This is a genomic window from Corallibacter vietnamensis (assembly GCF_039537875.1).
GTDB classification, from domain to species: domain Bacteria; phylum Bacteroidota; class Bacteroidia; order Flavobacteriales; family Flavobacteriaceae; genus Corallibacter; species Corallibacter vietnamensis.
Genome location: NZ_BAABBI010000001.1, coordinates 1178599 through 1293941, shown reverse-complemented (window position 1 = coordinate 1293941; position 115343 = coordinate 1178599). Strand labels below are relative to the sequence as shown.

The 115343-nt window shown below is 32.6% G+C and carries 103 protein-coding genes, 2 tRNA genes and 2 pseudogenes (2 of these 107 only partly in view); 30 read left to right on the top strand and 77 right to left on the bottom strand.

Going from position 1 to position 115343, the window contains the following annotated elements:
* The 6 genes from ABD690_RS05915 to ABD690_RS05890 all read right to left on the bottom strand — a co-directional run.
* Positions 1 to 393, bottom strand: the 5' portion of a protein-coding gene (locus ABD690_RS05915) for a hypothetical protein (protein WP_344728281.1). 294 nt of this gene lie to the left of the window's left edge; 393 of the gene's 687 nt are visible here — the first part of the coding sequence; it begins with the start codon at positions 391 to 393; the stop codon falls past the left edge of the window.
* A gap of 71 nt (positions 394 to 464) precedes the next feature.
* The gene (locus tag ABD690_RS05910; RefSeq protein WP_344728279.1) at positions 465 to 1340 is read right to left on the bottom strand and encodes a PGN_0703 family putative restriction endonuclease; all 876 of its coding nucleotides are present in this window, start codon (positions 1338 to 1340) and stop codon (positions 465 to 467) included.
* 116 nt (positions 1341 to 1456) lie between these two features.
* Positions 1457 to 2791 carry a RelA/SpoT domain-containing protein gene (locus ABD690_RS05905; protein ID WP_344728277.1) on the bottom strand — a complete coding sequence of 445 codons (1335 nt, stop codon included), beginning with the start codon at positions 2789 to 2791 and terminating at the stop codon, positions 1457 to 1459.
* A 4-nt stretch (positions 2792 to 2795) separates the two neighbouring features.
* On the bottom strand, positions 2796 to 4124 hold the full coding sequence (locus ABD690_RS05900) for a restriction endonuclease subunit S (protein ID WP_344728275.1): 1329 nt from the start codon (positions 4122 to 4124) through the stop codon (positions 2796 to 2798).
* A gap of 1 nt (position 4125) precedes the next feature.
* Positions 4126 to 6507: a type I restriction-modification system subunit M gene (locus ABD690_RS05895; RefSeq protein WP_344728273.1), complete on the bottom strand. Its 2382-nt coding sequence runs from the start codon at positions 6505 to 6507 to the stop codon at positions 4126 to 4128.
* A 53-nt stretch (positions 6508 to 6560) separates the two neighbouring features.
* Positions 6561 to 7445 (bottom strand): hypothetical protein, encoded by an 885-nt coding sequence (locus ABD690_RS05890; protein ID WP_344728271.1) that lies wholly within the window; start codon positions 7443 to 7445, stop codon positions 6561 to 6563.
* 221 nt (positions 7446 to 7666) lie between these two features.
* On the opposite strand from ABD690_RS05890, the gene ABD690_RS05885 reads away from it, so the two are divergent.
* Positions 7667 to 8254, top strand: a complete 588-nt coding sequence (locus tag ABD690_RS05885) for a hypothetical protein (RefSeq protein WP_344728269.1) — start codon at positions 7667 to 7669, stop codon at positions 8252 to 8254.
* 47 nt (positions 8255 to 8301) lie between these two features.
* Here the strand turns inward: ABD690_RS05885 and ABD690_RS05880 are convergent, their stop codons facing one another.
* From ABD690_RS05880 to ABD690_RS05800, 17 genes are all read right to left on the bottom strand, one after another.
* Positions 8302 to 8760 carry a hypothetical protein gene (locus ABD690_RS05880; RefSeq protein WP_344728267.1) on the bottom strand — a complete coding sequence of 153 codons (459 nt, stop codon included), beginning with the start codon at positions 8758 to 8760 and terminating at the stop codon, positions 8302 to 8304.
* 42 nt (positions 8761 to 8802) lie between these two features.
* On the bottom strand, positions 8803 to 9480 hold the full coding sequence (locus ABD690_RS05875) for a hypothetical protein (RefSeq protein WP_344728265.1): 678 nt from the start codon (positions 9478 to 9480) through the stop codon (positions 8803 to 8805).
* A gap of 2 nt (positions 9481 to 9482) precedes the next feature.
* Positions 9483 to 10832, bottom strand: a complete 1350-nt coding sequence (locus tag ABD690_RS05870) for a tyrosine-type recombinase/integrase (RefSeq protein WP_344728263.1) — start codon at positions 10830 to 10832, stop codon at positions 9483 to 9485.
* A gap of 205 nt (positions 10833 to 11037) precedes the next feature.
* Positions 11038 to 12156, bottom strand: coding sequence for a hypothetical protein (locus tag ABD690_RS05865; protein WP_344728261.1), 1119 nt, complete (start codon positions 12154 to 12156; stop codon positions 11038 to 11040).
* Positions 12157 to 12222: 66 nt separating this feature from the next.
* Positions 12223 to 13851: a type I restriction-modification system subunit M gene (locus tag ABD690_RS05860; protein ID WP_344728259.1), complete on the bottom strand. Its 1629-nt coding sequence runs from the start codon at positions 13849 to 13851 to the stop codon at positions 12223 to 12225.
* A complete protein-coding gene (locus ABD690_RS05855; RefSeq protein ID WP_344728257.1) occupies positions 13848 to 14996 on the bottom strand; it encodes an AAA family ATPase in 1149 nt (382 codons plus the stop codon). Before ABD690_RS05855 ends, ABD690_RS05860 begins: the two co-directional genes overlap by 4 nt.
* Positions 14993 to 16252 carry a restriction endonuclease subunit S gene (locus ABD690_RS05850; protein WP_344728255.1) on the bottom strand — a complete coding sequence of 420 codons (1260 nt, stop codon included), beginning with the start codon at positions 16250 to 16252 and terminating at the stop codon, positions 14993 to 14995. Before ABD690_RS05850 ends, ABD690_RS05855 begins: the two co-directional genes overlap by 4 nt.
* Complete coding sequence (locus ABD690_RS05845) at positions 16245 to 19235, bottom strand: type I restriction endonuclease subunit R (RefSeq protein ID WP_344728253.1); 2991 nt, start codon at positions 19233 to 19235, stop codon at positions 16245 to 16247. The genes ABD690_RS05850 and ABD690_RS05845 overlap by 8 nt, the downstream gene beginning before the upstream one ends.
* An 86-nt stretch (positions 19236 to 19321) precedes the next feature.
* A complete protein-coding gene (locus tag ABD690_RS05840) occupies positions 19322 to 20188 on the bottom strand; it encodes a DUF6371 domain-containing protein (protein ID WP_344728251.1) in 867 nt (288 codons plus the stop codon).
* A 113-nt stretch (positions 20189 to 20301) separates the two neighbouring features.
* Positions 20302 to 20484, bottom strand: coding sequence for a hypothetical protein (locus ABD690_RS05835; RefSeq protein WP_344728249.1), 183 nt, complete (start codon positions 20482 to 20484; stop codon positions 20302 to 20304).
* A 7-nt stretch (positions 20485 to 20491) separates the two neighbouring features.
* Complete coding sequence (locus ABD690_RS05830; protein ID WP_344728247.1) at positions 20492 to 21541, bottom strand: AAA family ATPase; 1050 nt, start codon at positions 21539 to 21541, stop codon at positions 20492 to 20494.
* A gap of 135 nt (positions 21542 to 21676) precedes the next feature.
* On the bottom strand, positions 21677 to 21880 hold the full coding sequence (locus tag ABD690_RS05825) for a hypothetical protein (RefSeq protein ID WP_344728245.1): 204 nt from the start codon (positions 21878 to 21880) through the stop codon (positions 21677 to 21679).
* A 135-nt stretch (positions 21881 to 22015) separates the two neighbouring features.
* Complete coding sequence (locus tag ABD690_RS05820) at positions 22016 to 22966, bottom strand: hypothetical protein (protein ID WP_344728243.1); 951 nt, start codon at positions 22964 to 22966, stop codon at positions 22016 to 22018.
* 136 nt (positions 22967 to 23102) lie between these two features.
* Complete coding sequence (locus tag ABD690_RS05815; RefSeq protein WP_344728241.1) at positions 23103 to 24413, bottom strand: tyrosine-type recombinase/integrase; 1311 nt, start codon at positions 24411 to 24413, stop codon at positions 23103 to 23105.
* 111 nt (positions 24414 to 24524) lie between these two features.
* Positions 24525 to 24597 (bottom strand) — tRNA-Met (locus ABD690_RS05810).
* A gap of 174 nt (positions 24598 to 24771) precedes the next feature.
* Positions 24772 to 25596, bottom strand: coding sequence for a Two component regulator three Y domain protein (locus tag ABD690_RS05805; protein WP_344728239.1), 825 nt, complete (start codon positions 25594 to 25596; stop codon positions 24772 to 24774).
* Positions 25597 to 25692: 96 nt separating this feature from the next.
* A complete protein-coding gene (locus tag ABD690_RS05800) occupies positions 25693 to 27600 on the bottom strand; it encodes an ABC-F family ATP-binding cassette domain-containing protein (protein WP_344728237.1) in 1908 nt (635 codons plus the stop codon).
* An 84-nt stretch (positions 27601 to 27684) separates the two neighbouring features.
* On the opposite strand from ABD690_RS05800, the gene ABD690_RS05795 reads away from it, so the two are divergent.
* Entirely contained in the window at positions 27685 to 28080 is a 396-nt protein-coding gene (locus ABD690_RS05795) for a DUF983 domain-containing protein (protein ID WP_344728235.1), read from the top strand.
* Here the strand turns inward: ABD690_RS05795 and ABD690_RS05790 are convergent.
* From ABD690_RS05790 to ABD690_RS05755, 8 genes are all read right to left on the bottom strand, one after another.
* Complete coding sequence (locus tag ABD690_RS05790; RefSeq protein ID WP_344729299.1) at positions 28051 to 29100, bottom strand: NAD(P)/FAD-dependent oxidoreductase; 1050 nt, start codon at positions 29098 to 29100, stop codon at positions 28051 to 28053. The genes ABD690_RS05795 and ABD690_RS05790 overlap by 30 nt on opposite strands.
* An 81-nt stretch (positions 29101 to 29181) precedes the next feature.
* A complete protein-coding gene (porN, locus tag ABD690_RS05785) occupies positions 29182 to 30081 on the bottom strand; it encodes a type IX secretion system ring subunit PorN/GldN (RefSeq protein ID WP_344728233.1) in 900 nt (299 codons plus the stop codon).
* Positions 30082 to 30129: 48 nt separating this feature from the next.
* A complete protein-coding gene (gene porM, locus ABD690_RS05780) occupies positions 30130 to 31680 on the bottom strand; it encodes a type IX secretion system motor protein PorM/GldM (protein WP_344728231.1) in 1551 nt (516 codons plus the stop codon).
* 50 nt (positions 31681 to 31730) lie between these two features.
* On the bottom strand, positions 31731 to 32384 hold the full coding sequence (gene porL / locus ABD690_RS05775) for a type IX secretion system motor protein PorL/GldL (protein ID WP_344728229.1): 654 nt from the start codon (positions 32382 to 32384) through the stop codon (positions 31731 to 31733).
* A gap of 78 nt (positions 32385 to 32462) precedes the next feature.
* Positions 32463 to 33830, bottom strand: a complete 1368-nt coding sequence (gene porK, locus ABD690_RS05770) for a T9SS ring complex lipoprotein PorK/GldK (RefSeq protein WP_344728227.1) — start codon at positions 33828 to 33830, stop codon at positions 32463 to 32465.
* A gap of 164 nt (positions 33831 to 33994) precedes the next feature.
* Positions 33995 to 35161 (bottom strand): formimidoylglutamase, encoded by a 1167-nt coding sequence (locus tag ABD690_RS05765; RefSeq protein ID WP_344728225.1) that lies wholly within the window; start codon positions 35159 to 35161, stop codon positions 33995 to 33997.
* A 3-nt stretch (positions 35162 to 35164) separates the two neighbouring features.
* On the bottom strand, positions 35165 to 37654 hold the full coding sequence (gene topA / locus ABD690_RS05760) for a type I DNA topoisomerase (protein WP_344728223.1): 2490 nt from the start codon (positions 37652 to 37654) through the stop codon (positions 35165 to 35167).
* A 165-nt stretch (positions 37655 to 37819) separates the two neighbouring features.
* A complete protein-coding gene (locus ABD690_RS05755) occupies positions 37820 to 38587 on the bottom strand; it encodes a hypothetical protein (protein WP_344728221.1) in 768 nt (255 codons plus the stop codon).
* 147 nt (positions 38588 to 38734) lie between these two features.
* On the opposite strand from ABD690_RS05755, the gene miaB reads away from it, so the two are divergent.
* The 9 genes from miaB to dnaG all read left to right on the top strand — a co-directional run bounded on the left by miaB (position 38735) and on the right by dnaG (position 50150).
* Positions 38735 to 40183, top strand: coding sequence for a tRNA (N6-isopentenyl adenosine(37)-C2)-methylthiotransferase MiaB (gene miaB, locus ABD690_RS05750; protein ID WP_344728219.1), 1449 nt, complete (start codon positions 38735 to 38737; stop codon positions 40181 to 40183).
* Positions 40184 to 40191: 8 nt separating this feature from the next.
* Positions 40192 to 41451: a sigma-54 interaction domain-containing protein gene (locus tag ABD690_RS05745; protein WP_344728217.1), complete on the top strand. Its 1260-nt coding sequence runs from the start codon at positions 40192 to 40194 to the stop codon at positions 41449 to 41451.
* A 7-nt stretch (positions 41452 to 41458) separates the two neighbouring features.
* Positions 41459 to 41965: an LptE family protein gene (locus ABD690_RS05740; RefSeq protein WP_344728215.1), complete on the top strand. Its 507-nt coding sequence runs from the start codon at positions 41459 to 41461 to the stop codon at positions 41963 to 41965.
* A 4-nt stretch (positions 41966 to 41969) separates the two neighbouring features.
* Positions 41970 to 42893 carry a hypothetical protein gene (locus ABD690_RS05735; protein WP_344728213.1) on the top strand — a complete coding sequence of 308 codons (924 nt, stop codon included), beginning with the start codon at positions 41970 to 41972 and terminating at the stop codon, positions 42891 to 42893.
* Entirely contained in the window at positions 42893 to 43252 is a 360-nt protein-coding gene (secG, locus tag ABD690_RS05730; protein ID WP_344728211.1) for a preprotein translocase subunit SecG, read from the top strand. The genes ABD690_RS05735 and secG overlap by 1 nt, the downstream gene beginning before the upstream one ends.
* Before the next feature lie 151 nt (positions 43253 to 43403).
* Positions 43404 to 43679 carry a co-chaperone GroES gene (gene groES / locus ABD690_RS05725; protein WP_344728209.1) on the top strand — a complete coding sequence of 92 codons (276 nt, stop codon included), beginning with the start codon at positions 43404 to 43406 and terminating at the stop codon, positions 43677 to 43679.
* A gap of 58 nt (positions 43680 to 43737) precedes the next feature.
* Positions 43738 to 45369 carry a chaperonin GroEL gene (gene groL / locus ABD690_RS05720; RefSeq protein WP_344728207.1) on the top strand — a complete coding sequence of 544 codons (1632 nt, stop codon included), beginning with the start codon at positions 43738 to 43740 and terminating at the stop codon, positions 45367 to 45369.
* 401 nt (positions 45370 to 45770) lie between these two features.
* Positions 45771 to 48128, top strand: coding sequence for a hypothetical protein (locus ABD690_RS05715; RefSeq protein WP_344728205.1), 2358 nt, complete (start codon positions 45771 to 45773; stop codon positions 48126 to 48128).
* 63 nt (positions 48129 to 48191) lie between these two features.
* On the top strand, positions 48192 to 50150 hold the full coding sequence (gene dnaG / locus ABD690_RS05710; protein ID WP_344728203.1) for a DNA primase: 1959 nt from the start codon (positions 48192 to 48194) through the stop codon (positions 50148 to 50150).
* Here dnaG and ABD690_RS05705 read toward each other — a convergent pair.
* Together ABD690_RS05705 and nadE are read right to left on the bottom strand one after the other, a co-directional pair.
* Positions 50145 to 50771, bottom strand: coding sequence for a response regulator (locus tag ABD690_RS05705; RefSeq protein WP_344728201.1), 627 nt, complete (start codon positions 50769 to 50771; stop codon positions 50145 to 50147). The genes dnaG and ABD690_RS05705 overlap by 6 nt on opposite strands.
* A gap of 97 nt (positions 50772 to 50868) precedes the next feature.
* Positions 50869 to 51657: an NAD(+) synthase gene (nadE, locus tag ABD690_RS05700; protein WP_344728199.1), complete on the bottom strand. Its 789-nt coding sequence runs from the start codon at positions 51655 to 51657 to the stop codon at positions 50869 to 50871.
* A gap of 93 nt (positions 51658 to 51750) precedes the next feature.
* On the opposite strand from nadE, the gene gldB reads away from it, so the two are divergent.
* Both gldB and gldC read left to right on the top strand, forming a co-directional pair.
* Entirely contained in the window at positions 51751 to 52716 is a 966-nt protein-coding gene (gene gldB, locus ABD690_RS05695; protein ID WP_344728197.1) for a gliding motility lipoprotein GldB, read from the top strand.
* 5 nt (positions 52717 to 52721) lie between these two features.
* Positions 52722 to 53057 carry a gliding motility protein GldC gene (gene gldC / locus ABD690_RS05690; protein ID WP_344728195.1) on the top strand — a complete coding sequence of 112 codons (336 nt, stop codon included), beginning with the start codon at positions 52722 to 52724 and terminating at the stop codon, positions 53055 to 53057.
* A gap of 57 nt (positions 53058 to 53114) precedes the next feature.
* Here gldC and aqpZ read toward each other — a convergent pair whose 3' ends face one another.
* From aqpZ to ABD690_RS05650, 8 genes are all read right to left on the bottom strand, one after another.
* Positions 53115 to 53807 (bottom strand): aquaporin Z, encoded by a 693-nt coding sequence (gene aqpZ, locus ABD690_RS05685; RefSeq protein WP_344728193.1) that lies wholly within the window; start codon positions 53805 to 53807, stop codon positions 53115 to 53117.
* A 573-nt stretch (positions 53808 to 54380) separates the two neighbouring features.
* Positions 54381 to 55655 (bottom strand): rod shape-determining protein RodA, encoded by a 1275-nt coding sequence (gene rodA / locus ABD690_RS05680; RefSeq protein ID WP_344728191.1) that lies wholly within the window; start codon positions 55653 to 55655, stop codon positions 54381 to 54383.
* Positions 55655 to 57583 (bottom strand): penicillin-binding protein 2, encoded by a 1929-nt coding sequence (gene mrdA / locus ABD690_RS05675; protein WP_344728189.1) that lies wholly within the window; start codon positions 57581 to 57583, stop codon positions 55655 to 55657. Before mrdA ends, rodA begins: the two co-directional genes overlap by 1 nt.
* On the bottom strand, positions 57584 to 58087 hold the full coding sequence (locus ABD690_RS05670) for a rod shape-determining protein MreD (protein WP_344728187.1): 504 nt from the start codon (positions 58085 to 58087) through the stop codon (positions 57584 to 57586).
* On the bottom strand, positions 58080 to 58901 hold the full coding sequence (gene mreC / locus ABD690_RS05665) for a rod shape-determining protein MreC (protein ID WP_344728185.1): 822 nt from the start codon (positions 58899 to 58901) through the stop codon (positions 58080 to 58082). Before mreC ends, ABD690_RS05670 begins: the two co-directional genes overlap by 8 nt.
* Before the next feature lie 9 nt (positions 58902 to 58910).
* Positions 58911 to 59939, bottom strand: a complete 1029-nt coding sequence (locus tag ABD690_RS05660; RefSeq protein ID WP_344728183.1) for a rod shape-determining protein — start codon at positions 59937 to 59939, stop codon at positions 58911 to 58913.
* A gap of 139 nt (positions 59940 to 60078) precedes the next feature.
* A complete protein-coding gene (purH, locus tag ABD690_RS05655) occupies positions 60079 to 61611 on the bottom strand; it encodes a bifunctional phosphoribosylaminoimidazolecarboxamide formyltransferase/IMP cyclohydrolase (RefSeq protein WP_344728181.1) in 1533 nt (510 codons plus the stop codon).
* A gap of 180 nt (positions 61612 to 61791) precedes the next feature.
* On the bottom strand, positions 61792 to 62247 hold the full coding sequence (locus ABD690_RS05650; protein WP_344728179.1) for a GAF domain-containing protein: 456 nt from the start codon (positions 62245 to 62247) through the stop codon (positions 61792 to 61794).
* 94 nt (positions 62248 to 62341) lie between these two features.
* On the opposite strand from ABD690_RS05650, the gene xrtF reads away from it, so the two are divergent.
* The 4 genes from xrtF (at position 62342) to ABD690_RS05630 (ending at position 66306) form a co-directional block, all read left to right on the top strand.
* The gene (gene xrtF, locus ABD690_RS05645) at positions 62342 to 62896 is read left to right on the top strand and encodes an exosortase family protein XrtF (RefSeq protein ID WP_344728177.1); all 555 of its coding nucleotides are present in this window, start codon (positions 62342 to 62344) and stop codon (positions 62894 to 62896) included.
* Positions 62889 to 63317, top strand: a complete 429-nt coding sequence (locus ABD690_RS05640) for an exosortase F system-associated membrane protein (RefSeq protein ID WP_425554960.1) — start codon at positions 62889 to 62891, stop codon at positions 63315 to 63317. The genes xrtF and ABD690_RS05640 overlap by 8 nt, the downstream gene beginning before the upstream one ends.
* A gap of 154 nt (positions 63318 to 63471) precedes the next feature.
* A complete protein-coding gene (locus ABD690_RS05635) occupies positions 63472 to 64473 on the top strand; it encodes a DUF748 domain-containing protein (RefSeq protein WP_344728173.1) in 1002 nt (333 codons plus the stop codon).
* An 18-nt stretch (positions 64474 to 64491) separates the two neighbouring features.
* A complete protein-coding gene (locus ABD690_RS05630) occupies positions 64492 to 66306 on the top strand; it encodes a Xaa-Pro dipeptidyl-peptidase (protein ID WP_344728171.1) in 1815 nt (604 codons plus the stop codon).
* Positions 66307 to 66381: 75 nt separating this feature from the next.
* Here the strand turns inward: ABD690_RS05630 and ABD690_RS05625 are convergent, their stop codons facing one another.
* From ABD690_RS05625 to ABD690_RS05610, 4 genes are all read right to left on the bottom strand, one after another.
* Positions 66382 to 67461, bottom strand: a complete 1080-nt coding sequence (locus ABD690_RS05625; RefSeq protein ID WP_344728169.1) for a coiled-coil domain-containing protein — start codon at positions 67459 to 67461, stop codon at positions 66382 to 66384.
* A 29-nt stretch (positions 67462 to 67490) separates the two neighbouring features.
* Entirely contained in the window at positions 67491 to 68294 is an 804-nt protein-coding gene (locus ABD690_RS05620) for a hypothetical protein (protein WP_344728167.1), read from the bottom strand.
* Positions 68281 to 68856, bottom strand: a complete 576-nt coding sequence (locus ABD690_RS05615) for an RNA polymerase sigma factor (protein WP_344728163.1) — start codon at positions 68854 to 68856, stop codon at positions 68281 to 68283. The genes ABD690_RS05620 and ABD690_RS05615 overlap by 14 nt, the downstream gene beginning before the upstream one ends.
* Before the next feature lie 118 nt (positions 68857 to 68974).
* The gene (locus ABD690_RS05610) at positions 68975 to 69952 is read right to left on the bottom strand and encodes a polyprenyl synthetase family protein (protein ID WP_344728160.1); all 978 of its coding nucleotides are present in this window, start codon (positions 69950 to 69952) and stop codon (positions 68975 to 68977) included.
* 134 nt (positions 69953 to 70086) lie between these two features.
* Here ABD690_RS05610 and ABD690_RS05605 point away from each other — a divergent pair, with 134 nt between their 5' ends.
* Positions 70087 to 70908: a T9SS-dependent choice-of-anchor J family protein gene (locus ABD690_RS05605; protein WP_344728157.1), complete on the top strand. Its 822-nt coding sequence runs from the start codon at positions 70087 to 70089 to the stop codon at positions 70906 to 70908.
* 35 nt (positions 70909 to 70943) lie between these two features.
* Here ABD690_RS05605 and ABD690_RS05600 read toward each other — a convergent pair whose 3' ends face one another.
* The 14 genes from ABD690_RS05600 to ABD690_RS05535 form a co-directional block, all read right to left on the bottom strand.
* Positions 70944 to 71297 carry a heavy-metal-associated domain-containing protein gene (locus ABD690_RS05600; protein WP_344728155.1) on the bottom strand — a complete coding sequence of 118 codons (354 nt, stop codon included), beginning with the start codon at positions 71295 to 71297 and terminating at the stop codon, positions 70944 to 70946.
* Positions 71298 to 71318: 21 nt separating this feature from the next.
* The gene (locus ABD690_RS05595; RefSeq protein ID WP_344728152.1) at positions 71319 to 73559 is read right to left on the bottom strand and encodes a TonB-dependent receptor; all 2241 of its coding nucleotides are present in this window, start codon (positions 73557 to 73559) and stop codon (positions 71319 to 71321) included.
* The gene (locus ABD690_RS05590) at positions 73559 to 74287 is read right to left on the bottom strand and encodes a heavy-metal-associated domain-containing protein (protein ID WP_344728149.1); all 729 of its coding nucleotides are present in this window, start codon (positions 74285 to 74287) and stop codon (positions 73559 to 73561) included. The genes ABD690_RS05595 and ABD690_RS05590 overlap by 1 nt, the downstream gene beginning before the upstream one ends.
* A 79-nt stretch (positions 74288 to 74366) precedes the next feature.
* Positions 74367 to 74783: an HYC_CC_PP family protein gene (locus ABD690_RS05585; RefSeq protein ID WP_425554926.1), complete on the bottom strand. Its 417-nt coding sequence runs from the start codon at positions 74781 to 74783 to the stop codon at positions 74367 to 74369.
* Between the two features lie 73 nt (positions 74784 to 74856).
* Entirely contained in the window at positions 74857 to 75897 is a 1041-nt protein-coding gene (rlmN, locus tag ABD690_RS05580) for a dual-specificity RNA methyltransferase RlmN (protein ID WP_344728144.1), read from the bottom strand.
* A gap of 88 nt (positions 75898 to 75985) precedes the next feature.
* Entirely contained in the window at positions 75986 to 77035 is a 1050-nt protein-coding gene (gene queA / locus ABD690_RS05575; RefSeq protein WP_344728142.1) for a tRNA preQ1(34) S-adenosylmethionine ribosyltransferase-isomerase QueA, read from the bottom strand.
* Positions 77036 to 77133: 98 nt separating this feature from the next.
* On the bottom strand, positions 77134 to 78360 hold the full coding sequence (locus ABD690_RS05570; protein WP_344728139.1) for a 3-phosphoshikimate 1-carboxyvinyltransferase: 1227 nt from the start codon (positions 78358 to 78360) through the stop codon (positions 77134 to 77136).
* Between the two features lie 4 nt (positions 78361 to 78364).
* Positions 78365 to 78691 carry a nucleotide pyrophosphohydrolase gene (locus ABD690_RS05565; RefSeq protein WP_344728137.1) on the bottom strand — a complete coding sequence of 109 codons (327 nt, stop codon included), beginning with the start codon at positions 78689 to 78691 and terminating at the stop codon, positions 78365 to 78367.
* Positions 78692 to 78780: 89 nt separating this feature from the next.
* Positions 78781 to 79233 (bottom strand): D-aminoacyl-tRNA deacylase, encoded by a 453-nt coding sequence (gene dtd / locus ABD690_RS05560; protein WP_344728135.1) that lies wholly within the window; start codon positions 79231 to 79233, stop codon positions 78781 to 78783.
* A 3-nt stretch (positions 79234 to 79236) separates the two neighbouring features.
* Positions 79237 to 80187, bottom strand: a complete 951-nt coding sequence (gene rsgA, locus ABD690_RS05555) for a ribosome small subunit-dependent GTPase A (RefSeq protein ID WP_344728133.1) — start codon at positions 80185 to 80187, stop codon at positions 79237 to 79239.
* A 74-nt stretch (positions 80188 to 80261) separates the two neighbouring features.
* On the bottom strand, positions 80262 to 81344 hold the full coding sequence (locus tag ABD690_RS05550) for a chorismate mutase (RefSeq protein WP_344728131.1): 1083 nt from the start codon (positions 81342 to 81344) through the stop codon (positions 80262 to 80264).
* 77 nt (positions 81345 to 81421) lie between these two features.
* Positions 81422 to 82273 carry a prephenate dehydrogenase gene (locus tag ABD690_RS05545; protein WP_344728127.1) on the bottom strand — a complete coding sequence of 284 codons (852 nt, stop codon included), beginning with the start codon at positions 82271 to 82273 and terminating at the stop codon, positions 81422 to 81424.
* Between the two features lie 4 nt (positions 82274 to 82277).
* Positions 82278 to 83423, bottom strand: coding sequence for a pyridoxal phosphate-dependent aminotransferase (locus tag ABD690_RS05540; protein ID WP_344728123.1), 1146 nt, complete (start codon positions 83421 to 83423; stop codon positions 82278 to 82280).
* Positions 83420 to 84247 (bottom strand): prephenate dehydratase, encoded by an 828-nt coding sequence (locus tag ABD690_RS05535; RefSeq protein WP_344728121.1) that lies wholly within the window; start codon positions 84245 to 84247, stop codon positions 83420 to 83422. The genes ABD690_RS05540 and ABD690_RS05535 overlap by 4 nt, the downstream gene beginning before the upstream one ends.
* A gap of 348 nt (positions 84248 to 84595) precedes the next feature.
* Between ABD690_RS05535 and gldA the strand changes: the two genes are divergently transcribed.
* A complete protein-coding gene (gldA, locus tag ABD690_RS05530) occupies positions 84596 to 85492 on the top strand; it encodes a gliding motility-associated ABC transporter ATP-binding subunit GldA (protein WP_344728119.1) in 897 nt (298 codons plus the stop codon).
* A gap of 8 nt (positions 85493 to 85500) precedes the next feature.
* Here the strand turns inward: gldA and ABD690_RS05525 are convergent, their stop codons facing one another.
* Positions 85501 to 86463: a TlpA family protein disulfide reductase gene (locus tag ABD690_RS05525; RefSeq protein WP_344728117.1), complete on the bottom strand. Its 963-nt coding sequence runs from the start codon at positions 86461 to 86463 to the stop codon at positions 85501 to 85503.
* 81 nt (positions 86464 to 86544) lie between these two features.
* On the opposite strand from ABD690_RS05525, the gene ABD690_RS05520 reads away from it, so the two are divergent.
* Entirely contained in the window at positions 86545 to 86763 is a 219-nt protein-coding gene (locus ABD690_RS05520; RefSeq protein WP_344728115.1) for a helix-turn-helix transcriptional regulator, read from the top strand.
* A gap of 96 nt (positions 86764 to 86859) precedes the next feature.
* Here the strand turns inward: ABD690_RS05520 and ABD690_RS05515 are convergent, their stop codons facing one another.
* From ABD690_RS05515 to ABD690_RS05480, 8 genes and pseudogenes are all read right to left on the bottom strand, one after another.
* Positions 86860 to 87606 carry a head GIN domain-containing protein gene (locus ABD690_RS05515; RefSeq protein WP_344728112.1) on the bottom strand — a complete coding sequence of 249 codons (747 nt, stop codon included), beginning with the start codon at positions 87604 to 87606 and terminating at the stop codon, positions 86860 to 86862.
* Between the two features lies 1 nt (position 87607).
* Complete coding sequence (locus tag ABD690_RS05510) at positions 87608 to 88702, bottom strand: acyloxyacyl hydrolase (RefSeq protein ID WP_344728110.1); 1095 nt, start codon at positions 88700 to 88702, stop codon at positions 87608 to 87610.
* 33 nt (positions 88703 to 88735) lie between these two features.
* A pseudogene (locus ABD690_RS05505) lies at positions 88736 to 88897 on the bottom strand (methylenetetrahydrofolate reductase [NAD(P)H]); the annotation flags it as partial.
* A 17-nt stretch (positions 88898 to 88914) separates the two neighbouring features.
* Positions 88915 to 89805, bottom strand: coding sequence for a cysteine synthase CysM (gene cysM, locus ABD690_RS05500; protein WP_344728106.1), 891 nt, complete (start codon positions 89803 to 89805; stop codon positions 88915 to 88917).
* Positions 89802 to 90533, bottom strand: coding sequence for a serine O-acetyltransferase EpsC (gene epsC / locus ABD690_RS05495; RefSeq protein WP_343799415.1), 732 nt, complete (start codon positions 90531 to 90533; stop codon positions 89802 to 89804). The genes cysM and epsC overlap by 4 nt, the downstream gene beginning before the upstream one ends.
* Positions 90534 to 90658: 125 nt before the next feature.
* Entirely contained in the window at positions 90659 to 91285 is a 627-nt protein-coding gene (locus ABD690_RS05490) for a phosphoadenosine phosphosulfate reductase domain-containing protein (RefSeq protein ID WP_344728103.1), read from the bottom strand.
* Between the two features lie 151 nt (positions 91286 to 91436).
* Positions 91437 to 91844 carry an RrF2 family transcriptional regulator gene (locus ABD690_RS05485; protein WP_344728099.1) on the bottom strand — a complete coding sequence of 136 codons (408 nt, stop codon included), beginning with the start codon at positions 91842 to 91844 and terminating at the stop codon, positions 91437 to 91439.
* A gap of 156 nt (positions 91845 to 92000) precedes the next feature.
* Entirely contained in the window at positions 92001 to 93545 is a 1545-nt protein-coding gene (locus ABD690_RS05480; protein WP_344728095.1) for a hypothetical protein, read from the bottom strand.
* 145 nt (positions 93546 to 93690) lie between these two features.
* On the opposite strand from ABD690_RS05480, the pseudogene ABD690_RS05475 reads away from it, so the two are divergent.
* Positions 93691 to 93870 (top strand): annotated as a pseudogene (locus tag ABD690_RS05475) (2-isopropylmalate synthase); the annotation flags it as partial.
* A gap of 159 nt (positions 93871 to 94029) precedes the next feature.
* The gene (gene leuB / locus ABD690_RS05470; protein WP_344728092.1) at positions 94030 to 95148 is read left to right on the top strand and encodes a 3-isopropylmalate dehydrogenase; all 1119 of its coding nucleotides are present in this window, start codon (positions 94030 to 94032) and stop codon (positions 95146 to 95148) included.
* Positions 95149 to 95460: 312 nt separating this feature from the next.
* Here leuB and ABD690_RS05465 read toward each other — a convergent pair whose 3' ends face one another.
* The gene (locus ABD690_RS05465; protein ID WP_344728088.1) at positions 95461 to 95868 is read right to left on the bottom strand and encodes a hypothetical protein; all 408 of its coding nucleotides are present in this window, start codon (positions 95866 to 95868) and stop codon (positions 95461 to 95463) included.
* Positions 95869 to 96175: 307 nt separating this feature from the next.
* On the opposite strand from ABD690_RS05465, the gene metK reads away from it, so the two are divergent.
* On the top strand, positions 96176 to 97429 hold the full coding sequence (gene metK / locus ABD690_RS05460) for a methionine adenosyltransferase (protein WP_344728086.1): 1254 nt from the start codon (positions 96176 to 96178) through the stop codon (positions 97427 to 97429).
* Between the two features lie 46 nt (positions 97430 to 97475).
* On the opposite strand, the gene ABD690_RS05455 is transcribed toward metK, so the two are convergent.
* From ABD690_RS05455 to ABD690_RS05440, 4 genes are all read right to left on the bottom strand, one after another.
* Positions 97476 to 97557 (bottom strand) — tRNA-Tyr (locus ABD690_RS05455).
* A 120-nt stretch (positions 97558 to 97677) separates the two neighbouring features.
* Positions 97678 to 100398, bottom strand: coding sequence for a carboxypeptidase-like regulatory domain-containing protein (locus ABD690_RS05450; protein WP_344728083.1), 2721 nt, complete (start codon positions 100396 to 100398; stop codon positions 97678 to 97680).
* Between the two features lie 43 nt (positions 100399 to 100441).
* Complete coding sequence (locus ABD690_RS05445; RefSeq protein ID WP_344728081.1) at positions 100442 to 101299, bottom strand: GLPGLI family protein; 858 nt, start codon at positions 101297 to 101299, stop codon at positions 100442 to 100444.
* A gap of 105 nt (positions 101300 to 101404) precedes the next feature.
* Positions 101405 to 102250, bottom strand: a complete 846-nt coding sequence (locus ABD690_RS05440) for a GLPGLI family protein (protein WP_344728078.1) — start codon at positions 102248 to 102250, stop codon at positions 101405 to 101407.
* Positions 102251 to 102371: 121 nt separating this feature from the next.
* Between ABD690_RS05440 and ABD690_RS05435 the strand changes: the two genes are divergently transcribed.
* From ABD690_RS05435 to ABD690_RS05420, 4 genes are read left to right on the top strand one after another with little or no spacing between them, the layout of a single operon-like run.
* Positions 102372 to 103844 (top strand): sensor histidine kinase, encoded by a 1473-nt coding sequence (locus ABD690_RS05435; RefSeq protein WP_344728075.1) that lies wholly within the window; start codon positions 102372 to 102374, stop codon positions 103842 to 103844.
* The gene (locus ABD690_RS05430) at positions 103837 to 104517 is read left to right on the top strand and encodes a response regulator transcription factor (RefSeq protein WP_344728072.1); all 681 of its coding nucleotides are present in this window, start codon (positions 103837 to 103839) and stop codon (positions 104515 to 104517) included. Before ABD690_RS05435 ends, ABD690_RS05430 begins: the two co-directional genes overlap by 8 nt.
* A gap of 30 nt (positions 104518 to 104547) precedes the next feature.
* Positions 104548 to 105330 (top strand): hypothetical protein, encoded by a 783-nt coding sequence (locus tag ABD690_RS05425; RefSeq protein WP_344728069.1) that lies wholly within the window; start codon positions 104548 to 104550, stop codon positions 105328 to 105330.
* 3 nt (positions 105331 to 105333) lie between these two features.
* Positions 105334 to 105948, top strand: a complete 615-nt coding sequence (locus tag ABD690_RS05420; RefSeq protein WP_344728066.1) for a deoxynucleoside kinase — start codon at positions 105334 to 105336, stop codon at positions 105946 to 105948.
* Between the two features lie 66 nt (positions 105949 to 106014).
* On the opposite strand, the gene ABD690_RS05415 is transcribed toward ABD690_RS05420, so the two are convergent.
* From ABD690_RS05415 to ABD690_RS05400, 4 genes are all read right to left on the bottom strand, one after another.
* Positions 106015 to 108429, bottom strand: coding sequence for a sodium-translocating pyrophosphatase (locus ABD690_RS05415; protein WP_344728063.1), 2415 nt, complete (start codon positions 108427 to 108429; stop codon positions 106015 to 106017).
* A 116-nt stretch (positions 108430 to 108545) separates the two neighbouring features.
* Positions 108546 to 109073, bottom strand: a complete 528-nt coding sequence (locus ABD690_RS05410; protein WP_344728061.1) for an inorganic diphosphatase — start codon at positions 109071 to 109073, stop codon at positions 108546 to 108548.
* Between the two features lie 151 nt (positions 109074 to 109224).
* A complete protein-coding gene (locus ABD690_RS05405) occupies positions 109225 to 111726 on the bottom strand; it encodes a DUF5686 and carboxypeptidase-like regulatory domain-containing protein (protein WP_344728059.1) in 2502 nt (833 codons plus the stop codon).
* Positions 111727 to 111793: 67 nt separating this feature from the next.
* On the bottom strand, positions 111794 to 112771 hold the full coding sequence (locus ABD690_RS05400; protein WP_344728057.1) for a pyruvate dehydrogenase complex E1 component subunit beta: 978 nt from the start codon (positions 112769 to 112771) through the stop codon (positions 111794 to 111796).
* Positions 112772 to 113073: 302 nt separating this feature from the next.
* On the opposite strand from ABD690_RS05400, the gene ABD690_RS05395 reads away from it, so the two are divergent.
* From ABD690_RS05395 to ABD690_RS05385, 3 genes are all read left to right on the top strand, one after another.
* On the top strand, positions 113074 to 113820 hold the full coding sequence (locus tag ABD690_RS05395) for an electron transfer flavoprotein subunit beta/FixA family protein (RefSeq protein WP_344728054.1): 747 nt from the start codon (positions 113074 to 113076) through the stop codon (positions 113818 to 113820).
* A 21-nt stretch (positions 113821 to 113841) separates the two neighbouring features.
* Positions 113842 to 114801, top strand: coding sequence for an electron transfer flavoprotein subunit alpha/FixB family protein (locus ABD690_RS05390; RefSeq protein WP_344728050.1), 960 nt, complete (start codon positions 113842 to 113844; stop codon positions 114799 to 114801).
* A gap of 116 nt (positions 114802 to 114917) precedes the next feature.
* Positions 114918 to 115343, top strand: partial view of a bifunctional nuclease family protein gene (locus ABD690_RS05385; RefSeq protein WP_344728045.1) — the 5' portion only. Its footprint extends 189 nt past the window's final position; only the first 426 of its 615 coding nucleotides appear in the window; it begins with the start codon at positions 114918 to 114920; its stop codon lies off the right edge, out of view.

Here is a 115343-nt window from a genome sequence, read left to right as displayed (position 1 = left end):
AACTCCTGTATCACCTTTTAAAAAATCAAAGCGATGTTGCCTTGATGCTTTTAATTTTAAAACCTCATCACACAAGTCAATAATATAAGCTTCATCACTTTGTTTTTTAGGTTTTGAAGTATTAGAATCTTTTACTGGTTTTTTAATTACTTTAGTATTGTTGATAGGCTTAGATATACTAGCTGAAGTTCTTTCACTACTTATAGTAATAGTATTTCTAAAATCCTGTACAGTATAACCACCACGCAAACCAAAATCTGAGGCATAAAAACCAAGTTTTCTTATTTTGTTTCTAATACCTTTTTGTTTAACCGAATCCGCTTTTAGTTTTAATTCAATTAACTTTTCAATTTCTTTAGCTTCTTCTAATGTGAATTGTGACCTACCTTTCATACCAACAAACCTTTAACTTACTTGTTTACCACGCTATAGATTAAACTACTTTTATTTTCTTTCATATTGTTCTACAAATACCTATCTGTTAAATAATCAACATAGTCCTCATTCCCTTTATAAAAGTTCTTGGACAAATTAATAATAACCTCTTGGTAGGTAATATGCCTAAAGTGTATCCTGTCTGCTTTGGCAATGTCTGCAAATGCTTCTATTTCCTTTCTATGTTCTGCTCCATCCATTCCAACAACATCATACCATAGGTAAAGTAATTTGAAGCCTGTTTTCCCTTTTTGTTTTTTCAATCCCAGAATATGCTTAATGAGTTGAGAAGCATCTAGATATTTAAACTTACTATTGTTTTGGGAAATTTCACTTGCTAGCTTTTTCAAATTAGTTAATCCATTCCAGAATGAGTTTTCGGTTTTATATCTTTCACTGAGTCCTTTTATGTTTTTACTGTAGGGTTCTGTAAATTTAGACTCTATGGCATAAACTATATTGTTATGTTCTATGACAACATCTAAATTAGGCTTACGTGGGAAGGTTTTCTTGTCTTCGCTTATTTCAAATTTTTGCTCAAACGTTACGGCATTGGGCTGAATATTTGAATTAAATGGCCTTTTATTAATCAATTTACATGCAGAAAGTATAGGACTTACATCTTTTTCTTGCCAATATTGAAACACGTTAACAGGCAGTGCCGAAGAGGAGTGCAACGCTTTCATTTTAGCCAATCTAGTTGCAGTGTCTTTTGTTTCACCACCATCACCCTCATCAAAACATTTTTGCGTTTCTGCTGATAACTTGTTATTAAAAATATTTAAAGATAAATCCTGAACATAATTCTTTTCTCCTCTATTTGGTTTAGTACCACCAACTAATTGGAAACCTTGCCTTTTTGCCCAATTTTGCTGTTTTGACTGTATGTACTTTATCCCATTCATAAATCTATCTTTAACACACCCTAACCTTACCCGTTACCACACTATTTATTAAACTACTTTTATACTGTTGCATTTTTTTTCTTTTGTTTTATTACTTATTCAACACCTTCAACTTTTTAATTCTCATCAAATTTCAAATCTATTGACTTTAATCGCTTACTGACTCTTTTTTCGTGCCTGTTAAGAAAGAATTTAGTTTGCCATGTCCACCTTGGCAATGTTTTGGCAACACTATTTATCTCATCTATAAATGATAAATGTTTTTTAACTAAATCTTGAATACCAACGTTAATCTGTCTCCTAATTTCTTTTCGCTTCTTTGTACTAATTTTAGATTTACTCTCCAAACGAAGCGACTCATCTTCAAAATTTACAATAACATCATCACGTTCCATAAGAATATTAATAATGTTATTGGCTTGAATATCTTCATAGAGTCTGAAAATTTTTCTAAACTCTCCAAAGCTCTTATCCTCTAGTTTCTCTTTTGCAAGCTCTTTTAAAATTTCTTGGACATCTTTAATAAATCTATGGTAAGACAATATATAGTTGGCATAAGCAATACTTATCTGATCAAATGAAGGTTTATGAATAGATGTTAGCACAATTAAAGCACCTTCGTCTTTTTTATAAGTTTTAAAATAATCAGCTTCAGCTTTTTCATAATCACTGTAACTTGATAGCTTTGGCACACTATCTGAAGACAATTCAATCAAGAAGTACTTATCCCTGTGTCCAACATTTTGCCATTGTTTTTTTACAGTGTTAGAATTCTTTCTAAAGGTTTCTGCCAGCTTAGATATAAAATCATACTTATCTAATGTCCTGTAAAGAAAACTGGCCTCTTCAGGATTTAATTCTTTTTCACTTGAAACTAAATGATGAAACCTACCCAATGTAACATTGTTTTCATAGCCCTCTTCCTTCAGCCTTGTATTATATAGTACATCGGTAATTTCAACTAAAGTTGCCCAATTGTGCGTGTTTTTTGTTCTGATCTGAACTTCTACAACTTTACCAGATACTGGTTCTGTAATATAAACATGAAATGCTTGATAACCAATCTTTTTAGGGTTTTCAAAGTAATTCCTTACCTGACCACGTACCTGATACTTCTCTAGTATAAGATTAACCATTTTTCTTGCTGATACCTCATCATCAAAAATGATGCGTATACCAGCAATATCCCACATTCTATTCAATTGCATTTTGGGTTTACGAATGACCTTATTTATAATCGTAGAAATCCTTTTTAATCTAAAAGCAATTATGGCCGATCTTTGAACCGTAGATTTATATTGGGTAAGCTCTTTAAAAGTTTTAAACAAGGGGTTTGTAAAAGAAAGTCTATGCGCCTGCAGTAAATCTAAATCATCATCAGAGATATGTTTTCCCTTTAAATTTCTTAAACGTTCACCTAACCTATTTATGTCTCCTCCTGTATACTTCATACCCCTAACAAACCCTAACCTTACCCGTTACCACACTATTAATTAAACTACTTTTATACTCTTGTAGCTTGCTTATTTCTTGCTCTTTTAGGCTAATGGCGGTTTCTATTTTAGACGATGCGGTTTCTATGTAGTTGGCGATTTCCTTTTGCTCGGAAAGTGGTGGGATGGGAATTAATTGATTTCCGATAAAATCAGAATTAGCTCTTGGCATTTTAGAACCATAAGTTGACGAATCAATAAGATTTATAAACTCAAAAGATAGCATTAATAAGTGAGTATATAAATTACTCATTGACTCGCTTGTTCGATAAACCAAAAATTCAGTAGTACAAATTCCTTTATTTTTAGCTAAATATACTTTAGCCAAATAAGGTCTTAATTTTCCAAAAAGTATATCGCTTTTTTCAAAATAGTTAGCAAGTCCTTCTGTTTCTGAATCACTTTCAATGAATTTTCCACTCCAAGATTCGATATTCTCCATACCAATATAATTGAGTGAGCTGTCCTTACTTAATATTTTTTCAGAAATTAACTTTGTTACAAACTTCAACCTCTTCACCTCCCAATGCTCCGGAATCTCGCCAATCCATTCTACACCAGAGTCTTTCATCTCGACTGCGCTCGATGTGACACCTTTTGTTACTGCTTTGTGTATGAGGATTTGTTTGCGTTCTTTTAATAGTGCTATTTGTTGCTGTTTTATGGCAATAGCTTGGTCTATTTTGGTGGTTTTGTCGTCTAAAAATTGGGCAATGGCGGTTTGTTCTGGAAGTGGTGGAAGCAATGCAAAACCATTCAATATCTTATTTTCAGAAATAGTATAAATTGTACTTCCAATTTTTTCCTTCATTAATTGAGTTTGAAATACTATGGAAAGAAATTGATAAAATAAAAACCTATTATCTGCCTTAACATTTTTCACAACTAAAATCTGCGGGTTTACCGTTGCCTTTTCAGGTAACTCTCTAACGTGTGCAATTTTACCAATAGATGCTGTTTTTACTATCAACAAATCACCAACTTCTACCATTATTTCCGGTGATTCATAATATTTATCCCAAGACAAATAAGAATTTTTGGTCCATTCTAAATTGGATTCTCCAAAATTAGAAGGGCTTATGGTAATTGCTCCACTACCTTCATCTACTAAATCATTTGTTGTATATCCTCTGAAACCTATTCTTCCAAAAACTTCCAAAAAAGACTTTAATTTTCTTATTTCCCAATGCTCAGGAATGTCTCTTAACCATTCTACACCAGAGTCTTTATAGCTGTCGTATCTTCGGCTACGCTCAGATACCGTATTTTTTTTATTTGCTGTTACTTTCATATTAAGCAAGGTTTAAAATATCTGCAATTAAACCATCGCTTTGTTGTTCTAGCTCCAAAATATCGGCAGTTACGTCTTCTATACTACGTAAAGGTGTATGCTTGTAAAAGTATTTGTTAAAGCTAATTTCGTAGCCAATTTTGGTGGTGTCTAGGTTTATCCAGGCTTCGGTTACGTGTGGCTGTACTTCGCGTTTAAAGTAGCTGTGTATGTTGTCTTTTAGCGGTACGTTTTCGGTGTCGCGTAGGTCGCTTTCGGTTTCGTAGGTGATGTAAGTTCCTTTCTTATTTTTTTGAGATTCTTCGCTTTGCTCTGAATGACAAATAGGATAATAGCCAAAGTCTGGTAAGTCGGTTTCTTCGCAATCTAAATGTTGTAAAAGTTGGGTGAGTTTATCGCCTGTAAGTTTTACGGTTTTTTTAATCACTTTTTCGGCTTCGGCATCGTACCAACTTACCGCATTTAAAATGGCTTTTTTCTCGCTGGTACCTAGTTTTAGCTTTTGGGCTTTGAGTTCGGCATCAATGTCTTCTACAAATACATTAAAGTCGTTGTATTCTTTATCGCCAAATACATTTTGTAAGGCTTTGGCAGCGGTTACCAATGCCAAATGTTTTTGCCAAGTGTCCTTTTTAGTGAGTTTGGTTTTATTGGCAGAAGACAGATTTAAGTCCTGTGCCTCGCACCATTCTAAAATTTGCTCCTTGAACTGTGCCGTATTGCTGTAAATAGCCTCGCCAAATTCTTGGTATGCCCATTGCATAGGTTCTAGCAAACGGCTATCAAAACGTAAAGTTTCTACACGCTCGTTGGTAAACTGTGCTTTTAAACGTTTTGGGCGTTCTATGGTGGCTTTGTAATAGCCAAAATCGGTATTATCAAAAACTTGTGCAGCTAAACTCTCTTCGCCTTCGGCTTCTTTATTTTCTAAATGGGTATAGCAGTTCACAATTTCGGTAATGTGCTCTGGTGTGAGTTCGCAGTTTTTATTCCCAAGGTTTTTACGAAGCTTTTTGTATAAAGCATTGGCGTCAATGAGTTGTACTTTACCTTTACGGTGTTCAGCTTTGTTATTGCTTAAAATCCAGACATAAGTGGTAATGCCAGTGTTGTAAAATAGGTTGTTGGGTAGTTGCACAATAGCTTCTAGCCAGTCGTTTTCTATAATGTAACGGCGTATGTTGCTTTCTCCACCACCAGCATCGCCCGTAAACAAGCTACTGCCATTATGTACAGAAGCAATACGTGTACCTGTTGCGCTTTGGTGTAGAGGTTTCATTTTAGAGACCATTTCCATAAGAAACAGTAATTGCCCATCGCTAGAACGTGGTACGGCATCTACATCTTCTAAAACGCTCCAATAATTTTTGAGTTGAATTTTAAAACGTTCGTCAATAACATCTTTACCATCCTTAATGTATTTCTGCTCACTCGCCCACGATTTTCCGTATGGCGGATTAGAAAGCATAAAATCGAATGTTTTTCCTGCAAATTCGTCGGTAGATAAGGTAGAACCCACACGTATGTTGGCTGGGTCGTTGCCTTTAATCATCATATCACTTTTACAAATGGCGTAGGTTTCGTCGTTTATTTCTTTTCCGAAGAGATACACATCACCCATAGCACGTATGCTGCCTTCTTCGTCTTTGATAAAGTTTTGGCTTTCGGTCAACATTCCTCCAGAACCACAAGCTGGGTCGTAAATGGTCATTACTGGCGGTAGGTTGTCTTTAATCGGGTCGAAAATGATGTGCGTCATTAGGTCGATTACCTCACGTGGTGTAAAGTGCTCTCCGGCTTCTTCGTTGTTTTCTTCGTTGAATTTTCTAATGAGTTCTTCAAAAACATATCCCATTCCTAAATTGGATAGTGCCGGTAATTTTCTACCTTCTGGGTCTTCTTTTTCAAAAGGTGTGAGGTTGATGTATGGTGAGGTAAATTTTTCCAATACATCTAACAATACATCTTTGCTCGCCATATGGCGCACTTGACTACGCAGTTTGAATTTTTCGATGATTTCTTTCACATTAGGACTGAAACCATTCAGGTAATCTTCAAAATTGGCTTGTAATATTTGTGCGCTATTGGTAGCGGTATCTTTTAATTGTTGTAGTGTCCATTTACTGGTGTTGTAAAACACATAGCCAGAAGCATCTCGTAGTCCGTTTTCATCCCATTCGGTAAAGCCAGCTTCATCACGCTGAAAAGCGAGTTCTTCTAAAACAGCTTCTTTGGTAGGTTCTAAAAGTGCATCTAAACGGCGTAAAACAATCATTGGTAAAATTACGTCGCGGTATTTACCACGTACGTAAACGTCTCGCAGGCAATCGTCTGCAATAGACCAGATAAAGGATACTAATTTATTGTGGGTTTGTTTGTTCATTAAAGTCTTTCAATTTTTTGGCTAATAAAATTAACATTAATTATAATTTTAGGCTAATAACAATCACATTTATAATCAAAAATATATTTGTGGAAACGTTTACCATAAGAATTAGAATCTCCATAACCTCCATTTTTAAAATTAGACCAATTTGTTGAAGGAATCCCACAAAATATATACGTATTAGTTTGATAGCTATATTCGCTTTTTTTAATTTTTGCTATCACATAAATGTCATAATCATAGGTGTAAGCTGTCACTTCATAAAGCCAGCTAGAATCTAATGTGTAACTCGAAAGCTTACTTTTACGGTATCCATTGTCTTGGATATAACTTAATAAATCTTCACAAGACGCTGTTTGCGATGTACCACTATATGAATTACTCGTAGGTACTCCACAACTACGTATATACTTCAAAGTATTATTTAATTCATCAACAGCATACCCCATATTATTTAATGCCTGATTAATATAATTATTAGCTTCGTTAAGATAATCACTTAAATAGTCGGCATCGGATGTATAACTCGCACTAGACAAACTACTTTCTGCATTAGATAGATTTCTTTTTGCATCATAAAAATAATCTTCAGCGTCTTCAGCTGCATTTTCAGCATCATAACAATTAAGATACCCTGCTTCAGTTTCTGCATCATCAGCTTCATCTTCAGCATAACCTAAATAACGTTTAGCGGAAGAAACTTCACTTTCTGCGTAATTAGCATATGATTGAACACCTGAAATAGATTCAGCATTAAAGGCATCAGAGATATATGATCTTGCATTCTTTAGTTTCTTAAAAGCATCTTGATAGTTCTCATAAGATTCTTCAATTGCTTCTGTTACATCAGAGACTTGAGAATACATACCTGAAAAAGAGATTAATAGACATAATACCAAAATTACTTTTGGATATTCTCGCATTACAATTTTCATTTCTAGATATAAAACAAAAGATTAATAAAAAAATAAAGCTAAATTTTATATTAGCCAATTAATGCTATTGGTACTTTTAAGGGAGAAGCATAAATATAGAATATATTTAGAAAATCTCTATATAGTATGCTTAAAAAATTATTTAATAGTTTTACGCCATATCATCTTTAAAAGATATATACTTGTTAAGTATACCTTTAAACAAACAAAAATTTAAAAACATGAAAGCCTATTTTTTTATTACAGTATTAAGTTTAGCATTATCATTTTCAGCAAATGCTCAAACAGAAAAATCTAATGAGCAAGAAAACATAGGTAACTTCACATATTACGAACCTATATTTGTTCATAAAAGCCCTAATAAACCAAACAAGCTATATGAGCGATTTGAAGAAATTTCTGTGATTGCTATAGATTCAGTGATAAATAGAAAAAAACCGCTTTATAACGTAAAAGAAAAATACAAAGCTAATCTAACAGCTACTGATAAAAACGAGCTAGTTACGCTATTTAAATCTAAAAACAAGAACTACACAGACTCTGACTTACCACATAGTTTAAAGGAAATTAGTACAGCTACAGATAACCGTTACGGAATGTTTTTTTTAGTTGAAACTAGAAGTAGCACTTCTCATGAAACAACACCTATTAGTAAAGTACAACTTGAAACTATAATTTTTGATTTTAAACAAAATGCGGTTGTGTTTTATAAAAAATCTAAAAACTTATCTCCTAAAGGTAATGGCGGCTATGCACATACTTTAATTAAAAATTTAAAGTATATAAATAGAGCTATTAGAAAACTTTAGAATGAATGCTTAATAAATGCTTTCTAAAATAAAAGCGAGCACCTTTTTTATTTAGTCCACCTGTAAACCACCTCTTTTCTTTCTATATCATAAAAAGGTTTTTGCCCCATATTATTTGGAGCCATATTTTTAATTTCGTGAAAACGGCCGTTTATTTCAGAAACTAGCTTTTTAATATCTCCTTTGGTCAAGGGTTTATTTTCATTTTTTGTAAGTAGAGATTTTAGACCATCAGCTGCTAATGTTCCTAAAGCTGCATTTCCTACACCTTGAAAACTCATTTGTTCTACTTTACTTTTTGTGTTCTCTAATGAGTTTTTATTTTTTTTATTTTGAAGAAAGTTTTTTGGTAATGCAGGAGTTGGTTTGACTACAACATCAGCTTCCTTTCTTTCTCTATATGCTTTTGAACGGCAACTATTGCAACAAAACTTTTGCACACGACGTCTTGAAGGTAAAAATTCTTCATAACAATAGTCACAGGTGTAATATTTTGAATCTTTCATTATGCGTAAATTAAACGTTCGATTTACGTTAAATTTTAATTTTTAATCAATATTAACTTTAAAAACAGTTTTTAATAGAAAACTTTCAGCATTTGTTCTCGTATCGTTTTTAAGTTTTTCTAATTGATTTTTCTTTTCAAGTTTTTTATCAGGTTTTCTACTTTCTACTTCTTGTGTATCTAAATTTACTGCAAGCGGTTTTATCTTTTTTAAAACAGTCTGTGTTGTTTGTTTATTAAAATTGTAAACTCTTGGAGGTATTTTAAATTTAGCTTCGAATATTTCTTTGTGTTGTATATAAAAATTATGTTGCAGTGTAAAAGCAGTTTTTTGATCATCTGTTAAATCTGCTATATCCTTTTCAATTTCATTACAAAACAACTCACTCATGTAAAGTAGAGATAAAACAAGCTCGTTATATTTTTCTATCACATATTCAAAACCTCCTTTACTACTTTGCTCCTTAAACTCAAATAACAGAAATATATTCTCTTCTAAATAAGATTTTTTTGGTAATACAAACTGCCCAAAAGATCCTTTGTAATTTCTTATCAGCTTTCCATTTTTATCAAATAAAAAAATGGTATTAATATCTTTAAGTACTGGTTCGGTTTTTGTAATCTTTAATAAATCAAAAACCGATTCTGGTAAATAAAACACACTAGCCTTTATTAAATTGGCAAAAGTTAATTTGGATACTTCTTTTAAACTATCTGTCATTCCTATTTAATAAATTTTGAATAGTCTTCTGGTAACTCGGCATCAATGTCTCTTAAATATTGCTCTAAAGCTGTCATAGAAGAATGCCCTGTAATTTGCATAAGCTTACTCTTTGCTGCATGCGGCGATGAGTCTTCAACCAAAGCTCGATACAATTTAGTTATAAAAGTATGCCTAAAACTATACATACCATAATCAACACCTAATCCAAATTTATCTTTAACAACTTTTTTAAAGCGACTAGAAAAATAATTTCTTTTGTAATCTGCTGTACCTTCCCAAGCTCCGCCAATACCTTTGTAGGTAAAAAGGAAATCATCATGTTTAAACTTTGATAAATCTGGTAACTCTTTCCATAACACCTCTGGAATAATCTTCGTTTTTAAAGGACTGTTTTTTGCTTTAAAACTTAAGGTGCGATTTTCTGTATTAATATCTCCTACTTTAAGTCTACAAACTTCTATAGGCCTTAAGAAATTGAAAGACACAAACTGAATAAAGAGTAATAAAGTAGGATCTTCTTTCTCTAGATAATCGAAGATTTCTTTTTGCTGTACTTTCGTATAGGTCTTATTCCTTGTCGTTGTCGTTTTATGATTTTTAATTTTCTTTACAAAATTTTCTGCTACAAGTTCGTGGTCTTCTAAAGTAGAAAAGAAGCTACTTAAACTTGCTCTATAATTGTTTCTGTTTCTAGCAGAAGTTTTTGTCATAATTTGAAGCAAAAACTCGGACACTATAGATTTATCAACGTCTTTTATGTATTTGATTTGTTTCTTGTTCTCTTGAAGCCATTTTTTGAAAATTCTAATATGGCTACTGTAAGAGCGTAAGCTACTTGCTTGAAGTGTTTTTTCCTTAAGCACCATATCAAAATCAAAAGCCTCTTTTAATGTTGCTCCTAATTCTTTCTTGGTTGACTTTCTAGGTTTTCTCTTAACAGTTACAGCAACCTCTTTCTCAAGCTTAACTTTTTGTGTTTTTTGAGTTTCAACTATAGCTTCTTCCTTTTCTAGAGTTTCCTGTTGCTTCTGATATACACTATCATTGTTTTTATACGGACTGTAACCTTGGCGTAATAATTTATTTAAAGTTTGTCTTAAAATTGTTAAAACGGCCAATCGCTCTTCCTTGGTTTTATATTTATTGGCTTCACCATAAATTGGTGTTTGACGCTTTAGTTTTCCCGTATCAGGATTTCGGTAAGAAAAATACACATACCAACGTTTCGATAAGTCGTTATTTGCAGTGTAGATTTTGGGTGTAGAATATTCTTTTTTCAATGACAAATCGTATGCACTTTCGTATGCACTTTTGTATTCTTTTTCAATTAGGAGGTTAAAATTAAGCATAAAAAAACGGTTTGGCAACACCAAACCGTTATTATACGTGACTTTGTCATTAGTAGCGGGAACTGGACTCGAACCAGTGACCTTCGGGTTATGAGTTTGAGAAAATCTTCCAAAAACCCGCTATTTCACTCTTTTTTGAGCTAAATCATGTACTGAATCGTGTACTCTGATTTATATTAATTTCTATACCAAATATAGTGCTTTTCTACCAATATCGTCTGCCTACTTCCAAAGTATCCCTATCCACTTCTTCAAACAACTCATCCTCCTTCTCGATTAATGGGTCATACCAATCAGCTTTGTCCTTAACCCATTGTAGCCATTCCTTTAATTCTTGAGTCAGCTTGTCATTTTCTAAAGCATTCGATTCAACTGTCTTTATATAATTTCTTAAATCCATTGATTTTTGCCACCTACTTGAATTGCTTATAACAGCCTTAAAAGCTTCTAATTCCCTATTTCTATTTACCTTTAATTCTTCCTCGATTTTTCTTTTTCTTTCATACTCCTTATGTCGAATCTCCCTCTCAATGCGCTTCTTCTTTTTGCGTTTTGCTCGAATTTCAAAAAAGGCTAATATATTTGGCAACTTGTCTTCTAATAATTTTGTTTTAGTATCACTCCAAGTGTTACCATAAATGCGCCTATCATATTGAAGAGTCAATTTACCAGATGGATAATATTTAGCTTCCATCCAGTCAGATCTCTCATGTTTTTCCATTATTCTATTATCGGGTTCTCGTATTCGAATATTGAAATACTCCCCAAATATTATAAGTTTCGTACCATTATAATCATGATATTTATGATCTGTCACTATTGCCACATCGTGACCTCTTGCCCTAACTAACTTTATTAATGTATCTGCAAACAAATATGCTCGTCTTTCAAGTGATTTTGAAACAGATATAGAAAAAACTCCTTCTTTAGGCTCATCAATTCTTTTAGGGTACTTGATTTTTGCCGATTCACTGAAATACTTCTTTGTTCTAACTATTATCTTATCCGTTTTAGTGAAATTTTCAGGAACCTTTAATGGCAAGGACTTGTCATTTTTAATCTCCTTTATTAACACATTCAATTCTGACAATCCTTCTAACTTCTCCGTTAAGGAAATATCTTTAATCTCTTTATCCCATTTAGGTAAGGGAATGATAGTTACCTTTTTATTGTGTTTTAACTTTTGCCAATATCCATTTTCTGGTAATGGAATATCATTTTCTTTACATAAATTTTTGAAGGCTGAATTACTTATTGGATATTCTTTAAGGATAGCAGATATGGGTTTAAACCATACTAAATTATAAAGCTCTTCTCTAGTCATAAAAATAAAATTAGTAATTAACACTAGTTATCCTACCATAAGTCTTTTTGACAGATACCGTTGCATTTATATGGTGTCCAAGCCTAATTCCTTTAAATAAGCATTATGTTCTTCCGTACTTGCTTTTATTCTTTTCTCTACATCAACAAGCTTACTATTAACTTCTTTTAAGTTGATAATTGGTTCTGGTTTTGCTGTACTAACGTATCTTGAGATATTAAGATTAAAATCGTTTTTCTCTATTTCTTCCATTGATACGCTACGTGCATATCTTTCTTCTATTTCTGGTCTGTTTTGGTAAGTATCAACAATTCTCTTTATATCCTTTTTACGTAAAAAGTTTTGTCGTTTTTCTTTTGCAAAATTTTCTTCATCACTAGCATTTATAAAAAGTACATCGTCTTCTTTTTTGCATTTTTTTAATACTAGAATACATACAGGAATACCAGTTGAAAAGAATAAATTTGAAGGCAAACCAATTACTGTGTCAATATTACCATCTTTCAATAATTTTGTGCGAATACGTTGTTCCGCACCACCTCTAAATAACACACCGTGTGGTAATATAATAGCCATCGTTCCTTCATCACTTAAAAAGTGAAAACCGTGTAATAAGAATGCAAAATCTGCTGCCGATTTAGGTGCTAAACCATAGTTTTTAAATCTAAAATCTTCCGCTGTGGTTTCACTTGGATTCCAACGTAAACTAAATGGTGGATTTGCTACAATAGCATCAAACTCTACTTTTTTAGCAGGGTTCATTTCATTTAAAATATCCCAATCATTTTTTAAGGTATCACCGTGAAATATTTCAAACTCAGAATCCTTAACACCGTGCAACAACATATTCATACGTGCTAAGTTGTAGGTGGTTATATTCTTTTCTTGACCATATATTCTACTGATAGTGCCGCCACCTTCTTGTTTTTCTATTTTATTCTTTACATTTAATAGTAATGACCCCGAACCACAAGCAAAATCTAATACCTTATTGATTTTTTTCTTTTTACCTGCTTTTGGGTTTTGACTATCTAAACTTACTATTTCAGAAAGTACGGTAGATAATTCTTGTGGGGTATAAAATTCTCCTGCCTTTTTACCTGAACCTGCTGCAAACTGACCAATTAAGTACTCGTAAGCATTACCTAAACTATCGGTATCTGTATCAAACTCCTCAATACCCTCTGCGATTTTTTGGATGATAGTACAAAGCTTTTTGTTTCTAGCTTCATAATTTTTACCCAACTTTTCTGAATCTAGATTGATTTCTGAAAACAACCCTTTGAAAGAATTATCAAACGATTCGTTTTCTATGTATTTAAACCCTTTTTGTAAGGTCAATAATAATTCGCTATTCTGTGTTCTTGCTAATTCTGCAATGCTATTCCATAAATATGCTGGCTCAATAACGTAGTGTACTTTTCTACGCATTTGCTTTTCAAAGTCTGCAATAAACTCTGGATTGTCTTGATACCAAACCGATAAGGGTGTACGACTATCTTCTTCATCTAATTTTGGATAATCAGACCCTAATTCTTTTTTAACTGATGTTTCGTAGTTGTCTGATAAATAACGTAAAAAGAGAAATGACAACATATAATCACGGAAATCATCCGCATTCATTGCTCCTCTTAAACTATCTGCTATATCCCAAAGTGTTTGACCTAATTTATCCTGTTTTTGTTTTGCTGTCATTCTTGTACTGCTTCTTGTTGTTCGTTAAAGATTTCTGGTAAATAAAATTCATATTTAGTAAGAAATCCATCGAATATTTTTTTAAATAACTCTTTATTGTCTGCACCCATTTCCCTTGGGTCGTATATGGAATACTTACCGTGACTAAATAAATTTAAAGCCCTTTCAAAAAGTACTTCATCTTCTAAGCCCTGAATGCATTTATCTATTTTATCGTAACCAAAAAAACTAGCTGTTTTTTCTAATATACTCCTTAACGTATTAAAATGGTGCGTATAAATATCACCAGAATCCACTACTTGTTTTAATTGACTGATTATTGCTATATGATGAAAGAATGGCACATCTCCTGTATCCTGTAGGGTATATGTATCATCATTTTTAGAATGTAAATAGTAGCTTTTATTTTTAACTTTATTTCTTAACTCATTATACATTACATTAAAAAATAAACTATGATGGGTTGATACTACAGTTTTTATTTTACTTCCATCCGCTTTTATTTTTTTTATTAAAGCCCCTAAATCGCAAGCTACAGCTACCGCTTTGTTTTCGTCTAAAGAAGAAATAGGGTCGTCTATATAAATGTATTTAACCCAATTGTAAGCTCCTGTATCTTCATCGCTATTTACTTGGTCAATAGCAATTTCGCATATCGCAATAAAAAAACACCAAATAAAAAGGTTTTCTTCGCCTCTCGATATTTTAATATTATCAACCTTTTGCGAATTACCCTCTACAATAACGTCTCTTGAAAAGGTTACCGTATAATTATCGTAATCGATAAAAAAAGTGAGATTTACATAGTTTTGAAACAATGCACCAATACGTGTTTCCATTTCCAATTCTTGTAAACCATCAAAAAAAGCAGAATCTTTATTGAACATTAACACTCTATTGGTGTCATTCTCTAAATCGTTATTCCAAGTAAAAAGGTCTTCTGTAAAGGCATTAAAATATAAGGTATCTCTAGTATCTTCTGTTTTACCTAATTCTTTGAACTCCATAGATAACCTTGTTTTTCCTGTACCATTATGCGCAAAAAACAAGATAAGTTCTTTTTCTGGTGTATGGTCGCCTGTTAACACTTTTCTGTAGTGACCTGCTACTTCTGTTAAGTTGTTATAGTTAGTTAATACACTCATACCGCTACCTCATTTACATTAGGAAACAATTGTTGCAACAAGCCTTTTTTATGAAACTGCAAATCTTCTATTTTTTGAGATTGGGCTTCTATTAAATCATCTGCTGCTGACAAACAATCGGCTATTTTTTGTTGTTCTTTTGGATTTTTAGGCAGAAATATTTTTAAACTTTTTATATCACTACTGTTTACTGAATCAAATGTACCTCCTTGAGAAATGTTTACCCAATAAGGTTCAAATGAAATTAACCATTGATAGAGAAATTCTTGTGAATTTCCCTTAACAACCCTAATTGCAGAAATACCCCTACCAATACAAGCATTATGAAGGGATTTGGCAACAGTCCCTACAGGCGCACGAACGCTTAATAATATATCATCAATTTCACATTTTTTCGTTACTTCTGTAGTGTAAATTCTTGGTTTAGACTTTCTATTTTTGATGTCTGCATTTCCTTGTAATAAAGGAAGACCTTTTTTATTTTCATTGTAGGAAGATGATTTTGGCGAAGAACCCATTATGATGATTGTAAAATCTTCATCACCTAGAGTCCTTTTCTCCCAATCCCCATCATTTATAAACTCTGGAAAGCGGTATTTAGGTTGCGTTTCTCCTTCTTGCGGAAACAACTGTTGTAATAAGCCTTTTTTATGGTCTTGTAACAACTCTAGCTTTTCGGTTTCTGCATTAATGACTTCATCTAAAGAAGAAAGACAAGCGGCTATTTTTTGTTGTTCTTTTATTGAAAATTTTGGTAATAAAGTATTGTAAACTATTTCACTACTAATATTTTGAACAATACCTCCTGCTGCCAACCTTTTGTATTGTATTTGTAAAAAGTCTGAATTTAAAAGTTGAAGTAAAAATTGCTTATCAAAACTATCTTCATATTCCCTAAGCACAAACCAACCGTCATAAATACAACCTTCTATTTTTAATTCATAAGTTGCACCATAACTCATAGAGTTAGCTAAAATCAATTCTCCCTTTTTTACTTTCCTGGATTTTTTAGAACCTTCCGTAGTTATCTTTTCTTCCACCTTTGAAATCTCAAAGCCTACAGCATTTTTAGTGTCCCCTATCTTTATCCAATTAACTCCATTTTCATCTTTAGTCAAAAATTGACTTATAGGTCTCGGTGAACTACCTCTATATAATTTTATGAAACTTGAAAATTTATCAATATTCCAATCTCCATAACTTTCAAACTCAGGAAACCGCAATTGTGGCACTATACTATTTTGTCCTTTACTCATAAGCATTTAACCCTGCTATTTCACGCCCTTGGGCTAGTTTATTTAATAATGGCACTAAGTCTTCCATTAGTGCCTCTTCTCTTGGACTACGTTCTTTCCACCCTAATTCTAACGGTGCTAATAAGTCGGTTAACTTTTCGCCATCAAATAGCATACGGTTCATAATTTCGGCAATAAAGGCTTTTAGGCTATCGGATGTAATACCGTGCTTTTCAGCAATTGTACGTAGTTCTTTTTCTGCCTTTTCGTCTTTATATTTTTGATAGCCTTGTCGTATGTCTTTTTCGGTTAAACCATTGCCTACTTCTAGCGTGTTAATGTATTCTATAATATCATCACGTTCTTCAATTAAATTGGCACTAGAGCTTAATAGATTAATTAGCTGCTGGCGTGTCATTTTTTGTTTAGACGGTTTGTCTTGCGTGTATTTGGCAATTAAACCAATGATATAATCGTAGTCAATTACCGCAGAAGAAAACAATACGAACTCAAAATCTAATTGCTCAACTTCTGGTGGTACGTTATCACCACCTTTATCTTGTTGTGCTTTTAAGCGTTTAGCAGTATCTAAATATACCGATTTGAAGGAACGTAAATCGTCAATAGGCAATAATGCTTCTATAGCTTCTGTTTGCTGTTCTTCTAAGTCTGTATATTGGTCTAATTGTGTTTTTAAGCGCTGTACTTCCTTAAAGGTGTTGATAAACTCTGCTCGTGCTTCATCACCACGTAAATTACTAACTTCTGAAGGTGTACAGTCTAAACCTTTTGATTGCATAAACTCGTTTAAGTTCTGTACTGCCTTTTCGTACTTTTCAATAACCTTTGGTGCTGCATCAACTAACCAGATTTCTTTAGGGTTGTCTACCTTTTCGCCAGAGAATAATACCATTGCTTTATCAACGCTTTCTTCTTGGTGTCTAAAGTCTAAAATATTACCGTAAGGTTTGGTATCGTTAATTACCCTGTTTGTACGTGAAAAGGCTTGAATTAAACCGTGGTATTTTAAGTTTTTATCTACATATAAGGTATTTAGATATTTAGAATCGAAACCTGTTAAGAGCATATCTACGACAATCATAACATCAATTTTGTTTTGATGCGGATAGTCTTTGTTAGAATACTTTTGGTCTTTTATGCGCTGTTGCACATCTTGATAATATAAATCGAACTCTGTTATGGTATGATTTGTACCGTATTGAGTATTGTAATCTGTAATGATTTCTGTTAAGGCTTCTTTCTTTTTATTCGGTTCTACCTCATTATCTTTCTTTTCTTGCTCTAAATCTTCTTGTAACTGTTTAATATCTTTATTGCCCTCGGCAGGTGGTGAGAATACACAAGCAATATTTAAAGGTTTATAGTCTTCATTTTCTGCAATTAATTGAGCCTGTAATTCTTTAAAAATAGTATAATATTGAATTGCATCGTTAATTGAAGCCGTGGCTAAAATACTATTGAATCTTCTATCGTTTGTAGCCTTATCGTGTTTATTAATTACTGCGTTAGCTACTGCTAACTTATGTATATCGCTACCAATATTTACAACGCCATCCGGTTTAAAATAATCGATATGAAAACGTAATACATTTTTATCTTCTATAGCGTGCGTAATGGTGTAAGAATGTAACTCTTGCTGAAACACATCTGTAGTTGTTTTATAAGATGCTTCGTTACCTTCAATAGTTTTATAAGTAGCGTTATCTTCAAAAATTGGTGTTCCTGTAAAGCCAAATAATTGTGCTTTTGGAAAGAACTCTTTTATTGCATCGTGATTGTCGCCAAATTGTGAGCGGTGACACTCATCAAATATAAAGACTACTCTTTTATCTCTTAAAGGTGCTAATCTATCGTAATAGGTTTCTTTATTATCTTCTCTTTGTTTTACATTACGCCTACTATTTTGATTGAGTGCTAAACCTAGTTTTTGAATCGTAGTTACAATTACTTTATCGGCATAATCGGTTGATAACATACGACGTACCAATGTTTCGGTATTTGTGTTTTCTTCCACACTACCTTCTTGGAATTTATTAAATTCTTCGCGTGTTTGTCTATCTAAATCTTTTCTGTCAACTACAAAAAAGCATTTTTCAATATTTGGGTTTTCTTTTAAAAGTGTCGATGCTTTAAAGGATGTTAATGTTTTACCACTACCTGTAGTATGCCATATATAGCCATTCCCTCTATTTTCGTTTATACAATCTACAATTGCTTTAACCGCATAAATTTGGTAAGGTCGCATTACTAGCATTTTTTGTTCACTAGCCACCAATACCATATATCGGCTTATCATTTGACCAAGGGTACACTTTGATAAAAACTTATCTGTAAAATCGTCTAAATGGCTTATTTTTTTATTGTCTTCACTCGCTAATTCATAAACAGGTAAAAATTGTTCATCTGCATTAAAAGCAAAGTGTTGGTTATTATTATTAGCGAAATAAATGGTTTTGGACTTATTACTAACTATAAATAACTGAATAAAACACATTAAAGAGTTCGTATAACCATTACCAGGGTCAGTTTTATAATCAACAATTTGTTGCATTGCTTTTCTATGACTAACCTCTAATGTTTTTAATTCTATTTGAACAACAGGAACACCATTGATTAATAAAATAACATCATAACGATGGTTACTGTTATCTGTGTTTATTCTGAGTTGATTAATAACTTCAAAGTCATTTTTGCACCAATCTTTAATATTTACAAGCGTATAGTGTAACGGTGTACCATCTTCTCTTGAAAATGTGTTGGTATTTCTTAAATAGTTTGAAGCCTTGAAAACATCAGGGTTTACTATTTCTTCTCTAAGTTTTTTAAACTCGGAATCTGTTAAATTTACCCTATTTAACTTTTCAAATTTTTCTCTGAAGTTTTGTTCTAAAGTGTTTTTATCACGAATATCAGAACGATAGGTGTATTTTAAATCGCTTAATCGACTAATTAATTCATTTTCTATTTGTTGCTCTTTCGTCATTTATTGTTTTATGTTATTCAGATGGATAAAAATATAAATCTTTTTACAAGAATCAGCTCCATTTATCAGCAATTATTAAAATCTCTTTAAGCCACCTTATCGTTTCCAAATAGAAAGTCCACCAAATCATCACCATCCTCACATCCGTGTTTCTCTAAAAGCATGCTACATGTAATATCATATCCTTTTTTTCTTAACTCGATAGCTGTCTTATTCCAACTTTCGTATTCCGTTTTATCCGGATACGCAATTATTTTGCGTCCATTTAATGGCATCAATAGTTTTTCCTTAAAGTTTGATTTACTACCAGTTGCAATCCAAATAATATCTCTGCGATAGATACTCATTTCAATAGCTGTCTTTTCAGATTCAACAATTCCTATTGTTTTTGTATTACAATCTGTTAGCAGGTGTAATCCAAATAAACATTGTTGTAATACAAAATCGTTAATTTGTAATACACGATGTAACCATGTAATACAATTGAAAGGTTTCTTAACTCTTTTACCTGTATTTGCGTCATACAACATTACTTTTCCTGAATGAATGTCAACATTTTCATCAATTTGCAGAAAGACAGTTGCTCCTTTCCAGAATTTTGATGTGCCAATACGATACTTATGTATTACTTCTTTAACATCTACAGGAACAAACTTCTTTAAAAGATACTTAACAAAATTGTTGTTCATATAATCTTTGCCAATCATTTTAATAATAGTTTGTTCGTGAAATGAAGGCTTAACTGCCACAACATTTTCAGGGATTGTATTTATTGGCTGGTTACCTTTAGGGGTTAAATGATAAGCACATTTGCTTTCCCTATCACAACGTCCTATATGGCTTTCTAAATATTGGTTTTGTTCGGCATCAACATACCTAACAAATGTCTTTTTTTGACAGTTTGGGCATTGAAATTTTTTACTTGATTTGTCTAAATGGTACTTGTAATTCATAATAGCCTGGGGGTTAATTGGTTAGTTATTAATCGTAGGATTCGTAAAACTCGTAGGATTCGTAGCGGCTACGAATATTACGAACGCTACGAATGCTACGACTATTGATTTTTTCATAATCCTAATTTGTCAAAAAGGTACTCAAGGGCTTCATCATCCGAAAAAATCGGAGTTTTATCTTTCCCTGATTTCACCTTTGCTTTTGGCATAACATCAGCTTTGAGCATATTAAATAGCTTGACCCTTTCCTCTTGAGGAAGTGCCATTGCTACGCTATATGCTACTGATGCATCCATTATTATTCTATTGGTTTAATCGTTTTAGGGCAAGTCTTACAGTTCCTTCACTTACTCCCAACCTTTCCGCTATTTGCGTATTGGGAAGTCCTTCTTCCTTCATCTCCAATATTTGGTTGTCTCTGTCAGATAAATCTGAAGCCTTATATTGCTTCAGGTGTTCGCTTTCTGAACCGAAATCTTCAAATATGAACTTCAGGAAGTTGTGTGGGTTTTCAATCTTACAGACTGCAACATTTTCTTGGTGAAAAACTTGTTCCGTATTACGTTGTTTAATCTGTTTAATGTAGCGGACAGAAGGCATCGAGGCACTCGACCCAATTGCAAAGGCACTGTCACAAAAGTTCATTAGCATTTTGCTCCCAGCCAAATCATTCTTGGACAAAGGCTTTGAGTCATCTCTTTTAGGTGTGTGAGCCAACACTAAAATGGAAACGTTGTACTTTTTATTAATTCCTTTTAGAAGCTTCATCAAGCCCAAGGCATCCTTTGCCCTTTCATTGTCATTTTTAAGATAGGTAATGTTATCTATTATAATGACACGTGCTCCGTGTGTTTCAATTAATCCAATTATTGAATGGCACAGAAAATCCTCAAAGTCCTTAAAGTCTTTAGGAACTTCTAATTCAGGGTTAATCTCTACTCTCAAGAAGTTTTCATGAAAAACATGATGGTCTTTGTAGTTATCAGAGTATCGCTTTTCAAACTGTTTGTCAGACAACTCAAAATCCAAATACGCTACTTTTTTGGGATGAGTCTCTATCTCAAATCCATCAACTGGTTTTCCCTTACTGATACTATCAGCAATTTGCACTGCCAAAATGGACTTACCAACATTAGTATCAGCAAAAAGTATACACAGCTCATCTTCAAACCAAAGCTTATCAAATAACATATTAGGTATGGGTCTTGACTTGGCTTCATTTATCCATTGATTAGCGGTTTTAACTATAAAACAACTGGTATCACTTTCTTGTGTTGGATTAGCTTGGAGCTCGTCAATATCTTTATTGACAAGCTCCAATTTACTATGGTCTATTAGTTTTCTTTCTCCCATGCTATAATATGATAAAATGGGTTTCCCAAAGCACGTCCCTGACATGTTGTGAGAGTTGTTTGTTGTTTCTCTTTGCCCTTTCGATAAGAGCTTCTCGAAGTTCATCCTCGATACGGATGGTTAATCCAGTTTTTTTCATGGTTTTTTGGTTTTTGTTAGGTTAATAAAATTAAAAAGCCAACGAAAGGCTGAAACGACCTTACGTTGGCATAAATTGATTGTGTCAAAAACACTCCAAGACTCAACTTGACGCATGTTTCTTCTTAACTCTAAAACATCAATATAATCATTGATGCTTTTTAATAGTTCTTCTTCTGAAAATTTAGGTTTTTCTTGCATATTATTTTTTGTTAAAAAATTACAGAGGCAAGTTACCATCGAAATCAGGAAAACGGATGGTGCAAAAACTGGTGAAGTAGTGGTTTGTTATGGTGCAAACCAGCTATTAATGGTGATTTTTAAATTTTATTGAAATTAAGACGCAAATTCCCTAAAAATCTTCATAAAAATGTCAACTCTTTTTTGATTTTCTGGTTGAGTTTCAAGGTCGAGTTTTCGGATATTCCTCTTGCTTATTTGATGTTCATTCAATAGATATTTACTGAAATCACTTTTACTGCCCTGAACAAGATTGAGAACACTTAATGCGTGATATAAACAGTCTACTTCCGTAGAAATGTTTTCTTTGAAAGATTCAATGGTCAAATGGACTCTTATAAAGGGCTCCAAGGACTTGAAGATTCTGATATACTTATCAAAAACAGGTTTAAGCTGGGCAGCTTTTGAAAAAAAGGTATCCACTTCAAAAGAAAATCTGTCGTTCAAGCTCAATATGATTTTGAGGTTATATTCAAAGAACACAAAATCGTTGATTGTCTGGTCGTCATTCATCAGCTGATGGTCAAAAAAATCCATGTTACCATAGAGGTATTCCAATATGAAATCCCTTTTGCCGACATATTGCTTTAACCCCTGCCTTCTGTTCCACAGATATTCCAATTTGGGCTGGGGATAAATATTTTCGATACCATTATCAGAAACAGTTCTATTTTGAACATCCATACCCTCAACTTTAATATTCTTGAAATGTGCGTTAAATTGTTCAAGAGCCTTGTTTCTTGCATCAGGACTGGACAAACCGTAAACATCATTGTTAAAGTCATTAAAAAAATGGCTGAACGGATTATTTATATAATGAATATAACGCATCAACAAAAAATCATAAAACTCTTCCAAAAGCAACTTACATGGTCGAACTTCTTGTTTGGTCTGCACCTTAACGCCATTATATAGTTCACGAGTAACCGGTATCTCGCTTGTCTTAATTAAAGCGTCAAAATAATCAAGCGATAAGAGAATTTCATCTTGTTGTGAGGTTGCTTCCGTTTCAAACATATCCCTGTTAAGCTTGCCAAAATATTCCATGCCATGATAAATTATAAAGAAGCACGAAAATACTTTTTTATGGCAACCTACAGTAGTAAAATTACAACGTATTACGTGTATTACAAATCCTAAAAATGTATTGCACTGTATTACATAGCCTTATGAAAATAATTTATTACTCCTTTAACAAATGGGAAAAATCTTCGGGAAGAACCGCATCAGTGTTTCGGAGATAATTCTCGAGACCTTTCAGAGAAGTATGTCCTGTTATGAGCATGAGTTTACTCTTTGCAGCAATGGGGGTCATATTTGGTTCCTTAAGGATTTCTTTATAAGCTTTTGAAATCGTTGTGTGCCTAAAACTGTAAAGCCCGAAATCTTTTCCAAGACCAAAGTGGTCTTTAACCCTTTTAAACCTACTGGAAAAATAGTCTCGTTTGCTCCCTTCTTTGACGTCCCACTGACCTCCTATACCAGTTGGTGTAAAAAGGTCATCGCCATTATTGAATTTTGATAAATCAGGTATTCTGTCCAACAGTATTTGTGGAATTATCTTCACCTTGACCAATTGGTTCTTTGCTTCTACTTGCATCTTCTTATCGACAATGTCAATATCGCCAACTTTAAGCCTACAAACTTCCATTGGTCTTAAAAGACCATAAGTAACAAAATCCACAAATAGTGAAAGAATAGGCTCTTCCTTGTTCATATAGTCCTTTAAATCCTTTAACTGAACGGTACTATAGGACTTATTGCGTTTTGGCTTTGAAGTTAGCTTGGAAATTTTCATCACAAAATTATCCTCTACCAGATCGTTGTCATAAAGTGTAGAGAAAAATGAACTTAAGTCGTTCCGTGTATTGTTCCTGTTACGTGGACTGGTTTTCTGTAATACATAATTTAAATATTGTAATACAGTTCGTTTTTTAATCCTTGATATACTATCCTCCTCTTTAAACCCATTTTCCTTTAGCCATCCATAGAATTGATTTATCCTGCTCCTGTACTTTGGATAGGAGTTTTCGTTGAGTACCTTTTTCTTGGTCTCCAAAACAAGGTTTTTGGCTTCTTTAAGGGTCGTTATTTCCTCCTCCTCCTCTATCTTGGTTTCAGGTTCTTTAATCGTTGGAGTCGTTTTTGGAGTCTCGATTTCCTCAACTACAACCTCTTGTTCACCCATGAGCTTTCTTCTCACATGGGAATTGTCCTCGCTGTATGGATTGTAGCCAGCTTCAAGAATGGTCATGAGCTGTCTCTGAATGGGCTTGAGTATCCCAAGCCTTTTAGTCTTGGTACTTTGTCTGTTCGCTTCGCCCTTGATGCGCTTTTGCTGTTCCATATAGCCCGTATCGGGATTACGGAAGGAATAATAGACATACCAATCCTTTTTTAGGGCATCGTTCTGCTCCTTTTTGGAAAGTTTAGACCATTGTGAAATATCCGCTCCACCAGTGTAGATTTTAGGTTCATTGTAGTTGGGTTTCATAGTAAAATCATGTACTGAATCATGTACCTGCAATATAAAACTTAAAACTGAAGTCATAAAAAAATGGGTTGTGAATACACAACCCATTGATTTAGTTCGCCTTAAGCTTTGTAGCGGGAACTGGACTCGAACCAGTGACCTTCGGGTTATGAGCCCGACGAGCTACCTACTGCTCTATCCCGCGATATTGGACTGCAAATATACAACGGTTTTTAAGATTACCAAGCATAAAATGAAAAAAAATTATCATTCTGCTGTTATACTCCTTATTCACAACCGCTTTAAAGTAAATATTAAGCATAAAAAAAGATGTGCCATAAACACATCTTTTTTATTTATTTTATAAATATACTACTTACTAATCATCATCAAAGTCTGTGGCAACACCTTCTTCTATAGGTAATCCCATAATTGTTGGCTGATTGCTTTTATCAGTTACCGTAACATACTCTGTATCTAAATTATTGTCGCTAACCATTATGACATTCAAACTTTCTAAATCTGTGATTTGATATGGTAAACTACCTATTAATTTGTTGCTTGATAAAACCAACTCTTCAAGGTTTTTCAACGCTGATATTTCAACAGGTATGTACCCTTCAAGCTTATTATCTATTAAACTTAATTTTTCTAAATTCTTTAAATTCTCAATGCTTGCTGGTATTTCTCCTGTTAAAAAATTACTTCCTAACAATAATTCTTTAAGGTTTTCTAAATGTGTAATTGAAGTTGGTATTTCTCCAGTAAAACTGTTACTGAATAATTTTAGAATAGTTAGGTTTGTTAGGTTTCCTATATCTTGTGGAAGCTCTCCTTCTAACCTATTCATATACAGCTCTAAAACTGATAAATTATTAAGTTTTGTAATACTCTGTGGTAATGTTCCTGTAAGCTTATTAAAGCCCAAACGTATTTCTTGGATATGGATTAAATCTCCTATCTCTTGAGGTAAGTTACCTTGTAGGTTATTGAATTCTAAATCAAGACTTACAACCTTGTTATTCTTTAACGTAACGCCATACCAAGAATCAATAGGCTTATCTAAATCCCAAGTATTTGTCCAGTTTTCACCTTGTGTTGTGTTGTATAAAGCCAATAAAGCTTCTTTCTCACTTTGAGCAACGTTTGCAAAGGTTATTGTTGTTATAAAAAAGCATAACACAATGGTTTTTAAAGCTTTCATATCGTTCTGATTTGGAATAATTTACAACAATATTAAAACCTTAATAGATAAAAAACAAATTTATTCGATGAAATACACTTCAGGCTTTCTTTTTCTTTAAGAGAAAGCTTCAATTTTTTCATGAACCGTTTCCCATTCTGTCATTAAACTCTCTAAACGATCTTTTTTTGATTGATAGTTATCAAAAAAATTAGGCTTGGCAGCTAACTCATCATAATTTGCTGCTAATTCAGCATCTATGGTTTTTATTTCCTTTTCTAACTGACTTATTTTTGCTTCTACATTACTTAACTTGTTTTGTAATGATTTTAGCTTTTTTTGATCATCATATGATTGCTTTTTACTTTCTTTTGGCGTTTCTTTTACAACATTGCGTTTTTCTACTTCGCGAAGATTTTCAACGTTTCTTTGCTGAAGGTAAAAGTCTATATTCCCTAAATATTCTTTTATTTTATGGTCTTTAAACTCATATACGGTATCTGTAAGATCTTGAAGAAAATCACGGTCGTGAGATACAAGAATTAATGTTCCTTCAAACTTTTTAAGTGCATCTTTTAATACGTTTTTAGATTTTATATCTAAATGGTTTGTAGGTTCATCCATAACCAAAACGTTAAAAGGCTGTAACATAAGCTTTGCTAAAGCCAATCGGTTTCGTTCTCCTCCTGATAAAACTCTCACGTATTTATCTACTTCATCCCCTCTAAATAAGAAAGCCCCTAAAATATCGCGAACTTTACTACGGTTAGTTTCATTGGCCGCATCTATCATTGTATCTAATACGGTTTTGTTTCCGTCTAAATACTCGGCTTGGTTTTGAGCAAAATATCCTATCTGTACATTATGTCCTAGATTTAATTCGCCTTGATGCTTTATTTCTCCTACTATAATTTTAGCTAATGTAGATTTCCCTTGTCCATTTTGTCCAACAAAAGCGGTTTTTGTATCGCGTGCTATTGTTAAATCTATATGCTGTAATACATTGATATCATCATAACTTTTAGATATATCTAATGCTTCAACAACAACTTTTCCTGGTGTTATAGAAACAGGAAAATTAAGCGTCATAACGCTGTTATCATCTTCATCTACTTCAATACGTTCTATACGGTCTAACTTTTTTATTAAGGATTGCGCCATTGAGGCTTTTGACGCTTTTGCCCTAAACTTTTCAATAAGTTTTTCGGTTTGCTCTATCTGTTTTTGTTGATTTTTTTGTGTAGCTAATTGTTGTTCTTTTATTTCTTTACGTAGTACTAAAAACTTTGAATAAGGCTTATTATAATCATAAATACGACCTAATGATATTTCTATGGTACGATTTGTAACGTTGTCTAGAAACATTTTATCATGTGATACTATTACCACAGCTCCGTTGTAATTTTTTAAAAAACCTTCTAACCAAATGATAGATTCAATATCTAAATGGTTTGTAGGCTCATCAAGTAACAATACGTCATTATTTTGTAATAATAGTTTAGCTAATTCTATACGCATTCTCCAACCACCAGAAAATGTATCTGTAAGCTTTTCAAAATCGCTACGTTTAAAACCTAATCCTTGTAATATTTTTTCAGTTTCTCCTTGATAATTGTAACCGCCTAAAATTTCATATTGGTGTTGTACATCGCTTAAGTCTATCATTAACTGATTATAACCTTCACTTTCATAATCGGTACGTTCAACCAGTTGCTGGTTGATATGCTCCATTTGAGCTTCTAGTGCCTTTATTTCTTCAAAAGCTTCATAAGATTCCTCTAAAACGGTTTTACCAAATTCAAAATCAATATCCTGTTTTAAAAACCCAATGCTCAAATTCTTATCCGCTGCTATTTGTCCTGAATCAGGTTGCATTTCTTTTGAAAGAATCTTTAGCATTGTAGACTTTCCCGCACCATTTTTCCCTATAAGTCCTACACGATCGCCAGGACTTAATTTGAAGGTAATGTCTTCAAAAAGATATTCTCCTTGAAAAGAAATAGAAAGATTATGAATGTTTAGCATTATGTTACTTTTGTTACAGTAGTTGTTTTTATAAAGTCGTATTTTTGTATATAAATACAAGTCGCAAAAGTAATTGTTTTAATCATGATAAAAAAAGGAACTAAACTTTATAGCATTTTTACAGGTGCATGTCCTAAATGCCACCAAGAATCTATGTATGAGCACAAAAACCCATATGTATTATCTGAAGTTTTAAAGATTCATGAATCTTGCTCTCACTGTCATACCAAATACAGAATAGAGCCATCTTTCTTTTATGGTTCTATGTATGTAAGTTATGCTGTTGGCATCGCCTTTGCGGTTGCTGCTTTTGTAATAAGCTATTTGTTTTTAGGAACAAGTTTGGTTACTTCCTTTATTGCTATTATAATAACACTCGTTGTTTTTGGCCCTATTATAATGCGATTGTCAAGAAACATTTGGATAAACATGTTTCTTCATTATGATAAGTCACTGGCTAATAAAAAATCTATCAATTGAAATTTCGGCATCTAACGCCTGATTATTTTCTATAAAATTAAATAGTTTTTCTGAAATATAGGGAGCAATCATTACACCACGAGTTCCTAAACCATTACATATATAAACGTTTTTATGTTTAGGATGTCTTCCTACTAATGGGCGTCTGTCTTTTACTGTTGGGCGTATTCCAGCTACTTGATTAACAACTTCAAAATCACAAGTTATCAAAGTTTTTAATTTTGAAACCAATTCTTGTTTTGCATCTTCTGTAATAAGGTTGGTTTTATCTTCCCAATTATAAGTAGCACCAACGGTGTACAAATCGTCACTTTCAGGTATAACAAATACTGATGATTTTAAAGCAACATCACAAGCCAGTTTTGGTGCTTTTATAGTAATTACTTCTCCTTTGGTACCATTTAAAGGTAAATCATTAAAAAAAGGATTTTGTTTTAGCCCAAAACCTTCACAAAAAACAATATGTTTTGCAGAAATAGTGTCATAAGTTGCTAACGTTTCTTGAATATGCAATTTGTCATACTGAAATGACTTCTCAATAAGTTGATTATTCTGCTTCAAATATGCTCTATAAGATGCAATTAATACATTGGTATCAATACGACCAGATGAAAGTACTTGACCAAACCCAAAAGGCGCATTTATATTTTCATTATGGTTTGAGACTATTTTTGGTGACAAAAATGGTTCTAATTTAGGTTTATCTGAAGCTTCAAACCACATATTTTGTTCCTCAATAGATGCAAATTTTCTATATATAGGAAACGGATAATTGATAGTAACATTTAGTTTATCTTCTATTCTTTTATAAAAAGGCAAGGCTAGATTTAGTTGTTCTTGCGCTTTCCAGACTTCTGAAAACCGTTTTAAAATTACCGGATTATACATACCAGCAGCCACAAGAGAAGATTGTTGCGACTGATTATCAAATACTACAAACTGTTTATTTGCAGCTTTTAATTGTTCACAAAATGCGATACCTGATAAACCACAACCAACAACTATATAATCTAAATTCATAGCCACAAAAATAATCAAGTTGTAACAAAAAACGCTCACTAAATAGTGAGCGTTTTTTTATTAATTTATACTATGTGCTTCTTAATAAGACCACATATCTAATTCAAAGTTTCTAATCTTTTCTTTGATTCTATCAGATTCTAATAATTGCATTAATGCATTTTCAGATACATATTCAGTCACTTTACGGTCACCGTATACGTTTTCCTCTTTATAGATATATCCATTAAAACGACCTGCATTTAGGATATGATCAAACGAGTAAGGCACTGCGCTATTTTCATTATTAAATGCTTTAGCTTCATGTAATACCTCTCTTGCATCTGGGTAGAATATCCAGAATAAAGGAATTGGTTCTTTGTTAGCTTCATCATCAGAGTCTAAAAAGTTTACATCTGGTGCAGCAGGAGCTAAACCAATTATTCTAAACTTTAACTCACCTTGACGTTTGTCAAAATACCAATACTTTTTGATTAAATAAGCACTAATATGGTATGATGTAATGTCAGTAGGAATAATATATTCTGGGTCAATATAACCATCAGCATTATATTGCTCATAACCTACATCAAGTGTATCAACTTTATGCATAGCAGACTGTAAATCTTTCATAGTACGCTTTGCAGTAAAGTAAGAATCATCATAAATGTTTTCTATGTCTCCTTTTTTGATACTTTTCCAAAGAACATCAAATAAAGATCTTCTATCAGGACCAATATTGTTAGTATCTATAGGATAGTATAACGGGAAATTAACACGCTCATCTAAAACAACTTTTTCCCAAGTCATTTTTCCAAACATGATATCTCTATCATCTACATACCCATATTCTAACGGTTTATCATTGTCAACTGCTTTTTGAGCTTCTGTTCTCACACCTATCTCTTCTGGAGATTTAGCGCTTAAAAGATTTGCTTGTGCAAATGATGATGTTGCAAAAGATATGCTTAAAACGGTTAATAAAAAACTTTTAAAATTCATCTGTTTCATTTTTATTAATTAGGGCTTAATACTTTATTAAAACCTCTATTAGTTTGTAATTTCAACAATTACTGCAGAAACTCCTTTTAACTTGTAAGAAGAATTTCCTCTAATCTGTGCCTTAATATCAAATATTGCTACTTGATCTCCTCTTCTAGCTTTACGTAAAGCGTTTTTAGCTTGAGAATTTAATTTAGTTCCATTTACAGTTACTGTTGGTTGACCAGGAACTTTAAATTTAAACTGTGTTACTTGGATAGGTAATTCAAAATCAAAATCTTCTAATAAAGCGCCTACAGTAGCAATCTCAACACTGTTACGTGGTAATTTTACGATACCAGATTGACGGCTTATTGTACCTGTTGGTTTTGGAATATCTTTAATTCTGAATGTTGCTCTATCACTAACTTTAGTACCATCTGGTAATGTTCCAGAAACGTTAATTACAACTTCTCTACCAGTACCTGGCTTCATGATGTATTTTCCTGTTCCTGAACCTTTACTTAAACCAGGAGCACTTGCAGATACATTGTTATCTGAAACTCCAGCAAATGATATAGTCATTGGGTTAGATACACCACGGTAAACTACATTCATTTTGTCAGCTGAAATTGTTGCTGAATTTGGTTTTGGTACAACAGCGTAAGTACTTTTTACTGGAATAGAAATGATAGAATCTCCTTCTTTAAATTGGAATTCTCCTTCAATTTCTCTTTCTCCTACAGCACCTGCTGGGAAATCTAATAATGTTTGACCAGCTTGCATAGACTCTGCAGATAGTTCTTGACCATTAATGATTACTTTGTCAGCTTTTAATGTTTTATCGTTTTTACCTAAAATAATACGACCTGTAAAGTTTTCTCCTGAAAAGAAAGCTGTTTTGTCTGGTACAACAATAGCATCAAAGTTTGTTAAAGAAGCTTCTACTTTAAGCTTTCCTGCTAACATAGAAGATAAAACTTCAGACTCTGTAGTTTTAACATCAGCTTGTAATTGTGTCATTTTAGTTAATGACGCTACAAGTGGGAAACCTTTGTAGTGGTAATCTAACCAATCTACAGTGATACCATCTCTGTTTGTAACAGGATCTGTATTAAATTTCTTCTTAACATCATCAGCCATAGAAGCTAAATCAGGGTTAGAAGCTAAAATTGCAGATACACCATCTCTAAACTTTGCAATTTGAGCTAAAAATTCTTCACCAGCTGGCTCTAATTTATCACCTTTAAAAAAGTTATTATCTAGGTAATCTCCTTTGTCCATGATCTCATAATCTTGAGGATCATCAACAGTAGATGTCATTTTACCTTTTAAATCTTCTAGGTAACTATTAAATTCAGTTGCTAATGCATCAATTTGATCAGCTTGTGCCTTTAATGGTTGGTACTTTGCTGGTTGCTCTGAAACTTTTTCAGCTAAACCTTGCATGAAATCAGAGTTTCTTTGCGTTGCAGCTTCGTTAGATTCAGTCAGTTTTTCGTTCATTAGTCCGAATGCTGAAAGTACCTCTTTTGACATATTTAATGCTAACATCGCAATGAATATTAAATACATCAAGTTAATCATTTTCTGCCTTGCAGATAATTTTCCTCCTGCCATTTCTAATTAGTTTTGTTTTTAATTAATAATAATTGATATACTAAACTTAATTAGTTTTTGTTCATAGCAGATAACATACCACCGTAAACACCATTTAATGATGAAAGGTTAGATGCTAAAGATTGCATTTGCTCTTTTAATTTAGCTGCGTTTTCTACAGACTCTTCGTTGATTGCTGCTTGACGATTAACGCTTTCTAATTGTACTTTGTATAAGCTGTTTAAAGATTCCATTTGTGCTGCTGCTAATGAAAGCTCTTCACCATATTTTTTAGTTGCTGCAATTGAATCAACAGTTGGTGCAATTCCTTTAGCTGCTCCTTCAAAGTTTTTGATACTGTTTCCTAAAGAGCTCATTAATTCACCATCAATTTTAGCTTCTTTTAATAGGTTATCAAGTTTTTTAGATAATAACCCTTCAGCATCTTTTGGCTCTTCAGCTTTTTTCTTTTTAGTTTTTGCTTCTCCACCAGCTAATTCTGGGTATACTAATGACCAGTCTAATTCGTTATCTACTGGTTCAAAAGCAGATATTGCGAAAATGAAAGCTTCTGTTACTAATCCGATAGTTAACATTACGTTTCCTGTTAATGGTCCAATTTCAAAGTGTGTTATCTTAAATAATGCTCCAATAATTACAATTGATGCTCCTAGGCCATAAGCCATTGCCATAAATTTCTTGAATGCATAAGATTGTGCTGCCATAATTTCTGTTTTTTTTAAGTTTTAATACTTAGGTAGTTAATTAATAATTTAGTTATTTAGTTTTTGTTTGTTTGATGATTAGTTTCTTGCGTTTAGGGTTACATCAGTTCCCATATAATCTTGAACAGTTCTGAATCCGATATAGCTTCTTGCTGAATCTGCGTATTCGTAATCTCTAGAACTTACTTGTAAATAGTATGCTACATCTTTCCATGATCCACCTCTAACAACTTTACGTTGGTTATTAACATCATTTACACTTGGGTTTATTGTTGAAACAAACTCGTATGATGACGGATCGTAAGAAGCACTTACCCATTCAGAAACATTACCGGCCATATTGTATAGGTTAAAGTCATTAGGTTCGTAAGATTTTGCTTCTACAGTATATAATGATTGATCTGCTGCATAATCTCCACGTAATGGTTTGAAGTTTGCCATAAAACAACCTCTATCATTTTTTGTATAGTAACCACCCCAAGGATATGTTGCTGCTTGTAGTCCACCTCTTGCTGCATATTCCCATTCTGCTTCTGAAGGTAAACGGTATTTATTTACAAAGTGCTTTCCTTTTTCTTTTCTATATGCGTTATGGTATAAAGTTCTCCACTCGCAAAATGCTTTTGCTTGTTTCCAAGAAACACCTACTACAGGATAATCTCCATAAGCTGCATGCCAGAAATAATCGTTATGCATTGGTTCATTATAAGAATATGCAAAATCACGAATCCAAGCTGTTGTATCTGGATATATTGCTACGTCTTCTTGAATAACAAATTCTGAACGTTTCTTTCCTTTATTTGAAGCTTTTGCTGCTTTTTCTATATCCATGTGTGTGTAATGGAACACGAATTTAGAAACATCCCAAGTTCTTTGTCCATTATATGACTCTTCCATAGGCAAGTACATTGTATCCATAACCTCTGCGTAGTACTCATCTGGGTAATCATCAGTATCAAAAATTAAATCGATATCGTTATTTAATTTTCTTCCTTCATATCCTGTAGGACCTAAACCGCTATAGTTATCATACATATATTTTTCATAAACAGTCATATTAGCTGTATCTGCATCTTTAAATGCAAACTCACCAATACCACCATTTCCTGGAGTTTCTCCTATTTCATCAGCAAGGATCGCCAATCTTGTTCTTATAGTAGAGTCTCTTACCCATTCTACAAATTGACCGTACTCGCTGTTTGTAATTTCAGTAGCATCCATATAGAAAGATCTAACGGTAACTGTTTTAGAAGGTGCATCATGAATTCCTGCTAGGTCATCATCTGCCTTACCCATAATAAATGCGCCACCTGGTACTAATTCCATACCATAGGGTTTTTCTGGGTGCCATTTTTTTCCTTTAACTCCTACTAACTGACCTCTATCGCCAGATCCACAACTTGTTAGTATAGCTAATACTGCGGTTAATAATACAAACTTTTTCATATCCATAGAAAACTCGAGGTTAATATTTATATACTTAAAAATTTAAGAGCGTAAACATATTTATATATTTTTTAATAAGCAACTTTTTTATCAAAAAAAAATACATTTCATCGTAAAAACTATGCATTTCACCGATGAAAGACGTTAAAATTATGAATTATTCATTATAAACAATTCTTCTGAAACGCTTTATACCAACGCTCTGGTACTATATTGTTACATGCATCTAAATAATCTTGATGTGTGCAAGGTAATAACGTATGTCTTTTTAATTTATTATTTACTTCTTCTAAAAAAGGAATTTCAATCCACCAGCGCTGTGTTTTCTTGCTCTTATAAAAAACCAACTCTTGGTGGTCAGCTAAGGTAATAAATTTCTGATAATTATTATCATTTAAAAAATCATCGTCTTTTACCCTAAAACTCACTCCCTCAACAAAATACCAAATCATCTGGGCAATCAACATTGACGTAACTTCGTTATTTTCAGATGGTTTAAATTCATAAATACCAAATAAACTAACTTTATTACTTATTCCTGCATATCTTGAAATTGCACAAATCTCTTTTCCATCAAAACCATTTGGTGAAGCACTGGTATGACTACTCAATTCTGATGCTTTTACCGATCCTATATCTACTGTTACAATATTTGCATCTCTCATAACAGGCTCTGCTATAGTAATATCGTTTGATACTTGCCCTAATCTATAAGATTCGAAATACAACTTATCCATAAGGTCTATCTCTTCTTGGGCATTAAAGTAGGTTTGATAGCCTAACGTTGCATAGTTGAATAAATTGTAAGGTTGATCTAAAATAATTTTACCAACAAAACTATCATTTTTAATAGGTTTTGCTGAATCTCCTAAATCAAATTTAGAGTCTACATTTACAATATTTACCATTGGCGCAATTGTATCATAAGCTCTATAACAAGCATATGTTAGGTCTTGACTTCCTCCTAATATAATTGGTATAATGTTTTTTTGAACTAGAATGGTAATAGTCGTTTTGAGAGCAAAGTAAGTATCCTCTACCGTTTCTCCTTTGTTTATATCTCCCAAATCTGCAATGGAAGGCGACCAATTACCAGGGAACAACGAATAAAATGATTTTCTGATATCATCTAGATAAATATCTTCACCTATATAGTTAATGTCGTTTCTATTTTCTAGAACACCAACTAGTGCAATTTTTACATTATCTAAATCAGGAAGACCATGTTGCTTGGAATGAACCTTTATTTTTTTTCCCAGTGCTTGCTGCGATAATAACTCATTATGAGCTAATACCGTATCAGAAACAGGAGAGAGAAAGTTAAAGTTCATAAATTATTTCTTTTTTGAAGCGGCTTTTTTCTTGGTTGTTTTTTTCTTTGGTGCATTTTTCTCAATGATAGCTTTAGCTTCTTCTAAAGTCATATCTGACACATCAACTGTTTTTGGAAGCTCAACTTTTGTTTTTCCTTTTATTACATTGTGTCTTCCCCAACGAGCTTTTTCTACACGAATACCTTCATCTTCCCAAGAATGAATCAGCTTATCCTTTTCTTTTTGTATTTTTTCTTCTATCAATGTCACGATATCATCTTCTGACAAGTTATCCCAGTCATACTTTTTATTGACATTAATAAACATGTTATTCCATTTTATGTATGGCCCAAAACGGCCTTTACCTTTTTGCACTGGCAAATCTTGGTAATGATAAATTGGCGCATCTGCTTTTTGTTTTTCTTTTATTAAAACAATAGCATCATCTAACTCAACACTTAATGGATCTGTTCCTTTAGGAAGTGAAACATACGCTTTACCAAATTTAACATAAGGTCCGAAACGCCCATTATTAACTTGTACTTCTTCGCCTTCATAAACACCTAAATCTTTTGGAAGCTGAAATAAATCCATAGCTTCTTCATATGTAATGGTATTTAATTGCTGATCTGGTGCTAAACTTGCAAATTGTGGCTTTTCTTCGTCATCAACTGTTCCTATTTGCACCATTGGTCCAAACTTCCCTAAACGCACACTTACTTGCTTACCTGTTGCTGGATCTGTTCCTAAAACACGTTCTCCAGATTCTCTATCGGCATTTTCTTGTACATCTTCTACAACCGGATGAAAATCCTTGTAAAAGTCTTTCATCATTTTAGACCAATCTACCTTACCTTCTGCAATGTCATCAAAATCCTCTTCTACTTTTGCGGTAAAATTATAATCTAAAATTTGTTCGAAATGATTTACTAAAAAATCAGTTACAATCATTCCTATATCTGTAGGCACTAACTTTCCTTTATCTGAACCTACTTTTTCAGTAAGCTGCTTGTCTTTGATAGCGCCTTCTTGCAATGTTAATTGCGAATAGTTTCTTTCCTGTCCTTCAACTGAACCTTTTTCTACATAATTTCTATTTTGAATGGTAGAGATTGTTGGTGCATATGTAGACGGACGTCCTATACCTAGTTCTTCTAATTTTTTTACTAAAGACGCTTCTGTAAATCTTGCAGGAGGTCTTGTATAGCGTTCGGTTGCTGTTATGTAGCTATTAAGAAGTGTTTCATTTACCTTCATTGCAGGCAGCATACCATCTTGCTCGGTATCTTCATCATCTGTGCCTTCAAGATATACTTTTAAGAACCCTTCAAACGTAATAACTTCTCCGTTTGCAGTAAACGTTTCATTATGCGTTGACGCACTTATTTTCACATTGGTACGTTCTAATTGCGCTTCACTCATCTGCGAAGCAATTGCACGTTTCCATATAAGCTCATACAATCTAGCTTGATCTCTATCGGCATTTACTGCGTGAGCAGAAAAATCTGTAGGTCTAATAGCCTCATGCGCTTCTTGCGCTCCTTTAGCTTTACCTTTATAGTTTCTAGGCTTACTGTAATCAGCACCGTAAGCATTTTTAATTTCGGCTTCGGCTCCTTTTCTTGCCTCATCAGATAAGTTTACACTATCTGTTCTCATGTAAGTAATTAAACCTGCTTCATACAAACGCTGTGCATTTGTCATGGTTCTACTTACTGAAAAACCTAATTTTCTTGCTGCTTCTTGTTGTAATGTAGAGGTTGTAAATGGAGCTGCTGGTGATTTTTTTGCTGGCTTTTTTTGTAAATCAGCAACTTTAAAATCGGCCGACACATTATCTTCTAAAAACTTGTAAGCTTCCTCTTTAGTAGAAAAGTTTTTTGGAAGTTTTGCTTTAAATGTTTGTCCGTCTTCATTAGAAAATTCAGCATCTATTCTGTAAGATGCTTCAGGTGTAAATTCTTGAATTTCTCGTTCTCTTTCAACAATTAATCTAACAGAAACCGATTGTACACGTCCTGCTGATAATCCTCCTTTTACCTTTCTCCATAATACAGGAGACAATTCATAACCTACAATTCTATCTAAAATTCGGCGTGCTTGTTGAGCATCAACCAAGTCATAATCTATCCCTCTAGGATTTTCTACAGCTTTTTGAATAGCTGCTTTTGTTATTTCGTGAAATACGATACGTTTGGTTTTTGCTTTATCTAATTTTAAAGACTCTGCTAAATGCCAAGCGATAGCTTCTCCTTCACGGTCTTCATCACTTGCTAGCCAAACTATTTCAGCTTTTGCTGCTAACTCTTTTAGTTTTTTAACAACAGCTTTTTTATCTTTTGATACTTCGTATTTAGGTTTAAAATCTCCATCAACATCAACTCCCAACTCTTTTGATGGCAAGTCCGCAATATGTCCAAAACTAGACTCTACCTTAAAGTCTTTTCCAAGGAATTTCTCTATGGTTTTGGCCTTTGCAGGTGACTCAACAATTACTAAATTCTTTGCCATTTTTGATTTTTTAAGGGTACAAATGTAGTTGAAAAAAAAGAATTCTTCCTAATTTTTAATTTTTTGGGAGCTTCTTTAAGGATTTTTCAACGGTAAACAACTCATTTTCATAAAACAAATAAAGCCCCTAAAAACGGGACTTTATCACTAATGTTCACTTTAAATTTATGCTTCAATATTATTTACTGTTTCTGTACCAAACCCAACTACCTTTTTGTAAATAAGATAAACTGGATGATACATAAATGCAGATAAAAACAGAGAACCTAATCCGCAAGTAACTATAGTTAATATAAAAACTACAATATAACTTACCACAAGTAACCCAAATGTAATTAGCCACTTTTTATTGCCTAACATAAAGCTAAGCTTCACTATATCCCCAACACTTAAATCAGGATTGAAAGCAAATATTACCATAAAAAATGACAAAGGAACCATAGCATATATAAGCGGCAAATAACATAAAATTGCTGCTACTATTGAAATACCCATAGTAATTAACATGATCACAATAAGTTTACCTATATAGTTTCCTTTAAAAAAGTAAAATAAGTCACGTACTTTTACTTCTTCATTGTAATCTAGCTTCTTAAACACCTTATACAATCCAGCATTTAATGCTAGCGATAAAACAGCAATAATTAATATCCCTACAAAAAAGCCTATCATATATAAAACAGACATCCCTGCAAAAAATGCATCCATAGAGTCCGGATCAAACGTTTCTCCGTTTTCAATACTCGCCATTGCCGCTACAAACATTGGCATGTACATAATTATAATAAAGGGACTTGTTAAAATCATAACAAAAATTTGCAGCAAAAAGCCATATAACCAGCTTTTCTTAAACAACTGAATAGACTCGTTAAAAATATCGCCAAAGTCTAAACTTGGAGCATTATTAATTTTTGATTGAATTTCTGACAACATATATATTTTAGTTTTGGTTAGATTTCGTAAAAATAGAAGATATTATTTTAAAACTCAAAAACAATATCAACTGTCACTTTGTCATTAAACACAAATAAATTGTATCTTTGCACACTTATTGACAACTAACTGTTTTCAGTACATTTTATGGAAAAGATTATTGACGAAAATAAACAAGGTGAAAACCTAATTATTGAAGGAAAAGAAGGTAACAAAAGAAAACTTTTTATAGAAAGTTATGGATGTTCTATGAATTTTAGTGACAGCGAAATTGTTGCTTCAATCCTTGCGAATGAAGGTTTTAATACAACGCAAAACCTAGAAGATGCCGATTTAGTTCTGGTTAACACCTGCTCTATTCGCGATAAAGCCGAACAAACGGTACGTAAACGTCTTGAAAAATATAATGCCGTAAAACGTTCTCACAACCCAAAAATGAAAGTTGGTGTTTTAGGCTGTATGGCCGAACGTTTAAAAAGCAAATTTCTTGAAGAAGAAAAAATTGTAGACTTGGTTGTTGGGCCAGATGCCTACAAAGATTTACCAAACCTTTTAGCTGAAGTTGAAGAAGGTAGAGATGCTATAAATGTTATCCTATCTAAAGAAGAAACTTATGGTGATATTTCTCCGGTAAGATTAAACACCAATGGTGTTACTGCATTTGTATCTATTACGCGTGGTTGCGATAACATGTGTACGTTTTGCGTAGTTCCATTTACAAGAGGAAGAGAGCGAAGTCGTGACCCACAAAGTATTCTTGAGGAAGTAAACGACCTATGGAACCGTGGTTTTAAAGAAATCACTCTACTTGGTCAAAATGTAGATAGCTATTTATGGTATGGCGGCGGATTGAAAAAAGATTTCAAAAAAGCCAGTGACATTCAAAAAGCAACTGCCGTTAATTTTGCACAATTACTGGAGCTATGCGCTAAAGCACAACCTAAAATGCGTATTCGTTTTTCAACATCAAATCCGCAAGATCTTACGCTTGATGTTATTGAAACTATGGCTACGTATCATAATATTTGTAATCATATTCATTTACCAGTGCAAAGCGGTAGCAATCGTATTCTAAAAGAAATGAATCGTTTACATACTCGCGAAGAGTATTTTGAATTAATAGATAACATACGTCGTATTATTCCAGATTGTGCTATAAGTCAAGATTTAATTGCAGGTTTCCCAACTGAAACTGAAGAAGATCACCAAGATACTTTAAGCTTAATGAGCTATGTAAAGTATCATTTTGGTTATATGTTTACGTACTCTGAACGCCCTGGAACTATGGCTGGTCGTAATATGGAAGATGATGTTCCAGAGCCTGTAAAAAAACGTCGTCTTGCTGAAATTGTTGCCCTACAACAAGAACACAGTAAAACAAGAACGCAAGAGTTTTTAAATAAAACCGTAGAAGTACTTATTGAAAAGTCTTCAAAAAAATCAGATCAACAATGGTCTGGAAGAAATCAGCAAAACAGCGTAGTTGTTTTTCCTAAAGAACACTACAAAGTAGGCGATTTAGTTAATGTAAAAGTTACAGACTGTACAAGTGCAACGCTTATAGGTGAAGCCATAGGATATTCTAACAATAATTAAATTAATTTATGGAATCCATTCAAGCTATAAAACAACGTTTTGAAATTATTGGTAATGATGCCAAACTTAATCGTGCTTTAGAAAAAGCCATTCAGGTCGCTCCAACAGACATTTCTGTTTTAGTTACTGGAGAAAGCGGTGTTGGTAAAGAAAGTATTCCTAAAATCATACATTCGTTATCACACAGAAAGCATGGAAAATATATTGCTGTAAACTGTGGTGCAATTCCAGAAGGCACTATAGATAGTGAATTATTTGGTCATGAAAAAGGCGCTTTTACAGGTGCTACACAAACGCGTTCTGGCTATTTTGAAGTAGCCGATGGCGGCACCATTTTTTTAGATGAAGTTGGTGAATTACCATTAACAACGCAAGTACGTTTATTACGTGTATTAGAAAATGGCGAATTCATAAAGGTTGGAAGTAGTAAAGTACAAAAAACCAATGTACGTATTGTAGCAGCTACAAACGTAAACATGTTTGAAGCGATTAAAAAAGAAAAATTCCGTGAAGATTTATATTACAGATTAAGCACGGTAGAAATAAACATTCCACCATTACGAGATAGAAAAGAAGACATTCACTTATTATTTAGAAAATTCTCAAGTGACTTTGCTTTAAAATACAAGATGCCAACCATCAAACTAGCTGATGATGCCGTTAATCTTTTATTAAAATATCGCTGGAATGGTAATATTCGTCAACTACGAAACGTTGCAGAGCAAATATCTGTATTAGAACAAAACAGAACTATTACCCTGGAAACATTACGTCAATATTTACCAGACACAGGAAACAATTTACCTGCCATTGTAAACAATACAAAATCTGATAGCGATTTTAGCAGTGAACGTGAAATTTTATATAAGGTATTATTTGACATGAAAAGTGACTTAAACGACCTTAAAAAACTCACCATGGAGTTAATGAAAAACGGCAACGTTTCTGAAGTTACAAAAGACAATGAAAGCTTAATTCAAAAAATATACGGCAACGACGATGAAGAAGATGCTACTATTGAAGACTTAGAAGTGCTTTCCATTCCTGAAAAAACATCAAATGATGAGCTTCCTATTGAAAACATGCAAGATAAGTATCATTTTGCTGAAGAAATTGAAGAAGAAGAAACACTATCTTTACAAGACAAAGAATTAGAACTAATAAAAAAATCACTAGAACGTCATCAAGGAAAGCGAAAACTAGCCGCACAAGAATTAGGAATTAGCGAAAGAACCTTATATAGAAAAATAAAGCAATACGATTTATAATCACACTATGAAACTATTAAAATACGCCCTATCAATTATTGTATTAACCACAGTAGTATCGTGTGGCTTTTATTCTTTTACAGGAGCTTCTATTTCTCCAGACACAAAAACTTTTCAAGTCAATTATTTTCAAAATAATGCCATTTTAGTTGAACCAGGATTAGACAGAGATTTTACTAATGCCTTAACAGAATTATTACTAAATCAAACCAATCTTGATTTAGTAAAATCTAACGGTGATATCATTTATGAAGGTGAAATTGTTGAATATAGAATATCGCCCACTACAGCAACTGCAAACAATACAGCTGCACAAAACAGACTTACCGTAAGCATTAATGTCAGGTTCTATAACACTAAAAATGACGAAGACAACTTTGAGCAAAAGTTTTCTCATTTTTTTGATTATGATGGCAACCAGCAATTATTAGGAACTCAAAGAGATGCTGCTTATGCTGAAATATTTGAGCGCATTACGCAAGATATTTTTAACGCCTCATTAGCTAAATGGTAAACATATGAATAAAGACGTTTTTACGCATATTTTACAAAATCCAGGAGACATCAATAGTGAACAAACTAATGACTTAAAAGATATCATTGATACATTTCCTTATTTTCAATCTGCCAGAGCTATTTTTTTAAAAGGGCTAAAAAACAATCAAAACTTTAAGTACAACCAAGCGTTAAAAACAACGGCTGCTTACACCACAGATAGAAGCATTTTGTTTGATTTCATTACATCAGATGCTTTTTTACAAAACGAAATATCACAATATATAAAACAACACTCTGAACACGTTAAAGATATAACCGTTGATATTGAAGACCTATCTGTAAATAAAAGTGTTACAATTGATGACACATTAAAAAAACAAATAAAAGACACCACAGGAGTTTTAGATCCTAAACTGTTTCAACCAAAAATTAAACAATCTGATATTGCAGACAGCAATACTGAAACTGAAAGCAATACCACTCAAACTGAAAACCCTGAAACAGTTTTAAATTTAGGTGCTCCACTAGAATTTAATAATAGTGAAACACACTCTTTTAATGAGTGGTTAAAATTAACTCGCTTTACACCTATTGACAGAGAGAGCAGTCAAAAAGACACAAGCTCACAAGATGTTTCAAAAGATAATTCTCAAGACGAACGCAAGAAAAAGTTTGATCTTATTGAAAAATTTATCTCCAAAAACCCAAAGCTTGTTCCGGAGAAAAGTTCTGGCAAAAACACCAATTTAGCTGAAGAACAAATGATTCAACCAGAATCATTAATGACCGAAACGTTAGCTAGAATTTACCTAGAACAAAAAAATTATAAAAAAGCAATTCAATCTTACAACATTTTAAGTTTGAAATATCCAGAAAAAAGTGGTTTCTTTGCAGACCAAATTAAAGCAATAAAACAATTGCAAGAACAAAATAACAAAAAGTAATGAGTACGTTTACAATATTTTTAGCGCTAATTATAGTCGTAGCATTTTTATTAGTTGTAGTTATAATGGTACAAAATCCAAAAGGTGGCGGGTTATCATCATCATTTGGCGGTGGCGGCACACAACAATTAGGTGGTGTTAAAAAAACAACCGACTTTTTAGACAAAAGTACTTGGACGCTAGCTACAATTATGTTAGCCCTAATTTTACTTTCAAATGTTGCTATAAACAGAGGTCCTGGAAACACAGAGTCTAAAGTATTAGATTCAGATGTTACTACACAACAACCTGTTACACCAGCTCCAGCCGCAACAACAAATGATAATACAACAGAAACTACTACAGATTCTGTTCAATAATTTCATTTTACTAAAAAACATTATAAGGCCAACAATATGTTGGCCTTTTTTGTACCCAAAAACTAACAAATGAAAATTTGTCAGTTGGTATGTATTGGCACATTTTTAGCATAAAAGCAAACATAATTATTAAACTAAAAACATTAAAAATATGGCATTAAACATTAAACCTTTAGCAGATAGAGTTCTTATAGAACCTATTGAAGCTGAAACTAAAACAGCTTCTGGTATTATTATTCCTGACAACGCCAAAGAAAAACCACAACAAGGAAATGTGGTGGCAATTGGTAAGGGCACTAAAGATGAACCAATGACTGTAAAAGTTGGTGACAAAGTACTTTACGGAAAATACTCTGGAACAGAGCTAAAACTTGAAGGCAAAGATTACTTAATCATGCGTGAGAGTGATATTTTAGCAATCGTTTAATTCATTATTAATCTATTTAGAATTATAACAATTCAACTAAAAAAATAAAAAAACAATTATGGCAAAAGATATAAAATTTGACATTGAAGCTCGCGATGGTTTAAAACGCGGTGTAGATGCATTAGCAAATGCAGTAAAAGTAACATTAGGCCCAAAAGGGCGTAACGTAATAATTTCTAAAAGCTTTGGCGCACCTCACATTACTAAAGATGGTGTATCAGTAGCAAAAGAAGTTGAGTTAGAAGATGCTCATGAAAACATGGGTGCGCAAATGGTAAAAGAAGTAGCAAGCAAAACCAATGATTTAGCTGGTGATGGTACAACTACTGCTACCGTTTTAGCTCAAGCTATTGTTAAAGAAGGCTTAAAAAACGTAGCTTCTGGTGCTAACCCAATGGATTTAAAACGCGGTATTGATAAAGCTGTTGAAGCGATTACTGCAGATTTAGAAAATCAAGCCCAAAAAGTTGGCAACTCTTCTGAAAAAATAAAACAAGTTGCTGCAATTTCTGCAAATAATGATGACACTATTGGAGAATTAATCTCTCAAGCTTTTGAAAAAGTTGGTAAAGAAGGTGTTATTACTGTTGAAGAAGCCAAAGGCATGGATACCTATGTTGATGTTGTTGAAGGTATGCAGTTTGACAGAGGGTATTTATCACCTTATTTTGTAACAGATTCTGATAAAATGATTGCAGATTTAGAAAATCCGTACATTTTATTATTTGATAAAAAGATTTCAAACTTACAAGAAATTCTTCCAATATTAGAGCCAGTTGCACAATCTGGTCGTCCGTTATTAATCATTGCAGAAGATGTTGATGGGCAAGCTTTAGCTACTTTAGTAGTTAATAAATTACGTGGCGGTTTAAAAATTGCTGCTGTAAAAGCTCCAGGATTTGGAGACAGACGTAAAGCTATGCTTGAAGATATAGCTATTTTAACTGGCGGAACAGTAATTTCTGAAGAAAGAGGATTTACTTTAGAAAACGCTGATTTATCAATGTTAGGAACTGCTGAAACAGTAACTGTTGATAAAGACAATACTACAATTGTAAATGGTAATGGTGATGCCGAAGCTATTAAAGCACGTGTAAATCAAATTAAGGCACAAATAGAAACCACTACTTCAGATTATGATAAAGAAAAACTTCAAGAACGTTTAGCTAAATTAGCTGGTGGTGTTGCAGTACTTTATGTTGGTGCTGCTTCTGAAGTTGAAATGAAAGAGAAAAAAGACCGTGTTGATGATGCTTTACATGCAACTCGTGCTGCTGTTGAAGAAGGTATTGTTGCCGGTGGAGGTGTTGCACTAGTAAGAGCTAAAGCAGTATTAGCAAAACTTGAAACTGTTAATTTAGATGAAACTACTGGTGTACAAATTGTAAACAAAGCTATTGAAGCACCTTTACGTACAATTGTTGAAAATGCTGGTGGCGAAGGCTCTGTGGTAATAAACAAAGTACTTGAAGGTAAAAAAGACTTTGGTTACGATGCAAAATCTGAAGAATATGTAGATATGCTTAAAGCTGGTATTATTGACCCTAAAAAAGTAACACGTATTGCTTTAGAAAATGCTGCCTCTGTTGCTGGTATGATTTTAACTACCGAGTGTGCTTTAATTGACATTAAAGAAGACGCTCCTGCAATGCCTCCAATGGGTGGTGGCGGAATGCCGGGTATGATGTAATTGAAAAAACACACAATTACCTGAATAAAACAAAAAACGCTTCAATACATTTGAAGCGTTTTTTTATAGTAAAATATAAAGCCACCTGAAAAAGGTGGCTGTTTTTTTGGGTTTTTCTTGATTTTAGGTTTATTCGTAATAAACCAATACACAAACTACTTCTTTTTAGCAGGAGCTTGTGGAGCCTTTTTTACCGCTTGTTTTGGTAAAGCCGACTTGCTCTTTGACTTTATTTGTCCCATAATACTATATGTTTTTAAGACTATAATAAAGATAATACACACTCATATACACTGATACTTTTATTGGCTAAAATTTAACTAAAATTTTCAATCATTTATTTCCTCTTAAAACCTAAAACACTATATTTAAACCAATTAATATACATATATAAACACATAATGATTAAAACCTTATTTGCTCAACTCTCCCTTATATTATTTACAACAGTTAGTTTTAGTCAAAATTTACAATCAGATTACACAGAAAGTCATTATTTAGAATATTTCAGCCTAGAACCTGAAACTATTCATACGCAATTAAACAAATCAAAATACCTGAATTCTGAAGAACTTTGGTTTAAAAGTTACATATACAATACAAAAACACAAAAACCCTATCTAACTACCACAAATGTATATGCATCAATATATAATGCTGATGGTGTTTTGATTGAAAAAAAAATATACTATACAGAGCACGGTATGACACATGGTAATTTTTCTTTCAAAAAAAATTATTTACCCGGTATTTACTTCTTAAAGGTCACTACTAATTGGATGAAAAATTTTAATGAACCTCATTATAGCTTAATTCAGTTTGAAATTATTGATAGTCAACCAAAAAACACCAATAGTAGTAATCACACACCTGAAATAAAATACGATTTTCAAATACTTCCCGAAGGCGGTCATCTTGTTGCTGAGAGCACTAACTCTATAGGCTTTAAAATTACTGATCAAAATGAAGACCCGCTTGTAATTATTTCTGGAGATGTTTTAGACAGTGAAAACAATGTTGTAACCACAATAAAAAGTAACGCTTTTGGCATTGGAAAATTTGATCTAAATATAAAACCTGATGAATCTTACAAAATAAAAGCAACACTAAAAGACAGTACCATTATAGAAAAAAGTATTCCTAAAGCCAACACAACTGGTATAACTATAAGTACAAATAATTTAAATAACGAAACGCTTTTTATCACATTAAACACAAACAAAAACACGCTTCCCAATCTTTTAAAATCACCTTACTATCTCCTTATACACAGAGATGGCTTTATGAAACGAATAGACGTATCTTTTAGTCAAGACAAATACAGCTATACAATCGCCGTACCTAAAAAAAATCTGTATTCGGGAATAAATATCATTACACTTTTTAATGAGAAAAATCAACCTGTACTAGAGCGATTACTATTCAAAAAAACAAAAAAATTAATTTCAGACATATCAATAGCTGGCACTCATACAGGCATAGATTCAACCATAGTAACACTTAAGTCTAATAAAAAAAGTGGCTATCAAAAAGGTATTAGTATCTCGGTACTACCTACATCTACAAAAGCTTACAATGAAAACCATACAATAGCAGCGTCATTTTATTTAAAACCTTACATAAAAGGAACAATACATAAACCTAATTATTATTTTTCAAATGATGACCGCAGAACCAATTATGATTTAGATTTACTATTACTAACACAAGGTTGGAGTAGTTACGATTGGAAAAACATTTTTTTTAAACCTCAAATTGCTAAATATAATTTTGAAGCCGGCTTTCAAATACGCGGAGAAATTAACGCTAAAAATAAAGAAAACATTAAAGAGGTTGTTTTATTTTCTGCTAATAATGAGTTAATGTTAACCTCTAAATTAAAAAACGGTCAATTTAGTTTTGATAATCTTTTTTTAATGGACAGCTCTATAGTTTCAATAAGTGCTAATACAAATAGAGGAAAACAGATCTCTCCTGGCGTTTACTACAACACCTATCCTACTTATATTATAGACTCTATAAACACAAAAAAGCTAATCAATAAAAATATAATATCCAGAGACTTAAATAGTTTTAATTTTATTCATGGAGATTTCAACCTTCTTGATACTGTAAACATATCAAATAATTACACCCAACAGAAAGAGCGCTATATGGTAAATGGCGGCGTAAATAATAGAGGTATAAATCTAGAATCTGGATACTCTTTTACTACAAGAGTTCTTGATGTAATTAGAAATAACGGCTTTGATGTTATTGAATCAGGTGCTAGTGTAAAAATATTATCACGTCGTTCATCAAACCTATCTGGCAGATTAAGTCCTAATGTATATCTAGACGGTGTTATTATCTCAGACTTTCTAGAAACTATTCAATACCTTACTGTTTCTGAAATAGACGAGCTTTATGTTGCCAGAACCGGATTTGGTATGGATGGAGCTGGTGGTTCAATTAATATTTTCACTAAAAACAGTATCGGTCTAAAAAACAGTCGCAAGAGTGATTTTAAAAACAGTAAAATTAAAATAGGGTTTTCAATGCCAAAAAAATATTATTCTCCTTTTTACAACAAAGCTCAGGAGGAAACATTTTCAAAAATTGGTGTTTTACACTGGCTTCCCAACTTAAAACCTAATAAAAGAGAGGAATTCGTTTTTAAAATACCTAATTACTATTATGAAAGTATTAACCTATATATTGAGGGTATGGATGAAGACGGAAGTCTAATATCTACAGTAAAAACTTTTCAGTTAAATTAATAATCACATGTTTTATATAACGTGATATTATAGTATTTTTACACTCCTTAAATAATTCCAGGTTTGATATCAAAATCCACCATAGATCAAGTTTTTGAAACCTCTCGTGTAGAAGAGGTTATTGGTGATTTTGTTCAGCTTAAAAAATCAGGAAGTAATTTTAAAGGTTTAAGTCCGTTTAGTGATGAACGCACACCTAGCTTTATGGTTTCTCCAGTAAAACAAATCTGGAAAGACTTTAGTACAGGAAAAGGTGGTAATGCAGTTGCTTTTTTAATGGAGCATGAGCATTTTACCTATCCAGAAGCCATAAAATATCTTGCTAAAAAGTACAACATTGAGATTGAAGAAACGCAACAAACCAATGAACAAAAAGAGCAAGCAAATACTAGAGAAAGTTTATATTTAGTTAGTGAATACGCTAGTAAATATTTTCAAAATATACTACATAAAACAGATCAAGGGAAAGCTATAGGTTTAAGCTATTTTAAAGAACGTGGTTTTACTGAAGAAACTATAAAAAAGTTTGATTTAGGATATTCGCTAGATGAATGGCAAGCCTTTACAGACGATGCCATAAAAAAAGGATATCAATTAGAGTTTTTAGAAGGAACTGGCTTAACAATTGTAAAAGACAACAAACAGTTTGACCGTTTTAAAGGCCGAGTTATGTTCCCTATTCAGAGTATGAGTGGTCGTGTTTTAGGCTTTGGCGGTCGTATTCTTACAAACGATAAAAAAGCTGCTAAATACTTAAACTCACCTGAAAGCGATATTTATCATAAAAGTAAAGTTCTTTATGGTATTTATCATGCAAAACAAAGCATTGCTAAAGAAGACAATTGCTTCCTTGTTGAAGGTTATACTGATGTTATTCAGTTTCACCAAAGAGGTATCAAAAACGTTGTTTCGTCATCAGGAACCGCATTAACACCAGAACAAATCAGGCTTATAAACCGCTTAACAAAAAACATCACGGTTTTATTTGATGGTGATGCAGCTGGAATGCGTGCTTCATTACGCGGTATTGATTTGGTTTTAGAGCAAGGCATGAACGTAAAAGTTTGCTCATTTCCAGATGGAGAAGATCCTGACAGTTTTGCGAAACAAAACACACTAGAGGAGCTCACTGATTATCTTGAAGAAAACTCAAAAGATTTTATTCAGTTTAAAGCTTCATTACTTGTTGCTGATGCAAAAAATGATCCTATAAAAAAGGCAGACACCATTAGAGATATTATGAATAGTATCTCAAAAATTCCAGATCGTATAAAACAAGAAGTGTATATTCAAGAATGTTCTAAAATCATGGACATTAGTGAATCTGTTTTGTTTACCACATTAGCCCAAATGGGCAAAAAAGAAGCTCAAGAAGCTAGTAAGCAACAAAAACAAGAGCAAAAGGCTTTTGATGTTATTAAACACGAACAACCTAAAAAAAGGGTTGATGTTCAGTATGAATTAGAGCGAAAAATCATTCAAATTTTATTGCTTTACGGAAATAAAACCGAAGACTTTGAAGATTCAATTCTTAAGGAAAATGAAAAACACGAACTTGTTTTAGAGCCTGTAAAGCATACTGCTAAAGTTTTTGAAAAAGTATATTTAGATTTACAAGAAGATGAAATGGAGTTTTCAAATGAAGTTTTCAAAACACTGTATTACACTATTATGGAAACTTTTCATCAAAATCCTGATTATGCGGTAGAAAATTTTGTAAACACTGTAGATCCTGTTATTGCCAATGAAATAACTACTATTTTAATGGAAGATGAACGTTATACCCTTTCAGATTGGGAACGAAAAAACATTTATCCTAAAGAAAAATCTACGACTGTTTCACAATTAGTAAGTGAAACCATTTTGAGTCTTCGTTGCTTTTTAATAGAACAAAAAGTTACCGAATTCAAACAAGAAACTTTAGCCAATAAAAACGAGATTAATAGAAGTATTTTAGAAGAAGTAAAAGATTACTCAAGCTTAAAAATGCTTTTATCCAGAAAGCTTAATCGTGTGCTATAGTTCTAGCAGCTTTGCCCTACTTATTAAATCAACAATATTAGTCACATTTAGTTTTTTCATTAAACGAGCTTTATAAGTGCTAACTGTTTTTTCATTAATATCTAGCTCTTCTGCAATTTCTTTATTTTTTTTCCCTGAAGACAATAGCTTTAACACCTCAATCTCTCTTGTAGACAGTTTTTTGAAATGAGTTCCTGTTCTAGTAACTCGTCTGCCCAAAGCCATCTGTTGTGCCATCTCATTACTTAAATAAACACCACCATCATAAACTTTCATGATGGCTTCTTTAATCGTAAAAATATCTGATGTTTTAGTTAAATAGCCGGATGCTCCAGCTTTTAAAGTATTTAAAGCATAGATTTTTTCTGGTTGAGAGCTAAACATTATAACCTTTACACTTGGGTGATCTCGCTTAAGGCGTCTTAATGCGGTGATACCATTAAGTTTAGGTAAATCTATCTCACAGATAATAATATCTACAGAATTGCTTTTTAAAAAATCAAAAATAGCTTCACCGTTACTAACGCCTCCAACAACTTGGATTTGTGGTGAAGTTACAAAAAGGAGATCTAGCCCTTTTCTAATAATTGGATGATTGTCAACGACCAACAGTTTAATCATTTTTTTTGGTTTTTATGTTAAGACTGTTGAGGCAAATAGCGTCTATTAAATTGTATACTTAAGTAAATATAATAAATTCTCTTGAGATATAAGTAACTTATTTTAAATTAGTTGGAACCTCACAAATCGGTATTGGTATCATTTTATGTTTATTAGCATTATTAAAACGCTTATAAATTGTGAAGACTTCTTGTTTTCTACCAGTGAAGTCATTTGCAGTTTTTCCTTCGTCATCCATTTTCATGGCCCATTCTAGTTCTGGATAGCTTGCCCCTATTTGGTCTTCATCACTTCGTGCATCACCAAATAATCCATCACTTGGTGCGGCTTTCATAATAGACTCTGGTACTTGCACAAATTCACCTATATGGTAAACTTCAGATTTTAATAAATCTGCAATCGGGCTTAAATCAACACCTCCGTCTCCATACTTGGTGTAAAAACCAACACCAAAATCTTCCACCTTGTTTCCTGTTCCTGCTACCAAAAGTTTTTGTAAACCCGCGTAATAATAAAGCGTTGTCATACGCAAACGCGCTCTTGTATTTGCTAAAGCCATATCTACAATCGCTTGTTCTCCATCTAGATTTACTTCTGTTTTAAATTCTTCAAAAACAGGTGTTAAATCAGCTCGTGTATCACGCACATTATTAAAACGCTTTTTTAATTGCAAAATATGCTCTTGCGCACGACTTACATGACTTTCAGCTTGATGTATAGGCATTTCAATACATAAAACATCCATTCCGGTCATAGCACACAATGTAGATGTAACCGCAGAATCTATTCCGCCAGAAATGCCTACAACAAATCCATTCACTTTAGCGTTAGTAGCATAGCTTTTTAACCAATCTACAATATGGTTTACAATCTTTTCTGTTTGCATTTTATGAAATATTTAAGACAAAGAATCTTACCTTTGCCAAACAAAAATAACGTAAAGCCATTAGTAATAAAAATTAACATCCTTTAAGTTTCTATGAAACATCAAATTTTTATTTTATTCGCTTTTTTAAGTATTGTTTCTTGTAAAAAAGAAAGTCAACTTGAAAAAGAAATCGCTCAAATTGATATTGACTTTACTGTTGAAAGATTTGATAAAGCTTTTGGAAGCGCTACTGTAAGCGAACTTCCTAAACTTAAAAGTGCATTTCCCTTTATGTTTTCTGAAAAATATTCAGACAGTTATTGGGCTGAAAAAATACAAGACACGCTCCAACAACAACTACACAAAGAAAGTGCTCGCGTATTTGATAATTTTGCATCTGAAAAAGAGGAAATAAAGAAGCTATTTAAACATTTACGCTATTATTATCCGGAATTTCAAACACCTCGTGTTATAACAACAACCTCAAATGTAGACTACAGAAACAAGGTTATTGTTACTGATACTATTGTTTTAATATCAATTGACACTTATTTAGGAAGTGATCATGAGTTTTATCAAGGTATACAAAAATACTTGAGAAAGAATTTTAACAAAAGCCAAATTGCAGTTGATCTAGCAAAGGCTTATGCTGAAAAATACACATATCAACAAGAAAGAAAAACGCTTTTAGATGAAATGATTTATCATGGAAAGCTATTATACTTTAAAGATGTCATGCTGCCTAATACTACTGATGCTGAAAAAATAGGATACACCAATGAAGAGTTACGTTGGGCGTTTGAAAACGAAGACTATATTTGGCGCTACTTTATAGAACACGAACTACTATACAGCACCAACTCTAAATTACCTAATAGGTTTATAAACCCTGCTCCTTTTTCTAAATTTTATTTAGAGCAAATAGACAGCGAATCTCCTGGGAAAATAGGACAGTATATAGGTTGGCAAATAGTTAAAGCCTATGTAAATAATAATGATATTTCTTTAAAAGACCTTTTAAGTAAGGATGCTAAAGACATTCTTAACAATGCAAATTTTAAACCACACAAGCAATAATAATTATGGCAAATAAAACCTCAACTATAGAACTAAAAGTAAAACTAGACGATAATAAAGTTCCTGAAAAACTTTTTTGGACAGCTGAAGATGGCGGCATTAGCAATGAAGAAGCTAAAGCTATGCTTCTTTCTGTTTGGGATAGTAAAGCTCAAGAAACACTTAGAATTGATTTATGGACAAAAGATATGCCTGTAGACGAAATGAAAGTGTTTTTTCACCAAACCTTGGTAGCTATGAGTAATACCTTTCACAGAGCAACACAGGATGAAAAAATGACAGCAACTATGAAAGATTTTTGTGATTATTTTGCTGAAAAGCTAGAACTTAAAAAACAGTAATTAGAATAAAAAAAGCACATATTAATATGTGCTTTTTTTATTCAATCATTAATCCCTTTAGGCTTTATCTTGCGTGATAAATCTATACATAAATCCTGCTAAAATTGCACCTGCAATAGGTGCTAACCAAAACAACCATAACTGCTCAATAGCCCAACCTCCAACAAACAGCGCCTGACTTGTACTTCGTGCTGGATTTACAGAAGTATTTGTAATGGGTATACTTATTAAATGAATTAGCGTTAGTGCAAGCCCTATAGATAAACCTGCGAAGCCTTTAGAAGCATTTTTGTGTGTTGCACCTAGAATAACAATTAAAAACATAAAAGTCATAACAAACTCACAAACTAAAGCCGATGTCATATCATAACCAAAAGGAGAATGCTCACCATACCCATTAGCAGCAAAACCGTTAGATAAAGAAAAACCACTAACGCCGCTTGCTATAATATAAATAACACAAGCTCCTAAAATAGCTCCGATAATTTGCGATATAATATACCCTGGTAATTCACTTATATCAAAACGGCCACCAATACATAATCCTACAGAAACCGCAGGATTAAAATGACCTCCAGAAATATGCCCCAGTGCATAAATACCTGTTAAAACCGTTAATCCAAAAGCAAGTGCTACGCCCAAGAAACCAATTCCTAAATCTGGAATACCTGCAGCTAAAACAGCGCTACCACAACCACCTAAAACTAACCAGAAGGTTCCTATACATTCTGCCAATAATTTTTTTTTCATATCTAATAATTAAATTTTTTAGTGTAGAATCAGTAGAGGGATTTACTGCTATTAACATTATATCTGCTAAAAATTTTATAATCACATAAAAAAATTCAAGCTTGCGATCAAACCTCTATTGTTTATACAAATTGTTACGTATTTTTATTTAAAGATTTTGTTTTTATATATACCTAATATTAATAGTGGTAAATACAATAGAAAAATCAGGTAAGACTTACATTTTTCAATTTCTGTAAAAATACAGGTTAAAAAAATCAATAGACTGAATGCTAAAAAAAAGTATTTAAACCTCTTTTTTAAAGGAAAAAAAACAAACAAATAAATAAAAAAAAGCTGTTATTAATATAAAACCTAATTTCATAGTTATTTAATTTACCATACAGTATGTAAAATGGGTAATTATTATTACCGCTACAACTCCAGATGCTGTTCTAAATATTATTTTTTTAGTTCAAGCCGTTTTTACCATAGTCTAAATCAAACCTTATTATTAATTTAGTAATATTTATAAGACACTACTTACTAAAGAAAGTCACATAATTTTTGGGAAAACAAGTGAAGAGAAACCTATTACCACTCGTTGATTCTATTTGAATCTAATTTGATAAAAATAAATAACAAAATTGTAAATCCCCATAATCCAGATCCGCCATAACTAAAAAAGGGCAATGGGATTCCTATGGTAGGAATAAGTCCCATAACCATTCCTATGTTAATCATAAAATGAAAAAACAATATTGTCGCTACACTGTAGCCATAAACCCGGCTAAACTGCGATTTTTGAAGTTCGGAAAGATGTAATATTCTTAATAATAAAAAAACAAATACGATAACAACCATAGCGCTTCCTAAAAAGCCCCATTCTTCACCAACAGTACTAAATATATAATCTGTATGTTGCTCAGGAACAAACTTACCTGTAGTTCTTGTTCCTTCTAAAAAACCTTTACCTGTAACACCTCCAGAACTAATTGCTTTTTCAGATTCATATAAATTGTACAAGATATCACGCCTCATTTTTTCAATTTTTTGTGGATCTTTCTCTAACCTTAACCAAAGACTAATTCTATCTTGTTGATGTGGTTGCAATATATTTTGATAAAAAAACTTAACACCAATAGCTATACCTACACTTACTAAAACAAAGAATATAGGCTGAATGAAAGCAGGCTTCTTTTTTCTTAAGAAATGATGTGCAAAAATAACCACCAAAGCTCCTATTGAGGCTATAATTGCCCCAAACTTTAAGGCCAAAACTGATATAGCAGCAAGAAGCACAAAAATTATAAGATAAAGTTTAGGCAAACCTTCTCTATATAAAACAAAGAAAAACGAACCGTAAACAATGGTACTTCCCGCATCATTCTGAAACAAAATTAATATAGCAGGAATAGCTATTATTACACAAAGCCTGACTTGATCTTTGAGTGTTTTCATATCGGTGTGTAAATCACTAATATATTTTGCTACGGCTAGTGCTGTGGCTGCTTTTGCAAATTCACTAGGTTGTAAGGTCATTCCTCCTATGGCATACCAAGATGTGGCTCCATTAACGTTTTTACCAAAAATGAATAATCCCACAAGAGACAGCATAGATATCAAATAAATAACACTAGAAAAACGTTCATAAAATTTGGCTTCTATAGATAGTATTAAAATAATAAGAATAACCGTAAGCATTATAAAAATAAGCTGTTTACCATAAGGTTGCGAAAAATCTAAATAATCTATCGTTTCTCCTGTATGTGAAGCAGATAAAATATTTAACCAACCAAATCCTACTAGTAATAAGAATAAGATAATGGTAATCCAATCAAACTTAAAGTATTTATCTGTTTGCCTCATTAATCAAGATGTTTTTGTTGATTGTTTCCTACAGAAAATTCAGGCATTGGCACAACTTCTTCTCTTCTATCGTTTATAGTAAAAGGAGCTCCAGAATAAGGTTTTTGGTACTCAAACTCAAGACTGCGTGTTAGCACCCAATTTTCTAAATCTTTTCTTGTTGTGTGTCCTTTGATATATTTTTCTATCATTAAACTTGCTATTCTTCCAGCATATATAGACCCATAATGCCCGTTTTCAACAAAAACAGCTATGGCTATTTTAGGATCATCTTTTGGAGCAAAAGCAACAAACAGCGAATGATCTGTTAATTGTGTTCTTACACTATCAATCATTGTGAAGTTTTCTGCTGTTCCTGTTTTACCACAAATTTCAATATCAGGGATTTTAAGAAAATTGGCCGTTCCTCCTGGCTTGTAAACATCATAAAGACCTTCTATTACAGGGTCAAAATATTTTTTATCTATAGTTGTATGATGAATTTTTGTAAACTGTTTATCTATTGGCTCTTCCCCTATTGATTTTATAATGTGTGGTGTATAATAATAACCCCTATTGGCAATAGCAGCTGTCATATTAGCTAAATGAATAGGTGTTACTAATATTTCGCCTTGCCCTATAGAGTTAGAGATAACTGTGGTCGCACCCCAATTAAAATCAGGATACCATTTATCATAATACGAACCGTTAGGAATATTACCTTTTTTTCCGATAGGCAAATCTGTTCCTAAATATTGACCTAACCCAAAACTTTTAATATGATCACTCCATTTATCCATTGATTTACTAGCATCAGGATACAAATCTATCGTTCTTCTAAAAGCTGTAGCAAAGTAAGAGTTACATGATTTAGCAATTCCTTTTCTTAAATCTCTAACGCCACCACCACAATGGCATCCCATTTTTCCTCGTCTTCCATAATGATAAACACCTGTACAAGTAACCGATGTTTCTGGACTAATCGCTTTTTCTTGAAGCGCCGCTAACGCCACCAAAGCTTTAAATGGTGATCCTGGTTCATGAACACGTAAAAGACCTTTATCTATAAGAGGCAAATGAATACTATCTCTGTAAAGCTTTGTGTAATTTTTTGAGCGTTTTCTTCCTACCAATAAATTAGGATCGTAAGAAGGAGCTGACACTAATGAAAGGATTTCTCCTGTTTTAGGTTCTATAGCTACAATACCTCCCTTTTTATTGCGCATCAATAACTCACCATATTCTTGCAACTGTGTATCTATAGTTATTTTTATGTCTTTTCCTTGTTGTGGAATGGTGTCATATTTTCCTTCTTTATAAGGACCTATATCTCGATTAAAACGATCTTTTTGGATAAACTTTATACCTTTTACACCTCGCAATGCTTCCTCGTAAGAAAGTTCTACACCTTGTTTTCCAATCAAATCTCCCATTCTATAATATGGGTTTTCTTTAATTTGTCCTTGATTAACTTCTGCAATGAATCCTAAAACATTAGCTCCGACTGATGTTTGATAATCTCTTAATGAACGTTTTTGAATATAAAATCCTTCATACTTATGCATTTTTTCTTGTAAAACCGCATAATCTTCCTTTGATAAATGCGATACAAAAACATAAGGAAGTCGTGGAGAGTAACGGTAAGCACGCTCATAAGTTTTAAGGAATTGAGCCTTGTCTATCTTTAATAAAGAACAAAACTCTAACGTATCTAAAGCCTTTACTTCTCTTGGAATAATCATAACATCATATGATGGTTGATTAGAGACTAAAAGTTTTCCATTTCTATCATAAACATAACCTCTTTTAGGATAGTCGAACACCTTTCTGATAGCGTTATCTTCAAATAAATTATGGGCTTCAGAGTTATAAACTTGAAGATAAAAAAGTCTTGCCAAGAAGGTTAAACCTACTGCTAGTATTGAAAAAAAAAGTAAAAATTGTCTCATTTAATGTCTTCTACTAAAAATGATATTTGTGATAATACATAATAGTATAGTGAATATACTTGAGAATAACGTTTTTTTAAGTATTAAAATTATTTCTAAAACGTTAAAAACTTCAAGTGAAAACAAGATAAAATGATGAACGATTGTAAGTATTGTTATATATGTAAACATACTACCAAACTCAACATTTCCAAAACGCATAGTTTGGTGTTCATATACCGAGCCAAATGAAAATTTTAGCACTACAGGTCTTATAAAAGCAATAGTAACTGCTGCAGCGGCATGTACTCCTCCAGAATCTGAAAACATATCAATCGTAATACCTAACAAGAAGCTCAACAACAAAAACGTCGCTCTATTATTGGCTGTAGGATATAGTATAATAAACAATATGTAGAGATATGGGTTTATGTGTCCCAAAAAATTAATATGATTTAGCACCAACACTTGTAGAAGTATTAACACTAAAAAACGCACTATATGACCTACAATATTATTACTCATTTGTAGCGTTTAAAAGGCTATTTATTTCAGAAGCATCCTTATTTTCTATGACATAGACATGTTCTATATTGGTCATATCATTAAATAATTTCACATTAATTATGTAATAGTTTTCTGCAACATCTAGATTGAAAGACTGCACGGTACCAATAGGGATGTTTTTAGGAAAAATAGACGACAATCCTGAAGTGACTATTGTATCTCCCTTTTTTACAGGTGCTATTTTTTGTATCTCCTGCAACTGAATTATGTTGGGTGATTTTGTATCCCAAACTAAAGAACCAAAATGATTGGTTTTCTTTAATTGAGCACTAATTCTGCTTTTTGTATTTAATATAGAAATAACTGTTGCGTATTTGTTACTGGTATTATCTACGATACCAAGAATACCTTTAGATGTTATAACTCCTAAATCTTGCTTTATACTATCGCGTGCACCTTTATTTATAGTAAGCATATTATTGGTTGCAGAATAGCTGTTTTTTATAACAATAGCAGGTGTAAACTTATAAGTTGCTCCTGATTGAATGGTATCTAAAAAAGGCTTTGCTAGCGTATCTGTAGTGTTATAAACTAAAGAGCGTAAGTAATTGTTCTCTTCTTGCAGCAATTGGTTTTGAGACTTTAAATTAAAGTACTCACTAACATCGTTTACAGAACCATAAATGCCTCCTGACAAAAAATTTGCTGAATTTACAAACTTACTTTTATGATAAGAGTGAGTTTGTATTGTAAAAAACAACGATATGGAAAACAGCAATAAGTATAACAAAACGATTTTGTTTCTTATTATGAAATTTATTATTTGCTGCATGCTTTATCGCTATTTTATCAACACACTTTTGAATTTAGGTAAATTTTTAAGAGTTATTCCTGTACCACGAACAACAGCACGTAAAGGGTCTTCGGCTATGTAAACTGGTAAATCTGTTTTTTGAGATAAACGCTTATCTAAACCACGTAGCATAGAACCACCTCCTGCTAGATAGATACCTGTATTGTAAATATCTGCAGCTAATTCAGGTGGTGTTTGAGATAATGTTTCCATAACAGCATCTTCAATTCTTAAAATAGATTTATCTAATGCTTTGGCTATCTCTCTATATGAAATTTGAACTTGTTTTGGCTTTCCTGTAAGTAAATCACGTCCTTGAACACTCATGTCTTCTGGAGGAAGCTCTAAATCTTCGGTTGCAGCTCCTATTTGAATTTTTATTTTTTCGGCTGTACGTTCACCAACATAAAGGTTATGTTGTGTTCGCATATAATAGATAATATCATTTGTAAAAACATCTCCTGCAATCTTCACAGATTTATCACAAACAATACCTCCTAATGCTATAACCGCAATTTCAGTTGTTCCACCACCTATATCAACAATCATGTTTCCTTTAGGCTGCATAATATCTACACCAATACCTATAGCTGCTGCCATAGGCTCGTGTATTAAATACACTTCTTTACCATTAACGCGCTCACAAGATTCTTTTACGGCACGCATTTCAACCTCTGTAATTCCTGACGGAATACAAACAACCATTCGTAACGCTGGTGAGAATAATTTCTTTTTTAATGCTGGTATGTTTTTTATAAACATACTTATCATTTGTTCTGAAGCATCAAAATCTGCAATTACACCATCTTTTAATGGTCTAATTGTTTTAATGTTTTCGTGAGTTTTTCCTTGCATCATACTCGCTTCTTTACCAGCGGCAATAATTTTTCCAGAAATACGATCACGTGCTACTATAGAAGGGCTATCTACAACAACTTTATCGTTATGTATAATTAAAGTGTTTGCAGTACCTAAATCTATAGCTATTTCTTCAGTTAGGAAATCAAAAAATCCCATATGCGTTTAACGTAATTTTCGAGGTTTAATATTCAAATCTTGTAAATGTAATAAAAGTTCGGCAATATATGTATGTTATACGGTCACTTCGCTTTATTGGTTTTTTACTATTTAAAAAAATCCTGTTTTTTCAGAATTTTTAGTGTTTAAAATGGCGAGTTCCTGTAAACACCATAGCCACATTATTTTCATTACAATAATCAATACTTAATTGATCTTTGATTGATCCTCCTGGTTGAATCACAGCTGTAATTCCTGCTTTATCAGCTATTTCGACACAGTCTGGAAATGGAAAAAATGCATCACTTGCCATTACAGATCCTTTTAAATCAAAATTAAAAGATTGTGCTTTATGGATTGCTTGATTTAAAGCATCTACACGGCTTGTTTGCCCGGTTCCGCTAGCACACAATTGTTTGTTTTTGGCTAAAACAATAGTGTTTGATTTGGTATGCTTGCATATTTTAGAAGCAAAAATCAAATCTTCTAACTCACTTTTACTTGGTTTATTGTTTGTTGCTTCAGATAAATCTGAAAGCGCATCTGTTATGTTGTCTCTATCTTGAACTAAAACACCGTTTAAACAACTTCTTACTGTTGTTTTTGGTAATTCAATATCGTTTTGTATTAAAAGAATTCTGTTTTTCTTTCCTTTTAAAATTTCTAAAGCGTCGTTTGAGAATGATGGTGCAATGACAACTTCGCAAAATAATCCGTGAATTTCTTCAGCAGTTGCTTTATCTATTTCTGTATTACTTATTAATATACCACCAAATGCAGATACTGGATCTCCTGCTAATGCATCTACATATGCTTGATGTAAAGTTTCTCTTTGTGCTAAACCACAAGCATTATTGTGTTTTAATATTGCAAATGTTGGTGCTTCGCCTTTAAACTCATTCATAAGTGTTACTGCTGCATCAACATCTAGAAGGTTGTTGTAACTTAATTCTTTACCGTGTAATTTAGTAAACATCGCTTCAAAGTCACCAAAGAAAAATCCCTTTTGATGTGGGTTTTCACCATATCTTAAAACCTTACCGCTAGTTTCACTAATTTTTAATGACGCTATATCATGATTACTATTAAAATAGTTGAAAATAGCTGAATCGTAATGAGACGAAACATTAAATGCTTTTGCTGCAAATAGTTTTCTGTCTGATTCACTAGTGTCTCCATTTTTAGATTTAAGTAACTCTAAAAATTCAGCATAATCATTTACTGAAGCTACACAAACAACATCGGCATAATTTTTAGCTGCTGCTCTAATAAGTGAAATACCACCTATATCAATTTTTTCAATAATATCTTGATTACTTGCTCCTGATGCTACTGTTTTTTCAAAAGGATACAAATCAACAATAACTAAGTCTATTTGAGGAATTTGATATTCTGCTAATTCTGCAACATCGCTTTCATTATTCTGACGGTTTAAAATACCTCCAAAAACTTTAGGGTGTAATGTTTTAACACGACCACCAAGAATTGATGGATATGAAGTAACATCTTCTACAGGTACGACATTAATACCTAAATCTTTGATAAATTTTTCGGTACCTCCAGTTGAATAAATAGTTACGCCTTGTGCGTCAAGTTGTTTTACAATAGGCTCTAATCCGTCTTTTGAAAAAACAGATATTAATGCAGATTTAATAGTTTTGTTATTGCTCATTTTAGTTGTGTGTGAGTTGGCTTTTTATTTTATCTAAAAAGCGCATTTAATTATTTTCAATGCCTAAACATTGACAGTATTGTTTATGAGTGCAAAAGTAGTTATTTCAACTTGAAAACACCTTGTAGACTCACGAAAAAAACAGCTGTTTTTTTAACTAAAATATAAAGTTTTCAACAACTATAAAATTGTTGCTACTTTTTGGCAAACAAACTCTAAAAAACGTTCATCAGCTTCAGAGAAAGGATCTGGAGTATTGGAATCTATATCTATCTGACCAATGTTTTCTCCGTTTACAAAAATTGGTATTACAATCTCTGCCTTAACTGTTATGCTACAAGCTATATAGTTATCTTGAGCAGACACATCTGGCACGACAAAGTTTTCATTACTAACAGCTACTTGACCGCAAATACCTTTTCCAAAAGGAATAATAGTATGATCTGTTGGCGCTCCAACATAAGGTCCTAATTTTAACTCGTTTTTATCACCATTTTTAAAATAAAAACCTACCCAATTATAATATTCTACATGGGTTTCTAGCAACTTACAGATACTTAAAAGTTTTTCATCTGTGGTTGTGGTGGTAGTTGAAATAATGGTTTCTACTTGAGGTTTTAACGTATCTAAAATCATAGGTTTAATAAATATTTTGCAAAAGTATTTAAAAAGCAAGCAAATCGGTCATGTATTTTATATAAATTTAACATCGTAAAACAATCTATCTCTTTTGAAAGAACTTATTTTTAAATACAAAGCGGTTATAAAATTTATTTTTACATTTTTGTTGGTATATAGTATTTTAACCGGAGGTTATAAATTGTATTTACAATATTCTACTGGAGAAAAATTTTATCCGGACTACATGACACATTTAGTCGCAAAACAAAGTAAAGAATTACTAAATACTTTTGGATATAACGCACAGGTATTACCACATCCTGATGAGGCGTCTATGAAACTTATTATTAACAAAAAATACGTAGCACGTGTTATTGAGGGCTGCAACTCTATAAGTGTTATAATATTGTTTATTTCTTTTATTATTGCCTTTTCCGGAACGTTTAAAACAACATTATTTTACATTTTAGCTGGTAGCGTTTTAATTTACGCTGCAAATTTAGTTCGTGTTGTTATTTTATCTGTCGGACTTTATCATTACCCTTGGAGAAAAGACATTTTACATAGCGTTATTTTTCCTGCTATTATATACGGAATGGTTTGCCTGCTTTGGGTTATTTGGGTAAACAAGTTTTCAAACATAAAAAAAGTGCATGATGCATAAGCTATATAAATACTTATCTCTTGTTGTTCTTGTTGGGCTTTTAATTCTTATCAGAGCTTTTGAAAATCAATTGTTTTACGACCCATATTTAACATTTTTCAAAAATGATTATTTATACATAGATTCTCCTAGACAAGAAACTTTTAAACTAGTAGCTTACACAAGTTTACGATACATTTTAAACAGCATTATATCTCTAGCAATTTTATTTGTAATTTTTAAAGATAAGTCTATTCTAAAGTTCTCTACACTTATCTATAGCTTATCTTATTTTATACTCATATTGATATTCTTATACTTTGTAATAAATCCTAAACAGGAAGATTACTATCTCTTTTTTAATGTAAGACGCTTTTTAATTCAGCCGCTTATATTACTGCTACTCATTCCTGCGTTTTATTACCATAAACAACACAAATAGTGTTAAAGCAACATTAAATACGTATTACACTGCTTTTCTTTTTTGTATTTTAACTCCTATAAAATACAACACTATCAAAACAAAAAGAAAACCATACAAAAAAAAACGCTACACAATCCCTATAATAATACTTGCTACACTCATCGCTTTTCGCATGTATTTACCTGTTCTTGTTAAAAACTATGTAAATGATATACTTGCAAATATTCCCGGGTATTACGGTCAAGTAGAAGATATTGATATTGCATTAATACGAGGTGCTTATGTAATAAACAACATGCATTTAAATAAAGTTAATGCAAAAACTCAAGTCCCTTTTTTAAACTTTCCAAAGAGTGACATTTCTATTGAATGGAAATCATTAATTCACGGTAAAATAGTTAGTGAAATTATAATGACTAACCCTGAAGTAATATATGTTTTTGAAGACCAAACCAACAACGGAAAAACACCTGATGTTGATGATTGGACAAAAGCTTTAACAGATTTAGTGCCAATAGACATCAACCATTTTGAAATTCACAATGGTAAATTAGCATTTGTTCAACTACAAGCAAACCCTAATATTGACTTAAATTTCCACCAGCTGGACTTATACGCTGATAATTTAAGAAATGTGAAATCAAAAGAACGCACATTACCATCTCCATTTCATGCAACAGCAACATCTATTGGCAATGGCAAGGTCTCTATTGATGGCAACATCAACCTAATAAAAGAAATACCTGACATGGATGTAGCATTCTCTTTAGAGCAAGTTGATGTCACAGCATTGAATGATTTCACAAGTCATTATGCTAATATTGATTTTGAAAAAGGTGATTTTGAACTCTACAGCGAAGTTGCAATAGCAGATGGTTACCTAAAAGGCTACATAAAACCGCTATTAACCAACTCTAAACTTATTGGAAAAAACGATAAATTTTTAAACACTCTTTGGGAAGGTTTTATTGGCTTTTTCAAATTCATTTTAAAAAACCAAAAAACAAATACTATAGCCACAAAAGTTCCTTTAGAAGGCGATTTGAATAATGTTGAAACAAGTGCCTGGACAACTTTTGTAAATATTTTAGGAAATGCTTGGATTGAAGCATTTCAAGGCGCAGTTGATAATGATATAGATTTTAAAGATGCCTTTCAAAAACGTAAAGAATAACACATTATATTTTAACTTATGAAAAAACACAACAAACACTTCTTATTAGCCTTTTTAATAGGAATTTTCACTTACTCTCATGCACAAGAAAAAGCAGCTCCCATTTTTGAAAATGGTGAAGCTCAAATTGTTCCTGAATTTAACAATCCAGACGACTGGATTCGTCATGACCTTTGGGTAGAGACCACATTTGACACCGATGGCGATGGCAAACTAGACCGTATGCATGTAGATGTAACCAGACCAAAACAAACTGACACCGAAGGCTTAAAACTACCTATTGTATATGAAACTAGTCCATATTATGCTGGCGTTGCAAAAAGTGTTGATGGGCTTTTTTGGAATGTTCATCATGAATTAGGAGAAACAGCTGAAGAACGTGTACACCCAGAAGTAAAACGCAGAGGAAAACGACCAATTATCTCAAACTCACAAATTAGAACATGGATTCCTCGTGGATACATTGTTGTACATTCATCTTCTCCGGGAACAGGACTATCTCAAGGCGCTCCAACAGTTGGTGGCGACAACGAATCTTTAGCTCCTAAAGCTGTTATTGATTGGTTAAACGGTCGTGCCAAAGGTTATACAACACCTGATGGCAACGAAACAGTTGAAGCTTTTTGGAGTACCGGAAAAGTAGGCATGACAGGAACATCATATAACGGAACTTTACCTTTAGCCGCAGCTACAACTGGCGTTGATGGTCTTGAGGCTATAATTCCTGTTGCTCCTAACACATCTTACTATCACTATTATCGTTCTAACGGATTAGTACGATCTCCAGGCGGATACCTTGGTGAAGATATTGATGTATTATATGATTTTATTCATAGCGGCGACGAATCTAAACGTGCGTATAACAACAAAACTGTTAGGGATACTGAATTAAAAAACGGCATGGATAGAGCCACAGGTGATTATAATGATTTTTGGGCCGGAAGAGATTATTTAAATGATATGAAACCTATGAAAGCTGCGCTTTTAATGTCTCATGGCTTTAACGATTGGAATGTTATGCCAGAACACAGTTATAGAATTTACAAAGCAGCAAAAGAAAAAGGACTTCCAGTACAAATATACTACCATCAGTTTGGTCATGGCGGACCACCTCCTATTTCTATGATGAACAAATGGTTTACACGCTACTTACACGGTATTGAAAATGGCGTAGAAAATGATAAAAAAGCTTGGATTGTTCGTGAGTATGACGACATAAAAAGCCCAACGGCTTATGAAGATTACCCAAACCCAGAAGCTAAACAAGTAACATTGCATTTAGGCAAAGGCGGACAAGAACACGGCTCTCTATCTACTAAACCCCAAAACAATCAAGGTTCTGAAACTTTGGTTGATGACGCTTCTATATCTGGAAAAGATTTAGCTATTGCAAAAAACTCTAATCACAGACTACTTTATACATCTCCTACACTTACTGAAGATGTTCATATTTCTGGTGTAGCCAAAATATCTATAAAATTAGCCAGTAGCAAGCCTGCTGCAAACTTATCTGTATGGTTAGTTTCCTTACCATGGAACGGAGAAGCTAAAGCAAAAATAACAGACAATATTATTACGCGAGGTTGGGCAGATCCGCAGAACTACAAATCGCTTACCGAAAGTGAGCCATTATCTCCTGGAAAATTTTATGAAATGAGTTTTGATTTACAACCTGATGATCAAATTATAAAAAAAGGACAACAAATTGGCTTAATGATTTTTTCAAGTGACAGTCAATTTACATTACTCCCAAAACCAGGCACTGAACTAACTATAGATTTAGACAGCACTACTCTAGAATTACCTATTGTTGGCGGAAAACTTCCGTTTTAAAGGAAGATTAAAAAGTAAAAAAGGCTTCACTGTTGTGAAGCCTTTTTTGTAACTAATTCTGAATATTGATTAACACTAATCCATATCGAAACGAATTCCTAACGATATGTTATTTTGATCTACTGCTTGGTCTTTAAAAATTGGAGACAAATCATATTTAGCATAAATCCCTACATTTCCCCAAGAAACATACGTACTTAAACCATAAACAAAATTGTTTACATTATAATCTTTGTACTTATCTTTTTCTCTATCTCCATCTAATTTATACTTTACTTTTTGAATTGCATTTATATTAACACCTCCAAAAGCACCAACGCCAATCTTAAATTTTCTATATGTTGAATACCTAAAATAATCTTCCTTTTCTATTTTTTTTGATGGACCAAACTCAAAATGTACAGGTACCACTAGATTAGTTGTTCTAAATTTTGATTTTTTTACTGGAACAGGAAATATTTGACGACTTACTACATCATTTACTTCACTAAAGTATTGATTGTATTTAATATTTAATTTATTCCACTGCATAGACAACCCGTATTTAAAACGTACAACATTAGTATTTTTAAACACTCTGGTTTTCCAAGCCCAACCAAGCTCAACAAAACCTGAACCTCCTATTTTGTAAGGTGAATCGTTTAAAGATTCGCCTTCTATGATAGCATTATTAAAACCGATTGCAAATACTAAATCACTCGTTGTACGTCTATCGTATTTTTTAGGTGTTTTTCTTTTTTTTGGTCCTATATAAATACTTTTAGAATCGTATACATCATTATATTCAGATGTTCCAATAGCAACTACATATCCATCTAAATTAGCACCTGTATCTTGAGTGACAGAGTTATTTCGTTTTAATAAAGCGATTCTGTTTTCTATAATTGCCAATCTATTTTCAATATTTAAAGCATGTTTTTCAGCTGCTTGCTGCTTAAGGCTATCTGCTTCGTTTTGTGAGATTTCATTGGCATCTAAACGTTTGTTTATTGCTTCAACTTCTTCTTTTAGCAGATTCTTTTCTTCTGTTTTAACAACCTCTTTTTGAGTCTCAAGTCGCTCTAATTGTTCTTCGTTTTTTACTTCCTGTGCATTAGAAAATTGCATAGCTAACGCTAGCACTATAAGTGCTAAATACTTGGTAATTGTTTGCATAACTGTTTGTTTTTTAATTGATGATGTGTTTAATCGTTACGTTCGGCGACTGCAGTTTTTACCTTATCATAACCTGTTTTTAAAGCTTCAAAAACTTTATCTCTAAATGACTGCTCAATACCTTCTTCTACATCTTGAAGCAAGGCCGTTGCGTCTACTTTATTAGTTTTTTTTATGTAGTAATCGTGTTTTCGTTTCTTTATTTTTTTCTCGGCATCTTCTAGCAATTTATCTATTTCAGCATCTGTTACATGGTTTTTTTCTTCTTTCAATTCTTGTATTTGTGCTACAACTTCCTGCACACTCAACGCTTCAGGAGTTAAAGATGTTTCTGGATTGGTTTTAATTGTAGTAGTTTCTTCTATTTTTGTTACATTAACATTAGCAATGCGCTTTTGTACTTGCTGACTGATAGTATTTCTTTGTTTATCAAGTTGCGAGTTCTTTTCATTTTGTTGAGTTCCCTTTTTAGGAGCTGTAAATACTATGTCAGTGTTTTTCTTATTTGCAATGGGTACTTCTTCAATAATTTCTGTTTCATTTTCCTCTAAAGCAATACTATGTTTCCCATTTGATTTAGCTTCAACATCTACATTATTAACGTCTGTCACTTTTACTTCCTGATTTTCAGGTTTATTGAAAAACATGGTTGTGACTAAAAGAACACCTACTACGCTTGCCGCTATTCCTATCCACCAAAATACTTTTTTATTCTGATTACTCTCTTGATTATCTAGTTTGTGCGCCAAAGATTCCCATGCATCACTAGATGGTTCAATGGTACGCTGCTCCAGCTTCGCTTTTAATTCCTCTTCAAATTTAATTGGTGCCATTGTTTGTTTTGTTTCGTTTGTTAATTTGTTCTTGCAAGAGTTTTCTAGCTTTAAACAATTGTGATTTTGATGTGCCTTCAGATATTTGTAGCATTTCTGCTATTTCATGGTGTTTATAGCCTTCAACAGCATACATAACAAATACCATCTTGTAACCTTCTGGAAGCATATCTATGAGTTGTTGAATATCCGCCACCTCAATATTGGTTTTGATATTATTATCATACTCATTATAATCCTCAATACTATCTGATGAAAACTCTATCGATTTTTTCTGTCTTAAATATGAGATTGATTCTCTTACCATGATACGACGTATCCACCCTTCAAAACTTCCTTGATTCTTAAATGTTTTAAGACTAGAAAACACCTTAAAAAAACCGTTTAGCATCACTTCTTCTGCGTGATGCACATCTTTTATGTAATACCTGCATACACTTAACATTTTTGGTGCGTGCATAGTAAACAATACGTGCTGCGCTTCACGATTGTTTTTTATGGCTTTTTTTATAAGCACCGTTTCGTTTTTGTATAGCTGTATGACTTTCAAAAGCGGTTTCATTTAGGCTTCTAATTATAAAGACGTAAAATTGACACTAATGGTTGCTTGGGAATGAAAATAATATTTTATTTTTCAATACAAAACACTGGCCAAGAACACTTTAATTGATTAAAAAAAATTATTTTTTTCTATCAATAACGTAATTAACCATAAGCTCTAAAGCACTTCTGTATTCAGATTCAGGATATTTTTGTAATAATTGTAAAGCTTCTGATTGGAACGTTTTCATTTTTGAAATAGCATACTCTAAACCTCCATGTTGCTTTACAAAAGCCACTACTTGAGCCACACGCTTTTTATCACGGTTATGGTTTTTTATAGAGTTGATAAGCCACTTTTTATCTTTTTTTGAAGCGTTGTTTAAAACATAAATAAGTGGCAAAGTCATTTTTTGCTCTTTTATATCAATACCTGTTGGTTTGCCTATTTTCTCTTCGCCATAATCAAACAAATCATCTTTTATTTGAAATGCCATACCAATAAGCTCACCAAACTTTCGCATAGTCTCTATATCTGGTGAATCTGGTTTTACAGAAGCAGCACCTAAACTACAACAAGCAGCAATAAGCGTGGCTGTTTTTTGACGAATAATTTCGTAATAAACCGTTTCGGTTATATCTAATTTTCTGGCTTTTTCTATTTGAAGCAACTCACCTTCGCTCATTTCTCTAACAGCAATAGATATGATTTTTAGTAAGTCAAAATCATTATTATCTATAGAAAGAAGTAATCCTTTAGACAGCAAATAATCACCAACTAAAACGGCTATTTTATTTTTCCACAAAGCATTTATTGAGAAGAATCCTCTGCGCCTGTTACTATCATCAACTACATCATCATGCACTAAAGTTGCCGTGTGAATTAACTCAATAACAGAAGCTCCGCGATAAGTACGCTCGCTAACCTCTCCGTTAGACACCATTTTAGCCACTAAAAAAACAAACATAGGCCGCATTTGTTTTCCTTTGCGATTTACAATATAATGTGTAATGCGATTAAGGAGTGCGACTTTTGAAGACATTGAGAGCTGAAACTTTTGCTCAAAAAGTTCCATCTCAAAGGCTATAGGTTGCTTTATTTGTTCAACAATTTTCAAATTAAATAGTAGAGAATTAATCTAATAACAAACCTACTAAAAAACCTTGTTATATACTATTCAACATTTAAATGAATTTTTTTTACAAAAAAAATTGTATCTTAAATGCTATAAAAGTTTAAACACCAATTATTATGAAAAAAATTATTTTACTATTATGTTTTTTAAGCTCATTCATCATCCATGCACAAGTTACTGTTTGGTCTGATGATTTTAACGACGAAGACCTTTCTGATTGGACAATGATAGATAGTGATGGCGATGGTATTAATTGGGGTGATATTTCGGCTATTGGCGATGGCGCTGGAGGCTTTGTAACTCCTGTCTCTCTAATTTCAAGATCTTGGCAAACAGTTCCTTTAACACCCGACAATTGGGCTATATCACCTGCCATTGATTTATCTAATGCAACTGCCCCTATTACACTAGAATATATCACACAAGTTGCCGCTGCTAGTTGGGACGAGGAAAATTATAGCATCTACGTTGGTACTGTAAATGATATTAATGTTTTAATAAACTCAACAACAACACTTACTGAAACTTTAGGTGATGCTGGTGATACTGGTACGCCTACACCTCACGCCTTTGATATATCTGATTTTGCTGGTGAATCAGAAGTATATATTGCTTTTAGACATTGGGATTGTACGAATCAAGATTTTTTATCTATAGATGATGTTACCGTAAAAGCTCAAACCTTAAGTGTTGATGAATTTGCATTGAAAAACAACATACATGTTACCTGCAGAGACAAACTAGTGACTATTTCTAACTTGCACGGTAAGGCAAATTACAATGTGTTCTCTCTAAACGGAAAATCTATAATACAGGGTGAGACTGCTCTAGAAACTCAAGAAATTAATGCTAGTAATTTAGAATCAGGAATATATATTGTTGAAGTTACTGATACTACTAGAAATACTACAATAAGAAAAAAGGTGGTTATTGAATAAAAACCACCCTTTAATTTTTTTAGGCCATCAAGATATTAATCCTGATGGTCTTTAACTACTTGCTCATCGCGATACTTACAACAAGGATCTATATTATTATAAACATCATCGTCTGCTTTTACATTTTTAGTATCATGACCTACACTTGCAACACTTTTTTCTATTGTTTCTAGGTTCGTTTTTCTTTCATCAAAAATCAATTTTAGTTCGTGCGTATCTACATTCCAAATAGCACTTTTAACACCTTTAGATTTTATAGCTGCTTTTTCTATTCGGTCTTTACACATCATACAAACACCATCAACTTCTAGAGTAGCTTTAGCATTTTTGTTTTGTGCAAATGATAATGTTGTCATAAAAAAGACAACGAGTACTAATACATTTTTCATAATTCTAATTGTTGTTTGTTATTATTTTATTTTAAATCGTAAACCTGCATAATACATACTTCCAAAAATTGGACCATATACAAATGTTGTATCAAAACTTGAACCAAAAGGATCATCAGCTCCCACTACCGGGTTATTCTGCCTTACATTGGTAATGTTTTCACCTCCTAAATATATTTCAAATTTTGGAGAAAACACTTTTGTTACTTGAGCATTTAACGTACTTACTGTTGGTGTATAATCTCCTAGTTGATATTGCAACGGATTGCTCTTTGTTGAAGAAAAACGCTGTTTACCTAACCAATTAAAAGTAGCATCAAATCTCCACTGACTACCGTTTTCTTTCAACAGAGTTTCATAAGATGCATTTGCAAAAAAACGATGTTTTGGCGTTAGTGGCCTATCAAATGTTCCGGTCAAGTAATCTGTTTTCACCTCATAATACTTATATGCTAATCGCACATCAAAATGCTGAAACATATTATAGTTTATTTCTGTTTGAAAACTATTAGCATAACTTGAACCTGTTAAGTTATAAAAATTCACTTCTTGTGGGTTTTCATAATCTACAACTATTTGATTTTGAAAATCGGTTCTATAAAAATCAAAAGTTACATCAGCTTTTCTTCCGAACAAGTTAAAGCCTTGCAAATATGAAACACCATAGTTCCAAGCTATTTCCGGGTCTAACCCATAAATTTTACCCGTTGTGTTTAATATATTTATCTGTCTTGATGTTGCAAATATGCTTTGATTTTCTGTAAAAATATTTGCACTTCGCTTTCCTCTTCCTGCTGAAAGTCTAAATGCTGATTTTTCCCAAGGTGTATATTTTACATGTAACCTAGGTGTCACAAAAAAGCCTAGCAAATTATGCTGATCAATACGCAAGCCTGCTGAAAAATTAAGTTTTTCTAAATTATCAAAATTATACTCAAAAAAAGCACCAACAGACGTTTCTGTTCTCTCAAAATCTGATGTGTTTACCAATTCATCATAATGATCATAGGTATAACTTACACCTGTTTTAATTTTATGTCTAGAATCGCTTATAATAGAATTGTAAATTGCATTAGCAAACACGCTATTGTGTGCAATATTATAAAGATTCAACCCAAAATAAGAGTCTTGTTGATGATGACTAAACGCTGTTTGAACACCTATACTTTGCCAAGGAATTTCTGGATTTACATAACCTAATTTTGCCGAAATCTCATAACGCCTGGTATCAATTTCACTTCCCCATGCATTGGTAGTTAACTTATCTGTATCAGGATTAAAATTAATCTGTCCGGTTTGTTTCTCATCATTTAAATATCTCAAATTAATAAAGCTTACAAAACCTTTTTCAGCATTGGTATACTGCCAGCGATTCATTAAGTTTATTTGATTATATAAAGGCATATCCATAAAACCATCGTCATTTACATCATGCTTTTTATTATGTCTATTACCGTGCACATATAATCCTGTATGCCACTTATCACTTACTTTAGTGTTAAAATGTGTATTAAGCTCTACACGTTCGCTTGTAGCGCCATAAAGATTAACAAAGAGTTTATTATCGTCCGAAGGTTTTTGAAGCTCGGTATTAATTTGTCCTGCAATACTTTCGTAACCATTAACCACGCTGCCTGCACCTTTTGTTATTTGAATGCTCTCTACCCAAGTTCCTGGAATAAAACTTAATCCGTACGCTTGCGATGCACCTCTAATTGAGGGAATGCTCTCATTAACTATAAGAATATAAGGACTTGTAAGTCCTAACATTTTAATTTGTCGCGTTCCTGAAACAGCATCTGCAAAATTCACATCTATAGACGGATTGGTTTCAAAACTCTCTGACAGATTACAACAAGCCGCTTTTAACAACTCATCACTACTAACGTTTATAACGTTTTGAGCACTCAAATAGGATTTTGATGTTGCTTGCTTTCTAGATGTAATAACAACCTCATCTAAATCACTTGTACTTTTTAAAGTGTGCTTTACGGTTTTTTGAGGATTTGTAATTGTTAACGTATCTGTTTTATAGCCCACAAAACTTACTATTAGTTTTTTATATTCTGGTTTGTAACCTATAGTAAAGTTTCCATCAAAATCTGTTACAGCGCCAACAGTTGTATCTAGCCAATGTAAGTTAGCTCCAGAAAGCGGTATAGATTTATTATTGGTATCGGTTTCCATAATAGTTCCCTTTATTTTATCTTGAGAAAAGCAAACTATTGGTAATATTAAAAGTATATATAAAAATTGTTTCATTATAAATAAAGGTTTACAAGCATTAAAATTGCCATGATTATCATGATTGAATTTTCAATGAAGGTTGCTTTGGTCATTGGCAACCTTAAGGCTGTACCCAAACAAGCACATTGAATTGTTTGCTTACTAAATAGCGCCTTTGTAACACCAACTGTTGTTATACCAAGAATAACCAGTGTAACTATTAATGCTAATGGAATTTGAATACGCATTAAAAACATGAGTCCTAATACTGTTTCTATAAACGGGTACACCCAACCGTAAACCGGAACAGCTTTGGCTAACGGATCGTACATTCTGAAACTTTCAGGAAACCCTTTTAAATCTAGCATTTTAAAAAAGCTAAATACAATATAAAAAAGTCCCATAAAATCTAACATAAACAGACTCCAATCCCAAGAGTTATAGTTTAGTAAAACTGAAGCTATTGTAATATATCCAAAAATTAAAAACAGTGGAAACAATTGTTTTAACGCACTATCTGATTTTGGATGTGTTTCGCTTGAAGCAAAAACATTTTTTTCTTGCTTAAGACTCATTTTGTATTTATCTGGTAATGCTTTTTGTAACATTTCAATAGGAATATGAGAAGACATTGTAACTGTAACGTCTCCTGCTTCTAAACTGACTGAAGCATTATTTACGTGTTCTAAAGCCTGTAAGTTACTTTCTACCTTGGCTTTACAACCATTACAGGTCATGCCTGTAACATGATATGTATGTGTCATGATGATTTTTTAAAATATTAGTAATTAGTATTAAATATGCATTTAATACATTTTTAAAAACTTAAATATTACTAATAAATCAAATGATAAAAACCTGATCCAGAACTTGTATGTCTGCAACCAAGTTTGGCGGAGAATAATCTTTATGAGGAATTATTTGCTCTGGCAGTCCCTCAAAAAGGTTGATAAATGAATAAATATAAGAAGCAAGAAAGGCTTGTTGTATAAATTTAAGCTCATCAAAGTTTTTTATTGTTATTTCGCTTTGCCCTTTCACAAAATGTACTGTATCCTTACAACAGTTCTTTTTTGAAATTTGTGCCTTCTCTATACTAGACAACTGAATATCTGACACACATTTTTGTGCTTCAGAAAACATAGCCATATCAACAAGTACATCTCCACAAAAGTGCTTTTCTACAGTAAAAGACACTGTTGAAAACAACACTAAAAGTGCTAACGTCACTGAAAATATTTTGTTTAATACAGCTTTCATTATTGCAAAAATACAAAAAAGGTGATTTTTTTAGTGATTTTAAAAAAGGATTAACATTTGAAGCTTAAAAAAATTATGCCTTATTGGCTAACTGGCCACAAGCAGCATCAATATCTTTTCCACGAGAACGCCTTACGGTAACAGTTATATTATTTTTTTCTAAAACATTTACATACATGTCTAAAGCTTCATTATTTGCTTGTTGAAACTCACCATCATCAATAGGATTATATTCTATAAGATTTACCTTACTTGGGGCGAACTTGCAAAACTCTACAAGTGCATCAACATCTTTTCGCTTGTCGTTAATACCTTTCCAAACAACATACTCATAGGTAATTCTGTTTTTAGTCTTGGCGTACCAATATTGTAGTGATTCACGTAAGTCAGATAATGGGAATGTTGCATTAAATGGCATGATAGAGGTTCTTACTTCATCTATAGCAGAATGCAGGGAAACAGCAAGCTTGAATTTTACTTCTTCATCTGCCATTTTTTTTATCATTTTAGGAACTCCTGATGTTGACACTACGATACGCTTTGGAGACATTCCTAATCCTTCAGGAGATGTTATTTTATCTATAGCTTTTAATACATTGTTGTAGTTCATGAGTGGTTCTCCCATACCCATAAAAACAATATTACTCAATGGCCTATCGTGATATAATCTACTTTCTTGGTCTATAGCAACAACCTGATCATAAATTTCATCAGGATTAAGATTACGCATTCTTTTTAACCTAGCAGTTGCACAAAATTTACAATCTAAACTACAACCTACCTGACTAGAAACACAGGCCGTTGTTCTGTTTTTTGCAGGAATTAAAACAGACTCTACAATCAATCCGTCATGCAAACGCACAGCATTTTTTATAGTACCATCACTACTTTTTTGCATTGCATCCACTTCTATATGGTTGATTACAAAATTTGCATCTAACATATCTCGCGTTTGCTTTGAAATATTAGTCATGTCATCAAAATGATGTGCAGACTTGCTCCAAAGCCACTCATAAACTTGATTTCCTCTAAAGGCTTTATCGCCTTGTTGAACAAAGAATTCTCGAAGTTGCTCTTTAGTTAATGCGCGTATGTCTTTCTTTTTAGTTTCCATTTGCTATAAGACCACAAAGGTAGTATATTATAAATTGAAAAAGCCTTGCTATAAAAACAAGGCTTGGTTTTTTATTTTAAAAATTATATTATATGATTAGCATTGCATCTCCGTAACTATAAAATTTGTATTTTTCTTTTACTGCTTCTTCGTATGCTTTTTTCACAAAATCATGTCCAGCAAATGCAGAAACCATCATTAACAATGTTGATTTAGGTGTATGAAAGTTAGTAATCATACTATTAGCTATACTAAAATCATAAGGAGGGAAAATAAATTTATTAGACCATCCGTCAAACTCGTTTAGTGTCCCACTAGATGACACCGAGCTTTCTACTGCACGCATTACTGTTGTTCCTACTGCACAAATGCGGCGCTTATTTTTAATACCTGTATTTATGGTATTTACAGCGTTTCCGTCAATAATAATTTCTTCGCTATCCATTTTGTGTTTAGATAAATCTTCAACCTCAACTGGGTTAAACGTACCTAAACCTACGTGTAGTGTTACTTCTGCAAAGTTTACGCCTTTTATTTCTAAACGTTTTAATAAATGTTTTGAGAAGTGTAATCCGGCAGTTGGAGCGGCAACAGCTCCTTCATTTTTAGCAAAAATTGTTTGATAACGCTCTTCATCTTCTGGCTCTACCTCTCTTTTTATATATTTTGGTAATGGTGTTTCGCCTAGTTCTTTTAATTTCATCCTGAAATCTCTGTAAGAACCATCATATAAAAAGCGTAGTGTACGCCCTCTAGAGGTTGTATTATCTATAACTTCAGCTACTAATGTTTCATCATCACCAAAATAAAGTTTATTACCAATTCTTATTTTTCTTGCAGGATCTACTAATACATCCCAAAGACGTTGCTCTTCATTCAGCTCTCTTAATAAGAACACTTCAATTCTTGCTCCTGTTTTTTCTTTATTACCAAAAAGTCTTGCTGGAAAAACTTTGGTGTTATTAAGAATCATAACATCGTCCTCATTAAAATAGTCTATAAGATCTTTAAAAAGCTTGTGCTCAATAGTTTGTTTTTCTCTATTTAAAACCATTAAACGTGCTTCATCTCTATGCTCTGAAGGATATTCTGCTAATAACTCGTTAGGAAGTTCAAAATTAAAGTGTGATAATTTCATATGCGATAAAATATTTATGTAAAAATTAAATCCTTCTTTTCAAAAGGACTGCAAATATACAACCTGAAAGTAGCGGTTGTCAAGTATTTAAGCAATTATTATTGAGATATTTGAATTCCAACAGCTTTTAAGTGCTCCCAAAAGACGATATAAGATTTTGAAACAACAGCGGCGTCATTAACCCTCAAATCTGTTTTTAAAGCCAATGGAGCAAATGCCATAGCCATTCTATGATCGTTGTAAGTATCTATAGCCACATTACTTTTTATAGTATTTGACTTTGCTAGTTTTAGACTATTATCTGTAATTAAAACCTCTGCGCCTAGTTTTTCTAATTCAATTTTTAAAGCTGACAACCTATCGGTTTCCTTAATTTTAAGCGTATGCAAGCCTGTTAAATAGCATGCTATTCCTAATCCAAAACAGGTTACTGAAATTGTTTGAGCAATATCTGGAGCATTTGCTAAATCTAACTGTATAGCTGCTTGAGTACTTGGATTTGAAACTTTTTTAAGTGTGATATTGTGTCCATTAAAAGTAGTTTCAACGCCAAAATGTTTATAAATATCTTCCAACACAGAATCGCCTTGAAGACTATCTTTTTTATAGGAAGATATTGTTATTTGTGTTTCTAGATCGCTTAATGCTATTAAACTATAAAAATATGATGCTGAAGACCAGTCTGACTCTACTGTTAGTGTTTTTGCTTCCACCTCTTTCATAGGCTTCACTGATATTTTTTGACCTTCAAAAGTTGTTCCTATACCTACTTGATTAAGAAGCGCTAGCGTCATTTTTATATAAGGCATAGAAGTTATTTCTCCGTCTAATGTAAGCTCTAAACCGTTTTTTAAACTAGGTGCTATAAGTAACAAAGCTGAAATATATTGACTACTTACGCTAGCCTTAAGTGTTACTTTGCTCGCTGTTAATTCGCTTCCTGTTATTTTTAACGGTGGACATCCTTGATTTTCTAAATAGCTAATATTGGCTCCCAAAGAAGTTAATGCATCTACCAAAATTTTTATTGGCCTTTCTTTCATACGTTGCGAACCTGTCAACACAACTTCACGTTTATTTTGAGTAGCAAAATACGCTGTAAGAAATCGCATTGCAGTACCAGCATGATGAATATCTATAATAGTATCTGTTGTTTTTAATGCATTTTGCATCACAACAGAGTCATCAGAATCTGACAGATTATCAATGTCTATTTTTGAATATAATGCCTGTAGAAGCAACAACCTGTTAGACTCGCTTTTTGAGCCGGATATTATAATTTTTGACTGGCTATATAGTTTAGACTTCTTTAAAAAAACATCCATACTGTTATTTTAACTTTTCGTTGTTATGGTGCCTATCGTGATCTCGTTTTGTTTTTATATTCATTTTTTTATCAAAAGCTTCTTGCAAGTCAATACCTGTTTGATTTGCCAGGCATAGTACTACAAAAACAACATCTGCGAGTTCTTCTCCTAAATCTTTATCTTTATCGCTTTCTTTTTCGCTTTGCTCGCCATAACGACGCGCAATAATACGTGCTACTTCGCCCACTTCTTCTGTGAGTTGAGCCATATTTGTTAGTTCATTAAAATAGCGAACGCCATGTGTTTGTATCCAGTTATCTACTATTTTTTGTGCGTTTTGTATATTCATACTGTATTTTTTAGCCCCGATTGAGGTAGTTGTTGGAGCTCTTTTACATTGTAAAAAGCGACTACCGAAAGCGGGAATTGCTCCTTATTTTATTCTTTATTTTTTGTGTCTACTATAATAGTGACTGGACCATCGTTAAGTAAAGACACTTTCATATCAGCACCAAATTCACCTGTTTGCACACTTTTGTTTAAATCTGTTTCTAATTGTTTTACAAACGTTTTATACAAAGGAATGGCTATATCTGGCTTTGCTGCTTTAATATAACTTGGTCTATTTCCTTTTTTTGTACTTGCGTGTAGTGTGAATTGGCTTACAACAATAGCGTCTCCTCCTGAATCTAAAAGAGATATATTCATAATATTTTTGTCGTCAGGAAAAATACGCATATTGGTTATTTTGTTAGACAGCCATTTTACATCCTCATGGGTGTCATCTGGAACAATGCCTAACAAAATAAGAACACCTTTTTCTATTGTTGCAACTTGGTTTCCTTCTATAACCACGTTGGCTTGAGAAACACGCTGTATTACTGCTCGCATAATTTATTCGTTATCCCAATTATCGGTTCTGTAATGTTCGTCTTCTCCTTCTAATATTTGTATATAACTGCGATATCTAGAATAGGCTATTTCATCACGGTCTAATGCATCTTTCACAGCGCATTTAGGTTCATCTACATGAATACAATTATTGAATTTACAGTCTTGTTTTAGTTTAAAAAACTCTGGAAAATAATCACCAACTTCTTCTTTATCCATATCTACAACACCAAATCCTTTTATTCCCGGTGTGTCGATAATTTTTGCATCAAAGTTTAAATCAAACATTTCGGCAAAGGTGGTTGTATGCTGCCCTTGCATGTGTTGGTTTGATATTTCTTTGGTTTTTAAATCTAAATCTGGTTCTATGGCGTTTACAAGTGTAGATTTACCTACTCCTGAATGCCCAGCAAACATACTTACTTTACCTATCATTTTGGCTTTTACCTTATCTATGTTTTTTCCTGTTGCTGCAGATATACCAATACACTCGTAACCGATTTCTCGATATACATGTGCTAAATATCTTACCTCATCTAGCGTCTCTTCTGGATAGGTATCAATTTTGTTAAAAAGCAAAATTGTTTTTACTGAATATGCTTCGGCAGTAACTAAAAATCTATCTATAAAACTTGTAAATGTTGGCGGGTTGTCTATAGTTACTAAAAGGAACACTTGATCTATATTGGCCGCTATAATATGTGTTTGCTTTGATAAGTTAACAGATTTTCTAACAATATAATTGGTTCTATCATGAATGAAATTTATGACACCTGTGGTTTCATCATTATTGGTTTCTAATTCAAAATCAACACGATCACCAACAGCTATAGGGTTGGTACTTTTTATACCTTTCATGCGGAATTTTCCTTTTATTCTGCATTTATAAAAAGCACCTAATTCGTTTTTTACACTGTACCAACTTCCTGTAGATTTGTATACTGTTCCTGTCATTAAATATTTTCGTTATCTGCTGCAAAATAATCAATATTATTTAAACCTTTTACAATTACAAAACACAAGTCTTACTAACTGTTTATTATTTTCTCTTGATGGTTTATAGATTCTTGATGAATAGCTTTAAACATTCTTAAGATAAACTCCTCACTTAAGCCTTTCTCTTCTCCTTCTAAAACCATTTTTCCTAAAATTTCATTCCACCGTTTACTTTGTAAAACAGCTACATTTTTTTGTTTTTTTAGTTCCCCAATATTATCAGCAACTTTCATACGTTTACCTAAAAGTTCTATAATTTGATTATCTACAACATCTATTTGAGCTCTTAAGTTATTTAACTCATTATTGTAAGCTGCTTCAGGATCTGACTCTTTTCTGATTTTTAAATCTTTCATGATATTAACAAGAGCACTAGGCGTAACTTGCTGTGCAGCATCACTCCAAGCATTGTTTGGATCATGATGAGTTTCTATCATTAATCCATCAAAATTAAGATCTAAAGCTGTTTGAGATACATCAAAGATCATATCTCGTTTTCCTGTAATGTGAGATGGGTCGCTAATTAAAGGCAAATCAGGGAACTTAGTTTGCAACTCTATAGCCAACTGCCATTCTGGATTATTTCTGTATTTTGTTTTTTCGTAAGTTGAAAATCCTCTATGAATAACTCCTAGGTTTTTAATATCTGAAGACGCTAGTCGCTCTATGGCTCCTAACCACAAAGGTAAATCAGGGTTTACAGGGTTTTTCACTAAGACTATTTTATTGGTTCCTTTTAAAGCATCGGCAATTTCTTGAACAATAAACGGGCTAACTGTTGAGCGCGCTCCTATCCATAATAAATCTATATCATGTTCTAAAGCTAGTTCTACATGCGCTCTATTTGCTACTTCGGTTGCTGTTTTTAATCCTGTTTCAGCTTTTACTTTTTGTAACCATTTTAAACCTAAAGCACCAACACCTTCAAAATTACCTGGACGAGTTCTAGGTTTCCAAATTCCTGCACGGTAATAGTTTACGTCAGTATTTTTTAGCTCATGAGCTATTTTCAAAACTTGTTCTTCTGTTTCTGCGCTGCATGGTCCTGCTATAACCAAAGGATGATCTAATTGCAGGTTATCTAACCATGTTCTTAACTCTTTTTTGTTTTCCATAATTATTTATAATTCCTAAAATTGAATTTTATTTAAATATTTTGAACTGTTAAAAATTTCAATTTTGGTGTTTGTACTTATTCTATTCCGTTTAATATATCTTTTATATGATTGGTACTCTCCATATCATCAAAAATGGCATCAAAATCATCAGCCTCCATTCTTTTTTTAAATGCTGTAAGATTATTGATATACTCGTTTAGAGTTTCTATGACATTATCTTTGTTTTGCTTAAAAATAGGTGTCCACATTTTTGGAGAACTTTTTGCTAATCGTACTGTGGATGCAAAACCACTTCCTGCTAAATCAAAAATATCTCGTTCGTTTTTTTCTTTTTCTATAACTGTTTTACCCAACATAAAAGCGCTTATGTGAGATAAATGAGAAACATAAGCAATGTGTTTATCATGTGCTTCTGGATTCATATAGCGAATACGCATATCCATTATTTTAAAAATGGTTAATGCTTTTTCTTGAAGTTTGAAAGCTGTTTTTTCTACTTCACAAATAATATTTGTTTTACCTTTAAATAATCCTTCTATCGCAGCTTTAGGACCTGAAAACTCTGTACCAGCTATAGGATGCGTTGCTAAAAAATTTCGACGTTTTGGATGATTCTCAACAGCTTTACAAATATCTAATTTTGTTGAGCCAGACTCCATAACCAAGGTCTCATCAGAAACTAAATCTAAAATCTCGGGCAATAGCACAACGCATGCATCTACAGGAATGGTTACAATAACAATATCTGCATTTACAACATCAGTTAACACGGCTTTTTTATCTATAATATTTAGCGCAAGAGCTTCTTCTAAATGTTCTGGATTTTTATCTATACCATGTATTGTAATCGCTGGGGTTAATCGCTTAATATCTTTTGCAATGCTTCCTCCTATCAAACCAACACCTATGACGTAAATATTTTTCATATTTTTATTTTATTCTTGCTAAAGCTTCTTCTAAATCTTCTGTTGTTGCACATAATGAAAACCTTACATATCCTTCTCCATTACTACCAAATATGTTCCCAGGAGCTATAAAAACGTGGTTCTCTTTTAATAATAAATCTATAAACTCTTCTGCCTTAACATATATTGGCAGCTTTGCCCATACAAACATGCCTGTGGTATTGGTACTATATGTACAGTTTAATGCTTTGGCTAGTTGCCAAATGAGTTTTCGGCGTCTTTCATAAACACTATTTAAACTCACATACCAGATTTTTGAACATTTCAAAGCTTCAATAGCTCCTTTTTGAATACCATAAAACATTCCTGAATCCATATTGCTTTTTACTTTTAATATGCTATTTATATAGTCTGTTTTTCCTAAAACCATGCCTACTCGCCAACCTGCCATATTAAATGTTTTGCTTAATGAGTTTAATTCTAAACAGCAATCTCTTGCTTCTGGTGTACTCAAAATGCTTTTTGGCGAATCATTCAACACAAAACTATAAGGGTTATCATTTACAATTAAAATATTGTTCCTTTTTGCAAACGCTACTAGTTTTGTAAAAGTAACTTCGGTGGCATTGGCTCCGGTTGGCATATGTGGGTAATTAACCCACATTATTTTTACACGTGATAAATCTAACTTCTCTAAAGCCTCTATATCTGGTTGCCAATTAGTTTCTTCTTTTAGGTCATAAAACACGGGTTCTGCTCCTATCAATTTTGTTACCGAAGTATAGGTTGGATACCCTGGATTTGGTATTAACACTTCGTCTCCTTCATTTAAAAAAGCCATAGAGATATGCATGATACCTTCTTTACTTCCCATTAAAGGAAGTACTTCTGTTGTTGGACTTAAATACACATCAAACTGGTCTCTGTAAAAAGATGCCATGGCTTCTCGTAATTCTGGCAAACCTTGGTAACTTTGATATTGATTTGCTCTAGCATCAGCAAAACTTTCTGTGATAGCTGAAATAACTTTTTGTGGCGGCTGTAAATCTGGACTGCCAATACCTAAATTTATTATTGGTTTCCCACTTGCCTTAAGCAAATTAACTTCTCGAAGTTTTTTTGAAAAGTAATATTCTTCTACCGTGTGTAATCTATTTGCTACTTCAATCATGGTTTTGCATTTTTATATTCTCCCAAAACTTTAAAATCTTCAGCCATTATGTTCATAATAGATTTTGCTTTTTTATAATCTTCGTAATTGCTAAAAGTGACATCAATAAAAAACGCATATTTCCATGGTGTTTCAATTTTTGGTAAAGATTGAATCTTGGTTAAATTCAATTTACAATCACTCATTACATTAAGCAAGGCTGCCAAACTACCTCGCTTGTGCTCTAATTCAAACTTTAAAGATGCTTTATTGATATCTGCTTCAGGTATTTCAGAATTTGTACGTTTTACTATAACAAATCGGGTCTCGTTTTGTTTGATACTTTGTATACTTTCCGCAAGAATTTCCAACTCAAACAATTCAGCTGCTAGACTACTTGCTATAGCTGCTACTCCAGATAGTTTTTGCTCTTGAATACGTTGAGCAACTTCAGCAGTGTCCTTATCTTCTATAAGCTTAATGTGTGCGTGTTTTTTAAAAAAAGTTTTACACTGCAATAAAGCCATAGGATGAGAATACACCTCTTTTATATCATTAACAGATTGATTAGGTAATGCCATTAAATGATGTTGAATATCTAAATATTGCTCACCAACAATATGCAAATTGTGAGTATCAATCAATGCATAATTAGGTATTATAGAGCCTGCAATAGAATTTTCTAACGCCATAACAACTGCATCTGTATCAGCATCTAAAAGACTTTGAACAGTTTTATCAAAAGATAAGTATTCATTTAAAGCTACTTGGTCTCCAAAATATTGTTTTGCTACAATATGATGAAAAGATCCTTTTACGCCCTGTATTGCAATAGATTGTATCATATATCTGGTTAAAAATCGCTATGTTTTATCAAAAAAAAAGTCCCGATGTAACATCGAGACTTTATATATCATGTATTGCTTAAAAATTACACATACAGCGTCTCGTTTCTTTCGTTAAAAAAGAAATAAAACCAATTAAAATATGTGAAATTCGTGCTTGTTTTCATAATTGCATCAGCTAAAGTAATTAATAAATTGAAAAAACAAAATCTTTTTTTAATTCTTTTAACAATATAACGTTTTCGCAATGCGTTGAGATAAAGAATTATGCTTATTTTTGAGACTTTAAAGTACCATTTAAGTATATAAACCACACAACTAATAGTTTATCATAAAAAACAACAACCTATGTCTATTGAAGTAGAAAACATCTCAAAATTCTATGATTCTCAAAAAGCATTAAATAATGTATCGTTTCATGTTAGTAAACCTGAAATTGTGGGATTTTTAGGGCCAAATGGTGCAGGAAAATCTACTATGATGAAAATCTTAACCACTTACATAAGCCCAAGTGAAGGCAATGCTAAAGTTAACGGTTTTCATATTTTAAAAGACAAATTACAAGTACAAAAAAGTGTTGGGTATTTACCAGAACACAACCCGTTATATTTGGATCAATATGTAAAAGAATATCTTACATTTAATGCACATGTTTATGGTGTAAAAAAAACACGAATTAATGAGGTTATTGAGCTCACAGGACTAACTCCTGAATCTCACAAAAAAATAGGACAACTTTCAAAAGGTTACCGCCAACGTGTTGGTCTTGCAAATGCGTTATTACATGATCCTGATGTGCTAATTTTAGACGAACCTACAACTGGGCTAGATCCTAACCAACTTATAGACATTAGACACTTAATTAAAACCATAGGTAAAGAAAAAACAATATTTCTTTCTACACATATTATGCAAGAGGTAGAAGCTATGTGCGACCGTGTTATCATCATTAATAAGGGTAAAATTGTTGCTGATAAAAAATTAAGCGAACTACGAGAAGGTCAAGAACAAACTGTTGTTGTTGAGTTTGATTACCGCGTAGAAGATGCTTTTTTATTGAAACTTCCAAAGGTAAAACAGGTTGAAAACACCCACGACTTTGTATATGAGATCACCTTTTCAACAACTGATGATATGCGTTCGCATGTGTTTGATTTTGCTCATGATAATCAGTTAAAAATTCTTCAATTGAATCAAAAAAATGCCAGCTTGGAAAGTTTGTTTAGGGAGTTAACGGTTAGCTAATAAAATTATTATTTTACAATTTTTTCTAATTCATTTTTGGAATTGTAGACCAACACAACAGGGTTAATATTTAGATACCCATCGAATTGTATTATATTATCCTTAACTATCATAAAAGATGGATACCCTGATATTTTAAGCTTACTCTCAACATCATTTTTGCTTTTTGCATAAACAGTTTGAAAATCATACCCTAATTTATTAACTAATTCTCTTGTTTTAGTAAATTCATCTCTTTTAGTTGGCACATTTATTGAATAAAACTCAATTTTTGTGTCATTTTTATATTCTTTAAAAAGTTTTTCAAACTCTGGAAATTTTTTAAAGCAGACTCCACAGCTTGTAGTCCAAAAATCTAAAACCAGAACTTTGTTTTGAGGTAGTTCAATAGGTTTACCATCATTATCTATTAAGTCAAACCCAACAAAAGGCCTGTTCTTGAAAGGCTTATCATTAAGAAAATAATTAAACTGATTTGGCAAAAAAACTTGAGATGCAAAAAGAATCAAAAAAACACTTAAAAAAATTATCCCCAAATTTTTATTTTGATAATAAAGCCTCCCTAAATAAAAACAAACAGGAATGAAAATTAAATAAACTAATGAACTTGAAAAACCAGCAAAAATTGAAATAGAAAAAAGGAGTATCCAGATTGGTAAAACTAATATTGCTAGTCCTAAATAAACATTAGAATTATTGTATTTAAAAAAAAGAAAAGTGATAAAAAAGGTAAAAAATAACACAGAAAAACTCATCCACAAATGATTCCCATGAAAAATATAACCAGATAAAAAGTAAATCAAAATTAATATTAAAATCCAAAATACTTTATTCATCACTTTTCTCTTCATAATATAATAATTAATTACTCTTGTATCTCTCCTTTTAAATAAAACACTTGAAAATAATGTGTTTTCATAGTTATAATATTTAAAGTTAATAATTACGAAAATAAAGTTACTGAATTTCAACCCTATATCAAATGCATCAAATGCATAATTTTACCCTATTTTTAGATACAATTATTTTTTATTTGTTCAAACATCATAACAATGAACAGTCAAGTAGTTGATAAAATTAAATCATTAAGATACAATAAAGGTTTGAGTCAAGAACAAGTTGCAGATTACTTAAATATTTCTCAAAGCACTTATGCGCGAATAGAAAATGGAGATAGTAATAGTTGGTCGAATTACATTAACCCTATATGCCAATTGTTCGAAATAAATCCTGAAGACCTTTTAAGGAGGATGGGAATGGGGCATTCATAATAAATCAACTTTCAGAAAAACTAATAGAACAATACGAACTTCGTCTAAAGGAAAAAGATCTTTATATCAAAGAGTTAAAGGCCTTATTAAAAGAAATCAATAATAAATAAGCCTACCTGTATAAAATTGCTGTACTTCAACAGTTGGCGGCTGATTTACCGATATTAAATTACCTGTTCCGCGTAATTCTCCTGTTAGAGATTGTTGCGGATTTACAATCATATCATTACTACCACGATGATACACATCTACATGTTGTGCTATTAAGCTAGCGCCTTCAAAACGACCAGCTCCTGAATAAAACCCTACAAATAACGCTTCAACATTTCCTGAAATATAAAATGATGAAAAATTGTTTGCCACTGCTCTTAACTCGGTTGTTTGTAAATGCATTCTAAAATCACCAACAGTAAAACTTCCTTCATAATTATCATCTTCAGAAAATAGTTTCAAACTTGGATACGTTAACACACCATCAGATATAATATCATACTGCGAAGAGCTTCTTATTTCTTTTATATTTGGAGCTGTTATATAAACAACTGTTGGCGCATATTCTCTAACAAAATTACAAATATTATCATCTGTTAGCTGCAGCTGGTTTCCAACCACTTCTACGTGCACATCATTTATTAGGTTACTTCCTGTTTCTACAACAACAGTTGTATTTAAACCCTCTTTTAAAACAACTGAAACATTTCGGTTTACTAAAATACGTTCAAAATCAGAAACCGAAATCTCTTCTTGTATTTTATTACCAATGGTTTGAAAACAATCATTAGCATCTTCACTATTACATGCTAAAAAAAGTATGGCTACTAGTATATATATTGATTTTTTCATATTACAATCGTATTCCTACTCCTAATTCTACAGCTTCGGCTTTTGCACCGTGAGATTTTAAGGTTAAACCTGCAAAAATATTTTTTCCAAAATAACGCTTTAACCCAATTCGCAAATATGTTCTACCCTCAAAATCAAACGGATAATAAACATAATATCCAAACTGTGTTACTAAAGACATTTTATTAATGAATAACTCGTGCCCTGCAAACAAACCTATACGCTTCCAGTCTTCATCACCACTTACGCCTTCTTCAGGCACAGAAACGGATTGGTAATAAATTAATTCTTTTAAAAATTCAGAGAAAAAAGCATCTACTCCTAATTGTACTGCGCTTTTACGACCTAATCTTTTATCTGCGTAAGCTGATACTACCCAAAAAGGAAACTGCCCACTTCCAATAACATCACTTTCATTAATTCCTCCGCGAAGAACCAAATTAAACTTGATTGGTTCTGTAAATTTTTCTTTTGACTGATTGGTAATATATGCTGGCTCCTCGTCTTCTAAATTATAAGTTACTCCCAAGTTAAATGCTATTGTATTTGTACTTGTATTTGGCGCTTTAACATTGGCATTAGAATAATGAATTAAACTGATCCCGGCTTGCAAGCCAAATTTATCAAATAAGCGCTCTTTCTTATAATTAAGCATTAAGTAAGTAGTACTTAAAATACGAGATCCGAAAGCAATGTTTTTAAAATTATCCTCTTTATCATAAGGATTGGTATTATAGGCCAAACCTTGACCAATACGAAACATTAAATTTCGCTTTAAGAAATAAAAATTGTAATGCGCATACAACGAATAATTATCTCCTAAAACATCATTTTTTAAATCTTGGTAAATAAAAGACAATCCATAGTCAGGATAATTATAATCTTCTTCCCAAGTTTGATTACCAAATGTTTTTTTATTCCAACTAACAATAACACCTTCCGGATGCCCTTGTATTAGGTGTAAAACATCATTATTGTGAAGTGCTATGTTTCCTGTAAAGTAATTGACATCAAAAGAGGATGTTGTCGTTTTTTCGTTTTGAGAAAATCCCAAACCAAAAAAGAAGCAAAAAATACCAATAAAAATGCGTTTCATAATTTAACTTATGACGCAAAAATAACAGAATATTTAGAACAAATGCTCTGCAATGGCTTTTATGTTATCACTTTTACTCATTGAGTAATAATGTAATACTGGCACATCTGCGTTTTGTTATTCTTTAGACTGTTTAATCACCCATTCTACACCAACTTGTCGCACAGCTTTATTGTCTTTACAATCCGCAACAGAGCTTTATTTGACATTTATTATTCAAATAAATCTGAAGACAAATATCTATCACCTATATCGCAAATGATTGCCACAATAACACCTTTATCTATAGTTTGTGCTATTTTTAAAGCCGATGCTACAGAACCACCACTACTCATACCTGCAAAAACGCCTTCTTGTGTTGCTAACAAATTAGCTATGTTTTTTGCTTCTTCTTCGCTTATTTCTACAACTTGATCTACTTTTTTAGGATTAAATATTTTAGGTCTGTAAGCTTCTGGCCATTTTCTAATTCCCGGAATTTTTGCACCATCTTTAGGTTGCGCTCCAACTATAGTTATGTCTGGATTTTGTTCTTTTAAATAAGTAGATACGCCCATAATAGTACCTGTTGTACCCATTGCAGAGACAAAATGCGTGATTTGCTGATTGGTATCGCGCCAAATTTCTGGACCTGTAGTTTTGTAATGTGCTTTCCAGTTATCGTCATTTGCAAACTGGTTTAGCATAAAATAGCCTTTTTCTTTATGAAGTCTTTCGGCTTCGTCACGAGCGCCTTCAATACCAACTTCGAAAGACGTTAAAATTAATTCGGCACCATAAGCACGCATGGTTTTTATTCGCTCTTCAGTAGAATTTTCAGGCATTACTAAAATCATATTTACGCCTAATAATTTCGCAATAAAAGCTAATGCAATACCTGTATTACCACTAGTTGCTTCAACTAAAGTATCGCCAGGTTTAATATCACCTCGTTTTAAAGCTTCGCTTATCATATTGAAAGCTGCACGATCTTTAACGCTTCCGCCAGGATTTTTTCCTTCAAGTTTTAAAAATAGTCTTACACCATCTTTTTTTAGGATGTTTTGCAATTCAATTAACGGCGTATTTCCTATTAAATTAGTTATTGATTGACTTTGTATCATGATGGTCTTGTGCTTATATTAATTTCTGACTTATAGGTCACTAATGAATTTGGCGGAACAGATTGCGTAATCCATACATTGGCACCAATAACACTATTTTTTCCTATTACAATATCGCCTCCTAAAATAGTTGCGTTTGCGTAAATTGTTACATTATCTTCTATGGTTGGATGACGTTTGGTTTGCGATAAACTTTTTTTAACCGATAATCCACCTAAAGTAACACCTTGAAATATCTTGACATTGTTTTTGATAATACTAGTTTCTCCAATAACAATTCCTGTTCCGTGATCTATAAAAAAAGAATCGCCAATGGTTGCTCCTGGATGAATATCGATACCAGTTTTACCATGAACACACTCGCTCATCATTCTAGAAATAATAGGTAAATCCATTTTAAATAATTCGTGACTCATCCTATAAATTGCTATGGCATGAAAGCCTGGATATGCTAGATAAATTTCTTGCAAACTCTTACAAGCTGGATCATTTTTTTCAGCAGCTTTGGCATCTAACTCAATTTTCTTTTTTATCGTTGGAAGCATACTTTCAAAAGTACTCCAAATGATTTCAGAGTCTTTATCTGTAATGTCTTCAACAACTGTTTTAAATATAGGCTTTAGCTGTTTCAGTTGTTCTTTTTGTCTTACTTCATCATCAAACAAAGCATAGAACAATTGCTTTGTTACATCTGAAACGGTCTCTTTAATTCGTAAATTTATCTGCATGTTTTTCTTATGAATGCTAAAATTACTATTCCATTTTTAGTTTATCAAAAGCTTTAAGATTTTATTAAAATAAAAAATCTCGTTTATTAGTTTAACGAGATTTTTACTAATTAATATTTTTGTTTTTAAGACAAATGAATTCCGCATTCTCTATTTTGAAGTGCTTTTATTGGATCGAAATAATCGACGTTTTTGGTTAAGTCATATTTTGACACGTAAGCATCTAAATCAGTATCTGTCCAATAGTAAAATGGACTCACTTTTAAAATGCCGTTTTTACTTAAGCTTAAAATATCTTTCTTATTTCTTAACTCGGTTTGTCTTACACGAATATTCGTAAACCATACTTCAGGATTGTGTTCTTTTAAAGCTCTTTTGAAGGGTTCTAATTTCACAACTTCTGAAAACTGATCGAAATTATCATCTTCTAATGATGGAAAACCTATAGTTTTTTCAACCTCTTCTTTACTCAATAACGATTGATACTTATAAAGATTTAAATGATACTTCTCTGTAATATTTTTAGCATGCTCATAAGTACTTGGTTGATTGTATAACGTATCGCACCAAATAACCCTTATGTCGTTACTATGCTTGGTTATGGTACTTAACAAAACTTCAGAGTATACACCAAAACTTGTTGTTACTATGCTATTGTTTGTTAATCGCAATGCCCAATCAATGATTTCATCAGGTGTTTTATCTTTTAATACTTGGTTCCAATATGCTATATCTATCGTTTGTCCTATCATCTATTTTTTTATTTTTACTATATCCCTATCGGAATAATAGGAATTAAAAACAAAATTATATAAAAAAACTTACCTTATAGATGTTATTTAGGTTAAAATTTGAATAAAATCGTTAAAGCTATCCTTTGCGTTAATTAAAAAAAGTGTTGTTTTACAGTAAATCTGCCAATGATTTATTGTTGAAAATTTGCAGTGTGCTATCCCTAACTTCAATCATTAAGATATGAACAGCACAGGCTGTTTCGTCTGGACAATCGTCGCATTTTTCATAAAAATTTAAACTCACGCATGGCACCATAGCAATAGGACCTTCAAGGACTCTCATGATTGGTGCCATTTTAATATCCTTGGGATCTTTAAGAAGATAATAACCTCCATTTTTACCTTTTTTAGACCCTAAAAACCCATTCTTACGAAGCGTTAATAAAATACTCTCCAGAAATTTTCTGGAGATATTTTCACTTTCGGAAATAGCACTGATTTGAACAGGTTTGTTTCCTTCCTGTCGTGCTAAATACGTTAGCGCTTTTAGGCCATATTTGGTTTTCTTTGAAAGCATAAATTCAAAGATAACCAAAATCTGTTATCAACCTAATACTTGGTAGGTGCTTCAGCATATACTTAAATGATGCTTCGAAAATAATATTAGTTTATTTTATGCACTCAACTATTTAGTCTTATAATTTCATTTGTTTTATAAAATCTCTTTAAAAAATCAGGCATATTGTTCTAAATATTTCTCTTTAATAATCTGTGCTACAGGCTTGTTTTCAACCTTACTTTCTAACCAAGAAATAATATCAAGATACAAAAACGCACGACGCTCATAAGGATGATTTTCGTATTGCTTAAGCTGTTTATGAAACTTAACAAATGCTTTTTTAATATCATGCGGAAAAATGTCTTGAAGCCCTCGAATAAACCTAATCATTTCTTTTTGAACCTCGTTTAAATCGTTGATTTTCAGTAGATATTTATAAGTATCTCTCAATAAACGTTCTAAATGATAATCTAAACCTTCTTCATAATGCGCTACAACGTTTAAAACACGAGAAAAACACTGTAAATCCTCACGCATAGAAAGCGATTTATTAGAAATTATCTTATTTAAATAATGAATACATTCTCGATTATTTCCTGCCCCAAAATGCATACTCGCAAACTTGTAATAGAAAATCATGGTGTGATGTTCATCTATTCTATCTTGATATTTTGGTAGTGCTTTTTCAATTTTAGGAATTAACTGCAAGCCTTCATGAAAACTACCATCTACAAAATAGTAATTCACACTATTTACATTGTAATACAAGAATGATAAGGCTTCTACATTTTCATCTTTATTAAATGATGGTGTATTGATAATGTCTTCAAATTTATCAAGGTATTCTTTAAATTTCTCTTTGTTTTTTATGTAAAAAAGCGACTCCAATAAGTAGTTATTTCCTTTTATAAAAAACACAGGGTTAAGGTGAATCATTTCAGGATTTTGTTCAAAAAGAGACACCCATTTTAAAGCAAATTTATAGCAGTTTAAAAAATCTTGCATTAAAAAACTATACCACAAATAGGCTTTATACAACCATAGTTTTTCTCTAAAACCTAACTGTGAAAAGTCATATTTAGGTAATCTGGCGTTAAAATAGTCTTGTATTTCTTTAGCATCATCTTGGTTTTTGGCGTAACCAAATTTTAGGAAAAGTCCGTATAACTGTAAAGATAAATTTGAGAGTTTACTGGCAATCACATTGGCTTGACTCAACGCTTTGGCTTGTATTGTAAGTTCATCAGCACGACCACTAATACTACGTGTAATGTATTGCGATTCAATAACCTTTTCTAGCTCTACAATTTCATAAGCTAGATTTTTCTCTTCATGCTGTATCGCAACATCTTTAGCTTTATCTAAAATTTTCAATGCCTGCTTATACAAACCTTTATGATACAAAATAGACGCAAAATCTAGCTGTTCTCTTATTTGAGAACGTGTGTTTTGGTGCGACGGACTCAAACGTAAACTAATTAAAATTTGCTTGTACAAATGCGCTTTTACATTAGCTAATTGCTGCTTTTTAATATTAGCATTTTTTAAAATAGCAACCTCATCATACGATGACAACTTATCCATAACATTAAACAAATTCAAAAATTTTGAATCATCATTCACACCCAATCTGCCAACATACAATTTAAATTGGCGTTTTTCAGACTTGGTCATGGATTTTACCAACGAAAACAAATTATCTTTTTGGTCTTTAGTCATCAAACAAATTAAATATCAACTAATTAAAAAACAACACTTTAAATCAAAACAATGCATTTGAACATCGTAAACAAAGTTGCGAGTTTATACACTATCATAAATCCAAAGTATAAATTCGTAAGACAATACAAAAATTTATTTTTTAATGTCTAAAGATAAAGTACAAATTTTCGATACAACACTTCGCGGTGGTGAGCAAGTACCAGGTTGTAAATTAAACACAAGTCAAAAACTGGTCATTGCTGAACGACTAGACACGTTGGGTGTTGACATTATTGAAGCAGGTTTTCCTGTGTCTAGCCCTGGAGATTTTGAAGCTTTTGAGCTATCGCGTTAGCGATTGAGGCATTTGTTGAAGCTCTCCAGATGGTTACTATCTGGAAGCGACTGCCGAAAGCGCGACCCTTGTGGTAACGCCCAAAAAAGCAACAAAATAATAACTAAATAAAGAGAGCAGTGTGATTTGCTTTCGAAGGAAATGACTATGAAATTAAATATTGCAGTTTTATCAGGAGATGGTATTGGTCCAGAAGTTACAAAAGAAGCCATCAAGACATTGAAAGCGATAGCTCAAGAGTTTGACCATACGTTTAATTTTAAATCGGCTTCAGTTGGCGCAATTGCCATTGATGAAACGGGAGAACCGCTTCCTGATGCTACGCTAGATTTGTGCAAACACAGCGACGCTGTTTTGTTTGGTGCCATTGGCGACCCAAAATATGATAATAATCCTAATGCAAAAGTGCGTCCGGAACAGGGATTACTTAAGCTACGTAAAGCGCTTGGTTTGTATGCAAACATTAGACCTGTTAAGGCTTACGACATGCTTTTAAGTCAGTCGCCACTGAAGGAAGAAAACATTAAAGGTACTGACATTAGTATTTATCGTGAATTGACTGGTGGTATTTATTTTGGCGAAAAACAATTAAGTGAAGATGGTAATATCGCTTCAGATTTATGTGAATATTCTCGTGAAGAAATTGAGCGTATTACGCATTTAGCTTTTAAAGCTGCACAAACAAGACAAAAAAAGGTAACACTTGTTGATAAAGCCAATGTATTGGAAACGTCTCGTTTATGGCGAAATGTTGTAAAACAAGTTGCTGAAGACTATCCTGATGTAGCATTAGACTTTTTGTTTGTAGATAACGCTGCGATGCAATTGATATTAAACCCAAAACAGTTTGATGTTATTTTAACCGAAAATATGTTTGGTGATATTATTAGTGATGAAGCCAGTGTTATTGGTGGTAGCATTGGATTATTAGCTTCGGCATCGGTTGGTGATAAACACGCGATGTTTGAACCTATTCATGGATCGTATCCGCAAGCTACCGGAAAAGGTATTGCAAACCCTATAGCCTCTATTTTATCGGCTGTTATGCTACTTGATCATTTTGAGTTACATGAAGAAGCTGAAATGGTTAGAGAAGCTGTTGAAAAATCGTTACAACTAGAAATTACAACACCTGATTTAAACAGTAAAAACAATACTATAACAACAAGTAAAGTTGGAGACTTTATTGAAGACTTTATTAATAACCCTAAAGATAGTAACCTAAATTTCGCGAATATTCATTTGGGTCAATCTACTATTATTTAGAGTGATTAATTATTTTGATTAAAATTAGAAAAGCACCTCTTTTTGGAGGTGCCTTTTTTATAGCGCAATAGATTTGTAACTTAATATAAATTTGGCTAATCTTTAACCGGTTTGCGCAAGCATATAAATATTCAGGATTGATATTGGTAAAAACTGGAATGAAATAAGCTATTGTTAACGATTTGTTATATGGTTTCGTTGGGCAAAAATCCTAGCGAATTTTCGCCGTAAACCAAATATAGCAATTTGCGAGGACTTTCCGCGAGGAAAGTCAGAAGCAATGATATAGCCGGTGTTGTAAAACGTTATTTCTTAACCCTTTTGATTTTCAGTTTCGAGTTTTTCCAATTCCAAAATCTCAAAACTTAATCCTTTTAAAAAGCGAGTATCAATTTTTTTTGAAGCGATAGTGGAATTATTAATTTTAAATTTCAATATTAATATTCCGTCCTCAATAGAGTAGGTTCCTTTCCCTCGCCCATCACCCCAATAACCCACTGTTCCACACATTTGTGGTTTATTTTCTTTTTTACGTTCTTCTTTTATTGTGTAAGGCGAATATCCTTTATATGCTAAATATTCAAATTCATAATTTGATTTTATCGTTATATATTTAAGTTTATCTGATGTTATATATCTTCCGAGTTCTAATTTTTCTTGCGAAAAACCAGAAAAGGAAAGCAATAAAAACCCGAAAAAGGGCAGTAACTTTATTTTCATTTTTTATTCGTTTTAATCAAATATACGTTCATTGTTTTAAAATATTCAGATGAAATGATTGAACTATACTTTCTCTGGAGTTAACTGACACTTTGAGTTAGGCAAATGTTTTACAATATATCTATAAGAAAACTAATCATCAAGACAGTTTTTTAGTAATGATATTATTTGTATTTTTGACGACTGAAAAACAGAGGAAAAATTTGTCTGATTGCAACCTCATAAAAAAATGCTAAAGCAGTTACCTACTTCTCTAGCTATTTGCAATCTATTTTTCTCAATATTAATAGACAAAAAATAAAAAATTATGCCATATTTATTTACTTCAGAAAGTGTTTCTGAAGGACACCCAGATAAAGTTGCAGACCAAATAAGCGATGCCTTAATAGACAACTTTTTAGCATTTGATAAAGAGTCTAAAGTTGCTTGCGAAACACTTGTAACAACCGGTCAAGTTATATTAGCAGGCGAAGTAAAATCAAACACCTATTTAGATGTTCAACAAATAGCTCGAGATGTTATTAATAAAATAGGATACACCAAAGGCGAATATATGTTTGACGGAAACTCGTGCGGTGTACTATCTGCAATACATGAGCAGTCTGACGACATAAACCGTGGTGTAGATCGCGCTACAAAAGAAGAGCAAGGTGCTGGAGACCAAGGTATGATGTTTGGATATGCTACTCGCGAAACCGAAAACTACATGCCATTAGCGCTTGATTTATCTCACAGAATTTTAAAAGAGTTAGCTAAATTACGTAGAGAAAATAAAGACATTACCTATTTACGTCCAGATTCAAAAAGTCAAGTAACTATTGAATACAGCGACGATAACATTCCGCAACGTATTGTAGCCATTGTAGTTTCTACACAGCATGATGATTTTGGCACAGATGAAGTCATGTTATCTAAAATAAGAAAAGACATTGTTGATATTTTAATTCCTCGTGTAAAAGCGCAGCTACCAGAAGACATTCAAAATTTATTTAATGACGAGATTACTTATCACATAAATCCAACAGGAAAATTTGTAATAGGCGGACCTCACGGAGACACAGGTTTAACTGGTAGAAAAATTATTGTTGACACTTACGGCGGAAAAGGTGCTCATGGTGGTGGCGCATTTTCAGGTAAAGATCCTAGTAAAGTAGATAGAAGTGCCGCTTATGCTACCAGACACATTGCCAAAAACCTTGTTGCAGCTGGTATTTGTGATGAAGTTTTAGTTCAGGTAAGCTACGCCATTGGTGTTGTTGAACCTATGGGTATTTTTATTGACACTTATGGTACTTGCCCATTTAATATGACCGACGGAGAAATAGCTCAAAAAGTATCTGAAATTTTTGATATGCGACCTGCTGCTATTGAAGAACGTTTAAAATTACGTCAACCTATGTATAGCGAAACTGCTGCTTATGGACACATGGGAAGACAAAACGAAACTATAACAAAAACATTTTCTCAACCAAATGGAGAAAACATCTCTCTTGATGTTGAATTGTTTACTTGGGAAAAACTAGATTATGTTGACAAAGTAAAAACAGCCTTTGGCTTATAATCAAATATAGAAATAAAAAAAGCCTGCTAGTTGCAGGCTTTTTTTGTGGGGAGAGCAGGATTCGAACCTGCGAAGACATAGTCAGCAGATTTACAGTCTGCCCTCGTTGGCCGCTTGAGTATCTCCCCATAAGCGGACGGCAAAAATATTACTGTTTTTTTATTTTAACAATAAAAAACGCATTTTTATTTTAAAAAAATAGCATCACACAAAAAAGCCTTCTTGTTTTAAGAAGGCTTTTTTGTGTTTTATAAATTGTAAATCATTCTAAATGTGACATATCGCGGCTGTATATAGTAGTTACTTGTACTAACAGAAATGTTACTAGTATTACTTTGACTTTGCGCTTTTGTATTTAAAAGGTTGGTTGCTTTTACTTCAAATTCCCATTTAGAGTCTTCATCTTTTCTATAGGATAATGATGCATCCCAGAAATCAAAGCTATTTAAGCTTGTATCTTCATTTCTAAAATCATTGTAAGTATACTCTGTTCTAAATGTAAATGATTTCAAGAAAAGTGCATCAACTTCAATAGAAGGTGCTTTTGTATAGAATTTTGATCTACTATTTCCTTGATCGTTATCCTGAATTGTATACTGATAACCTAACTCAACATTTGGTGCTGTTTTAAAATTGGTTCGCAATTCAGCGCCATAAGTTTGTGTATAGTTTTCGTTCACAGATCTATCTCCTTGAATAAACTGATTAAATTTAGAATAGTTAAAACTACCTCTCACACTAGCTTGCAGCTTACCAAATCGTCTTTGAAAACGTCCATTAGCAGTTAATGTTTCATCTGCATAAGGTGAGTTAAATGGCGAGTTACTTCTAATGACACTTTCAAAATTTGTCAAATTTCTTATTTGATCTATGCTACTACTATAATTAATATTTGCAAACACATTAGTATAGTTAAACATATTAAAACTAAAATAAGACAGACTTAAATTGTGAGACAACGCATTTTCTAATTCTGGGTTACCATAAAAAAGTGAGTTATAGTTATTCATTACATAACCTCTCGCAAAATTTGAAACATCTGTAAACTGCGTTTGCATTCTATAATTAAACACAATTTGTTCGCTTTTCTTTAATTGAATACGCGTATCAAAATCAGGTAATATTCTGAAAAAATTATCTGTATACTTTTCACCAAATTGCTCATTATTTACATTGTATGAATGCAGAGAAAAACCAGGAGTAAATGTGAAAATTCCAGCTTTAAGTGTATAATGAACGCCTAAATATAAGTCTGTAAAGTTATAAGTAATATCATTACTAGCTAATCCATCATTATCAGCTGGAGTTGGCAAAATAGATGTTCCATTATCTAAAAACTGAAATAGGTTAGAATTAAATTTTTGGTTGCTATAAATAGTTCCTAGTGTGAAATTTAAATTACTTTTTTGATTTAACACATTCCAGTAATCTAGTTTTGCATCTAACTGATTAGACTTAACACGTTTTTCTTGATCTACATTATAAAAAGACTGATCTAAATCTAAACCTAAATTGTTTGCTGTGTTAAAATATGAATCTGCATTACCAGATCCGTCAGCATTTTCTAAAACAGCATTATAAAAAGGATCTTCATCTTGAAGCAAGTGTTGCGCCTCAAAAGAAAAAATATTATTCTCGTTTAGTGTATAATAGTAGTTAAGATTTTGGTTTATGCTAAACGGGCTAGAACCTTCTGTCTCTTGTGTTGAACCAACTACAGATGAATATACATTTTGATTTTGAGACTCTTTACTAACTCTTGCTAACACATCGTAATCTAGCTGGTTACTTGCGTTAGGCTTGTATACTGCACTTAATTTTAACATACCTAAATCACTATTTTGCACAGTATTACTTTGTGTTGTTTCATCAGGAATCCCTAAATCATTATCGGTATAAGTAACAGCATTATCTTGCTGAAGCTCTGTTTTTGAGTTAGAAAAAATTGCAAATCCACTTAAATCTAAAGTTTCTTTTGGAGAATAGCTAAAGTTTGCAGCCCCAAATTTTGTTTCAAGACTTTTTGCTCTGTTGTTTTGAAGTGACAAAAACCCTAGAGCATTTCCTCCTAAATTAATATTAGTTCCACTTTGCCTGCTAGGCATTTGAAATCCGCCAGAAAAATTCCAATAATCCCGACGTGTAAATGCAGGATCTCCAATATTATTTATATCACCAATAACATTAACACTGTATTTTGGACTGTAATAAAATAGTTTGGGCTGAACTAAATACAACCCATCATCATCTGCCACGCCTACTCCTGCTGTTACATTACCAAACCAAAAACTTTCTTTTCCTTCTTTTAATTTAATATTGATAGCAACATTATCTTGATTGTTTGTTACACCACTTAATTGACTAACCGAAGAATAATTTTTTAAAACCTGAACTTTATCAACCGCATTTGACGGAATGTTTTTTGTTGCTAATTTGGAGTCTCCGTCAAAAAAATCTTTTCCTTCAACCATAACTTTAGAAACAGATTTACCCTCAACGGTTATTTGCCCTTCATCATCAACTTCTACGCCTGGTAAGTTTTTTAAAACATCTTCCAGTTTACGTTCAGTTCCTGTGCTAAAAGAGTCGGCATTATAAACAATGGTATCTCCTTTTACTGTTACAGGCATCTCATAAACCAGTTCAACCTCATCTAATGAATTATCACTTTGCAGTGAAAAATCTTTGGATATGGTTTCACTTTTTGTAGATAATGCCTCTTCGGCAGTTTTCATACCAATATAACTTACCTGAAGCTTGTAGTTTGTATTTGCCTCTAATGATAGTTTGTAACGACCTTGTTCATTAGTAATACCGTAAGAATCTAATTTGTTAGTTTCTTTATTAATAGCGATAACATTGGCAAGTTCTAACGGGTTTCCTATGCTATCTCTTACAACACCTTCTACTCTAACTTGAGAAAAAGCTGTGCTTGCCACTAAAAGCAATAGTAGTGTGATATATTTCATTAATTACTGTTTTTTTGGGTTGATTAATCAGTTTAGAGAAAAATTAGCGTCTGCCGCCACGACCACGACCGTACATTTCTCGCATTTCTTCCATTTTCTTTTTCATAATACTATTGTACTCTTCTTGTGTAACTTCTTTTCCTTTTGATGGTTTCTTTATATCATCTTTTTCATCTGGATTTAGAACAATTTTAGAGCATAAAATAGTTGTTCTATCTGCATTTATCTCTAATATCAAACCCGGTAATCCCCAATATTCTCCTGGACCATTGTTTACAGGAATTTGCGGTGTATACCACGCTGTTACTAAAATCTCTTTAGGGACTTCAATCTCACTCATTGGATCATCGGATGTTTTTGTTGAGTCTTTTTTCTTTTCATCATCTCTATCACGCCTTCTCATACTTCTAAAATCCATTTCATCTACTTTTTTTGTAGCTGTAGCTTTAAAACACGTATACTGACCTATTTGTTTTGTTTCTCCAGTCATATCCCATTTTAAATCTGGTAAGGAATCATTGATTAAAAATTGTTTACCAAAAAACTCTTGCTCTTGAAGTATTTGCTTGTCTTTTACATTTTTATATTGTGCGCCTCCTGTAAAACTTCCCATCATTCTAAAGCCACGACCACCAGCACCTGGAGCTTCCAACTTTTCTTCTTCTTTGTACATAGACTCAAACTTGTTAAACGTTAGAATGTATGTTTTCTCAAACATACTTTTCATACGCTCAGCAATCATCTTTTTTTGTTGCTCACTCATTTCTCTTCTTCCCCAGTTATCCATATCAACTGTGGTTTTAGATTCGTAGTATGCTTTCCCTTGAAAGTCTTGAGCTAATAGTGAATTACTAAATAATACAGCTATAGCAATACATAGTTTGATAGAAATTGATTTCATTTTTTACATCTAATTAGTTTAGTTAAGAATGCTCTTATAACTTACTTTAGACACACAAAGCCGCTAAAAGTTTAATTACTATGTGTTAAAATATTACTAAAAAGACTAACCTCCTATTCTTATCTCAATCTCTTGTCCATCACCTTTTCCTCTTCTTGGGCTATAACGTTCTTTCATTTCTTCCATTTTCTTTTCCATAATTTTATCAAACTCTTCTTTAGTCACTTTTTTACCTTTTTTAGGTTCAGTGATTTCAACTTCATTTTTTGGATTGAGCACTATTTTACTACAAATAACCGTTTCTGATCCATCATTAACTTCAAGAATTAAACCTGGTAGACCATAATAATTACCAGGTCCATTGTTTACAGGGATTTGCGGCGTATACCACGCTGTTATTGTAACAGTTTCCATTTCAGGTTCTTTTTCTTCATCTAAATCTTTATCACCATTTACGCTAATGCCGCCTACAACTTTTGGTTCTTGTCTTGTAAATGTTGCTTTATAACATGTGTATTCACCTATATTTTTAGTTTCTTTACCTAACTCCCATTCTACACTTTCTAACTGATCTTTTATTAAAAATATTTTTCCAAATACATCATTTTGATTTGTAAAACGTTGCTCTTTTATATTCTTATATAAAATATCAGCTCCGCCTGTACTCACCATAACAACTTCCATTCCACCTGGTTGTGGAGCACTAAGAGATTCTTCTTCTTTATAAACCGATTCCTCTTTATTAAACGTAAGTATGTACGTTTTTTCAAACTGCTTTTTAAGCATATCCATCATTTTTTGATGCATTTCAGAGTTTACCTGAGTACTGTCTAACTTAATATCTACTTTTCGTTTTGACTTGTAGGTTGCAACTCCTGTAAATTCTTGAGCTCTTGCTTGCGTCACAAATAGCACCAATGCTAAAACAGCTATTCTTGTTAATGTATTCATTTTTTATTTGTTTAATTATTACAACACAAACTTATTGCAACGATACATTGATTATAGTTAACCAGTGTTAACGTGTGTTAACCGATTAGTTTTTATCTACTTTAACATTTACTTTTGACTTATGAATAATTCTAGATACCGAATAATATTATACTTCATAGTTACCGTAATACTCAGCACTATTGCGATACAAGTGTATTGGAATTATAAAAACTATTTAGCCAACAAGCAACAGCTTATTAAAGATGTTCAGGTAAGTTTAGATAAAGCTGTTGATGATTACTATGTTAATCTTGCTGAACAAACCACCATTGGATTTGCTTTTGAAGGCAATGACAAGGACGACTTTTTTGCCGAAGATCATAAGTTTGACTCCATTTTAAAGCAAATTGATATTACTCAAAAAAAGTTTAAAAACCTTGATAGCCTTAATCTTGAAACTACTGATGGTATTTCTATTTATAAAGGTGCTAATGTAGATTCAATTTTAAATGCAAAATGGGATCACAAAAAACTGAATTCTATTGACATAAAAAAAGACTCTATAAAAGTAAAAGGATTTGAATTGCTTACATCTAAAGTTGTTATTTCTATTTCAAATGACACGCTTGATGTTAAAAAAATTGACAGTTTAATAACTACTGACTTATCTCAAAAAAACATCACTATTGATTACAAACTTGACTTTAATAGGAACAAAACAAAGAAGACAAAAGACACAATAACCGATTCAAAAAACATTTTAAACGTTGTTTCAAAATCTACATTATTACCTAAAGGAAGCTCTCTAAATTTAAGTTTTGAAAATCAAACAAAGCTTATTTTAAAACGCATTTTTGGTGGTATTTTAATTTCTACATTGTTAATTCTGGCAGTGATAAGTTGTTTGTTTTATTTACTTAAAATCATCAAGCACCAAAAACAATTAGCTGAAGTAAAAAATGACCTCATTAGCAACATTACACACGAATTCAAAACACCTATTGCAACCATTGGTGTTGCACTTGAAAGCATTCAAAACTTTAATGTTATTGAAGATAAAGCTAAAACAAAAACGTATTTAGATTTATCAAACACGCAGCTTTCAAAATTGAACACTATGGTTGAAAAGTTACTAGAAACCGCTACACTTGATAGTGAAAATCTTGAGCTCAACAAAGACACTTATAACATCTCGGAAATTTTGACCACGAGTATTGAAAAACATCAACTTAACAGTGACAAAACCATAACTTTCAATATACCTGAAAACATTTTGGCAAAAGTAGATGTGTTCCATTTTGAAAATGCCATCAATAACATTATTGACAATGCTATAAAATATGGTGGAGATGCGATTTCAATTTCGCTTGAGCAAAATCATTTTGCGTTTACCATTACTATTTCTGACAATGGAAACACGCTAACCAAAGCTAATAAAGACAAGATTTTCGAGAAATTTTACCGCGTTCCTAAAGGCAACACTCATGATGTTAAAGGCTTTGGAATTGGACTGTATTACACCAAGAAAATTGCAGAAAAACACAACGGAACTATCACTGTTGATTTAAAAAATAACATCACCTCATTTAAAATAACATTACCAAATGCCTAAAACCACCATTTTATTAGCCGAAGATGAGCCAGCACTTGGTCAAATTATTAAGGAGAGTCTTGAAACCAGAGACTTTAATGTTATTCTGTGTGATAATGGCGAAAAAGCATTTGAAAAATTCCAGTCTGAAACTCCTGAAATTTTAGTATTGGACGTTATGATGCCCAAAAAAGACGGATTTACATTAGCTAAAGACATTAGAGCAATTGATGATACAATTCCTATTATTTTTTTAACTGCCAAATCGCAAACGCAAGATGTTGTTGAGGGTTTTACCATAGGCGGAAATGATTACCTAAAAAAACCATTTAGTATGGAAGAGCTTATTGTAAGAATTAACAATTTGCTAAACAGAACACAGGTACAAAAAACTTCAGAAGTATTAAAAATTGGAGATTACACGTTTGATTTCCCAAAGCAAACACTTCAATTTAACGCTGAAGAAAAATTACAACTCACACATAGAGAAGCGCATTTACTATTTCATTTAATTAAAAACAAAAACCAGGTTTTAGATAGGTCAATCATCTTGAATAAACTTTGGGGAAATGACGATTTTTTCTCTGCAAGAAGCATGGATGTTTTTATTAGTAAGCTTCGAAAAAAGCTTCAATCAGACACAAATATTCAAATTTTAAACGTTCGTGGCTTTGGTTATAAATTAATATGTTAATTTATGGTTTGATTTTTGTAATTTTCAACCATGATGAAATGGCTTAAATATATCTTTTTACTTTTTTCGGTTACTGCAGTTAGCCAAAACACCATTGATTTATCTTTTGTAAAAAAATCCCCTTTATCGGTTTCGGTTATTTCTGGCATAGATAATTTTGGTACCATTTACTACACAAACAATAATGCCTTTTACAAAAAAACACCTGAAAAAACCACGAGTTACAGCAACATTCAATTAGGCGCTATCACTTCTACAAACACTTTTAATCCTTTAAAAATTAATCTTTTCTATAAAGATTTTAATACTGTTATCATTTTAGATAATCGCCTTGCTGAAATTTTCAAAATAGACTTTAACAACACCGAGCCTTATAAAAACGTGAGTCATATTTCTACAGGAAATGACAACACTCTCTGGATTTTCAATCAAGATTTACAAAAATTAGAACTCTATGATTACAAATCTAAAACCACAAGAGTTGCTACTATTCCTGTAACATCAAATGTTCTTGATTTAAAAAGTGATTATAATTTTTGCTGGCTTCTAACAGAGAAATTCCTTTATAAGTATAATTACTTTGGTAGCCTTTTAATGAAAACACCTAATTCTGGCTATACAGCTATTTCGGTAAGTAATGAAAATGTTGTTTTAAGTAGTGACATATCACTTTATTACCTTGATAAAAAGTCAGAAAAAATGACAACTATCAAAACTCCTGAATTGTTAATAAAACAGTTTTTATTGAATAACGAAACCTTGTATATTTACGACTCTAAAGTTCTACATGAATTCCAACTAAAAACAAAATAACTTATGCACGTTGCTGTAGCAGGAAACATTGGTGCTGGTAAAACCACACTCACAAAATTACTAGCTAAACACTACAATTGGGAACCACAATTAGAAGACGTTGTAGACAATCCTTATTTAGACGATTTTTACAACCAAATGGAACGTTGGAGTTTTAACTTACAAGTATATTTCTTGAACAGTCGTTTTCGTCAAGTAAATCAAATTAGAGAAAGCGGAAAAGATATTATACAAGACAGAACCATATATGAAGATGCTCATATTTTTGCTCCAAACCTACATGCCATGGGCTTGATGACAAATAGAGATTTTGAGAATTATAGATCTCTTTTTGATTTAATGGAATCGTTTGTTCAAGGACCAGACTTACTTATTTATTTACGCAGTTCTATTCCTAATTTAGTATCTCAAATTCATAAACGTGGACGTGATTATGAGAATTCTATTAGCATAGATTATTTAAGCCGACTTAATGAACGCTATGAAGCTTGGATTCATGGTTACAACAAAGGTAAATTACTTATAATTGATGTTGATAATTTAGATTTTGTTAGCAACCCAGAAGACCTTGGTTACATCATCAATAAAATAGATGCAGAAATAAACGGTTTATTCTAATAACTTTAAACCAAATAAAAAAGCCGCAATTTTAAAATTGCGGCTTTTTTTATTTACTAAAGATGCTTATTTACGATTTGTCATCTTAAATGTATCTGCACCCTTTTTTATTATTTGTATCTGCTTTTCAACCTCTTGAATTGTTCCAGAAATCACTTCTTCTTTAATGGTTGGTTTAGATTGCTCATTAGCATAAGTATATGTTTTTACTATAGCCTTGGCTAAAACATTGTTTTCGTTAACTATCATCTCTACAAGTACTTTTTTTATAGTACCATCATTGGAGCTTACTTCAACTTCTTCAGAAGTTACTGTCATCTCACCCTCTAAAGCATGTCCTCCTAAAATTGGGGCAATAACCAAACCTACTAAACAAGTTAATTTAATAAGTATATTCATTGAAGGTCCTGATGTATCCTTAAACGGGTCACCAACAGTATCTCCTGTTACAGCAGCTTTGTGAGCATCAGAGCCTTTATAAGTCATTTCGCCATTAATTTCTACACCTGCTTCAAAAGACTTTTTAGCGTTATCCCAAGCACCACCAGCATTATTTTGAAAAATCGCCCACATAACACCACTAACACATACACCAGCCATATAACCTCCTAAAGGTTCAGCCCCGAATAACAATCCTATAATAATAGGTGTAATAATGGTAATCAAACCTGGTAAAATCATTTCTTTTAATGCTGCCTTTGTAGAAATATCAACACATTTAGCATACTCTGGTGTTCCAGTTCCTTCCATAATTCCTGGAATCTCTTTAAACTGACGACGCACTTCCTGTACCATTTCCATAGCTGCTTTTCCTACTGATTGCATTGCTAAAGCAGAGAATATTACAGGAATCATACCTCCAACAAACAACATTGCTAAAACATCTGCTTTAAAAATATTAATACCATCTATTCCTGTGAATGTTACATATGCTGCAAAAAGCGCTAACGCTGTTAATGCTGCAGATGCAATGGCAAACCCTTTACCAACTGCTGCAGTTGTGTTTCCTACAGAATCTAAAATATCTGTACGCTCACGTACTTCTGGATCTAGTTCACTCATTTCAGCAACGCCACCTGCATTATCTGCAATTGGCCCAAAAGCATCAATAGCTAGCTGCATGGCAGTAGTAGCCATCATAGCTGATGCCGCTAAAGCCACACCATAAAAACCAGCAAGTTCATAAGAACCATAAATAGCTGCTGCAAATAACACAACAGATGCAAAAGTAGATTTCATACCTACTGCTAAACCTGCTATAATATTAGTTGCTGCACCTGTAGAACTATTATTTACAATATCTAATACAGGCTTTTTCCCTAGACTTGTGTAATAAGCTGTTACTATAGAAATTAACGCACCAACAGCCAAACCTATACACGCAGACCAAAACACATTGATTGAAGGAACAGCTTTAGATCCTTCTCCAAAAAATTTCATATGTATTGTTTCTGGAAGCATCATATCTATAAAAAACCAGCTAGCTGCTAATGTTAAAATAATTGCAACCCAGTTTCCTGTGTCTAAAGCTCTTTGAACTTGAGCTTCTTTTGCATTATTATTTGAAATTTTAACAAGAAATGTTCCTATGATAGAAGCTAGAATTCCGAAACCAGCAATAACTATAGGTAATAATATAGGACCCATTCCATTAAAAGTATCAAGAACAACACCTGCTTCTGCCATATCTTTAATCAGGTAATTACCCAATACCATAGCAGCTAATACTGTTGCTACATAACTACCAAACAAATCGGCTCCCATACCAGCTACATCACCAACGTTGTCTCCTACGTTATCTGCAATAGTTGCAGGATTACGAGGATCATCTTCAGGAATACCAGCTTCTACTTTACCAACTAAATCTGCACCAACATCAGCTGCTTTAGTGTAAATTCCTCCACCTACACGAGCAAATAGCGCTATTGATTCAGCTCCTAAAGAAAAACCAGCTAAGGTTTCTAATACAATAGTCATATTATTATAAAATGAACCTTCATCTCCCATAAACTGCCCTAAAAAGAACATAAAAAATAAACTTAATCCTAAAACAGCTAAACTTGCAACACCAAGTCCCATAACTGTTCCGCCTCCAAATGACACTTTTAGAGCTTGCGGCAAACTTGTTTTAGCCGCTTCAGCAGTACGAGCATTGGCTTCAGTAGCAATACGCATACCTATATTTCCTGCCAATGCTGAAAATATAGCTCCAAATACAAATGCAGGAACAATCATCCAACTTGTTGTTTCTACAACTTGAGATATACCAAATAATGCTATTGACGCTATGATTACAAAAATAAAAAGGAGTCGATATTCTGCATTTAAAAATGCTAACGCTCCTTCTTTTATCGCTTTTGATATGCCTTGCATTTTTTCATTTCCTGCAGCTTGTTTCTTAACCCAAGACATCTTAACGAACATAAATAGTAATCCTAAAACGGCCAATATTATTGGCACAAAAATCATATTTGATTCCATATTTTTATAATTTGATTAGTTTGTATCCTAACAAATGTAACAAAATGGATTTACATTAAAAAGCCCTTACACTTCTATAGTGTAAGGGCTTTAATTTACTATATTACAAGCTTGTACTAGATTGTAAAGTTTCCGTTTGCTTTATGCTCGCTAGTTTCGTAGCGCTCTATACATTTGTCTAGTATTTGGTATGCTTCTTTTGCATCGCCCCAACCACCAACATCTACTTTCTTTTCTTCTAAATCTTTGTATACTTGAAAAAAGTGTTCAATTTCTTTAATTCTGTGAGGATTTAAGTCTTGAATATCATTATATCTATTCCAAATAGGATCAGAAACTGGTACACAAATTAGTTTTTCATCTGGTCCTTTTTCATCTGTCATATGAAAAACACCTATTGGCTTTACTTCCATAACGCACATTGGGAATGTTGGTTCTGTTCCTAATACTAAAACATCTAGAGGATCTTGATCTAAAGCTAAAGTTTCTGGAATAAACCCATAATCTCCAGGGTACATCATTGATGAGAATAACATACGGTCAAATCGAATTTTCTTTAATTCAAAATCATATTCGTATTTATTTCTACTTCCTTTTGGTATTTCAATCAATACATCAAATGTTCCTTTTTCTGTTGGACTCATAGTTGGTATATATATTTTAATTATTTAAATCACTGTTTTTAAGGGCTGCAAAGATATGTAAGTCTTTGGGTTTGGGCAACAAAATAGAACCTGACTTTGATATATATTGAAAAAATAATACTGTTTTTAGCAATTTTCAATCATTTTTATTTTAAAAATCAAATCCAAAACTGCCTGTTACGCCAAATTTTCTAGCATTAGGATTATCTAGATAATTTCCCCTGAAGTTAAAATCCAATCTAAACACCTTAAAGATGTTTCCGATACCAAAACTGTATTCCCAATAAATTTCATCATTAGGAGCAACTAGAGGTATGTTTGAAGGTTGGTTAAGTAAGATATTTTCGTTTGACAAATCTCCCCAAACACCACGTAAACTCACAATCTCTCTTAAGTTTAGTTTTCTTAAAAGCGGTATTCTTGAGAATAGTCTACCATTAAAATTATGCTGTAAATGTAATGTGGCATAGGTATCAGTTACAAACTCATAAAAATCTAATTGAGAGAACGTATTATATATTGAAAAATACGATTGATTACCAGGAACGACACTTAAAAGCCCTAAAGGTACTTCTCCAAAAGTTTTACCGGCTTCTAATGTAGAATATAAAACACCAAAACCTCCTACTTGCCATGGCTGTATGTATGAGAATTGCACTTTGGTGTAATCAAAATCACTACTAAAAATCGTTTGGTCACCACGACTAACTTGTGCAAATAATGTGGCAAAATAATCGTTAGCTTCATAACGTTCAACACCGTAACCTGTCATTTTTCTTTTTGGAAAATAGGATACAGAAAAACTGCTTTCGTACTGTTTTATTTCAGATGAAATTCCTGTAGGTGATGTAGCATCTATGTAGTCTAAACTAAATGTTGGTGAAGCAGATGATAATGTTCTAAAGTTACCGCTTACTCTAAATATAAGGTTTCTTACAGGTTCCATTGACAGTGCAAGACTACTTAATTCAATAGATGTCAACTTATCGTTTGTTCCTGTACCAACTATGGATGATGATGCCAAACTTCTTCCTAATACATCTGTAGATGTGGTTAAACTGGCTCCTATTTGCTCTATATCTTTTCTGTAACCTCCAGAAATTATTAAACGTGTTTTTTGATCTAACAAAAGTTTTCCTGAAATACCATATTTAAATTTTTGATCTTTAAATCCGTAAGCAGTAAACCCTTCTAGTCGCCATAAATCGTTAGGTCCAAAATAGGTTCTTCCTCCGGTTCTTATGCGTAGACCTTCGACTTCGTTAAACCCAAATGTTGAAAAAATAGGGCCGTAATCAAAATTTAAATCGTCAAACTCTATATATCCTGAAGCTAAAATACTTCCTAAACTGTATAACTGTTTGAATTTTTTTACCGTTTTTAACGTGTCTAGCATTTTATAAATGCCCTTCTCGTCTTTGTTTAGTTTTTCTAACCTATTTTTTTCCCAAAAGGCATCATCTCTGTTATAAGCATCGTCATTATAACTAAAAACTTTTTCGGTATAAAACTTTTCAGGTTTGGGCTCATTAAAAACATAATCATTATATAAAGTGGTACGCTTACCATATATTCCTCTAGCTTTTTCTTTCTTTTGAAAAGAAAAGTCAGACATAAAATAATCTCGTTTTATTAAAAATACAGAATCATTAAGCACTTCAAATTCTTGTTCTATATAAATTTCTTTTACCCAGTTTATATTGGCACTTTTAGAGGCTTGCATATTAATTTCTTTAATAGCAAAGGTTGAGTCATTAACCCAAAAGTCGCCTTTAAAAGTAAGTTCGTTTTTTCGTCTTGGGTAATAAATGATATTGTAACACCATTTGTTGTCTATAAATGCACTGTCTGACAAGACATAATTATAGGTGTTTATTCCTGTTTTTGATAATGGACTCACAAAACTTTTATCAAAAAACTTTAAATAGTTATCATAGATATCATAATCTGAATACAAATCGTCTATAAAAGCTATTACAACTTGATTGTTATCAAAACCAGAATTTTTGTTACCTTCTAATGTTTCTTTTTCTTTTTCTAAAATGTTATCGCCATAAACCTTACTTGCAGATTCATTAATAAACATTGGTAAATAGGTTTTACCTGTAACTTTTGAGGTATCTAGGTCTTCAAAAACAAACTCCATACCTTTAAAAAGTCTGCTTTTCATTAAAGAACTATCTATGGTATTGAGGTCAAATTCTACTTTTTCATATTTATCGTAAGCATACTGATCAAATTGTTTTAAGCCGTTTCTACGTTTGCGTTCCCATATTTTTTTTAAAATGGCAATTGCAGGGTTCTCTTCGGCTTTTTTTGATTGCTTTCCTGTAACAATTACAACCTCTTGTAAAGCGGCTGCTTCTTCTTTGATATTAAAACGCATTTCGTAATTAACACGTTTTTCTAGAGGATATTCTATGGTTTCATAACCAACAAAAGAGACTATTAACGTTTCCCATGATTCATCAGACTCTAAATAGAAACGCCCGTTTTCATCTGTAATAGTTCCTTCAGAAGACGATTTAAATATAACATTTGCATAAGCAACTGGTTCATTGTTTTCATCAAACACATGGCCGCTTACTTTGGTTTGGGCAAACACAGAGGCAAATCCGAGTAGTAAATATGTTAAAAGTAAATTGTACTTCATAAGACAAAAAAACTTCATCAACAATAATATTGCCAATGAAGTTTAAATAACGTAAAAAAATATGAATTTATTTGTATAATACTTTTTTTACTGCTTTAACAACATCGTCGCTATTAGGTAACCATTCTTCTAATAATACAGGAGAATATGGCGCAGGTGTATCGGCTGTGTTAATTTTTACAATAGGCGCATCTAAATAATCAAACGCTTCTGATTGCACGATATATGTTAACTCTGTTGACACGTTTCCAAAAGGCCAAGCTTCTTCTAAAACTACTAACCTATTTGTTTTCTTTACAGACTCTAACACGGCTTCTTTGTCTAACGGACGTACGGTACGTAAATCTATAATTTCACATGAAATACCTTCTTTCTCTAATTCGTCAGCAGCTTTGTAAGCTTCTTTAATGATTTTTCCAAAAGATACAATTGTTACATCATCACCTTTTCGTTTAACATCTGCAACACCTAACGGAATAACATATTCACCTTCTGGCACTTCGCCTTTATCTCCATACATTTGCTCACTTTCCATGAAAATTACTGGATCATCATCACGGATAGCAGATTTTAATAAACCTTTAGCATCATATGGATTTGAAGGCACAACAACTTTTAACCCAGGCGTATTAGCAAACCAGCTTTCAAAAGCTTGAGAGTGTGTTGCTGCCAACTGCCCTGCAGATGCTGTTGGTCCACGAAACACAATTGGACACTTAAATTGGCCACCAGACATTTGTCTGATTTTAGCCGCATTATTTATAATTTGATCAATCCCAACTAAAGAGAAGTTAAACGTCATGTATTCTACAATAGGTCTGTTACCAGTCATCGTAGAACCTACTGCTATACCTGCAAAACCTAACTCTGCAATTGGTGTATCAATAACACGTTTAGGGCCAAATTCATCTAACATACCTTTTGACGCCTTATAAGCACCATTATACTCTGCAACTTCTTCACCCATCAAGTAAACGCTTTCATCACGGCGCATCTCTTCACTCATGGCTTCACAAACTGCTTCTCTAAATTGAATTGTTTTCATTTTTATTTATTTAATCGGAAAGCAAAAATAACAATATTTCGTAAAAAGACATACGGGTTTTTTTTTATTTATCAATCTTGTAAAACCTTTGTATTTTTAGTAAGTGGGATTGAATTCAAAATCACCTATCAATGTTAAATTATTCTCAAAAAAACCGCGTATTATTTTAATTTTAGATTAAAAACCATCTTTTTTCTCAAAAAAACACAAATTTACTATGCGCGCATAACAAATATTCAAATTAAAATATTTAACTTCGTAACCTAAAATTTAAGTTATTCAAATTATAAAATATAACAAATATGAAAATATTAGTATGTATTAGTCACGTACCTGATACGACTTCAAAAATTAATTTTTCAGATGGCGATACAAAATTTGACACAAATGGTGTGCAATTCGTTATCAACCCTAATGATGAATTTGGTTTAACGCGTGCTATGTGGTTTAAAGAAAAACAAGGTGCAAGCGTAGACGTTGTAAATGTTGGTGGTCCTGAAACCGAACCAACACTTCGCAAAGCTCTGGCTATAGGAGCAGATACAGCTATAAGAGTTAACACAGAAGCTACAGACGGTTTTGCAGTCGCAAAGCAATTGGCAAATGTTGTAAAAAATGGTGGTTACGATTTAGTAATTGCTGGTCGTGAATCTATCGACTACAATGGTGGTATGGTTCCAGGAATGTTAGCTGGATTAACAAGTGCAAATTTTGTAAACAACTGTATTAGCCTTGAGGTTGATGGAACTTCGGCAAAAGCAGTAAGAGAAATTGATGGAGGAAAAGAAACTGTATCTACAGCTTTACCATTAGTAATTGGTGGTCAAAAAGGACTTGTTGAAGAAAGTGACTTACGCATTCCTAATATGAGAGGTATTATGATGGCTCGTAAAAAACCTCTAAACGTTGTAGAACCTGTTGACGCATCAGCTGAAACAGCTTCTGTTAAGTTTGAAAAACCAGCTCCAAAAGGTGCTGTTACTTTAGTAGATGCAGATAATGTTGGTGAATTAGTAAACCTACTTCACAACGAAGCAAAAGTCATTTAATTAACGTACAAAAAAGAAAAGATGTCAGTTTTAGTATATACAGAATCAGAACAAGGAAAATTTAAAAAAGTAGCGTTTGAAGTTGCTTCTTATGCAAAAGCTGTTGCAGACCAAATGGGAACAACAGTAACTGCAGTTACTATAAATGCCGATGACACATCAGCTTTAGGAAACTACGGTGTTGACAAAGTATTAAAAGTTAACGATGCTAGTTTAGATAAATTTAATGCTAATGCCTATGCAAGCATTATAAAACAAGCTACAGAAAAAGAAGATGCCAAAGTTGTTATTGTAAGCTCAAGTGCAGACAGCAAGTATTTAGCACCTCTTTTAGCAGTAGATTTAAATGCAGGTTTTGCATCTAATGTGGTTGAAGCGCCTTCTAGCACATCGCCATTTACAGTAAAACGTACTGCATTTACAAACAAAGCATTTAATATGACTACAATTAACTCTGATGTTAAATTAGTAGCAGTTTCAAAAAATGCTTTCGGATTAAAAGAAAATACTGCAAGTGCAGCTGCTGAAGATTTTTCAGCTTCTATTCCAGAAATAAAAGTACAAGTTGATGCTGTAGATAAAGTTACAGGTCAAGTTACTATTGCAGATGCTGAAGTTGTAGTATCTGGTGGACGTGGATTAAAAGGTCCTGAAAACTGGGGAATGATAGAAGAATTAGCAGATGTTCTTGGCGCTGCTACAGCATGCTCTAAACCTGTAAGTGATTTAGGTTGGAGACCACACAGTGAGCACGTAGGACAAACAGGAAAACCAGTAGCATCAAACTTATATATTGCGGTTGGAATCTCTGGAGCTATTCAGCATTTAGCAGGTATCAACGCTTCAAAAGTAAAAGTAGTTATCAACACAGATCCTGAAGCACCTTTCTTTAAAGCTGCTGATTACGGAATTGTAGGTGATGCTTTTGAAGTAGTACCAAAACTCATTGAGAAAATAAAAGAATTTAAAGCACAACAATAATTTTTTTTATAAATTGTATTGTTAAAGGACTGTTTGAATTTGGTCTAAATCTCCAAATCTGTTAATTTCAGTTTGGTAAAGTCCTAATTTAAACAGTTCTTTGTGTTTTTAAATTTATGAGCTTAGTTCGTCTTAACATAAAGGGCATTTCGTACAGCCAAACTCAAAATGGCGCTTACGCTTTGATTTTAAACGAAGTAGATGGTGACCGTAAACTTCCAATAGTTATTGGTGCTTTTGAAGCACAATCAATTGCCATTGCTTTAGAAAAAGAAATACGACCTCCAAGGCCCTTAACACACGACCTTTTTAAAAATTTTTCAGATCGTTTTGACATAATTGTCAAACAAGTCATTATTCACAAACTTGTTGATGGTGTTTTTTATTCTAGTTTAATTTGCGAGCGTGATAAAATTGAAGAAATTATCGATGCGCGTACTAGTGATGCCATTGCTCTTGCACTACGTTTTCAAGCACCTATATTTACTTATAAAAACATTCTTGACAAAGCTGGTATTTATCTAAAAATAAACCCTGAAAAG

Coding starts and splice junctions, on each gene's coding strand:
- ABD690_RS05860 (WP_344728259.1), bottom strand. CDS start 13,851: ATGACAGCAAAACAAAAACAGGATAAATTAGGTCAAACACTTTGGGAT.
- porL (WP_344728229.1), bottom strand. CDS start 32,384: ATGGCAGCACAATCTTATGCATTCAAGAAATTTATGGCAATGGCTTAT.
- ABD690_RS05790 (WP_344729299.1), bottom strand. CDS start 29,100: ATGAATTTAGATTATATAGTTGTTGGTTGTGGTTTATCAGGTATCGCA.
- ABD690_RS05400 (WP_344728057.1), bottom strand. CDS start 112,771: ATGAAAACAATTCAATTTAGAGAAGCAGTTTGTGAAGCCATGAGTGAA.
- ABD690_RS05490 (WP_344728103.1), bottom strand. CDS start 91,285: ATGATAGGACAAACGATAGATATAGCATATTGGAACCAAGTATTAAAA.
- ABD690_RS05430 (WP_344728072.1), top strand. CDS start 103,837: ATGCCTAAAACCACCATTTTATTAGCCGAAGATGAGCCAGCACTTGGT.
- ABD690_RS05465 (WP_344728088.1), bottom strand. CDS start 95,868: ATGAAAATAAAGTTACTGCCCTTTTTCGGGTTTTTATTGCTTTCCTTT.
- ABD690_RS05450 (WP_344728083.1), bottom strand. CDS start 100,398: ATGAAATATATCACACTACTATTGCTTTTAGTGGCAAGCACAGCTTTT.
- topA (WP_344728223.1), bottom strand. CDS start 37,654: ATGGCAAAGAATTTAGTAATTGTTGAGTCACCTGCAAAGGCCAAAACC.
- groES (WP_344728209.1), top strand. CDS start 43,404: ATGGCATTAAACATTAAACCTTTAGCAGATAGAGTTCTTATAGAACCT.
- ABD690_RS05870 (WP_344728263.1), bottom strand. CDS start 10,832: ATGCTTAATTTTAACCTCCTAATTGAAAAAGAATACAAAAGTGCATAC.
- ABD690_RS05635 (WP_344728173.1), top strand. CDS start 63,472: ATGTATTTACCTGTTCTTGTTAAAAACTATGTAAATGATATACTTGCA.
- ABD690_RS05910 (WP_344728279.1), bottom strand. CDS start 1,340: ATGAATGGGATAAAGTACATACAGTCAAAACAGCAAAATTGGGCAAAA.
- porM (WP_344728231.1), bottom strand. CDS start 31,680: ATGGCAGGAGGAAAATTATCTGCAAGGCAGAAAATGATTAACTTGATG.
- ABD690_RS05630 (WP_344728171.1), top strand. CDS start 64,492: ATGAAAAAACACAACAAACACTTCTTATTAGCCTTTTTAATAGGAATT.
- miaB (WP_344728219.1), top strand. CDS start 38,735: ATGGAAAAGATTATTGACGAAAATAAACAAGGTGAAAACCTAATTATT.
- ABD690_RS05565 (WP_344728137.1), bottom strand. CDS start 78,691: ATGAATATACAAAACGCACAAAAAATAGTAGATAACTGGATACAAACA.
- nadE (WP_344728199.1), bottom strand. CDS start 51,657: ATGCAAACAGAAAAGATTGTAAACCATATTGTAGATTGGTTAAAAAGC.
- ABD690_RS05805 (WP_344728239.1), bottom strand. CDS start 25,596: ATGAAAGCTTTAAAAACCATTGTGTTATGCTTTTTTATAACAACAATA.
- ABD690_RS05855 (WP_344728257.1), bottom strand. CDS start 14,996: ATGAGTGTATTAACTAACTATAACAACTTAACAGAAGTAGCAGGTCAC.
- ABD690_RS05895 (WP_344728273.1), bottom strand. CDS start 6,507: ATGAACAAACAAACCCACAATAAATTAGTATCCTTTATCTGGTCTATT.
- ABD690_RS05800 (WP_344728237.1), bottom strand. CDS start 27,600: ATGCTAAACATTCATAATCTTTCTATTTCTTTTCAAGGAGAATATCTT.
- secG (WP_344728211.1), top strand. CDS start 42,893: ATGAGTACGTTTACAATATTTTTAGCGCTAATTATAGTCGTAGCATTT.
- ABD690_RS05840 (WP_344728251.1), bottom strand. CDS start 20,188: ATGAATTACAAGTACCATTTAGACAAATCAAGTAAAAAATTTCAATGC.
- ABD690_RS05875 (WP_344728265.1), bottom strand. CDS start 9,480: ATGACAGATAGTTTAAAAGAAGTATCCAAATTAACTTTTGCCAATTTA.
- cysM (WP_344728106.1), bottom strand. CDS start 89,805: ATGATACAAAGTCAATCAATAACTAATTTAATAGGAAATACGCCGTTA.
- ABD690_RS05590 (WP_344728149.1), bottom strand. CDS start 74,287: ATGACACATACATATCATGTTACAGGCATGACCTGTAATGGTTGTAAA.
- ABD690_RS05830 (WP_344728247.1), bottom strand. CDS start 21,541: ATGGGAGAAAGAAAACTAATAGACCATAGTAAATTGGAGCTTGTCAAT.
- ABD690_RS05650 (WP_344728179.1), bottom strand. CDS start 62,247: ATGATTTTAGATACGTTAAAACCTCAAGTAGAAACCATTATTTCAACT.
- ABD690_RS05435 (WP_344728075.1), top strand. CDS start 102,372: ATGAATAATTCTAGATACCGAATAATATTATACTTCATAGTTACCGTA.
- porN (WP_344728233.1), bottom strand. CDS start 30,081: ATGAATTTTAAAAGTTTTTTATTAACCGTTTTAAGCATATCTTTTGCA.
- ABD690_RS05825 (WP_344728245.1), bottom strand. CDS start 21,880: ATGCAAGAAAAACCTAAATTTTCAGAAGAAGAACTATTAAAAAGCATC.
- gldA (WP_344728119.1), top strand. CDS start 84,596: ATGTCTATTGAAGTAGAAAACATCTCAAAATTCTATGATTCTCAAAAA.
- ABD690_RS05615 (WP_344728163.1), bottom strand. CDS start 68,856: ATGAAACCGCTTTTGAAAGTCATACAGCTATACAAAAACGAAACGGTG.
- ABD690_RS05485 (WP_344728099.1), bottom strand. CDS start 91,844: ATGCTTTCAAAGAAAACCAAATATGGCCTAAAAGCGCTAACGTATTTA.
- ABD690_RS05880 (WP_344728267.1), bottom strand. CDS start 8,760: ATGAAAGATTCAAAATATTACACCTGTGACTATTGTTATGAAGAATTT.
- metK (WP_344728086.1), top strand. CDS start 96,176: ATGCCATATTTATTTACTTCAGAAAGTGTTTCTGAAGGACACCCAGAT.
- dtd (WP_344728135.1), bottom strand. CDS start 79,233: ATGCGAGCAGTAATACAGCGTGTTTCTCAAGCCAACGTGGTTATAGAA.
- queA (WP_344728142.1), bottom strand. CDS start 77,035: ATGAAATTATCACACTTTAATTTTGAACTTCCTAACGAGTTATTAGCA.
- ABD690_RS05605 (WP_344728157.1), top strand. CDS start 70,087: ATGAAAAAAATTATTTTACTATTATGTTTTTTAAGCTCATTCATCATC.
- ABD690_RS05640 (WP_425554960.1), top strand. CDS start 62,889: ATGCATAAGCTATATAAATACTTATCTCTTGTTGTTCTTGTTGGGCTT.
- leuB (WP_344728092.1), top strand. CDS start 94,030: ATGAAATTAAATATTGCAGTTTTATCAGGAGATGGTATTGGTCCAGAA.
- rodA (WP_344728191.1), bottom strand. CDS start 55,655: ATGAGGCAAACAGATAAATACTTTAAGTTTGATTGGATTACCATTATC.
- ABD690_RS05795 (WP_344728235.1), top strand. CDS start 27,685: ATGATAAAAAAAGGAACTAAACTTTATAGCATTTTTACAGGTGCATGT.
- ABD690_RS05890 (WP_344728271.1), bottom strand. CDS start 7,445: ATGAAAATTGTAATGCGAGAATATCCAAAAGTAATTTTGGTATTATGT.
- aqpZ (WP_344728193.1), bottom strand. CDS start 53,807: ATGAAAAAAAAATTATTGGCAGAATGTATAGGAACCTTCTGGTTAGTT.
- ABD690_RS05815 (WP_344728241.1), bottom strand. CDS start 24,413: ATGAAACCCAACTACAATGAACCTAAAATCTACACTGGTGGAGCGGAT.
- ABD690_RS05520 (WP_344728115.1), top strand. CDS start 86,545: ATGAACAGTCAAGTAGTTGATAAAATTAAATCATTAAGATACAATAAA.
- ABD690_RS05510 (WP_344728110.1), bottom strand. CDS start 88,702: ATGAAACGCATTTTTATTGGTATTTTTTGCTTCTTTTTTGGTTTGGGA.
- ABD690_RS05420 (WP_344728066.1), top strand. CDS start 105,334: ATGCACGTTGCTGTAGCAGGAAACATTGGTGCTGGTAAAACCACACTC.
- purH (WP_344728181.1), bottom strand. CDS start 61,611: ATGAGCAATAACAAAACTATTAAATCTGCATTAATATCTGTTTTTTCA.
- ABD690_RS05585 (WP_425554926.1), bottom strand. CDS start 74,783: ATGAAAGCTGTATTAAACAAAATATTTTCAGTGACGTTAGCACTTTTA.
- ABD690_RS05620 (WP_344728167.1), bottom strand. CDS start 68,294: ATGGCACCAATTAAATTTGAAGAGGAATTAAAAGCGAAGCTGGAGCAG.
- ABD690_RS05865 (WP_344728261.1), bottom strand. CDS start 12,156: ATGACTAGAGAAGAGCTTTATAATTTAGTATGGTTTAAACCCATATCT.
- mrdA (WP_344728189.1), bottom strand. CDS start 57,583: ATGAGACAATTTTTACTTTTTTTTTCAATACTAGCAGTAGGTTTAACC.
- ABD690_RS05835 (WP_344728249.1), bottom strand. CDS start 20,484: ATGGATGCATCAGTAGCATATAGCGTAGCAATGGCACTTCCTCAAGAG.
- ABD690_RS05705 (WP_344728201.1), bottom strand. CDS start 50,771: ATGATTAAACTGTTGGTCGTTGACAATCATCCAATTATTAGAAAAGGG.
- ABD690_RS05850 (WP_344728255.1), bottom strand. CDS start 16,252: ATGAGTAAAGGACAAAATAGTATAGTGCCACAATTGCGGTTTCCTGAG.
- ABD690_RS05480 (WP_344728095.1), bottom strand. CDS start 93,545: ATGACTAAAGACCAAAAAGATAATTTGTTTTCGTTGGTAAAATCCATG.
- ABD690_RS05550 (WP_344728131.1), bottom strand. CDS start 81,344: ATGGAAAACAAAAAAGAGTTAAGAACATGGTTAGATAACCTGCAATTA.
- ABD690_RS05765 (WP_344728225.1), bottom strand. CDS start 35,161: ATGAACTTTAACTTTCTCTCTCCTGTTTCTGATACGGTATTAGCTCAT.
- ABD690_RS05540 (WP_344728123.1), bottom strand. CDS start 83,423: ATGATTGAAGTAGCAAATAGATTACACACGGTAGAAGAATATTACTTT.
- epsC (WP_343799415.1), bottom strand. CDS start 90,533: ATGCAGATAAATTTACGAATTAAAGAGACCGTTTCAGATGTAACAAAG.
- ABD690_RS05440 (WP_344728078.1), bottom strand. CDS start 102,250: ATGAATACATTAACAAGAATAGCTGTTTTAGCATTGGTGCTATTTGTG.
- ABD690_RS05735 (WP_344728213.1), top strand. CDS start 41,970: ATGAATAAAGACGTTTTTACGCATATTTTACAAAATCCAGGAGACATC.
- ABD690_RS05545 (WP_344728127.1), bottom strand. CDS start 82,273: ATGAAAAATATTTACGTCATAGGTGTTGGTTTGATAGGAGGAAGCATT.
- ABD690_RS05445 (WP_344728081.1), bottom strand. CDS start 101,299: ATGAAATCAATTTCTATCAAACTATGTATTGCTATAGCTGTATTATTT.
- ABD690_RS05415 (WP_344728063.1), bottom strand. CDS start 108,429: ATGGAATCAAATATGATTTTTGTGCCAATAATATTGGCCGTTTTAGGA.
- ABD690_RS05900 (WP_344728275.1), bottom strand. CDS start 4,124: ATGAAAGTAACAGCAAATAAAAAAAATACGGTATCTGAGCGTAGCCGA.
- ABD690_RS05405 (WP_344728059.1), bottom strand. CDS start 111,726: ATGAAGTACAATTTACTTTTAACATATTTACTACTCGGATTTGCCTCT.
- ABD690_RS05660 (WP_344728183.1), bottom strand. CDS start 59,939: ATGGGATTTTTTGATTTCCTAACTGAAGAAATAGCTATAGATTTAGGT.
- gldC (WP_344728195.1), top strand. CDS start 52,722: ATGGCAAATAAAACCTCAACTATAGAACTAAAAGTAAAACTAGACGAT.
- ABD690_RS05535 (WP_344728121.1), bottom strand. CDS start 84,247: ATGATACAATCTATTGCAATACAGGGCGTAAAAGGATCTTTTCATCAT.
- ABD690_RS05515 (WP_344728112.1), bottom strand. CDS start 87,606: ATGAAAAAATCAATATATATACTAGTAGCCATACTTTTTTTAGCATGT.
- ABD690_RS05395 (WP_344728054.1), top strand. CDS start 113,074: ATGAAAATATTAGTATGTATTAGTCACGTACCTGATACGACTTCAAAA.
- rlmN (WP_344728144.1), bottom strand. CDS start 75,897: ATGGAAACTAAAAAGAAAGACATACGCGCATTAACTAAAGAGCAACTT.
- gldB (WP_344728197.1), top strand. CDS start 51,751: ATGAAACATCAAATTTTTATTTTATTCGCTTTTTTAAGTATTGTTTCT.
- groL (WP_344728207.1), top strand. CDS start 43,738: ATGGCAAAAGATATAAAATTTGACATTGAAGCTCGCGATGGTTTAAAA.
- ABD690_RS05820 (WP_344728243.1), bottom strand. CDS start 22,966: ATGGAATATTTTGGCAAGCTTAACAGGGATATGTTTGAAACGGAAGCA.
- ABD690_RS05845 (WP_344728253.1), bottom strand. CDS start 19,235: ATGACGAAAGAGCAACAAATAGAAAATGAATTAATTAGTCGATTAAGC.
- ABD690_RS05600 (WP_344728155.1), bottom strand. CDS start 71,297: ATGAAAAATGTATTAGTACTCGTTGTCTTTTTTATGACAACATTATCA.
- mreC (WP_344728185.1), bottom strand. CDS start 58,901: ATGCAGCAAATAATAAATTTCATAATAAGAAACAAAATCGTTTTGTTA.
- ABD690_RS05670 (WP_344728187.1), bottom strand. CDS start 58,087: ATGAGTAATAATATTGTAGGTCATATAGTGCGTTTTTTAGTGTTAATA.
- ABD690_RS05755 (WP_344728221.1), bottom strand. CDS start 38,587: ATGTTGTCAGAAATTCAATCAAAAATTAATAATGCTCCAAGTTTAGAC.
- ABD690_RS05740 (WP_344728215.1), top strand. CDS start 41,459: ATGAAACTATTAAAATACGCCCTATCAATTATTGTATTAACCACAGTA.
- ABD690_RS05625 (WP_344728169.1), bottom strand. CDS start 67,461: ATGCAAACAATTACCAAGTATTTAGCACTTATAGTGCTAGCGTTAGCT.
- porK (WP_344728227.1), bottom strand. CDS start 33,830: ATGAAAAAGTTTGTATTATTAACCGCAGTATTAGCTATACTAACAAGT.
- ABD690_RS05410 (WP_344728061.1), bottom strand. CDS start 109,073: ATGAGTCCAACAGAAAAAGGAACATTTGATGTATTGATTGAAATACCA.
- ABD690_RS05595 (WP_344728152.1), bottom strand. CDS start 73,559: ATGAAACAATTTTTATATATACTTTTAATATTACCAATAGTTTGCTTT.
- ABD690_RS05745 (WP_344728217.1), top strand. CDS start 40,192: ATGGAATCCATTCAAGCTATAAAACAACGTTTTGAAATTATTGGTAAT.
- ABD690_RS05885 (WP_344728269.1), top strand. CDS start 7,667: ATGAAAGCCTATTTTTTTATTACAGTATTAAGTTTAGCATTATCATTT.
- ABD690_RS05905 (WP_344728277.1), bottom strand. CDS start 2,791: ATGAAGTATACAGGAGGAGACATAAATAGGTTAGGTGAACGTTTAAGA.
- ABD690_RS05570 (WP_344728139.1), bottom strand. CDS start 78,360: ATGGATGTTTTTTTAAAGAAGTCTAAACTATATAGCCAGTCAAAAATT.
- ABD690_RS05390 (WP_344728050.1), top strand. CDS start 113,842: ATGTCAGTTTTAGTATATACAGAATCAGAACAAGGAAAATTTAAAAAA.
- ABD690_RS05425 (WP_344728069.1), top strand. CDS start 104,548: ATGATGAAATGGCTTAAATATATCTTTTTACTTTTTTCGGTTACTGCA.
- ABD690_RS05715 (WP_344728205.1), top strand. CDS start 45,771: ATGATTAAAACCTTATTTGCTCAACTCTCCCTTATATTATTTACAACA.
- rsgA (WP_344728133.1), bottom strand. CDS start 80,187: ATGACAGGAACAGTATACAAATCTACAGGAAGTTGGTACAGTGTAAAA.